We start from the raw sequence: 81,234 nt of genomic DNA, 5'->3' as shown, positions 1-81,234 counted from the left end.
TGAAGTACACCTGGCTGCCCTTGAGTGCCTATCTCTCGTTTGAACGTCTACGTGAAGAGGTACACCGCTTACTCGGTGGTTACGGAACTGATCACGCGATTAATTTTGAATAGGCACTTAGCGCCCGGTCAGTATTATCAATAGGGAAAGCGCCTGACACTCTCAGCCCAGCAATAGAGGGGTCACAGCGCAGTACGCCTGTACGGTAACGGCTCAACTCTGCTACCAAACGGTTCAACGGCCAGTCTACCGCCACCAGCAGACCGCGCGTCCAGCTATCCGCCTGATCGCTGGCAGTGGCAACTTCCACATTAACCGAGCTCATCTGCGCCTGCTCTCCGGCAACAAGGTGTTGCGTTTTGCCGCCACCCGACTGAGGAATCAACTCGACCTCATCTTCCAACACAGTAACCTGGGTAGAGGTGCCCAGCTTGCGCACGGTAAACACGGTGCCCAACGGCACCACAGTACCCTGCTCGGTATGCACCTGAAGCGTTTTGGCAGCGGCCACTTTTCCCGTTTCATTCCGCGTGCGGATAAAGATTTCGCCTGCATAGAGGCGAATCAACTGCGTGGTAGAGGTTTCCACCACATCCAATGCGGTGGCGGTATTGAGCACCAGCTGTGTTCCACCCGCCAGAGTATATTCGCGACGTTCGCCCCGTGCGGTGCGGTGGCTGGCCATCCAGCTGTCTACCGGTGCCCGCTGCCAGGCCAACGAGCCCAGCGCACTTCCTGCTGCCAATAAAGCAAAACCACGCAGTACTGCTCGTCGGCTATGGCCCTGACGCTGCTTAATTTGCAACGCATCAAGCGCAGGTGTGCCCGGAATCGCCTGAAACTGTCGACGTAATTTTTCAACCTCTTGCCAGGCATGAGTGTGGGCGGGATCCTCCGCTAACCAAGCAGCATGCGCGTGTTTTTGCTGTGCAGTAACCTCCTCCGAGCACAGCAGTGCGTACCAGCGGGCAGCAGCCCTGAGGGTATCTTTGCGGGCTGCCTGGATATCGCTCATAGCGGTTCTTCGCACATCAGCAGCAAGCAATGTTCAGTCGCCTTGGCCATGTATTTTTTCACCGAGCTGACGGATACCCCCAAGCGTTCGGCGATCTCGGCATAACGCAGACCCTCCAAATGGCAGAGCAAAAACGCCTGGCTTACCTTGTTGCCTAACCCTTCCAACATTTCATCAATCTGAAACAGGGTTTCCAGAATAAGGGCTTGTTCTTCCGGCGAAATGGCAGCCGGTTCAGGTTGATGCTTTAAGGCTTCCAACCAGGCTTTTTCCAATGCATCCCGACGCACAAAGTCCACCCACACCCGGCGGGCAATGGTGGTCAGAAAACTACGCGGTTCATGAAGTTTGCTAATTTGGGAGGAATTACTCGGGGAAGTAAGAATACGCAGGAAGGTATCCTGAGCCAGATCAGCCGCCTGCCAACTACAGCCCGTCTTACGCTGCAGCCAGCGCTGCAACCAACCATGATGTGCACTGTACATCTCGGCCAATGGCGTATTCTCAGCTGAAACCGGCATCCCCCCTCCCAAACGATCAGCAAACGGAGGGACATTCTAGTAATAGCAATCAGTTAATACAAATCATTATTATTTTCTTTAAGAATACTATCGCGCAGACTAGTGACGACTCACTTATTAAACTACAGTTCTTCGGCGATATTGGCCGTACACTGCCCAAGCTTGGCCATTCAGTTGAGCCGGTGAACATAGTTTTCGCTTATGCGAGATCTTCAGCGTTATTCCGTAATGCTTTCACTGAGAGCGGATATGTCGAACCCACCATTACGCTTGGCTCTATGAAGCACCGCCTATGACTCAATTAGTCATGCGCTAAACGAGCGGATTGAGTCGCTCGAAAAGTATAAGGACGTTGCCCTATCTGCCGACAGAGACGAGGCAAACTGATATGCGGTTAAACTTTGGTTACGCCTTTTATTGGGAATACCCGAGCTGACCGTCGAGTACTATTTAAAGAGGAAGGGCTTCACCGTTAGCGTTTATGCATCTGTCGATCAACGATAGGCGCATGCTGCGCCATCAATTTCACAATCCAATCAATGAATACGCGCAGCTTAGCGCTGACGTGCCGGTTCGGTGGAAATGCGACGTACATCGCTGGATTTTTGAAAGCGCAGCGCATCACGCTTTGGCGGCAGCTGGAAAAGGCGACCGTATTCGCGAGTGAACTGAGAAACACTTTCGTACCCCACCTCGAAGGCAGCATGGCTCGCGGAACACCCTTCATCGAGCATCAGGCGGCGGGCTTCTATCAAGCGCAGCCGCTGCTGGTATTGCCCCGGCGTAAGCGACGTCATGTGTTTGAAGTGTTTATGAAACGAGGTGAGGCTCATGCCTGCCTTTGTCGCCAATTGCTCCACCGGCACGCGCGATGTGTACTCGGCTCGCAAGAGTGCAATGGCGTCAGCAAGGCGGCTCGCGTAGCTATCCGGGTCAGCAATATCCCGTAAAGCGGCCCCATGAGGGCCTGACAGCAGCCAATAGTGCAACTCCTGCATGATACCCGGGCGTAGAAGCGGTGCTGAGTCGGGGCGATCCAGCAGCTTCATCAGCCGTGATACGCAGTCAATCACCTCGGCTTCGGTATCTTCAGCAAATAGTGTCTGCATCTCGGATGGCCGCTGGGGCCGCGGCGTTCCTAAGTGAGCGGCAAGCTCGCGTAAGATGACCATGTCCAGTTCGACCGCGACCGCCAGATAGGGCTCGCTCGGATTCGCCTGGACTATCCGCCCGACGACAGGCATATCCGCGCTCACAATCGCGGATTCCCCCGCAGATACCACTCTGTTCTGGCGCCCGACCATCATCCGTTTTGCCCCCTGTAACACTAAGCAAACCAGCGGCTTATATATCGATTGCAAGTCACCAGCGGGGGTTTCTACGCACATCATGCTAAGCCCCGGCACACGGGATAACACCAAGCCATCGCTATTAGCATGTTGCGTGGCATACGTCTGAACCGCTTGTATGAGTGAGTTCATCTGCTTTCCTCAAGCCAGCATCTCGACTCAAATTTAGCATGACCAATAAGGTGTTTCTCCACACCTGCAGGATCAGGCAAGCTTTGCGCAGGTGTTGGCAAGCCCCGCCGCCACCGAATTGTTAAAACGTTAGTGGCACTGAGTCCTACAAATAAATGGAGAGTGAAACCATGAAAACATCAGGAAATACTATGCTTATCACCGGTGGCGGCTCCGGGATTGGCCGTGAACTTGCCTTACGCTTCAACGCGCTTGGCAACACCGTTATCGTCGCCGGGCGACGCATCGAAACGCTGGAAGAGACCATTACTGGTCAGCAAAACATGTACGCGATGGTCGTCGATATTGAGGACCCAAAAGCCATTACTGCCTTTGCCGAGCGAGTCGTCGCCGAGCACCCCAACCTCAATGTGCTGATCAACAATGCTGGGATTATGCGGCGCGAGGATTTGTCCAGTACGCGAGACCTCAGCGATGCTGAGCAGACGGTTGTCGCCAATCTGCTCGGGCCGATCCGGCTGACAAACGCGCTGACCGATCACCTCGTCCACCAACCCGATGCGGTGGTCGTAAACGTCTCTTCCGGGCTGGCGTTTGTGCCGTTGAGCGGAACACCCACCTATAACGCCACCAAGGCGGCCATCCATTCCTACACGATTTCGCTTCGCGAACAGCTCAAAGGAAAAGTCGAGATCATCGAGCTTGCGCCCCCTGCCGTTCAAACAGAGCTGACCCCAGGCCAGTCCACCCGGGAAGGCTATATGCCGCTCAACAACTACATCGAAGAAGTCATGACGCTGTTTAGCCAGCAACCAACACCCAAGGAAATTCTGGTCGAAAAAGTGAAGTTCCTACGCTGGGCAGAGCGTGACGGGCACTTTGACCAAGCGGTGGAGATGCTCAATAAAATGTGAGCCTCCATGCACTCCATCGCAAAAGGTAACAATTGACGATGTAAAGTGATCGTTTTACACTTCGCGGATGGATACCAAGACAAAGCTTATTTCTGCAGCAGAACTTCTTTTCGACCGGCACGGCTTTACCGCCACCGGAATGGACAAACTAACCCAGGCTGCTGGCATGTCGAGCCGCACGCTCTACAAACATGCTGGCAGCAAAACGGCGCTGATAAGTGATGTGCTAGCAGAACGGCAGCGGCGCTTCCAGCGCTCCATCGAAGTAGATAGCGTTGACGAGCTGTTTGGCGCACTGGAAGAGTGGGTGCGGGTCGAGGGCTCTCGGGGGTGTCTTTTCCTGCGCGCTTACGGCGAAACCGGTGGCGATACCCCGGAAATCGCCAATGCTGTGCTGGCACACAAGACGAGTCTGTATGAGAAGATTCAGAAAATCGTATCGCTAGAGACCGACGGCAAACATAATCCTGAACTGGCCGAACAGATCCTTATTTTGTTTGAAGGAGCAACGGCGGCGGCCGTCTATCGCGGTGCTGGGTCGATAACGTCGGCGCGTATCGCCGCGTCAGCGCTCATCCAGCAGGCACGCGAATGAACCCCAGCCTTTACCTGGGCGCTACAGGCTTTGGCCTGATTGCCGTCTGCTACGGCTTTGCTCGCTTCGCCTTCGGGCTATTTCTACCCCAAATCGATGCCGACCTTTCCCTATCGTCTACCATCAGCGGCTTGATATCCGGCGGGGCTTTTCTGGGCTACTGTGTCGCCATCGTGCTATCGGCGTATCTAACCGAGCGCATCGGCGCCCGCGCGGTTGCCATTGGGGCGGCCCTGGTCGCCGCGGTAGGCATGGTGGGTATTGCAGTGGCGCCTTCTCCCTTGCTGCTCGCCACGGCAGTCATGCTCGCAGGCTCAAGCACCGGGCTAGCCTCCCCACCCATGGCCGCAGCGGTGGCCGCGATTGTCAGACCCGATCGACAAAGCGCTACTAATACGATCATCAATGCTGGCACCGGCGCAGGCGTGGCACTTTCAGGGCCAATCGCGTTACTGCTTGGCGGCCAATGGCGGTTAGCCTTCGCGGGCTTTGCAGCCGCTGCTTTTATCATGGCGATCGCTGCCGCATTCAGCGTTCCCAGCAAAACGAAAGCGACCTCGAAAACCGCCGCCGGTTTGCCGCCGTTTACCAGTGACATTGTTCGACTGATCGTGGCCGCCTTTTTGATGGGTGCGTCCAGCACTGCGCTTTGGTCGTTCGGCGGCCTGCTCGTTTCACATCAGTTGGGGTGGAATAACACTGGCGCCGGACTGCTTTGGATTACTATTGGTACTGCGGGCATCTTAGGGGCTGCCGCGGGCACATTAGTGGCGCGTTTTGGGCTCAATTTCACCCATTGGTGTTTTCTGGCGGCCTTAGCGGCAGGGATTATCTTAGTCGGCACCAGCGCTACCACGCCCCTCTTAGCGCTCCTCGGCGGTATGCTCTTCGGTGCGGCTTATATCATGCTCACCGGTGTGTATTTAATCTGGGGCGTCTCTACACTCCCCGACCGACCCGCCACAGGCCTGATGATTGGCTTCCTGACGATCGCTATCGGCCAGACCGTCGGCGCGCCGCTATTCGGGCTACTCATGGATCAGCTGAATATCGATTACGCCGTGACCATTTTTGCGTGCCTCAAGTTCACCGCTGGGCTGGCGAGCGTCAGCAACGCAAAACACCAGGCTGCATGAACGTGGTGACACCCGCTCTTCGACGCCGCTTAATTAAATAACCGTCACCATAACGGGCGTGGCGATACGTTGCGTGTAAGCCTCCGCTGCGCTTTGGGCAAGTACCAAATCGTCAACTATACTGCGCCACAACGAACATGATGTCGTTGCCTGGGGCTGGATGCGCGTATGCGTCATGCCAGCTTGGGTACATTAACTAGCTGAACAGCATAAGGAGTTTGCCGTGACAGCCACTGACGATCGTACTTATCGAAGCGGGCCGAATCCGTTTCATGCCGTAATGCTTGCCGGGACAGTGCCGCTCTTTCTTGGTGCCACCTTGTGTGATTACGCCTACTCCACGAGCTACCACATTCAATGGGCTACCTTCGCTTCCTGGCTGAACGTAGGCGGGCTGGTTTTTGCGGGTTTCGCCTTGCTATGCGCGTTGATTGGCTTCTTCCGTTCTTCGCACCGGGGTGTAGTGAATATGATTTACCCCGCGCTGCTCTTGCTTACCTGGGTGCTTGGCTTTGTCAATTCACTGGTACATGCGCGAGACGCCTGGGCCATGATGCCAGCTGGTTTTGCCCTCTCCATTGTGGTGGCGTTGCTGGCAGGCACGGCGGCATGGGTAGGTTTTTCTCGTTTAGGCGCCGGAGGCAAGCCATGAAGTTGCCGCCTTTTTACGTTGCGCCTCTTTCGCTGCTGTTGCTCGCCAGTGCCGCCAGCGCGCAACAATCTCAGCAGTACGGGCCTGACCCCACACTGCCCGAACCCCAGCGCGGGCTTTTGCCCGACATGACGATCCCCGAACCCGCTGAGTGGGGCGACCAAACGCCCACTGTGCCCGATGGCTATACGATAACCGCCATTGCCACCGATCTTCAGATCCCCCGGCAGACGCTGGTATTGCCCAACGGCGATATTTTGGTGGCCGAAGGGAGCGGCGGCAATGCACCCAAGTTGAAGCCAAAAGACTTCATTGCCGGGTACATCAAAAGCCAGGGCACGACCTCTGTTGAGAGCGGCAATCGCTTAACCCTGCTGCGCGATGAAAATAGCGATGGTAATTACGAGCAGTCGGTGTTTGCCGAAGACCTCAACGCGCCCTACGGGCTAGCTTTGATGGATAACAACCTCTATGTGGCCAACCAGGATGCAGTCGTCCGTTTTGACTACGAGGAAGGCCAAACCGAAGCCAGCGGGCCGCCGGAAGAACTGACCAAGCTACCCGCTGAAATCAATCACCACTGGACGAAAGCGATGACCGCAAGCGCCGATGGTGAGTTCTTATACGTGGGTATTGGCTCCAACAGTAATATCACCGAACGCGGTATGGCAGCCGAGGTCAATCGCGCCGAGGTGTGGGAAATCGATGCCGAAACCGGCCTGCACCGGCCTTATGCCACTGGCTTGCGCAACCCGACCGCACTGACCATTCAGCCCGACACGGACCAGCTATGGGCCGTGGTCAACGAGCGTGATGAGTTGGGCCCCGACTTGGTACCCGACTACCTCACCACCGTGCAGGAAGGGGGCTTTTATGGCTGGCCTTACAGCTATTGGGGTCAGCACGTTGACCCACGCGTTCGCCCGCAGAACCCTGACAAGGTGGAATCAGCGATATCGCCCGATTACGGCCTGGGTTCGCACGTAGCGCCGTTAGGGCTCGCCTTTTCCATTCCTGAAATGGGCGATGAATTCGCGGAAGGCGTGTTTATCGGCGAACACGGCAGTTGGAACCGCAACGAACCGGTCGGCTACAAGGTGGTGTTCGTGCCCTTCAGCAACGGCGAACCCGATGGCGAGCCGATCGATTTCGTTACCGGCTTTCTAACCGACGACAGCCGCACACGCGGTCGCCCCGTTGGTGTCAGCATCGACCCAGACGGCGCCCTCATCATCGCTGATGACCTAACGAATGCCGTGTGGCGCGTCACCTATGATGGCAATGACTAACCGCGCAATGCGTTATTCAATAGCCTGAAGAAGGCGGCGGTCACTTAGGCTGCCGCCTTTTCCGTTTGTTTTAGAAGGGATTTATATGATCAGATCACTGGAAGAGCTCGAAGCCGTTAAACAGTCGTGCCGCTCAATGGTAACGAAGAGCTCAAGTCTTTCTGCCGGCACCGCCATTATCCCCATTCCCGGCGTGAACATCGGTTCTGACGTCGCTATATTGCTGCGCTTGATCCCGAAGATTAACGAGCAATTTGGCTTATCGCCGGAACAGATCGAGAGTCTGGACACAGAAACCCGGCTGTTCATCATGACTTCCATCTCAACGACGGGAAGCAAAATGGCGGGTAAATATATCACCCGCAAATTGATCACGATGATGTTCAAAAAAATAGCTGGCAGGATCTCGGCAAAAAGTGCGTCGACATATGTGCCGTTCCTGGGCAGCGCCATTGCGGGCGGCATCAGCTTTGCCACCATGAAATACATGGGCAACAGCCATATCGACGATTGTTATGAGATCATCCTGGCAACACTGGAGAACGAGCAGCTTGAGCCCGTCGCATTGATAGGGCCAACGCCCGAACCGGTACCACCCCTGACTGCCGATATTGCCAGTAAAGCTGAATAACGGGTTTCTAATGTGGCTCCGCTGTTAGGCGGTGATATGCTCTAGCGGATTGATTAACGATGACATCAGGAGAAATGAATGCCCGCTTATGTCGTACTGACCCGAGAACACACCCATGACGCTCAGGAAATGGAGCGCTATGGCGAGAAAGCAAAAGCCGCTCGCGAAGGCCACGACCCGCAGCCGCTGGCTTTTTATGGGGATTTTGAAGTGCTGGAAGGCAGCGCGATGGAAGGCGCAGTAATCCTACGCTTCTCCGACATGGCCGCCGCCCGTGCCTGGTACCAAAGCCCCGCCTATCAGGAAGCCCGCAAACACCGCTTCCAGGGCGCCGACTACCGCGTCTTTATCGTTGACGGTGTTCAAGAAGCGTAAAGCGCAAAAACCCCCGCCTTTAAAAGTGGGGGTTTGCGTTGGCTGCCTAAATAGCCAAATCCATCGGTTAGAGTCCCCGCCCTGTAAAGCCTACGGATGGGTGATAGGGCATCACCAGCGATAGCTCACTTTTGCGGTGATTTCGCGACCGGGATTATAGTAGTCTGCCGTGGCCGAACCGACCACATGCTGCTCATCAAGCAAGTTGCTGACGTTGACGGCGAGGTCGGCGTCTTTGCTGAGCTGGTAGCTGAAGGCTGCATCAAAGAGCGTTGCCGCACTGCTTTTGGATGTATTGGCGGCATCAAAATAATAGGAGCCGACATAGCGGGCGCCGAGGCCAACACTCATATTTTGATTGGGAAGGGTGTAATAGGTCCATAGCGACGCCGTATGGTTGGGTACAGTGGTAAATTCATTGCCTTCTCTGGAGGCGTTGTCATCGCGAACCACTTCCGACTCCATATAGGAATAACCACCGATTAGGCTCAGGTTATCGGTCAGCTCAGTCTTGGCTTCCAGATCAAGACCCCGCACGCGGGTTTCGCCAACGGTTTCCTGCTCAATGACGCCATTGTCTTGCGTGACCGCAATAGTGACGTCATTCTTGGTCAGGTCATAGATGGCCGCCGAGAAAAGCGCATTCATACCGAAGGGTGCGTATTTCGCACCAATTTCATATTGTTCGCCCCGTTCGGGTTTGACACCGATCGTGGGCGGCGCGACCGATTCCACCATGCTGACATAGGTAGAAATTTCGTCGGTGACGCGATAGGTCAGCGCACCGCGGACGGAGGTCTCCGAGAAATCGTCGCTGTCATCGAATGCAACGCCCCAGGATTCGCCCTTACTTGAGATGTCCATTGAGTCGTTGCGCACGCCCGCGGTAACGATGAACCGATCATAAAAGGATAAATTCTGTGTCAAGAAGACCGACTTGGTTTTGTAGTCCTGATCGCTGCTGCTATAGACGTACAAGCTACTCGGAGCGCCGCTAAAGACGGGGTTCGCTAGGTCGATTGACTCCGCATCACCGTATATAGAGATGTCTTTGGTTGAGGCATCGCGATATTCGACACCCACGAGCGTGCTGCTATCGACCTGATCAAAGCGGGCGTCGTACTGCAGTATAGCGTTACCGATCAACTCCTGGGCTTCTTTGTCCGTACCAAAGTAGTCCCGATCCACAACGCTGCCTACCCGCGCCGCAGAGTCAGTGATATAAACGTAACCGAAGTCGTCAGTCAGGTCACTGTAGCGTAGATTCCCCCGCAGCGTCAGGCCGTTGTTGAAGTCATGGGTGAGCTGCCCGGTGAGGCTGGTACGCTCGACATCATGATAATTGAAGTCAGGCTCACCAAAGAAGTCGCTGCGGTCGTATTCCCGGTCGAGAGGATACCCACCGCTATTGGGGGTGTCGTCACGCTTCAGGTAATCAAAGATGACGCTTGCTGAGGTGTACTCTGTTGGCTCCCAGGCCAGGCCGCCCATCAAGAAGCCATTGTTGTCTTTGGAGTGATCGTATTCACGATCACTATCCCGGATGGTGCCGGTGAAACGGTAGGCCACAGTCTCGTCAGCGTTCAGTGTGTCACCCACATCAAGACCGGCCTCTTTGGCGTCGAGTGAACCGTAGGAGAGATAGCCTTCGCCAAACGACTCAAACTTTGGCCGTTTGCTCACGAAGTTGACCGAACCACCCGGGTCCGCTGGACCAAACAGGGTGGAGTTGGCACCCCGCAGCACCTCAACGCGTTCATAGGCGTAGGGTTCTTCACGAACACCGCGCATTGAACCTAGCGTCAGCCCGTCACGGTAGGTAGTCGCCTGGTAACCTCGAATATTGAAATAGTCGTTTCGGTCATCTGAGCCGTAATAATCGGTGAGGACGCCTGGTGTATATTGCAGCACTTCCTCGGTAGTAGAGGCGTTGCGCTGCTCAATCTCTTTCTCGGTGATGACCGACACGGAGGCGGGGGTATCGAGAAGACTGGTGGCCACTTTACCGCCGACCCATAGCTCTTGGGCCACTATCGAGTTGGCATCATCATCAGCGTAGGCCTGAGCATTGACGATAATGGGAGCGAGGCGATATCCCTCGTTATCGTCACTGCCTTCGCCGGTTTCCTGAGCGTTCCCGAGCATGGGAATACTCACCAGCGTTGTGCCGCACAGAATGGCGGTAGTGGTTTGCTGCCACCGTACCCGACTTGCGTTGCGCCGGACTGTGCTATTGCTATCAGTCATGTCGAAGATCCCTTGAAATGAATAAACCTACCCTCGCGCCTTGTGATTCTCTTTTGAAAGGCCGTAAGAGTATCCGAAGCTAGCGTCCGCTAGTCAAGAGTGATAATGTCAATCATAATCATTTAGTTGAACTTTTGATAATAATTATAGTACATCGTGACGACATGCATCACCCGGACTACCCGTTATATATCTAGACGCTGCGTCCTTACCACGCAGTGAGAATTATCCGTTATTTACGTCTTAAGCTTTTAGAGAAGGCTATGGCCCTGTTCCATAGAAGTCTGAGCGCTTACGTGGCGCTTATCGCTGCGTGCAGCCTCGGCGCTTTGCCCGTTGGCGCACAGCAATATCCGCTTGAAATCGAACACGCCCTGGGTACCACAGTGCTCACAGAAAAACCCGAACGTGTCGCCACTGTGGCCTGGGCCAATCACGAGGTGCCGCTGGCGCTTGGCGTGGTACCGGTCGGCTTTGCGGCAGCCAACTTTGGCGACGACAACGGCAACGGGCTATTGCCTTGGGTAGAAACCCGGCTTGAAGAACTGAATGCCACGCCCCCCGCCCTGTTCGACGAAGGCGACGGGATTGATTTTGAAGCCGTGGCGGCCAGCCAGCCCGATGTGATTCTGGCGGCCTATTCGGGGCTGAGCCAGGCGGACTACACCACCTTGAGCCAGATTGCCCCGGTAGTCGCCTACCCCGAGGGCCCCTGGGCGACCGACTGGCGGGATATGATCCAGTTGAACAGCCAAGGCATGGGCATGGCGGAGGAAGGCCATGCGCTCATCGAGCAGCTTGAGGCACAGATTGCAGACACCGCCGCCAACCACCCTGACCTTGCGGGCAAGACAGCCATGTTCGTGACCCACCTTGACCCCACCAACCTGGGGCGCATTTCGTTCTACACCGACAACGACGCGCGGGTGCGGTTTTTTCATGACCTGGGGCTAGTCTCGCCTGAGGTCGTCAAACAGAACTCTACCCCCGGTAGATTCGCTGGCGAAATCAGCTCTGAACTGATCGACAAGCTCAACGATGTGGATATTCTTGTCACCTACGGCGGTCAGCCGCTGATCGATCAGCTCAACGCGCACCCACTTACCTCCCGCCTGCCGGTGGTGGAAAACGGCGCCATTGTCATGCTGGGTAATACGCCGCTGGGCACAGCGGCCAACCCGACTCCCATGTCGATTTCATGGTTACTGGACGATTATGCAGACCTGCTCTCAGAAGCCGCACGCAAGTCACAGCAGTAGCGTCCCGGCGTCTGGCTCAAGCGTTAATCGCGCTATCGCTCTTCGCATCAAACGCAATGCTGCCCAACGGTTGTCCGGTGGCACAGCGCTGCTTATTCTGCTCGGCCTTGCCGCCATGCTCTCGGTCGCGTTTGGTGCCCGAGAAGTGGGCTGGTCAGAAATCGTCGCCGCGCTGAGCGGCCAGGTAGAAACCATGGGCGATGCTGCCGTGGCCAGCCGCCTGCCGCGCACGCTGCTTGCCATGCTGGCCGGCGCTGCCCTGGGGGTTTCCGGTGGCGTCATGCAGGGCCTGACCCGCAACCCGCTGGCCGACCCCGGCCTGCTGGGCGTTAATGCCGGGGCGGCGCTGGCAGTGGTGATTGGCATTGCCTGGTTCGGCATCGACGAGACGACCAGCTACATCTGGACAGCCATTGCTGGCGCCGCCATCTCTGCCTGTGCGGTTTACGCGATAGCCAGCCTCGGCCGGGGCGGCGCCACCCCACTTAGACTGGCACTGGCAGGGGCGGCCATCACTGCCGCGCTTAGTTCGCTAACCACTGCCGTGGTACTGCCAAGGGGGGATATTGGCGGATTGGTGCAATCTTGGCTGGTGGGCGGCGTGGGCGGCGCGACCTACGATCAGCTTCTGCCCGTATTGCCCTTTCTAATGACAGGGTTTGTGATCACCCTGCTCGCCGCACGCAAACTCAATATGCTGGCCCTGGGCGATGACACCGCCGCCGGTCTGGGTGAAAAGGTGGCCGTGGCCAGGGCCATGTCGGCAGTGGGCGCGGTACTGCTGTGCGGCCCGATTACGGCGGTGTGCGGCCCGATTGGCTTTGTGGGGCTGGTCGTACCCCACGCCTGCCGCCTGCTAGCGGGCGGCGATTATCGCTGGCTACTGCCCTTCTCTGCCCTGGGTGGCGCGGTACTGCTGACGTTTTCAGACGTGGCCGGGCGGCTAATCGCCCACCCTTCAGAGCTGGACGTGGGCATCGTGACCGCCTTTATCGGCGCGCCGGTATTTATCTGGATAGTGCGCAACCGCAAGGTAGGCTCGCTATGAACCAGCCGCCCCTCAACGCGATTAGCCACTTCCGACACATCCGCCGAGCAAACACTCAGCACCGCGTACGCATCATGGCGGTGCTTTTTGCCTGCCTTTTAGCAGGCGTGCTGTTGACCCTGATGCTGGGGCAGTCCTTCACGCCGCTCACCACGGTGCTGCGCATACTGGGCGGTGCGGAAGTGCCGGGCGCTGGTTTCACCGTACGTGAGCTGCGCTTGCCCAGGGCCGTCGTTTCAGTGCTGGTAGGCGCCTGCTTTGGCCTGGGCGGCATCGCCTTTCAAACCATGCTGCGCAACCCGCTGGCAAGCCCGGATATCATTGGCATCAGCACCGGCGCCAGCACCGGCGCCGTGTTCGCCATCGTGGTGCTCTCGCTGAGCGGCCCGGCGGTTTCGATGGTGGCGATTGCTGCCGGGCTGGGCGTGGCGTTGTTGATCTACACGCTCTCCTGGCGCCAGGGCGTGACCGGCGGGCGGCTGATTCTGATCGGCATTGGCCTGGCCGCAATGCTGCAAAGTATTACCGCCTATCTTTTAATGCGCGCACCCAGTTGGACGCTACAAGAAGCCCTGCGCTGGCTCACCGGCAGCGTTAACGGCGTTCAGCTGGATCAAGCGCTGCCGCTGTTGATCGCCCTGCTGCTGTTCGGCGGGCTGCTATTGAGCCGCCACCGCGACCTTGAAACCCTACGCATGGGTGACGACCTTGCCGCCGGGCTGGGGGTTCGCCTGGCGGTGACGCGGGTAATCGTGGTCATTACCGCCGTGGCGCTGGTGGCGTTTGCCACTGCCGTTTCCGGCCCGGTGGCCTTTGTGGCGTTTCTGTCCGGCCCGATTGCGGCGCGCCTGATGGGCCGCAACGGCTCGCTGCTGATGCCCGCCGCGCTGGTGGGAGCCCTGCTGGTGCTGCTCGGGGATTACGCCGGACAGTTCCTGCTGCCCGCCCGCTATCCAGTCGGCATCGTGACCGGCGTTTTAGGCGCGCCTTATCTTCTCTACTTGATACTTCGCGACAACAAAACCCGAGGCTCCCTATGAGCGCTTGTTCACTACTCGCCCAGGGCCTGGTGGCAGGCTACGGGGAACGCACCATTCTGTATGACGTTAACCTGTCTGTGCCTGCCGGCCAGACCACCGCCATTGTGGGCGCCAACGCCTGTGGAAAATCGACGCTTTTGCGCGTGCTTTCACGGTTACTGACACCCAGCCAGGGCAGCGTGCTGCTGGAGGGTAACGCCATTCACCAGCTACCCACCCGCCACCTGGCACAACAACTTGGGTTTCTGCCGCAATCGCCCATCGCCCCGGAAGGCATTAGCGTGCTCGAGCTGGTCAGCCGGGGCCGCCACCCGCACCAGGGGCTGTTCAAGCGTTGGAGCTCGGCAGATGAAGTGGCCGTCGCCGACGCCCTGGCCGCCACCCACCTGAGCGAGCTGGCCGAACGCCACATGGACGAGCTTTCCGGCGGGCAGCGCCAGCGGGTGTGGATCGCCATGGCGCTGGCCCAACAAACCAAGGTGCTGCTGCTGGATGAGCCCACCACCTTTCTGGATATCAACCACCAGATCGACGTGCTCGACCTGCTCACCGACCTAAACCGGCAGCGCGGCACCACCATCGTGATGGTGCTCCACGAACTCAACCTGGCAGCCCGCTACGCCGACCAACTGGTCGCCATGGCTAACGGCAAGGTTTACGCGGCAGGCCCGCCGGGGGAGATTCTGACCGAGCAAATGGTGCGTGAGGTATTTGGCCTGGAAAGCCGGGTCATCGAAGACCCCGTCACCGGCAAACCGATGATGATACCGATCGGGCGGCATGGCGGAATCCACACCGCCAACGCCCCATGTTCACAACATAAAAAAGCCCCGTGTTTTGGATAACACGAGGCTTTTGGCAAAGGGCTTTTAGCAACAAGTGAGTAGAGCCTGACCTAGCGCGCCTCAACAGCGGCACGCCCTTTGATGATAGAGCGGGCAAGCATCAGATACGCCACCGAGCCACAGGCAGCCATGGCCAGAATGACCGCTTCCAGCGTATGCGGCAACATGGCGGACAAGGCGCTCAGCAGCCCCGCAACACCGAACTGGGCTGCGCCCAAAAGCGCTGCAGCCGTCCCGCCACTGGTGGGAAAAAACTCCAAAAAACAGGCCTGAATATTCGGCGAGATCGCCCCTATCGAGCCGATGGTCAGCATCATGGCGGGCAGGAAGGCGTACAGCGGCCACTCCATGAAAGCCGCCATCACCAGCAATAGTATGCCGACTGCCTGACAGCCCGTTGCCAACTGTAGGATACGCAGTGACGGTAGCCTGGAAAGCAACGCTCGATTGAGAATGTTGAAGATAAGCATCGCGACGATATTCGCCGCAAACAGCATCGAAAAGCTGGCAGGCGACTGGCCGAAATGCCCCTGATAGATAAATGACGCATAGGTGATAAACATCATCAGGGTAGAAAAAGAGGCAGCCTGCCAAACGATGAACGGCAGGGCCGGTTTTGTCGACAGTACCAATTTGTAACGCGCCAGCAGGCTCATCTTAGGGCTTTTCGCGCGAGATACCTTGCCCGTGCCGGTAAAAATCACCCGCACCAGCAACGGCACCAGTAGCACCGCGTATACCGCCAAGGCGAAAAAGATAGTGTGCCAGGAACCCAGCACCAGAATCGCGCTGCCTACGCTCGGAGCTATGCCCGGCGCCAGCACCATGATAAAGCCCATCATTGAGAACAGCTTCGCGGCGTCGCGGCCCGCCACTCGGTCGCGCACCAGCGCCGGCACAGATACCAGGGTAAAACCGGCGCCAAGGGCCTGAACGGCGCGTCCGCCGAGCATCGTGTTTAAAGAGTCCGACATACCAATGACGATGCTTGAGAGCGCAAAAATCGCCAGCCCGCTCATCAACACCCGCTGGCGCCCGAAGCGGTCTGAAAGCGCACCGCCGATCAACTGGCCCAACGCCAACGCAAAGACATACACCGAAACGCTCAACGATACCGCCTGCTGAGAAACCCCCAGCGATTCACCGATGACCGGAAAGGCCGGCAGGTACGTGTCCATGGAAAACGGGCCCAGCATCATGGTCATTGCCAGGCTCAGCACCACAATGAAGGGCGTTTTAGATTGGGTCATAGAAGCTCGCGGTAAAAGGGCGTAATGATGGACAACACCCACGATATGATACCGACTGATGTCATCATGGCAATCGAATAGAAAATGAGGGGGTGGGCTGCAAGGCGGTAATCGACTAAACACTTAGCCAGTTTGTTATCGGTTTGCTCGGCTATGCATTAAAAACTATTCTTAAAACCAAGCTTAAAACTAAGTTTAAAACCATGCTGAAAGCATACCCCCAACGAGAAATGAGGAGGCAAGGATGTCTATCCCCCAGCCAGAGCGACTTCATCTCGACAGCGATGCAACGACCGGCTACCCCAACTCCCCTCTCCCGGTGCTGGTTTATCGCCAGGTTCTCGACCTCAGTAATGCCGAGGAACGGGCCGAGTCGTTCGAAGCCATGTTCAAACGCCACGGCTGGCCACCAGCGTGGCGCTACCACCTGTATGACTTTGACCACTTTCACTCCACCGCCCATGAAGCACTAGGCATCTTCCGCGGGCAGGCCCGGGCACGGCTGGGCGGCCCTAACGGCCAGGAGCTGATGCTTTACGCAGGCGATGTGCTAGTGCTGCCAGCGGGCGTTGGGCATGCCAGCCTGGAGGCGGACGATGATTTCTGCATGGTAGGCGCCTACCCACCAGGGCAAGAGCCGGAAATAGAGCGCGGCGACCCCGCACAGCTTGCTGCAGCGCAAACGCGAGTGGCTGCCGTTGGCTTACCCGAGGATTCTCCGGTAGGTGGGCCACTGGCAGAGCTATGGGGGTAAGCTCTTAGAAGATGAAAGGCAGGCAGCAATATAATGGGAGGCAATGCCTATAGTGATGAGCATTGCTATGGCGTATCTTACCCAAGCGATCAATAGCGGTGAAAAGCTATCACCCAAAAGTTTTGCGATACCATCCACAACTGGAACAATAGGGGACGCTATTGCCATAAGCCCTATACCAAATGAGGCCGTTCGTCCCCTCACTGTTTTCGGCTATAGCATGATCTAACTTGCATTACCTGAGTGAATAGAAAGATTTTCATTACAAGAATCCAAGTTTCTGCCCATTGGCCTGGAACCACTAGATAACGTTGTAAGAATAATGCTAAAGGACTGATACTGTAAAAGTCCACGGAAATTCCAGGGATTGTAGGGCGGTACTCCTCTAACTCAACGTAAATGAATTAGGTACAATATTGAAGGGACAATACCTATCTCGTTAGTTCCCTGGGTTACAGGAGGCGACGCAGGTTGACCCGCTTTCTATCTATAGGAGCTGGATAAAGTGACCTCAGCGGCTGTGATTTTTGATATGGACGGTCTTTTGATCGATTCCGAGCCCTTCTGGACAAAAGCGGAGAGAATGGTGTTTTCATCCGTGGGTGTTGAACTGTCGGACTCATTATGTCGAGAAACCGCAGCGATGACGACACGAGAGGTTACTGAATTCTGGTATCGGCGTTTTCCATGGAAGCACAGATCCATCAAAGATGTCGAAAACGATGTCATTGACTGCGTAGACGAATTGATAAGAAAGCATGGCGAGCCTATGCCAGGCGCCCAACAGATAGTGAGCTATTTTTACAGTAGAAACTTCAGGGTCGGTTTATCGACAAACTCCCCCTACCTATTGATCAATACCGTTCTGAAGAAGCTCGATATTGCTCAGTATTTCCACGGAATTTCGTCATCGGAGCATGTGGAAAGCGGAAAGCCTGACCCCGCTGTCTATATCTCTACGTTGCAAAAGCTAGAGGTTCATCCGGAGCATTGCATTGCTTTTGAAGACTCTGCATCAGGAGTTAAGGCAGCAAAGGCGGCAGGAATCAAGACTATTGCCGTGCCACCGGCACACGACTTTGATAAGCCAGACTACTCCTTGGCAGACAGTAAATGGCGATCCTTATGGGAATTCTCAGAGAAAGCCTTCTATTTGACGTAGCCTCATTCAGCCGGGAGTGACTAGCCTGATCGTTTCATGTTCCAGAAGGTCGCATAGATCCTGAGCAGCGGGTGAAGCATTCGAAGAGCGAAGCAGCTTCAGCGAAATCGCTGGAAGTTTGGGAAGACCAAATTTCTCGCCAGAACACTGAACTCCTTCGGGCATACCATGTTCAGTTCGCACGGCAAGCCCAAGGTTTGAGCGAAGTGCGGCCCAAATGCCCGGCAGACTAGGTGTGGTAACCGCCACACGCCAACGTTTGCCAGCTTTTTCAAGTGCACTGAGAGCCGACTGCCGAAAGAGGCAGGGATGGTCGAACAGCACCAATGGTATCCGGTCAACCCGAGAATCGAATACCAAGCTTTTGTGCGCCATCCAATGCATAGGCAGTTTGCCGATCAGCTCGCCATCACTTCCAGATGAGCTTTCTGGGCAGAATGCAATCGCAGCATCCAGCCTTCCAGCTCTAACTTCCTCGGCTAGAACGTGATTAGGACCAGCCTGCACCTCGACATGAATCCCTGGATGCAGGCGGGAGTATTCAGACAAGGTTGCCGGCATCACATCTTCAAAGAAATCCTGAGGCAGGCCCAGCCGAACCGTTGCCGTGGTGGCTGTCGCGCCAAGCGCGAGCGCGGCTTCATCATTGAGAGCGATGATGCGTCGAGCATAGGCAACCAGTGCCTCGCCTGCATCAGTGGCAATCAGTGTTCTACCTTTGCGGACAAACAGCTGAGTGCCTGCCTGCTGCTCCAGCTTCTTCAGTTGCATACTGACTGCTGACTGTGAGCGACCAAGTTGTGCGGCCGCACGTGCGAAGCTGCGCAGATCGGCTCCGGCAACGATGGCGCGTAACGCATCAATATCAAAGGTTATATTCACTTCAAAAATCCAAAACTATAACTTCAAATATATTCGTTATTCAAAAGTTTATGCCAGTGCTAGCATTGGCGTCAATTCAGGTGTGCTGTACACCTTATTGCTAATCAGCCCTCCTTGAAGGTTCAAGGAAAGAGAGTGAGATAGCTATGAGGCTTCAAACAACCGGTTTCCCAGTATCGAATCAGGGGATAATGCCAATCGTGCTTGCAGGTGGCGTTGTGCTGGCACTGTCATTTGGAGTTCGAGCTATCTTTGGTGGTGTGGTTGAGCCACTCTCGGATGAATTGTTCGGTGGCAGTATCGGGGTATTCTCGCTTTCCATCGCCATTCAGAATTTGGTGTGGGGGCTCGCACAACCGGGCTTCGGAATGGTCGCCGACAAGTTTGGTGATCGGCGCGCACTATGGCTGGGGTTCATGTGCTATGTGCTTGGGATGATGGTTTGCGCCCTGGGTACGACACCCTTGGTTCAACACTTTGGCGCTGGAGTGCTTGTCGGTATGGGGGTCTCCGGTACTGCATTCGGCATCATTTTAGCCGTGGTTGGCAGAGCCGCGCCAGAGGACAAACGCAGCTATTATCTTGGTATAACATCGGCCATGGGCTCCGCCGGTCAAGTCGTTATGCCATTAATGGCGTCGTGGTTGACGGAATGGCTCGACTGGCGGTTGATGATTATTGTCATTACCGGCGCACTTCTACCCATTGCTATGTGTATTCCTTTTCTTCGTGTGAATGAATCACTGTTGTCCAGTAGCGCTGAGTATGCTCCAGTCACTCAAACGGTTCGATCTGCATTTGGCCACCCGAGCTATTTGTTGCTCAACATGGGATTTTTCGTATGTGGCTTTCATCTCGCGTTTATCACAGCGCACCTGCCTAACTATGTACAGCACTTCTGTGTTTCCTCTGCTTCTCCGGATGAATTGCGTGCCTTGGGTCTTCAGGCCCTGGCTCTGGCTGGGTTGGCAAACATCTTTGGCACGTTGCTCGCTTCGCAGCTTGGCATGCTGTTTCCCAAACCCTATGTGCTATCGGCGATCTACGTCCTTAGGGCTTTGGTCATCCTCATATTTATCTCGCAGCCTGTCACACCAGCATCGGTGATGATTTTTGCATTGGTCATGGGAGGACTATGGCTTTCCACGGTTCCATTGACCAGTGCGCTAGTGCTTACCATGTTTGGTTCTCGTGCGATGGGGACTTTATTTGGTTTGGTATTCCTAAGTCACCAACTTGGAGGCTTTTTTGGAGTCTGGCTGGGCGGTGCCCTGTTTGATCGCTATGCCAGTTATGATCAGGTTTGGTACCTCTCAATTATTCTGGGTGTGCTTTCGGCCATTGCCCATCTTCTCGTACAGGAACGACCAGCACCTCCAAAAGGTTTGGCCTATGATGGATAACATCCTATTACTTTTGATGGCTGCATTCCCCCTGATGGGTAGCCCAGGCCCTGCAACCCTGAGTCTTGCAGGCATTGGCTCTGCGTATGGTTTTAGGAGGGGGCTGCGCTACATGTCTGGAATTGTTCTGGGGACGGTAGTGGTCTTGCTCATGATTGCTGCCGGTATCACGGCTGTGGTTCTCACCAAGCCATTGTTGCTCGTGGCTCTGTCGAGTTTGGCTGGGATCTATATTCTGTACCTAGCTTTTCGAATAGCCACGGCGCCCGTCGTTAAGGATGCGAAGTGCTTTGGCAGTGCGCCGGCGTTTTTGCCTGGTTTTACACTTGCAGTGATCAATCCAAAGGCTTTCGCCGCCATTGGCGCCGTCTATTCGAGTCATACGATTGTAATTGATAATCTGGCGGCTGATACAGGCTGGAAACTGTTGTTGCTGTCCTTGGTGATACTTATATTCAGTATTATCTGGCTTACCTTTGGTGCAGCATTTGCCAAGTTTCTAAGAGATCCGGTTATCGGACGAGCAACAAATATCATCTTTGCCACCATGTTGGTTTTGTCGGTGGGGGCTCTGTGGTTAGGAAGGTGAGATGATTACAACATCACGCGCTAAACATTCGATGTCCCACCTGCCCAATCAGTCGGTCTACTTGGCCTTTTTGTCATCTGCGCTTGACTTAGCCAGACAGTCTCTTGCTCCAGCGTCACCTCAAAGTGTGCTTGTCAATCTTAGCTGGTGAATATCTGTATTTGCTGATCATCATGAATGTTGCCTAGGTTTGCATCAAGCACCACACATCTCCCAAGCAAGCACCAACACCGGGTGATTTGCCGACAGTAACACATACGTCGCGGTGCCACTCACTGCCATGGGCAACGACAATCAATGTACCCGTCATCGCCGTTACTCCATAGGACGCACACCACTCTCCGTTCAACGACACGGCAGCCGCCTCGCCAAGCACAGCGCCCACGGCGATGAAGCCGACCCCATCGGTGGCTCACTGAAAACCTCGTGGAAGCAAGCATCATAAAGAGGGCAGAACCCTGCTTATAGAAGGTATGATTTCGAAACACCCACTTTATACCAACGAGGAGATCCAATACCCGCTTATGTCGTACTGACCCGCGAATGCACCCACGATGCCGAGGAGCTTTCGCGCTATGGCGAAAAGGCAAAAGCTGCCCGCGAAGGCCACGACCCACAGCCGCTCGCCTTCTACGGCGATTTTGAAGTACTGGAAGGCAGCGACATGGAAGGCGCGTTGATTCTGCGCTTCCCCGATATGGCCGCTGCCCGCGCCTGGTATGAAAGCCCCGCCTACCAGGAGGCTCGCAAGCACCGCTTCCAGGGCTCCGACTACCGCGTATTTATCGTTGACGGTGTTCAAGAAGCGTAAAGCGCAAAAACCCCGACTAAAAAATGAACTGCACCCCAAAAGTTGGACACTCATCCAACGATTGGGGTGTTTTTCATGGCGAAATATAATGAAGCGTTCAAGCTATTAGTAGTACAACGCTACACAGAAGGACAAGAGGGTTATAGAAGGCTGGTCAAACAGTACGGTCTTGATCACGCCACCGTCAGGCGTTGGGTTAAAAGCTATGAACATCATGGCCTGAGCGGCTTGCAGAAGAATTTCAGCCGCTACAGCGCTGAGTTCAAATTGTCGGTGTTGCAAAGGATGAGACAAGAGTATCTCTCAGCCCGACAAGCGATTGCCCTGTTCAACATCCGAGGTAGAGTGGGTGTCGTACGGGAATGGGAAAGACAGTATCATGAAGGAGCCTTCCAGGCGTTGGAGCCTAAACCCCGAGGTTGCCCGACGAAGATGCCCACAGCAGAGCCACCCAAGCCGCCACTTCCAGTGACTGAAAAGAGCTCTCTGAAGCAACTGCTCCAAGAGAACGAATACTTGCGTGCTGAGGTGGCCTACCTAAAAAAGTTGAGAGCCCTGCGTCAGGCCAAAGAGCAAGCCGCGCAGCAAAAGCGCGGGTAGTCCTTGAACTGAAGCAAGGCCACCCTTTGCCGATGCTGCTAAAAGTAGCAGAACTGTCGTGTAGCACATTCTATTAGCAGGTAAGTGTTCATCAGCATCTGGATGATCGGCATGCTGGTCTGAAGCGCGGGCCGAGTCGTTCGAAGCCATGTTCAAACGCCACGGCTGGCCACCAGCGTGGCGCTACCACCTGTATGACTTTGACCACTTTCACTCCACTGCCCATGAAGCACTGGGCATCTTCCGCGGGCACGGCTGGGCGGCCCACGGCCAGGAACTGATGCTTTACTCAGGCGATGTGCTGGTGCTACCCGCCGGGGTTGGGCATGCCAGCCTGGAGGCGAACGATGATTTCTGCATGGTAGGCGCCTACCCACCAGGGCAAGAGCCGGAAATAGAGCGCGGCGACCCCGCACAGCTGGAAGTAGCACAAGAACGAGTGGCTGCCGTTGCCTTACCCGAGGATTCCCCGGTAGGTGGTTCATTAGCTGAGCTGTGGCGGGAAGACTCTTAGCAGGTGGAGGGCCACTGGCAAGCTCGTCGATTGATTGGCTTTTCGACTAAATGGGACAGTTAGTCCTGTTGCCTTTCATAACTTCAGAATTTCTGAAATAAAAATTTCTAAAATCATGTTGCTAGCTCCTGAGTTAACTAACTCATGAAGCTACCAGTGCCCTCATGTGAGGGTAAAATACTATATAAATGTCATTCGGTATCTTATAAATATCATTAATGAACAACCAAGCCGCTCAATTTGGGCGGCTTGACTGTTTATTGCCAATGTATGGCAATGCTAACAGAGCGTATTCCTACGCCTGATTAGAACGGTCCGTAATTAATCAATACGGCAATAACCACGAAGGCAATACCCACTAGCGTCCAGAGGCATACCAACGGAAACGCGAAACGTACCCAGTTACTCCAAGGCACTCCGCCCACGGCGAGTACAGACATCAACACCCCCGATGTCGGCGTAATAATATTGGTAATTCCATCCCCAAGCTTGAATGCGATCACCGCCGTTTGCCGAGTGATATCGAGCATATCCGCAAGCGGTGTCAAAATCGGCATCACTACAGCTGCTTGGCCGCTACCAGAAGGCACCAGAAAGTTGAAAAAGAGATTGAATACAAAGACAGCGAGCGCACCCAACATGGGGGGGAGCGTACTTAAGGGCACAAAAATTGAATTCACTACCGTATCGAGAATCATGCCCTCGGCCATTAGCACCGTAATGCCTTTGGCAATACCAATAATGAAGGCACCATAAAGCATACCTTTGGCACCCTTCATGAACATCTGCACAAATTCATTAGGCGAGAAACGAGCGAGTGCAGCGCTTCCTATTCCATTGATCATAAAGATGGCTGAAAGCTCATTAACGCCCCACCCCCACCCTAAAGAGCCATAAATAAACACCGCTAGGCAGGCAACAAAGAAGCTTAAAATGACCAGATGCCGACGTGTAAACGTTAAGTTCTCATCATCGGTTCCAATGGCTTCAGTGCTAAAGGACTGACTCCCCATTAGACTACGGCCGGGATCGTCGCTAATGCGTTTGATATACCGACACACATAAGCAATTGTCACTGCCAGTAGCACGAAAAATAGCGCCACCCTAAGCGGCGCGCCAGAAAATAGCGGCAGCCCTGCTATAGATTGCGCGATACCCAGCGTAATAGGATCGAAAACAGCAGCCGCTGAGCCCGAAAAATAGCCCAGATAGACAATGGCGATCCCCGCGATCGCATCTAACTTAAGCGCTCGTGCCAACACAATACCCAGTGGAATAAAGGCAATAACGGCATTCGACCCAACGCCAATGGCAGATATCACACCAAATACAAAAGACACCACAATCGCGAGCAGATATTTACGCCCCCGGGCTTTATCAACCAGGCTTTTGATACCCGCATTGATCGCACCGGTAGACTCCACCACGGCAATCGCACCGCCCATTACCAGAACTAAAGCAATTAGGTTTGCTGAGCTGATAAAACCGCTCTGAATAGAAAGAAAAATATCGAAAAAATTAAGGCCGCTAGATTCCACCAGATGAAAACTGCCAGGAATAACCGTAGGCCGCCCCTCTGTGGTTCGCTCAAACTGGCCCGAGGGGATAAAGAAACTCAATAACCAAGCCACCATTAGTAACCCAAACAGAATTACAAAGGCATCAGGCATGGCCATTCTTTGTATTGATCTAGTTTTCACGTTGAAATTTCCTGAATATTTATTCATATAATTATTTATTTAATGTACTGGCAAAAGGCTTAATGGCCTATCAGACCTGCCTTATCAACGCCGCCAGCATCGCCGCACGCGGTACAATTGAGGCTATTTCGATATGCTCATATTCCGCATGGGGAGCAGCGCCGGTTGCGCCCAGCCCATCAAGTGTGGGAATACCTTTGGCTGCAGCGAAATTGCCGTCGCTTCCTCCGCCTACCGAGGCTTCCGTAAGCTCAATGCCGACTGCACTGGCAGCGTGCTGGGCAAGCGCAAATAGACGAGCCGTAGCATTTGTGCGCTCCATCGGCGGGCGCGTCATGTCACCGCTAACGGTTAGCGTTACACTGGGATGAAATGGGGTACTTTGATAAATGGCATTGTAGAGTCGCTCGGCTTCTTCCAGCGTCGTTACCCGAACATCAATACCTAACTCGGCTTTCTCTGGCACGACATTAAGCGGGCCTCCGCCACTTACCATCCCAACATTCACTGTGGTTCCTAGACTAGGGTCGGCCAGGCTATGTAAGTACTGAATCTGGTGGGACAGTTCCTCAATCGCACTCACCCCATCTTCAGGGTTATTGCCTGCATGAGCTGCTTTACCCGTTATATGCATGTAAAAGCGTCCAGAACCTTTACGTGCCGTTTTCAAAGCGCTGCCATTCGCCGTAGCAGGTTCAACAACCAGCACCACATCGCTAGCCACCGACTCCTCTTCAATTCGTTGTCGCGAAGAAGGGCTACCTAACTCCTCGTCACTGGTACATAGAAAACGAATGCGGGCATCGGGAAGCGCATCGAGTTCAACGAGTGCTTTGACAGCCCAAATGGCTTGAACAATACCTGCTTTCATATCCAGAATGCCGGGGCCGTAAAACTTGTCCACCTCACGGCGGATAGCGAGTCGGCCGATATCCCAAACCGTGTCGAAATGCCCCAAAATAAGAATCTGACGATCCCCCTCTCCTAGCGTGAAGCCAATATGGTCGCCCTTTTCAGTTTGTGGAAACGTTTCCGCCTGACATTGGAGTCGGTCTTGAAATAACCGACGCAACAATTGACCACAGGCGTCCACTGCGGCTTTATCATTGGATGGCGATTCAGCACGTACTAACGCTTCAATATCATCGAGAATAAAACGTTGATGCTCTTGCAGATAAGTGTGAAGGGTATTCATATAGCCTCTCGAATAAGAATGACGGCCTCTAAACGGCAGCAACCCAAAACAGCGTTGTGCTATTAAATAAGCGCACGGTCAGTATGTGAGGGGCGTAACAAGGAAAGAATAAGAAGTGCGCAGCTGAATCGTTGCGTTCAAAGCAACGGTTAAGAAGCCGGAGAAGGATAAAGAGAATGGTGCAACAACGCATGGATCAGGGAATTACCGAACATCGGCTGGCTTACCTTTACGAGGTTGCCCTGCACGGGGGCGTTAGAGCGGCAGCCGAATCGGTCGGCGTCAACCCTTCGGCCATCAGCCGCCAAATAGCACTGCTTGAGCGCCATCTGCAAATTCCCTTGCTCGAAAAACAGGGAAGAAACGTCGCGGTGACCCAGGCGGGAAAGCTACTGATAGAGCACCACCGGGAAATGCTGTATCGGCGGCGTCAGTTAGCCGAGACACTGCAGGATATGCGCCACTTGCGTCGAGGCAGTGTCAGCCTACGGGTCGGGCAGGGTATGATCAGTGAATTTGTGGAAGGGCCTCTCCAACAGTTCAGCGCAGATTACCCTGATGTGTTTGTGGATATTCACTCTGGCAATATGAGTGAAACAATCAACATGATGCTGCGAGGCAAAGTGGACATGGCGATCAGCTTTGGTCCATTAGGCGATCCTCCGGTCATGGTTCGCAGTTTTAACCGCGGCCCCATTTGTGCCATTGTGCCGCCACACCATGCCCTGGCAGGCCTTGAAGCCATTACGCTTGAAACCCTGGCTCCCCAGCGATTGATCTTTATGGCAGAACAATTCGGCATCCAACAGTACATCAATGAAATGTTCAGCAGCCAACGCTTAGCCCCGCTGCCCGCTTACCAGTGCAATCACTTTTCAACGGCTATTGCGCTCGCAATATCAGGACTAGGTATTGCCTTCATGACGCGGCAATCTGCCCGCCCGCTGGTTGATCGTGGAGATATCGTTGCGATACCAGTCGAACATCCTTTATCGCATACCGCTACCTGCCACCTCATCCGTAGCCAAGGGAGAAGGTTCACTCCTGCCGCTGAACATCTATGGAAAGTACTCGCGAGTTCAATGCAATCACAGTCTGCCGGAAAGCACAGAGCTTAAAACAGGTAACGCTATTCGCGTCCAGTAATACACGCACATGAGGCTGACAAGGCAACCCGCCATGCTCACTTTGATAGCTAGCACCGTGGCGAGAACCATATGGATCTGCCAGAGCCCAACCAACATCACTCATGCGCTCCCACTTTGTCTGAGTGGCTCCCCAGCATCAAAAACACTACCACCGTCAGCAATGCGATGAGAATCGCAGCAGCGGTGAGCAGGATTGAGTGCGTGGTGGAGAACGCCGCCTTCGCGGCCATAATCAGGACATCCGCTTTATCTGCATCAAGCCCTTGTGCCACAACAACGCTGTCGCTCATTGAGCGCGCGGCCTGTGCACCGAGGGCTGGCTCCAAGTCTGGCGGCAGTACAATGGTGCTGCTATATATGCTCGCCATGAAAACCCCAAACAGAGTGATGCCTAGCCCACTGCCCAGCTCGTAACCGGTGGCTTCCAAAGAGCCAGCAGCCCCTCCTTTACTGGCGTCCACGGCCCCCATAATGGCAATCGAGGAAGCGGTCAGTCCAATGCTCAGGGTTAGCCCCAGCACGGCCAACGCTGTTGGCACTGTCCAGTTAGGCGCGTGTAAGTCCGCCTGCGCCAGATAACCCAACGCGGCTGCAGCGAACGCCATCGATAAACTGGCCACCAGCCTTAAGCCAAACCGGTTGGAAAGGTAACCTGCAACGGGCCCACCGACGGCAGCCGCCGCCATGATCGGCACCATGAAAAGACCGGCCTGCAACGGCGTCTTGCCCAGCACATATTGCAGCTCTTGCGCCAGCGTCAGCTCAACACCGGCCAGGGCGCCAGCGGCCACGAGCGCCATTACCATACCGGCGACAATGGCCGGATGGCGAAAGAGTGATAGATCCAGCATCGGCATCACCGAACGCAACTGAATACGTGCAAACCACGCCAGCAGGACTAGCCCCCCGAAGAGCACCAATCCAGTACGCCATAGTGGCTGCCCCTCTCCCATCCCGGACTTGATGCCGTAGACCACCGAAATGATACCGACCAGCAAAATCAGCGCCTGACCAAAAGACCACTTGCCTGGTGTCGTCGCCTCGCGGCGCGGCAGCAGGCCATAAACGACCGGCGCCACCACCAGCATGATGGGCACATTAATGAGGAATACCGAGCCCCACCAGTAATGCTCCAGCAAGGCACCACCAATCAAGGGGCCCACTGCGGCACCGGCGGCCCCCACCGTTCCCCACAGGCCAAGCGCCATCGCACGCTCGCGCTCGTCCTCGAAGGTTTTGCGGATGACACCCAACACACAGGGCATGATCATCGATCCACCCATGGCGAGCAGCACCCGAGCACCGATCAACATAGCGGGTGTCGTCGAGAATGCCGCCAGGAGGGACGCCACCCCGAACACCGAGAGACCGGTCAGCAGCACACGGCGCGTACCAACTCGGTCAGCCAGCGTACCCATCGGCACCAGCAGGCCTGCCATCAGCAATGGGTAAATGTCGATGATCCACAGCACCTCAGTACCCGTGGCCCCCAGCGCTGGCGTCAGCACAGGCACCGCGACGTGCAGAATGGTCATATCGATGACAACAGGTAGGAACGCCAGCATGACGGCAAACAGCACTAGCCAACGTTGCGGGATAGCAGAAAGCATTAGCCACTTAACTCCTAAATAATCGATGTAACTGCTAACGCTGTCACTGACATGTCGTCTGGCACAGGGAACGCCGACAGCGTTAGCACGATAGGCAGCATCAGTCATCGCATGGCATTAATGCGCTATGTCGTTATGGGGCTCTAATGATGAGGGGCGACGAGCCGTACGCCAGCCATTAACACGCTCCTGAAGACCTATCACGAAAACGAAGAACACCGGAACAAAGAGAATCACCAGCAGCGTTCCGCTGACCATGCCGCCGAAAACACCCGTACCTATCGCATGCTGGGTGTTGGCGCTGGCGCCAAACGCGACCATCAATGGCACCACCCCCAAACCGAAAGCGAGTGAGGTCATCAGAATCGGGCGCAGGCGCAGGCTGGCGGCTTCCACCGCGGCCTCTCTCAGTCCCTTACCTTGCTCACGCAGTTGTTTGGCAAACTCTACAATAAGGATCGCGTTTTTCGCCGATAAACCGATCACGGTGACCATACCGACTTTGAAGAACACATCGTTAGGTAGGTCTCGCAGCAACATGGCGGCCACCGCCCCCAGCAGCCCCAGCGGCACAACCAGGATGACCGAGAGCGGAATGGTCCAGCTCTCGTAGAGCGCGGCTAACACCAGAAACACCGCCAGGATGGATAGCGCCACCAGCATGGGTGCCTGAGCTACCGATTGGCGTTCCTGAAGGGACTGCCCCGTCCAGGCCACTGCGAAGCCGGGCGGAAGTTGCTGCGCCAGACGCTCCATTTCAGCCATGGCGTCTCCGGTGGAGGCACCTGTCGCCGCACCGCCAGAAATACTGGTGGCGGGATAGCCCAGGTAACGCACCATTTGTAGCGGTGTTTCGTCCCATACCGGGGTAACCACCTCTGACAAGGACACCATGCCACCCCTGCTATTACGCACGTGCAGCTTGAGCACGTCATCAACCTGCATGCGTGCCGACGCATCCGCTTGCATAATCACCTGCTGCATCCGGCCCTCATTCGGGAAATCGTTGATGTAGGACGACCCCATTGCGGTAGACAGGATGTCGCTAATATTGGCGAACGACACCCCGAGCGCTTCGGCCTTTTGACGATCAATATCAAGACGAATGCTCGCACCTGCTGGCAGGCCGTCGGAATAGACGTCGCTGACCACCTTGCTCTGCGCCGCCAGTTCTAGCAGCGTCGTCTCGGCAGCCTTAAGGGCGGCCGGCCCCTGATTGCGTTGATCCTGCAAGAACATCGTAAAGCCGGACTTGGTGCCCAATTCATCAATGGCCGGCGGTAACATACTCATTACCGTCCCTTCGTTCAGTTGACTCATGGCTTCCTGAACCCCTTCCACTTCACTCGCCGCCGTAACGCCGTCGCGCTGCCCCCAATCCTTTAGTGTGGTGAACGTCAGTGCCGTATTCGCGCCGGAGCCCGAGAATCCGAAGCCCAAAATAGACATATTGCCGTCTACAGCAGGGCGCGCAATGACGTACTCCTCATACGCCTTGACCACATCCAAGGTGCGCTCAGTGGTCGCATTAGCGGGCAACTGGATACTGGTCATGAAATAGCCTTGATCCTCTTCCGGCAGAAAAGCCGAAGGCAACTGGCGGAAGGCGAGCAGCAGCACACCCGCGATGACCACAAACACCACCATGACCCGACCGCTGCGAGCGACCAGCTTTCCAACACGCGATTCGTAACGGGTGGTCATACGGGTAAGCGCCTGGTTGAACCAGCCGAAGAAGCCGCCTTTGTCGTGGTGCCCCGGCTTAATGGGCTTGAGAAGGGTGGCGCATAGCGCTGGCGTCAGCGACAGCGCCAGAAACGCCGAGAACAGAATCGAAACCACCATTGCCAGCGCGAATTGCTTGTAGATCACGCCGACCGAGCCACTCGAAAAGGCCATCGGGATAAACACCACCGTCAATACCAGGGTGATCCCCACCACCGCGCCCGTGATTTCCTTCATCGCTTTGATGGTGGCGTCCTTTGGCGACAATCCCTCTTTGGCCATGATGCGCTCAACATTCTCGACCACCACGATAGCGTCATCGACGATGATGCCAATCGCCAACACCATGCCGAACATCGTCAGCACGTTGATTGAGAAACCTGCCAGCAGCATCACCGTGAAGGTCCCCAACAGTGCAATCGGCGCGACCAGGGCGGGAATCAGCGTGTAACGGATGTTCTGTAGAAACAGCAACATCACCAGGAAGACAAGTACCATCGCCTCGATGAGGGCATGGATGACCTTCTTGATAGACACCTTAACGAACGGGGCCGTATTAAAGGGGATCGATGAGCTCATGCCCGCAGGCAGAGCCTGGTTTAACTCAGCCAAACGCGCCTGCACGCCTTCCGCCGTGCGCACCGCATTGGCACCGGGTGCCAGTTGTATGGCAGCCGCCGTCGCTGGCTGGCCATTCTCACGATTGGAGAAGCCGTAGGATTGGGCGCCCAACTCGACGCGCGCCACATCGCCCAACACCACTTTTGAGCCGTCGACATTAGCGCGAAGTACGATAGCGGCGAACGCTTCAGGCGTGCTCAATTGCCCCTGTGCGGTCAACAGCGAGGACACCTTTTGACCGGGTAAGGCCGGAGACGCGCCGATGCTGCCCGGCACAATCTGTGCGTTCTGCTCCGTGATCGCGGTCGAGAGATCATTCACCGACAAGCCGAAAGCAATCAGCTTCTCCGGCTCTATCCAGATGCGCATTGCCTGCTCAGCACCGAACAGCTGCACACGACCGACACCGTCAATGCGGCGTAGCTCCTCCACGATATTGCGCGCCATATAGTCGTTCAGCGCGATCTCATCAAAGCGCCCATCATCGGAATTCAGGCCCACAATCATCAGAAAACTGGATGACGCTGACTCTACGCTCAGCCCATCCTGACGAACCGCCTGGGGTAACCGGGGTTCGACGGCCTTGAGCCGGTTCTGCACATCCACTTGGGCCAGTTCTGGGTTTGTCCCTGGTTTGAAGGTGGCGGTGACAGAGGCTGACCCCGAAGCATCGGCGGACGACTCGAAGTACAGCAAGTTCTTGACGCTGGAGAGCTCACGTTCAATGAGACTGAGCACGGCGTCGTTCATGGTCTGCGGTGTGGCGCCGGGATACGTCGCGGTGATGGTCACCGAAGGGGGCGCTACCGAAGGGTAGTGAGCGACCGGCAACTTAGGGATGGCGATCACACCCGACAGGATGATAAACAGCGCGACCACCCACGCGAAGACTGGGCGCTGGATGAAGAACTGGGGCATTGCGGATACTCCTGAAACTTAGTGAGAGGATGCCGCTGAGTCGTTGAGTGGCATAGGCATCTTCCAATCAGTCGCGCTGACGTCGACACCATCAGTCAGTCGTTCTATACCCTCGACGACGACTTTCTGCCCCTCTGTCACTCCTGTTTGCACCCGATAATTGCCGTTCGCCAATTCACCAAGCTCCACTGAAACCATCACCGCCTTGTCGTCAGCACCAATCAACCAAATGTAGGGCTTACCGCCAATGCGTACCACAGACTGTTGCGGTACCGTCAACGCATCGTCATAGCGTGCATACGGCACGCGGGCACGCACAAACATGCCGGGCAGCAGGCGTCGATTGGGATTGTCCACGAGTACTCGCAGCAAAAGGTCACCCGTGCTGGTATCCACATTGATTCCCGAAAAAAGAATGCGTCCGGTGACATCGTAGGGTGTACCGTTGCTGCCCAGGATGATGACCGGTAAGCCATTGTCGAGGGAGGGCTGCGACGCCATCGCGTCTTGAAGCGATTCGAGCGCGGAAGCCGGGCGTCGAACATCGACATAGACCTTATCGATCTGCTGAACACGGGCCATGGGCGTGCTATCGCTGCTGGCCACCAGCGCTCCCTCCGTTACCAACGCCTGATCAATTCGGCCTGCAATGGGGGACACCACCGTGGAGAATTCCAGGTCAAGGCGGCGGCGCGACAGCGTGGCACGCGCTTGGGCCACATCAGCGGCGGCCTGCTGACTTTTGGATACGGTGTCATCGTAGGCCTGACGGCTCACCGACTGTGCCCGGACAAGCGGCTCCAACCGGGCTGACTGCGCACGGGCATGAGCGAGTTCGGATTCGGCTTTCTGCAAAGCGGCTTCTGCTGTTTCCACTTCCGCTCGAAACGGCGCTGGGTTGATGTCGAATAATGGCTGCCCCGCACTCACGTCGGTTCCCTGTTCGAACAGGCGACGTTGAACAATCCCGCTCACCTGCGGATGAATTTCCGCCATTTGAAAAGGGACGACCCGGGCCGACAAGTCTTCAGTCAGCTCCAATTTAACGGGTTCCAAGGTAACAACCGTCACTCGAGCAGGAGGCGGCGCTACTTCTTGCTCAACTGAACCGCAAGCAGTTAGCACGATCAGCAGCAAGGCACAGAACCCACCATTTCGATAGATATGTCGGATCGTCATGTATCGTCCCTTCAGACATAGGCAAACATTTGCCTAGCAATAAAATTGAAGGGGACTATATCGCTGTAGCGTGGTATTAACGTCGACGGTATGTGTAGATATGATGGAGAACACAATTAATGTTTCATTAGGCGCTTTCATGTCCACGACTCATCAGTCGCCAAGTTCTTATTCTGGCCAGCAAGCACTGGTTCTCATCGCCGAAGACGAGCCTGAGATCGCTGATATTCTGCAGGCTTATCTGAAACGGGCGGGCCTGCGAACCATCTACGCAGAAGATGGGCGCAAAGCATTGGACATGCATATGTCGATGAAACCCGATCTCGTCTTACTTGATGTAAAGATGCCTAAAATGGATGGCTGGCAGGTGCTGTCAGAGGTTCGCCACCGTGGTAAGACACCCGTCATCATGTTGACCGCGATGGATCAGGATATCGATAAACTCATGGGTTTACGTTTTGGTGCCGACGACTACGTCGTCAAGCCGTTTAACCCTGCCGAGGTCGTCGCACGCATTCAGGCAGTGTTAAGACGCACCATGGCTGATGCAAGCCACCAACCCCGTGTCCTCCGGGTGCCGCCCTTTGAGATCGACCTTGAACAACACGAAGCCTTTGTTCAGATAGGAGGAGACTCGCACAGCCTTGCGTTAACGCTCACCGAGTTCAGATTGTTGACGCACCTTGCCCGCGCGCCCAAAAAGGTGTGCACCCGCGCAGAGTTATTGGCCGCCTGCCTGCCCGAAGGTGAGGCGCTTGAGCGCACTGTCGACAGCCATATCAGCAAGCTGCGTAAAAAACTGGAAGACGTCGATGTGAGAGGCATACCCGTTGGCATACGCGGCGTTGGGTACCGGCTATGGGGAAAAGAATGAAACTCATTGGATTGAGCCGGACCATCGCGTTAACAATGGCAGCGATGGCGTTTGGGATAACACTGCTAGTCGTAGTGACCTCTTATGTTTTCTATTTCATTACCTTCCATTTTTGGCAGGGGTCGATTAACGAACCAAACATGTTCCCGTCGGGGCTCGAGTGGGCTTGGCTCGTTAGCACTACGCTGGTTGGGCTGGCGTTCGCCGTGATAGTGGGCATTCACTTGGCACGTCGCATTTTGGTACCGCTAAACTCTGTAACAGAAAGCATGCGTCGCGTCGCGCAAGGCGACCTGGACGCACGCGCCACCACCGGTGATCGCTCGTTAGGCGAGGCCGCCGTGTTAGCCAACGACTTCAATGCGCTAGCAGACCAATTACAGCGTATGTCCAAGGAAATGACGTTCTGGAATGCCGCTATTGCCCATGAGCTACGTACGCCGGTCACTATTTTACGCGGACGTCTGCAAGGCTTGGCAGAAGGCGTCTTCCCTCCTGAACAACCCCAGTTTCAAAGTCTCCTTACCCAAATCGACGGCATGGCACAACTGATTGAAGACCTTCGCGCCGTGAGCTTGGCCGAAAGCGGTCATCTGAATCTTGAGATCAAGGAATGTGATCTTTCTGCTGAAATTGAATCCGTCGTTGAGTTTTGTAAGCATGCCCTAAATGCATCAAACCATTATCCAACCCTTGACCTGCAGTCTGGCACTGCGTATTGCGACCCCTTCCGTATACGTCAGGCATTGCTTGCGTTGCTGGAAAACGCTCGCCAGCATGCATCCCCGGGGACACTCATCATCCAAACGCGCCAGAACGACGGGTGGTGTGTTTTGCGTGTTAGCGATGCTGGCCCAGGCATACCGCAGGAAGATGCCGCTCATATTTTCACGGCATTCCGCCATGCGCGGGACGCCGAAAATGGTATGCCAGGAGACAAGCGAGGAAGTGGGCTCGGATTGGCGGTAGTCGCGGCGATTGCGAGAGCCCACCGTGGCGAGGCCAGATGTTACCCCTCTGATGAGGGTGGCTCTTGTTTTGAGTTGCGCTGGCCTACTCCATCACAAAGTACGTGATCACATAGAGCGTGATGACATGGCGCGTGTTTGCTGAATGACCGGCGGTCGGTGCCTCTATCCACCAAACCAAGCGCCAGCGATAGAGCGCGGCGACCCTGCACAACTGGCGGCAGCACAATCGCGAGCCGCGGCCGTGGTATGAGATCTCAGCGCTGCCCCAGTATCGATAGCTTCATTCTTCTTTCAGCAGTATGAAATGTTCGATCAGCCGAATCATCAACGTTTTCTGATCGGGTAGGCTTTCAGCCACTAACAGCGCTAATCACACGGGCTACCGCTTCGCCTTCTGTTGAAACCAAGCCTTGATTGGTCAGGGTTCGACTGAGCAGATTCACCGCCTGCTCAAACTCGATGCCACGCTCGGTTAGGCGGCGTTGGTTTAAGGTATAACCTTGAATCAAATATTGTTTGAGCACATCTGTAGCCCACTTGCGAAACTGAACGCCTCGCGGAGATTTAACGCGGTAGCCAACTGAAATAATGACATCAAGATTGAAGTGATCAACCTGATAAGATTTGCCATCTTCAGCAGTATGTGCAAATTTTGCACATACTGAATTTCGCTCTAATTCCCCTTCTTTAAAAACATTGCGAATGTGCTTCGTAATGACAGAACGCTCGCGCCCAAATAATTCACACATCTGCGCTTGGCTTAACCAAACGGTCTCTTGCTCCAGCGTTACTTCTAGATGTGATTGCCCATCTTCGCTGGTGAATATCTGTATTTGCTGATCATTCATGAGTGTTGCCTCCAGGTTTACATAAAGCGCTTTGCGACTTCAAAACAAGCACCTCCCAAGCAAGCAGCACTCAATCCAGCAGTGGTCAATCCAGCAGTACTCATCTTTGCATACTAAAAGAGAGACTCAAGCGCGCCCGCCATTAGAGGTTAAGTAAACCTTAGCATAAAAACTGTTTATTCATACAGCTAAATATTACCCTGATTCTGCCAAATAAATCTGCCTAGCAAAAGTGGGCGCTTCAACCTACAAAAGCCATCACCACCAACACCATGGTCAGCAATAGCAAGTACACCCTTGCATGCAGGCGGTCAGGAATGCGCCCGATCCAGGTCGACGCCAGGCGAATACCGAGCCATGAGCCCACTGCGAGTACCAGCAAGGCGCGCAGATCCACATAACCGGCATACCAGTCCCCCAACGCTGGGTGATTTGCCGACAGCAACACATACGTCGCGGTGCCACTCACCGCCATGGGCAACGACAACGGATTGGCCATCGCAGTGGCTGCCGTCATGCTCGCGCCTCTCCGACGCATGAGCGGTACGGTCATCACGCTGCCACCAACGCCCAGCAGGGCGGCCACCGCACCCATCAAGGTACCCGTTATCGCCGTTACTCCACGCCCCATAGGAGGCACATCACTCCCCGCCTGATGCAGAAAACCGGGCCGCAGAATAGCATCCGCAATCGTGAGGGCTAGATAACCGATGAATGCCCAGCGCACCCACTCCCCGCTCAAAGACACAGCCGCCGCTGCGCCAAGCACAGCGCCGATAGCAATATAGCCCACCAGCGGACGCACCAGGCGCCATTGCACGGTCTGCCGTTGGTGGTGGCGCCATGTGGACAGGGAAGCCGCAAATACCATCAATGCTGTCGAGGTAGCCACCGCGATATGCATGGCCGCCTGGCCGATACCACTATCCGGCCCATGGACGGCAATCAGCAGGGTATACAGCAAGGGAACTACCACGAACCCGCCACCGAAACCGAACAATACGGTGGTCACTCCCGCCACCCCGCCACAAAGAAGCAATACGCTATACACCGGCACTCTCCTGATGAAACGAAACAGCAGGCACTATATGCTGGCGAGGCTTGGCCGACACTCGTCATTCGGACAACCATCACCGCGTTTCAGCCAGGTTAACGCTAATGCTCAATACGCCTCTTTCAGATGTGGATCATGTAGCACGGCCCATGGTGGCCATCGGCACTGATTACCGCCCCGGCACCCTCCTGGGCTTCCATACTCATCGCCGTGCCCAGTTTCTCTATGGCATGACCGGCGTGATGGAGGTGAACACGGATGACGGCACCTGGATGGTGCCGCCCTATAGCGGCGTCTGGCTACCTGCGGGCAAGCGGCACCAAGTGCGTATGAACGGGGTGAGCACCCGAAGCCTGTATGTCGAGCCCCATGTCGCGCCACGCGCTTCGAGCAGCTGTGAGGTGCTGGTCGTGACGCCTCTCCTGCACCACCTGCTGCTGGCTTCCGCCCACATCCCCGCACTCTATGATGAAAACGGCCGCGACGGAGCCCTGGCTCAACTACTCCTATACGAACTGGAACGTGCTCAGGCCTTGCCACTATTTGCGCCCCTGCCCCATGACCTTCCACTCGCCAGCCTGTGCAGAGAGTTTCTCGGCCAGCCGCACATCCATAGCCTTCCCGAGGAGTGGGCCAAGCAGTTGCATCGCAGTCAGCGCACCTTCAATCGCTTGTTCCGCCAACAAACCGGTATGTCCTTCGCCGTATGGCGCCAGCAGGCCTGCCTAATGGCGGCGATTCCCAGGCTGCTCTCCGGCAATTCCGTTACACGAACCGCGCTGGAACTCGGCTACGACAGCCCAACCGCTTTCTCCAGCATGTTTCGCAAGGTGCTAGGCCAATCTCCCAGCGCTTTCGTTCGGGCGGCTAATCGTCAGCAGGAAGCGTAAAAAGTAGTTGGAACAGACGTTAGATAGTCACGGCCTCGCCCAGCCTGACCCACAGTGAACATTTAAAGGCCCACAAAAACCCTCATGGGCCTTAAATTACTCAAATGAACGGGACGGCGATGAAGCAGGTGCACAGTTACTCGGTTAAAAAGACGGCCAGTGGAGCTATTCCCAAATATAAATGAGCTGATTGCACCATCTATTCGGATCATTTTATGAGCCGATTAAGGTTTATATTCGGCTCATGGGCATTCAGAGGGCTTGTTAGGACGCTTGTCTTTCTTGTCATCCCTTCCCATATTCATCCTCACAGGCTGGTAGCTGAGCCAGTCGAATACTGGCTCAGCCAAGAAAGCGATCTTAATTCCCGTCTTCCGGTAGCGCGTAGGCGATTACATAATCGCCTATCGGTGTTTCCATGAAGTGATGCCCGCCGGCCCCGATGACTACGTATTGGCGACCATTCGCCTCATAGGTTATGGGGTTGGCCTGGCCGCCGGCCGGCAGCACATCGTTCCAAAGCACCTCACCGGTCTCCGTGTCGATGGCGCGAATCAGATCGTCGGTGGCGGCAGCGATGAATATCAGTCCGCTGGCCGTGAGTAATGGACCGCCATTGTTGGGTGTGCCGATTTTGAACGGCATGTGCGACGGTATGCCGAAGGGACCATTCTTGCGCGCCGTGCCCAATGGCTCATCCCAGAGCGTTTCACCGCTCGCCAGATCAATGGCGCGAATGCCGCCATAAGGAGGCGCGGTACAGGGCATGCCGGTAACCGGCGCTCGCCAGCCGGCATTGACGTCGATCGCATAAGGCGCACCTACTTGTGGATCGCCGGCCCCTTCGGCGGGCCCATCCGTGTCGCTATCGGTGTTGTCATCTCCTGCATAGATGGGTCGAAGATTACGTTCCTCGGCTTCTTCACGGGGGATGAGACGGTTGAAGTTGGGAATGTCATTGTAATTGGCAATGATGATGCCGCGCTCGGCGTCCACCGCTGTACTGCCCCAGTCGTTGCCGCCATTGTAGCCGGGATACTGAATGAAGCGCTGATCCACGGTCGGCGGCGTGTACATGCCTTTATAGGAGGCTCGGCGGAATTGAATACGACACCACAACTGGTCGATGGGCGTCATCCCCCACATGTCCTTCTCTTCTAGGTTCGGAAAAGCGAGGGAGTGATAGCCTGAACGAGGCTGCGTGGGCGAGAGGTTATCTGGCTCAACACCGCCAGTGGGCGCCTCCACCTCTTCCACGGGGAATAGCGATTCGCCGGTTTCACGGTTGAGAACGTAAATGTCGCCCTGTTTGGAGGGCAGAATGATCGCCGGCACCGTGCTGCCGTCATCTCGAGGGAAATCGACCAGGGTCGGTTGCGAACCGAGATCATAGTCCCAGACATCGTAATGGACGGTCTGGAAGTGCCAGACCGGTTCGCCGGTGTTGACGTCGATAGCAACGAGCGAAGTCGAGAACTCGTTTTCTTCCTCGCTGCGGTTTCCGCCCCAATAATCGACCGATGAGTTGCCCATCGGCAGGTAGACGTAACCCAACTCCTCATCGGAGGAAGCAGTGGTCCACATGTTGGGCGTGCCCCGAGTATAGGTCTCGCCCTCGGGTGGTAGTCCATCCAAGTTGGGGTTGCCCATATCCCACGCCCACTCCAGTTCGCCGGTAACGACATCGTAGCCGCGAATCACGCCAGAGGGGGCGTCCTCCGCTTGCCCGTCCTTGACCTGAGCACCGGTCACCAGGACGCCCTGGACGACGACCGGTGGAGAGGTGACGGAGTACCAACCGGGAACCTTCTCGCCGATGCCGGCCCATAGATCTACCGTACCGCCGTCACCAAACCCCTGGCACAGCTCGCCCGTTTGCGCATCGACGGCAATCAATCGGGCGTCCAACGTCCCCTCAATGATGCGGGTTGCGCAGAGCTGGTCATCGGCGGCATCCGGAACTTCGTAATAGGTCACGCCGCGGCAGCTGGCGCTATAGGGAATGGCACCTGGATCGACCTCGGGATCATGGCGCCACTGCTCCTCCCCAGTCCGTGCATCGAGGGAGACCATGACGTTCATGGCCGAGCAGAGATACAGATTGTCGCCAACCTTAAGCGGTGTAGTTTCAGGTGCGTATTTGCCCTGCCCCTCTTCTTCCGGCATATCGCCAGTGCGATAGATCCAGGCAACCTCCAACTGGCTGACATTGTCGGGCGTGATTTCATCCAGCGGCGAATGACGTGAGGCGCCGCTCTCTCGTCCCCAGGCGGCCCAATCGCCGGGCGCTGGGTCATCGCTAGGCTGCGGCGTCGCCGAGAAGGTCGGTGTCTGGGCCTCGCTTGAGGTGGGCTCCTCCGGGACTTCGGTTTCACCCTCGGCATTCTGGGCAACGGCATGCGTCGCCAGTGATAGGCTGACGACATAGGCCAGCACTCGCAGTGACGTGAACATGGCAGCGCTCCTCATATAGTGGCTTGGCGGCGTTTGAGAGTGGGCAGGAGCGCCAAGACGATGACACCCAGGACGATGTAACCGAATACCCGGGGCAGCAGCTCCCATGGCGACAAGCCAACCTCCCATAAGGCCCAAATCAGCGTACCTAACAGAACCAAGAAATAGACCCAGACTCCCGTGAGCAAATCCCTGGCCATTAAGCCACCCGAAATGATCAGCCCCAGACCGGCAATGAGGTAATACCAGGAGCCTCCCAGCGTCACCAGCCAGATCCCGCCGGCTGCAAGAATCAGGCCGAGGATGACCAGAATGATGGCGAACACGAGCAGAAACCAACCGCCCACACCCCGAGATGCTTTATTGGTAGCCAAACCAGGTACCTCCGTTGTTCGTGGTTGATTGCTATCAAGAGCGCTTGGCAAACCCACTAACAATGCCTTTACAAAATGCCTTTATAAAATGAAGCGCCGTCCTCCTTAATCCAAGTAGAGATTCTCGACCCTGTAAAGGATCACTTGATTAACTTATGTGTTAAAGCCTGTCATTCTCGATTTATGTCATTTTACGGCCATTAAATACCAACGAGATGGCAGCAAGACAAAACCGAAAGTGCCACCTACTTTGAATTCAGAAGGTATGAATTTTCTGGAGATTGGCAATGGCTCAACTAACAGGTGGCTGTCTCTGCGGCAAGATCAGAATCGTGGCCAATGGCGAGCCGCTTCGGGTAGGTATTTGTCACTGTATGGATTGTCGTAAGCATCATGGGGCGCTTTTCTATGCGGCTGCTGATTATCCCAAGCGAGCTGTCATTATCGAAGGCGAACCGCAGAGTTATCAGGGGCGTTACTTCTGTTCGACATGTGGTTCGTCGGTTTTTTCGGTAAGCGAGGAAGAAATCGAAATACACCTTGGGGCCCTTGATGCTCCGAATCAACTGAAACCGACGTATGAGCTTTGGAACATTCGCCGCGAACATTGGCTGCCGCCTTTCCCTGCCATGGAGCGATATGACCGGGATCGGCAAGATTGAGCAGGTTCAAGGGCTGCCGCTTAGGTCAGAAGGCAATCGATCAGCGCTTACCTTCAATACGCAACTTAACCACATCCTCTAACGCCAAGCCGGTCACTTCAGCAATTTGCTCGTCACTAAGCCCCCCCAGCTTGAGCAGATGACGAGCTGTTTTCTCAATACCCAGCTTTTCGCCTTCCTGACGTTCTTGCTGAGCTCAGTTTTCCAAATTTTCTGCCAACATGTCTTTATCCTCCACCAAACTGTTGAGCTGATTGAGGTCGACCTCAGCCCCGAGCCGCTGCAAGTGGCGTTTTAGCCAGCGGGTAATAATCTTGTCGATATGCTCTTTGTGAGTTTCGTACAAACCCTAGCGTCACTCATCACTCAACACCTCACGTAGCCAGCCCAATAACGCTTCGCAGCCCACACCTACCCGGCATGCGCCTTCTTAATAGGAATGAGGTGCAGCGCCCCCACCACCACCGAGCCCACCAAAAAGCCTATCACCGCAGAGCACAGCGTATTGAAGCTCCAGCCCAGCGTGCCGCCCAAGGCACCGGTTGCTTCGCTAATGCCTAGCTCAATATGGTGTACCCACTCATAGGGTGCGTTGAACCAACCCGTGCCATCGGCACCTAGATTGACCATCAGGATATGCCCACCTACCCAGAGCATGGCGACGGTGCCCACGACCGAGATGGTCGCTAACACCTTGGGCATGGCCGTCACCAGACCACGGCCCAGGGTCTGCATTCCCGAACTATCCCGCTGGGCGAGCTTCAGGCCGATATCATCCATCCTGATCAACAGCGCAACCACGCCATACACCAGAAGTGTGATGAAAAACGCCACCACCACCAGGCTCGCCAGTTGAGACCAGAACCCCTGATGGGAGACCGTGGCCAGCGCGATCACCATGATTTCAGCAGACAAAATCAAGTCGGTCCGAATGGCACCACTCACGATCTTTTTCTCGGCTTCCGGCCCCTGCTCTACCGCTGGCTTGTCCTCGTCATGCTTGCCGGAAAGCTTGTGCCAGACCTTCTCCGCGCCCTCAAAGGCCAAGTAAGTACCGCCCACCATCAGGATGATTGGCAATAGCGCGGGCAAAAAGTGATTCAGCAGCAGCGCCACTGGCAGGATAAAAATCAGCTTGTTGCGGATCGACCCCAGCGCGATCTGCTTCACAAGCGACAGTTCACGCTCCGCTGCCACCCCCTGCAAATATTGCGGCGTCACCGCCGTATCATCGACCACTACCCCGGCCGCCTTCGCTGTCGCACGCCCAGCGGCGGCACTCACATCGTCCAATGATGCTGCGGTCAACTTCGCCAATGCGGCAATGTCATCCAGTAATCCTATCAAGCCGCCTATGGCCATGGATGCTTCCTCCGTGAATAACAGTTGCAGATAGTAAAACACACAGTGGCTGAGTTACCTTCAAAGTGTTTTGAGGCAAAGGCATTCACTTGCTATAGGTCGATTTTCAATGCAATTATCGTGGCAAACAGAGATTCAAAAACAACATGAGGTATGGGTACGCAGGTATCTTGTTAGGTCAGGCTAGCCATGCCAAATTCGTTACACCGAGAAGGAGCGATATGGCCTCACTAACAAAGTCCACTAGCTACTGCGTGCCTTCATGAGCTTGCCCAAGTAACACCGTATAGCGCGTGCTACGCCCACCGCCGGGTAGCTTGGAAAGGCAGCCTTATCAGCGGTCAAGGACAAAGGAGAGCCCTCCCTCAGAACGCGGCGCGTCCGAGGGACGCGCCGCCATCGACATGCAAGGTCTGTCCAGTCATGAATCCAGCTTCTTCCGAAAGCAGGAACGCGATGGTCGCGGCAATCTCTTCTGGCTTCCCGAAGCGCCTCATCGGCACCCCCGCAAGATAGCGTTGCTCACCTTCACTGCCGGGCGAATTGTTCGCGCGGAACAATTCGGTTTCGGTTGGGCCGGGAGCCACGGCATTGACGGTGATACCGGCATCAGCCAGCTCTATCGCCCAACTGCGGGTGAAGCTGACCAACGCTGCCTTGGCGGCCGCATAGGCCGTGCGGTGCGGCATTCCAAGGATGGTCAGGCTGGAAATGTTAACGATGCGGCCCCAGCGTCGTTCCCTCATGCCAGGCAAAGCCGCCTGCGCGGCCAACAGCGCGGGATGCAGGTTGACGCTGAAGACTTCGTCCAGTGCGGGCAGCGTGACGTCAGCCAGCGAAGCAGGACGAACGAGGCCGACGTTGTTCACCACGCCATCCAGCTCGAAGCGTTGCGCGATGTCATCCAATGCGACTCTCGTCGCATCGTCATCGCCAAGATCGACGGAAATGAACGTGCCGGGGAAGTCGCGTGGCGAAGTGCGCGCCAAGCCGACGACATGGTTACCGCTTGCGGCAAGGCGCGCCGAAAGCGCAAGACCGATGCCCTTGCTGGCACCGGTGACGAGAAAAGTACGAGACATGTGTGCTCCTTTACCGCTCGCCACACGGCGGCGGATTCCAAGTGATTCAGGCGACGCCGGCAGCGGCCTTGCGAATGGCCGGCAGTATTTCCGACGGATCGGGGCGGCGGGTGTAATCAGGATTGACCTCTGCATAAACGATGGTGCCATCCGGTGCGATCACGTAGCGTCCAGGCATCGGCAGCGTCCAGCTCGGATCGCCATTAAATGCAGGCAGGTCGTTTTTCAATGACTTGTAGAGTTCGACCAAGTAGTCCGGCAATTCGAAGCGCAGGCCGAACGCGGCTGCCGTATCATTGTGCGGATCCGACAGAATTGGATACGTCAGCGCGCTCTGACGCAACGCCTTGCGGCTGTTGGCGGCAATCTGCGGTGAGATCGCCACCACGCCAGCCCCCGCTGCATGGATGTCCGGCAATGCGGCTTGCAGCGCCTGCAATTCCAGATTGCAGTACGGGCACCAGACACCACGGTAGAAGGTCACCACCAGCGTTCCACGGCGCAGCAGGTCGATGGACGAAACCGGCTTGCCATCCGGGTCGTTGAGGGTGAAGGCCGGCGCGTGGTCGCCTGCCTTCAGTGCTTTCTGGGCAGCACCGGAAGCAGTCAGTTCGGCGGTGGCACGGTTCATGGTTTCGATGACAGTAGGCGGCACGTTATAGGGTGGTTTGCCAGCTTGGAAGTCGGCCTTGAAGGCGTCGAGCTTGTCTTGCAGTGACATGGTGAAGTCCTTGGTAAGCATGGAAATGAGAAAGCATGCCGTCCGCGAAGCGGACAACCTGCCGCGCAGATCAGGCGGGCGGGGTCATCGAGCGCGCCACTTCGGCAGCGCTGATGCCCTCCAAGGCCAGACCGTAGCCGGCGCCTTCGTCGATGATGCGGCGCAGCTTCTGGGTCAGGGCGATACGGGTGTAGCGACCAGTCAGCGGCGGCAGCTTCGCCAGTTCGCCGGCGATCTCGTGGGCACGCGGCAGCAGGCGATCGGCCGGCACCACTTCGTTGACTGCGCCCCATGCCTGGGCGGTCTGTGCATCAAGTTGCTGGCGGGTCAGGATGAAATATCGGCCGCGTACGCTGCCGATGACTTCTGGCCACAGCAGGTTCACGCCATCACCGGGCACGATGCCGAAATCGAAATGCGGCTTGTCCTGGAACACCGTTTCCGGCGTGGCCAGCACGATGTCGGCCAGCAGCGCGTATTCGGAGTGCAGTAGCACCGGGCCGTTGAGCGCAGCAATCAACGGCACTTCGATGTCAAGGAGATTCATCAGCACTTTCTTGCCTTCGCGATAGATCTTGTCGTAGCCGCGCGGGGTGAAGAAATCGAAGCCTTCGGCGCTGATCGCGTCCATGAAGGCGTCGCCCGTGCCGGTGAGGATCACCACGCGGTTGTCAGGGTCGCTGCCGACGTCATGGAACAGATCGACAAATTGCTCGTGTGTGTGTCCGTTGAACACGAGCTTGCCGCCGTCGGTGTGCAGGGCAATTTCGAGCACGCCGTCAGGCGTACGGCTCAGACGGGCGTTGGGATAGGCGTTGCGGTAGTCATCGAAACGGGACATGGTTTTTCCCTTGTTGCAAGTGATAGGTTTTTTTGGGATATCCAGCGCGCCAGGCTGTTGATCGAATTATGGTTGCCCCCTTGACGGAATGGCAGATATGATTCGGTGATAACATTTATTCCTACCAGGAATTACATGGATCGATTGCAGGCAATGATCGTCTTCGTGCGTGTGCTAGAAGCCGGTTCTTTTTCAGGCGCTGCCCGCGTGCTTGGCGTTGGGCAGCCGGCGGTGTCCAAAACCGTGGCTCAGCTGGAGCAGCGGCTGAACGTGAAGCTCTTGCTGCGCTCTACGCACGGGCTGACGCCGACCGAAGCGGGTTTACGCTTCTACGAACGGGCGCGCCTGGCGATACAAGAGGCGGACGAGGCCGAACTGGCCGCGCGGGGCGCTGGTGGGGGACTATCCGGTCGGCTGCGAATCTCGGCCGCCCCCACCTTCGCGCGCCTGCATGTCATTCCTCACTTGCCACAATTCCTTGAGGCACATCCCGGACTCGACGTGGACGTGGTGCTGGACGACCGGATGATTGACCTGATCGCTGAAGGGATCGACATCTCGTTGAGACTGGGAAAGCTGGCCGATACCGGCGCCGTGGCGCGTAAACTGGCCTCTTCGCGCTGCTCGGTGCTGGCGACTGCCGAATACTTGACGCAAAAGGGGAGACCGCAGGTTCCCGCCGATCTGGCCGACCACGAAACGATCGTCTACACCCAATTGGACAACGTGTGGAAGTTCCGTCGCGAGGGGACCGAGGTATCCGTTATGATCCATGGACGAGCACGCTTCAGCGCCGCTGAAGGTATCCGCGCCGCCGTGCTCGCTGATATGGGTCTAACCATTGCCTCGGACTGGATGTTCGCTCCTGAGCTGGCCAATAATCGTGTGCTCCGCCTGCTGGAGAGTTGGTCGCTGCCTGACACTGACCTATGGGCAGTGTTTCCCACGGGACGCCTTGCCACAGCCAAAGCACGTTTGTTCGCCAAGTTTGTGGAGAGCGTTATGAAAGAAAGCCATTGAGTTGACATTGATGCCTCCACAATGGCCTTTAATCTTAAATGCAGCTCCTGCTCTACAGGGAAGCTTGTAGCTAATGTCATGCCCTGCCCGGGATTCCAATCTGGCTTAAGATGCTTTTTTTCCGAATTCTGAGACGACATAGCCTCGGATCCAGTGCTCTATCCTAGGCAGCAAGCGGAGACCTTTGCCCGTATTGACTTCATTATCATGAACGAACCTACTAACGTCATAAATCATCTGCTCCCCTCCCCCCAACTCATTGATAATCCGGTTGAAAACTTTCTCCAGCAGCTCATAGGGCAGGTGCGCCCAGCGGGCGGTCATGAAGTCGATGGTCTCTACCGCGCGTAGTCGCCAGCCTTCCTCAGCGGCGTGACCGAGTACCTTCCCCAGGCCGAGGTCACGGTCGACTGGTTCCATATTGTGCAGACCTTCACCAAGCGGCTGGACGATGTACGCAAGAAAGAGCGCCGTGAGCAAGGACACCCCAAGTCGCTGCGCTGGGCACTACTGTGGACAACGAGAACCTGACACCCAAACAGCTAGCGGCGCTCCAGGCGTTAGCGGCTGATCAGAGCGCCACTGCCGATGCCTGGGTGATCAAGGAAAAGCTACGCTGGATCCAGAAGGCTCCGACACCTAGGGCGGCTCAATGGCGCATCACGCCGAGGGGCGGTTCAATTACCGTTACGCGCCGCCAATATAGAATAACTCCTTTGTCTTAACCTATCATCCGGCCTCCGACACCTGCTAACACTTATGTTCTAATTATTAGATATTTTTTTCCTAAAAACGATAATTAAGGAGATCAAGTCACTATGGTAAGGTCCTAAAAACACCTAATAGAGTCATAATAATGAACACATCTTTAACTAGAACCGTAACCCGCTTCCTCCTTGGTACAGCCTTTATTTCAACAGCCCTGACAGTTTCAGGCTACTCAACCTCTGTCGAGGCACAACAGACTGAACCATTACAGGAAGTGACGATAGCGCTGGGCAGTCAAGTGCTCAATGTCACTTACCCTTGGCTGATGATGCCAGTGGCACTCGGTTATTGGCGTGATGAAGGTTATGACGTCAATGTCGTGGGAATGCAGGGCTCGTTACAGGGCTTACAAATGATGGCTTCTGGCGTTGTTGATCTGGTTCAGTTCAACTCCTCAGTGTTGATTCAAGCCAATGCCGAAAACGGTATTCCAGCCCGAGGGATCATGGGCAATGGCGTGATCGACTGGGGGCTCGGTGTAAAGGAAGATGGCCCTATTCAAAGCATTATTGACTTGAAGGGAGGGCGCATCGGTATTGTCAGCTTAGCGACTGGCGGTGTCCCTATGCTAAAAGCGTTGTTGCGTCAGAATGGCATCGACCCTGATCGTGATGTGAACATTGTAGCTGTTGGAGCAGGAACTCAGGCCTTACAAGCCCTTCGTTCTGGGCAGGTACAAGGCCTAATGTTCTGGCAATCTGCGTTAACCTCTTTTGAAAATTCTGGCACTGATCTGCGGGTTTTTCGTGACCCCGCGTGGCATGAAATGCCGGATTTTACGCTCGGCACCTTGCAATCCACCATAGACCAGAACCCGGATATGGTAGAAGCCATTGTGCGAGGGGCCAACAAAGCCACCTTATTCGCCATGACTAACCCTGAATGTGTCCGTCAAATTCATTGGGAGCATTTCCCTAGCACTAAGCCCACCGGTGCCGACTCTGAAACTCTTGAGCAATGGGACTTGAACTTGCTCAATGCGCAGCTGGACTCGATGCGTAAGGCCCACGAACTGCATGGAGGCGAGCTATTAGGATATGTAGACCCAGCTGCATTCACTGGTATCCAAGAGTTTCTTTACGAACATGGAATGATTAGTAACACGGTAAGTACCAGTGAACTGGTCATTGATCAAGATGGCTTCTTTGAGGCGACTAATGACTTCGATCATGAAGCGATTATCGAGGCGGCCAGAAACTGTAACGTAAAGGGCTCTGCTCATTATGCTGATTGAAGAATTTTGCCGTCAGATGCCGAAAGCTGAATTGCACGTGCACCTAGAAGGCACTATAGAGCCAGACATGTTGCTAAGACTGGCAAACCGCAATGATATTGCTCTTCCATGGGAGAATGAACAGCAAGTACGGGAAGCTTACCATTTTACATGCCTACAGGACTTTCTTACTCTATTTTATAATGGGTGCCGCGTGCTCACAAGGGCAGATGATTTTTATGACATTACGCTCGCTTATTTAAAGCGGGCTAAAGATGACAATGTCATTCATGCAGAAATGTTTCTAAGCCCGCAATCCCATTTGGCCAATAGGGTAGGCTGGAATGAGATGCTTGACGGAACGTTGGCTGCGATGGCAGCAGCACAGCATGATTGGGGTATTACCAGTGGAGTGCTACTAGGTTTACAACGCCACCGTTCCGAACAGGAAGCCATTGATATACTTAGAGAAGCCATGCCCTGGCGCGACAAACTTTTAGGTATTGGTTTGGGAGGCGCTGAACAAGGGAATCCTCCCCGCAAGTTCGAGCGAGTGTTTCGCAAAGCAAAATCCTACGGCTTTTATCTTACAGCTCATGCAGGTGAAGAGGGGCCAGCTGAGTATGTACGTGAAAGTATTGAGCGCCTGGGTGTTGACCGTATTGATCATGGTAATGCTTGTTTAGATGATCCGGCTCTAGTTGCGCATCTCGTAGAAAGCGGTATAGCGCTTACTGTTTGCCCACTATCAAATCTGCGACTTAACGTGGAGAGCTCACTAAAAGAACATTCCTTAAATAAGATGCTGAAAAAAGACTTAAAAGTAACAATTAACTCAGACGATCCAGCCTACTTCAACGGCTATATCAATGACAATCTAGTAGCATGCCAGCAAGCGCTTTCATTAACCGAGCAGCAGTGCTTGATGTTAGGAAGGAATAGTATCGAAGCGGCTTTTTTAGATACTAACCAAAAAAACCAATATTTTGGCGTTATCGATAAGTTCGCAGCTCATACGGCAGTTACTCCATGATACCAGGCAACGCCATGCGCTACTTTTCAGTGTCGGCTCAGTGTGGCTCATTCCGGGCCGCATCTGAACAGCTGCATGTAGCGACGTCTGCTATTAGCCGGCAAATAAAACTCTTGGAGGACGAACTTGGGGAACCATTATTCGAGCGTAGTGCTGGCCGCAAGCAGCTTCGACTAACTGCAGCGGGAGAGCTCCTTATGAACTACATTCGTAACGATGAAAGTGAAATGAGGCGCATGCGCTCAGATATTGATGCACTTAAAGGCATGCGTAGAGGTAAAATAAATTTTGGTGTGCCTGAGTCTTTTGTAAGGGATTTTCTGCCAGAGACATTGGCAGCTTTTCAGCAGCAATATCCTAACATCACCTATAACATTCAGGTGTCAGGCACCCCAAAACTACTAGAAATGCTTGCGCGCGATGAACTTGATTTTGCTTTGAGCTTCAATCCTCAGCCAATAAGCGACATCAAGCATATCTATGAAATGCTTTTACCCACCTGTGTATTAGCCCATGTAACCCACCCTCTTGCTAGTAAGAAAAGCGTTAGATTATCTGATTGTGCAGAGTACGATATTGCTTTGCCCGATAGCAGTGTTAGTGCAAAAGTTGTCTATGACCAGATGTTTTCAGACTCAAGAATCGAGCCACGTACCAATCTCACTAGTAATTCTTATGAGCTATTGCGCAGTATGGCAATACAGGGTTTATCTATTGCAATCGTCAACAGCCATATCTCTCATTCATCAAGTTCTAAAACCCAATATCGTTATATCCCATTCGATGACCCACGAGTAAAACCTCAGCGCTTGACTTGCTGTATTCGGCGAGGGAGAAACTTGTCTGTAACAGCATTGACATTGATTGAATTTTTCAAAAAATCTCTTTTTCAGCTGGAGAATAACAAGTGAGTGCATTTACAACTAACGGCATCGACACTAAAGTAAAAAACGCATCAGCATTTTGCTTTCAAGATATTAATAAAAATTACCAAAGCCGAGATGGTTTGAACGTATCAGCCTTAAGCAATATAAACTTTGAAGTTTTTAAGAAAGAGTTTGTTACTGTTGTTGGGCCCAGTGGCTGTGGTAAAAGTACTCTCCTCAAAATTTTAGCGGGCATAGTTAATGCTTCGAGTGGCCGAATCGAAATCAATGGCATGCCTCAAAAGGGCCCTAGCTCTGAGATAGGGGTCGTGTTCCAAAACCCTGTACTACTTCCTTGGCGCACTATACTGAATAACGTCCTAATTCCTGCTGAGATTCAAAAGCGTGACATAAAAGAGTCACGAAAAAAAGCTTACGAATTACTCGACATGGTGGGTTTGAAAGGATTTGAAACCAAATATCCAAAAGAGTTATCAGGAGGGATGCAACAGCGAGTTGGCATTGCACGTGCGTTAATCAACGACCCCTCCATTCTACTAATGGATGAACCGTTTGGTGCCTTAGATGCCATGACACGTGAGCTCATGAATATGGAGCTTTTACGCCTTAAAAAGCGTATTGGCGCCACAATAATGTTAGTAACACATAGTATTCCAGAAGCAATTTTTCTTGGTGATAGAGTCATTATTATGTCACCAAGACCAGGTTGTGTGGAAGAGATAATGGACATAGATTTACCCTATGAGAAAGAGCTTTCTATTATTAATTCTGAACATTTTGGAGTCTATGACCGCCACATAAGAAATGCTTTTAACTCTAAGGCTGGATTGGATTAACATGAAAAAAATGACTTTTAACAAACGCGACTTTATGCTAAGAGCGAGCTTTTTCATCTTTGTTATTGCTATTTGGCATTTCACTGTGAAAATGTTCGATATTTCTTCTTTAGTCTTTCCAGCTCCAGCAGGTGTTATAGCCGCACTGTACAAAGGAATAGTCAGTGGTGAATACCTACTACATACCGGCGTAACACTCTATGAAACATTAATGGGATTTGCTATAGGTGCAATAATTGCATTAATACTTGGGGGATTGATTGGGCAAATAAGAATACTGGAAAAGATACTTTATCCTTATATCGTAGCCTTCCAAGCTATGCCAAAAGTGGCGATTGCACCTCTGTTTGTTGCTTGGTTTGGATTTGGTGTCACTTCTAAAATTATTATTACAGCCACAATTGTCTTCTTCCCTATTCTAGCGAACACCATTGTTGGACTGCGTTCAGCGCCTCGTGAACAAATTGAAATGATGACGGCATTCACTGCCTCGCCTTGGCAGATGTTTCAAATGGTACGCTTCCCACATGCCCTTCCTTATATTTTTGCCGGCTTGGATATAGGGATCGTACTGGCCATTATCGGAGCGATAGTGGGTGAGTTCGTAGGCGCCCAAGCTGGCTTGGGGTACCTGATCCTTCAGCGTAACTTTTCGATGGATATAACCGGTGTATTCGCCATTCTCATTGTCCTTTCTGCAATAGGAATTGGGCTCCATACCATAATGAAAATTATCGCTAAACGAACTATTTACTGGTCCGAAACCAGTGAAGACCTTCGTCAGCAATAAAAAAGTCATTTCGACAACTCTGAGAGGTGAAAAATGTTAGAAGCTCCGCGTAAGGCAAGTAGTAATGAAGTCCCCATACTTAATCTATCGGCATGGCTAGATGGGGGCAGTCCAACCCAACTAATAACAGAGCTGAAAAATGCGTGCATGAAAACAGGCTTCTTCTATGTATCAGGCCACGGTGTGCCACAGCACGTAATTGACGATATATTCGACGCCACACGCCGGTACTTCGACTTACCGCATGATGTGCGTATGAACGATCTGATAGATGAGCGCTTCCGGCGTGGGTTTATGCCTTATGGCATCAATCAGCATGCAGGCTTTAAACCTGATCTCAAAGAAAGCTATGAGTTCGGTGTTGATCTACCGTTAGATGATCCTGATGTGCAGGCAGGGCGTCCTCTACACGGACCTAATCGGTGGCCTGAGCACGCCCCTTGGTTACAAGCAGCGGCAGAAACGTACCTGAAGCACACAATACGCCTTGGAAAAGACCTGTTACGCCTCTTCGCCCTAGCCCTTGACCAAGATGAGGATTTCTTCCTCCAATGGAGCCAAAAACCCATGGCTCAGTCGAGGCTGTTTCACTATCCAAAACAGGATGTCGTTGATGAAAAAGAGCTAGGGGTCGCACCTCACACTGATTACGGCATGGTGACGATTCTGACCCAGGATCCTATCGGAGGATTGGAAGTATGTAAGCGCGATGGGGAATGGATTTCAGCACCCTTCGTGCCCAATACCTTTGTAATCAATCTAGGTGACATGTTCAGGGTCTGGACAAATGATCTCTTTGTTTCTACCCCCCATCGCGTGGTGAATCGCACTGGAAAAGAACGCTATTCGATTCCGACATTCTTTAATTTAGACTACGACACGCCTGTAACTTGCCTTCCTAATTGCCAATCAGACGATAACCCTCCCCGTCATAAGCCGATTAAGTCTGGTGACTACTTGTTGAAGCGCTTTCGTGAAGTACAGAAATACAAAGGATGAAGTAGCCATCATCAAAACTTAGCGTCCAAGGATCTCTATGATCTACGACGTTTTGTAAGCGGCTCTCTACTCTTTCACATACTTACCGGCTGGTAAGGGTGAAAGGGCCATCCTGCGACGAGACATTAATCGTGTGAGGCCTCGCCAGAGAATGACTATGTCTGGCGGGGTATCGTGTTAGCGTAAGCGCGCCATAAACCTTTCAATTACCCACCGGCAGGATAAAAATCAGCTTGTTGCGAATAGACCCCAGCGCGATCTGCTTCACAATCGACAGCTCACGCTCCGCTGTCACCCCCTGCAAATATTGTAGTGTCACTGCCGTGTCATCCACCACCACACCGGCCGCCTTCGACGTCGCACGCCCAGCAGCGGCACTCACATCGTCCAGTGATGCTGCGGTCAACTTCCGCCAATGCGGCAATGTCATCCAGTAACCCTATCAAGCCGCCTATGGCCATGGATGCTTCCTCCGTGAATAACGTCTGTTGCCCCTTTGAGCCACTATACCTAGCGGTTAATCAAAATAGGGCTCCAATACACACTCAATCCAAGCCATGAAAGCCCGGACGCGTTGGGAAAGGTTACGCCGATGCGCGACGACGAGCGATGCCGCCAGCGGTTCGGGGCGTAGATCGGGCAGAATCTCCACTAGATCGCCGCTTTTAATGTGGTGCGCCAGGGCCAAATAACCTGCCTGGATCAGTCCAATCCCCGCCAGGCCCGCAGCATGATAGGTCTGCACGTTATTCACTTGCATCGCCCCTGGCAGTGCAAGTGATGCATAGCCATCACCCTCCGGATATTCCCAGCCAGCAAGTCGGGCGCCGAGTGTTGGCGTGTAGTGCACCATCTGGTGCCCCTGGATGAGTAGGTCGTCGAGTGTTTGCGGTATCCCGTGCTTTACCAGATAGCCTGGGCTCGCCGCGTTCATCATTCGCAACTTGCCCAGCGAGCGGGCGATCAGCCTGTCGTCAATGATTGGCCCGATACGGATGACGCAATCAAACCCTTCTTGGACGAGATCGACCCGGCGATCTGTGCTGGACAGTTCAAGCTCCAACTCAGGGTTCACATTGAGCAGTTGGGGCAGAGCTGGGATCACGACTTTCTCTGCCAACTCAGTCGGCATATCTACGCGCAATCGCCCCCTTAGAGGTGCGCCGCTGTTCGCGAACATGGACTGCACGTCCTGAGCTTCGGCCAGCAGATCACGTGCGCGTTCATAGAAAGCACGTCCGTCTTCGGTCAATTGCACGCTGCGTGTCGTTCTGTGTAGGAGGGCCGCGCCCATCTCTCGCTCAAGCCCACGAATCACCGTCGACACCCGTCCCTTCTGGATTCCCAGGCTTTCAGCCGCACGCGTGAAACTCAACATTTCCGCAACGCGGGCAAAAATCAAAAGTGCCTGAAGATTGGGCATTGTTCACCAGATAGATAACAGAGTGTTCAGATTGGGATAGTTTATAGCGTGTTTGTACTCAGTAGAGTATCCCATGTAGTCCATCACTCCACCACATGTAGGGAACTCTCATGAACTCAGAAACCACCCCTGTCCGAACGGTCATCGTTTATCACTCAGGCTTCGGCCACACCACGCGCATGGCGGCGGCAGTCGCCGAAGGCGCAGACACCGGTGCTGTATTAATAGCAATCGACTCCGAGGGCAATATTTCCGACGCTGCCTGGCAATCCCTCGCTGACGCAGATGCGATCGTCTTTGGCTCGCCTACTTACATGGGCGGCCCTAGCTGGCAGTTTAAGAAATTCGCGGACGCCTCCTCCAAGCCATGGTTCGAAGGCACATGGCAAAACAAGATCTTCGGCGGCTTCACCAACAGCGCGAGCATGAACGGTGACAAACTCAACACGCTCGAGTATTTCTTCCTGCTTTCTGGGCAGCACGCCGGGATATGGGTTGGCTTGGATATCAAACCGGCGAACGTCAAGGCGTCAAAACGCGACGACCTGAATCGTATGGGCTCCTACATCGCACCCATGGCGCAAACGCCTGCCGATGCGTCTCCGGAAGAGATGTCTCTAGGGGATCTGGAGACGGCACGTCTGTATGGCGTACGCGTCGCATTGATTGCCGGGCAGTTCCGATCCGGAAAGTCTCAGCCCATCTGACCTCCATTCGTGCCGACGATGTCGGCCCGGCGCCATGCTGATGTTTGAACCAGCGAATCTGAAGGAGGAGCCATGAAATACAACCGACTTGGCCGTACGGGCCTGTATGTATCCGAGCTGTGCCTCGGCACGATGACACTGGGAGGGAATGCTGACGCGGGCATGTGGGCTGCCATCGGGGCGGCAGATCAGGCTGAAACCAACCGTTTGATCGCCCCGCCGATTCAGATCATATTATGAGTCGATGATGGTTTATATTCGGCTCATGAGCTAATCAGAGGGGCTTGTTAGGACGCTTGCCTTTCTTAACACACCTATAATTCATATTTGTTACTTTTGAATATAGGAAGCACATCATGGCAACGACCAGCCTTAGCCTGGCTTTATTCTCCACCAAACTATTGAACTGTTGGCTACGCGGTCAGCAACTCCATTTCCTCGCGGCTACGAACCGGATGGCGGATCGCCTCTTTGGCTATATTCACTTCTAATGCTACTTTCGCAATATCCAGCACGCCAACATCAATTTGGTAGCCCCCTCGGGTCATCAACCAGTCAAGCACCTCCGCCAGGTGCCAGATTGAGGCACTGCCTTCGTGAACCGGCACAGGAAACGTCGCTCGGTGGGTGAGCATCAACTTTCGCATTGCCTGTCGGGATACGCCCACAACATCTGCTACATCCGTCAGGCCAACAAGATCCGGCGAGGCCTCGATCAGCCGCGCGGAAGGGATCGCTTTTTTTACGTCAACCAGGGCAGTGCGAACCGCTTCCGCGGCGCTGCCCGCTTCACGAGAGAATTCCAGCGCCAAGCGGCCCGGCTGCCCCACGCCCACCAGAGCATCGTCGCAACCGGCAGCGCCCAAACGCTCCACTAGCGCATCCAGGTCGGAGTCACTATCAGCCAGTTGGTATTTCAGCGTAAAAACATATTCCATTCTTCAATCCTCCGGCTCCGCTTCGTCTCGACGCTTGTGGGTCGAGCACTTGTCCACCACTCTCCGAATTGCCCGGGCGTGGCTGCCGGGATTTTTCGGTGTACTCCACACGCTCGCGATACAAAACTCACCGCAGCGGCATTCATCATCATTATAGGGACAGTAAATCTTGCCCCAGGCGTGACTACCGCCGACTTCAACTCTCCAGCCCTCCGCTTCCGCATGTTTGAGGGCAGTTTCGATCTCTTTTTTCGGATGTGATGGACGAGTCATTATTTGCCTCTGAGTATGAAGCCCCCCTCAATGGTTGTCAATTGACAACCATTGAGGCAGCAGTTCATATGCTTGCCGCGTTCATCTAAATAGATAGACCCAAGTGTCTCTTTTAATTCCCTAATAAAAATTTAAGAAAGAGTATCAGTAGGTGCAACACTTAACCTGACGCTGGGGGCTTTCATGGTATGGGGATGCCTGCCATCCTCAGCAACCAAATACAGAAAGGGCAGTCATTTGGACTGCCCTTTCGTTTTATGTGTGAAGCGGGAATACGTAAATGAAAGCAGGTCAGCGCTTACCTTCAGTGCGCAGTTTAACCACTTCATCTAGCGCCAAGCCGATCGCTTCAGCAATTTGCTCATCACTCAGCACCTCACGCAGCCAGCCCAATAACGCTTCGCTGCCTGCGCGTTGAGGCGCGCCTTGGCATGTGTATAGGGCGATGGCATCGTGCTGGGGCGATGGGTATCCGGAATCAGTGAACCACTACATAAAGCAATTTAGTGTCGTAAGGTTGGCGCGGATCCTTGTGTCAACCAACTACTCGCCAACCAATGAAATTGGCTGGGCAAAAAGTTATTATCCAGCTAAATAATTTTTCTACCGAGTTCATGCACTTTTATATCCTCTCACTGGACACGCTATGCATAATCTATGGATTCCCGTCGTCGCCATTTTAGCCGTTGCTGGCCTGGTATTCGGCAGCCAGGCCTATTCCGAGGCCCAGCGTGATGCCCACATCGCCGCGACTATATCGGAACGCCTCAACAGTCAAACACCCGCTGAAATCTCGCACCTGAAGCAAGTCAACAAGGGCTATGGAGTGTGCGGCGACTATGCACTTTCACGCGCCGAGTCCGGCCACTTCTACTACAACAGCGCCACCAAGCACCTAGCGTTGGGCACCGATGCCCCGCTGTATCACGACAATTGCGAGGGCGTCTCTGACTGACCCCTTGGAACCTATAGTTCTCAACAGGCAGCCCTAGCCCACCACCACGGAGTAACGAGTGCTGCGCCCACCGCCGGGTAGCTTGGAAAGGCAGCCTTTTTCCAGCAGCTCAGCCAAATCCCGCGTGGCTGTGGCTTTACTCACTTTGGCCAACGATTGGTACTTACGCGCGTTGATGCCCTGCTCAAACTCCTCCCCTGCTGCATCCAATAAGCGGTTCAGCACCTTGATTTGCCGTTCATTCAGTACGGTGGTGACATGTCGCTGCCAGAAGGTGGCTTTCATTAACACACGGTCGATTCTTAACAGCGCCTGCTCAAGCGCCTCTTTCAGCGTGTCCAGAAACCACAACAACCACGGCGTAATATCGAGGCTGCCCTTCTGAGCACTTTCGAGGTGATCGTAGTAAGCATTGCGGCGCGACATAATGGCCGCGCTCAAGGAATAGAAGCGCACGGATTGCCGCTCTGCTTGCGCCAGCGCACGGTCTGTCACCGCGCGGGTAACGCGCCCATTACCATCATCAAAGGGGTGCAAGGTAATCAACCATAGATGGGTTATGCCAGCGCGAACCAGCCCATCAAGCCCCTGAGGCGGCTGGTTGAACCAAGTAATAAAGGCATCCAGCTCAGCCTCCAACTGCCCACGGGGCGGAGCTTCAAAATGAACGGTAGGCCGATCAAGCCGCCCCGACACCACTTGCATGGAGTGATCGCCACGCAGCTCGCCTACACGTACATTGCCAAGCACGCCGGGGCCTTGCACAAAAAGCATGGATTGCCAGAGGCACAACTGTTCCTGAGAAAGCGGCTCATCCAATTGATGCGTGGATTGCAGCAATAGCTCGACCAGCGCTTCAGATTCAGGTGTTGTTCTGGCGGAGACACCGGCCTGCTCCAAACCCAACTGGCGAGCAACGGAAGACCTCACTGAGCCAACGTCCAGGCGCTCACCTTCGATTTCGCTGGTACGAATAGCGTTCTGGATCAGTGCATCCATCTCCACTTCCAGATCGGCCTGACCGTGGACAGCCTCAGTTTTACCCAACACCCTGCCCTGCAGTAACCGCACGGCATCCAGCGTAGGCCGAAGAACGGCTTCATCCCACTCAAAATGCGGCCAGTTGCGCTGTTCCCAGATATACATGAGCCGATCAATCCGCCTATTCAGATCATATTATGAGCCGATTATGGTTTATATTCGGCTCATAGGCTAGTCAGAGGACTTTTAAGGGTAATAAGAGTGGGATAAGCAGTAGAAATACTCAGCAGACCGAACAAGTTAAGACTCTTGTCTTTTTTGTCAGCCCCGCCTATATTCATATTTGTTACTTTTGAATATAGGAAGAAAATCATGGCTACGACCAGCCTTAGCCTAGGGGAGCACTGGGAAGTCTTTATCAGAAACGAAGTCTCTAGCGGTCGCTACGGCTCCGCTAGTGAGGTTGTGCGGGATGCGTTGCGCGCCATGGAGGAACGCAAAAGCAAATTAGAGGCGCTACGTACTCATCTAGCCCAAGGCGCCGAGCAAGCTAGAGCCGGTGAATTCGTGGACGATTTCTCAATGGATTCATTAATCAACGATTTAGATAGAGAGACGTAATGCCTACGTTTCATATCACACCAAGGGCAAGAGACGATTTAAAAGATATTGGCCGTTATACAGAGTGGCAATGGGGCAAGAGCCAACGGAATACTTATCTAAAGAATTTTGAAAAACGGTTTCACTGGCTGGCAGAAAATCCCCGACTGGGGAAGTATCGCTCTGACATCAGCGAAGGTTATTACAGCTACCCCCAGGGCCAGCACGTTATCTTTTACCTGATTGGCCAAGGGTGCATTGAGATAATCGGCATTCCTCATAAAGAGATGGATATCGTCTCTTATTTTTTGCCTGATTAACTACCTTTAGGGATCGGGCAAGACACCCCAGCGATGTTACTTCTATAATGGAAGCTATCGATCTGCTCTAGGAGCGTTGTAATGAATCGTAATATCCCAACGGATAAAGTCATCGTTTCCCGCGAGCGCATTTTGCGCGCAGTGGCCAGCTCAAGCGCGATTGAAACAGGCGAGCGCGGCAGTGATAGAGGAACGTCTCAAATCTTGTCCGCGCCGTTTTGCTAAATTAACCTTGGAAATTTGAGGCTACCCGCTGCTTATGTACTTCTACTCATTGCGTCTCCAAACCATCTCGAACCAAGCGTTCAAGGATGCCATGAGAGAAAAGTAAATAAGATAGAGCTAGATCGCAATAAAGATGTGCTTAGAGTTAATGGTACATTTAAAGTATTATAGCTTCTTAGCTAAACATTAACTGAAAGCAATTATTTATCACAGCCTCATTTTTATTAAGAACAATAAACCCCTAACAGAAAATAGTGAACAAGCATAAAAAGGTAAAATAACATATGGTTATCACAATAGCGTTTGATGTAAAAAACTATATTGAAGTCTCCGAAAGCTGGCCGATAAAAATTGGCAACACATCTTTTCACTTGGATCGAAAAGATAATATTGTTAATAAGGTCTGCATTTCGTACCAAAAAGTTGAAATTGAAAAAGCGCCAAAACTTTTAAAGCCAGTTGAACCTAGAAAACCCCCTACACTAACAATCAATGACGGCGGCTATGCCATTTTAGCTATCAAGCAAATAACTAATTGGCAAACTGTCATAAGTGGACTTCAAATATTTGATTTAGATTTTGACAACTACGAAATACAATTTCACGCGGAAAACCCAGATGAGCAAGAACATATTCATATCAATTCTTTTCGCCGCACACAAAAGGATGCGCTCAACTCAGCATGTGATTTTGAACAAATAGGTCGAGCATTTTGTGTTAGTTCAATAGAAAAATCACGTATCGAGTCCTCGTCACATTTCCGCGAAGGTCGTATAGCTTATGAAGCAGGACGCTATGTAGATTCGTACAACAATATGTTCCTATTTCTGGAAACTCGTTATTGCGACGGAAAAACAAAAACTGCACAGCAGGTTGAACTTCTAACTAAAAACAACACATTCATTGAAGCCTTAAAGCAATCGATATCAAATATCCAACCTAACAATGTTTCGCAATCGAAACATTTAGAAGGCTTATTTAACAAGAACATTTCCATTGAAGAGAAGATAAAAATTCTAGTTCTTTTGCGAGGAAAGCTACGTCATCACTCCCTAAAAAATCCCCAACGCTGGGATCCTAACAAACAAAATGAATATGAAGAGGCAGCAGAATTTCTTGGCTCAATTGTGGGGCATATAGTTATTTTGGAGTCTTTAGATGATATTTATGCTCCTGAAACTCTTAACAAATTTCGAGATTTATCTATCAGTTCGGGTTATCAGACCAATATCAAAGTAATGACTAACCGCTTGGAAAAAGAGCCATCTTTAGCTCTCAACATAAGCTATCCAACAACGGTTATTTCTAGCCAACTCTGCCTTACTACTCTCCGAAGAACGCTCACTGAATGTGAAAGGCACGGTCAGTTAACTGACACTGTCAATATCGAAGCCATTCAAAGTAATACAGAGCTAGAAGTATTCGCTATTGAATTTGGAATCTGGGCCTATACATCATTGCGGAGCATTGAAACAGACATTATAGAAAACGCTATTTTCTGTCGCTTTGAGCACTTACAATCTGGGATTATAGTTAAGCATGAGTTTTCTCTACCTGTCAAAGATAAAAAAATTAGCATCATTAATGCTTGGAATTTACTGACACTATGTCTAGACTGGATAGAGAAGAAAGATCCTACAACGCGAATTCTAAGTTTAAAGCTATATTTTAATGAAAGAAAAACCCCCGTTTTAAGCTATAGAACGGGGCCGCAAGTAACTAAATAGTCACAATAAATATCAATTAATTAGAAATTATAGTATTCAAGACCACTCCTAAAAAAACTAGTCGGCACCTTGATGGGGTCTAGCCCATCTCATCTATTTCCCGACGAAATAGCCAGCCTGGATAGCTCAATTATGCGGTCACGCTGGAGCGCTAACTTACCTAAACCCTGTAGCGAAATAGTAAACAATAAGAGACACACAGGGCACCGTAGTGTCAGATACAATATATAGAAAATAATTTAGAGGGTGATCACTTTGAAAGTAAGAGAATTGATGGGGCAGACCGCTAAGCTCTACTACCTTAACAACATTAATATAATCATGGGTCGAAACGGCTCAGGAAAGAGCCGCTTCCTACGTGACATTGAGGATAGAGTTAACCAAGATAAAAACCATTTTTACGTTCGCTATGTCAGTCCGGAACGGGCTGGGTCATTTAAGCGTAATGGGAGCGTTTTCACAAATATGAATGACGACCCCGAATGGTTACGGAGTACAAGGGCTGTTAACCAAGCCGACAACTTCAAAGCCGCTTCGGCAATGCTGTTCCGCGAAGCTGAGACAATTTACTTGCGTCGACTCGCCAACACGCCGGAAATTCGGAATGATCCAAAACGCAATTTTCACACAGACCGGCTGAGCAAAGTAAACCAACTCCTCACTAATATCTCACTTGAAATAGGTCAAGCCGATTTTGAGTTTCGCTCACTTACCAATGGCCAAATAATCTCCCCTGATAAAATTAGCAGCGGCGAATCAGAAGCTGTAGCGCTGGCCGCTGAGATTCTATACTTTTTCGATACAATAGACCCTGCGAAGTTCAACGTACTCCTACTTGACGAGCCGGACGTGCATCTCCACCCTGACCTTCAAGCACGTCTTGGCAAGCTAATTATTGCTATGCTTGACGAGTTCAAGGACTACGAAGATAGTATCGCTGTATGTCTCTCCACACACAGCTCTCCGCTAGTCTGCTCTCTAGCTGCCTCACCATATGTGTCTATCGGTACCAAAAGCTTCTCGGTAGATACGGTCAAACTTAAGCTGGCAAGTACCGAGCTTCGTAAGATTGCTCCGTTCTTTGGGCACCCTCTCTCGCTTTCGCTTAGCGATGACGCAGCATTGATACTCGAAGGAGAGGATGATGAACGCGTCTGGCAGCAAGCAGCTCGAACATCGCAGGGCCAGATCAACGTCTTTCCGGTACTAGCCGGTAGCGTCGACCAGCAGGGCGAACTAGAAACTTTCTGCATCAACTTGCTCCGCACACTCTACGACAACCCGATCGCATTTTCCCTTCGCGACGGCGACGGTATTGTTAACCAGCCTCTCGAACATCGCTTTCCTCTCGAACGCTACCGCCTGCAATGCTACGCAATCGAAAATGCTCTTCTGACTGATTCATGTCTTGCTGTGATGGATACGACTTGGGAGGGCTTAGTCACTGCAGCAACAAAATGGGCAAAAGACAACCCGTCACACAGCGACATTACTTTGATTGAAGAACTATTCAGATCGGTCGACCGCCTACGACACAAGAAGATCAAAAAGATCCGTCAGCTAATCTGTGCAATCGTCGGATGCAAAAAACCCTGGGAGGTCGTGGTTGGGCAGGCAATCGGAGCACTTACAGAAAAAGATCTTGAAAATTCAAACATGCTGATCGACTTCCTTGGCTCAGATATGGTAAGCAACATCATATTAAGGGACGCTACTAATAAATAAGTCTCTGTGGGATACCATGAAGGCACCTAGTTGATAATCATCATGGTATCAGTACATGTATCATGGCACGTTATTTTAACGTGCCATGAAAAAGGCCATTAACGATATAAAATAAGCAACCTATTCAATTTTAAAATCAATCAGTTAAATACTCACTCCCACTCAATAGTAGCAGGCGGCTTGCTGGAGACATCATAAGTAACCCGCGAAACCCCTTCCAACTCATTGATAATCCGATTAGAAACCTTCTCCAGCAGCTCATAGGGCAGGTGCGCCCAGCGGGCGGTCATGAAGTCGATGGTTTCTACCGCGCGTAGCGCGATGACCCATTCGTAGCGGCGGCCGTCGCCGACGACACCTACCGATTTCACCGGCAGGAACACGGCGAAAGCTTGGCTGGTTTTTTCGTACCAGCCGGAGGCGCGTAGTTCTTCGATGAAGATAGCGTCGGCATCGCGCAGGATGTCGGCGTAGTCTTTTTTCACTTCACCCAGAATACGCACGCCCAGGCCGGGGCCGGGGAACGGGTGGCGGTACACCATATCGTAGGGCAGGCCGAGTTCCAGGCCGAGTTTGCGCACTTCGTCTTTAAACAGTTCGCGCAGCGGCTCGACCAGCTTGAGCTTCATGGTTTCCGGCAGGCCACCGACGTTGTGGTGGGATTTGATCACGTGCGCTTTGCCGGTTTTAGAGGCAGCGGATTCAATCACGTCCGGGTAGATGGTGCCCTGGGCCAGGAACTCGACGCCATCGATCTTGCTGGCTTCTTCATCGAATACGTCGATGAAGGTGTTGCCGATGATTTTGCGCTTGGCTTCCGGGTCTTTCTCGCCCTTCAGCTTGCCGAGGAACAGGTCTTCGGCGTCTACGCGGATCACCTTCACGCCCATGTGCTTGGCGAAGGTTTCCATTACCTGGTCGCCTTCCGCTTTACGCAGCAGGCCGTTATCCACGAACACGCAGGTCAGCTGGGTGCCAATCGCTTTGTGCAGCAGTGCGGCAACTACGGAAGAATCTACACCGCCGGAGAGGCCGAGCAGTACGTGGCGGTCGCCGACTTGCTCGCGTACGCGCTGTACCTGGTCTTCGATGATTTGTGCAGGCGTCCACAGCTTTTCGGCTTTGCAGATATCCAGCACGAAGTGCTCAAGAATGCGCTGGCCCTGCAGGGTGTGGGTCACTTCCGGGTGGAACTGTACGCCGTAGAACTGCCTCTCTTCCCAGGCCATGGCGGCAATCGGGCAGCTCGGCGTGGAGGCGGTCACGGTGAATTCAGCGGGCGCTTCGGCGACCTTGTCGCCGTGGCTCATCCATACGTCCAGCAGGGCTTTGCCGCTTTTCGCGTCTACGTGGTCTTTGATGTCTTTGAACAGCGCGTTATCTTCGTCGATCTGAATCTGCGCGTAGCCGAATTCACGCTGGTTGGAGCCTTCTACCTTACCGCCCAGCTGCTCGGCCATGGTTTGCATGCCGTAGCAGATACCAAACACCGGCAGGCCCATTTCAAACACGCACTGAGGCGCACGCGGGGAGTCCAGTTCCGTCACGGATTCCGGGCCACCGGCCATGATAATGCCGTTGGGGTTGTACTCGCGGATCTCTTCTTCGGTGATATCAAACGCGCGGACTTCGGAGTAAACACCGATCTCGCGAACGCGGCGGGCGATCAGTTGGGTGTACTGCGAGCCGAAGTCGAGAATCAAAATCTTATGGGCGTGAATGTCACTCATGGCGGGGTCTCGGTTAAGCGGTGTGGGTGCCGCTGGTAAGGCCAAAAAGCAAGCGGCGAGCTGTTGTGCCCGCCGCCGTTTTAACTAACTACGCTGGTTAGCTCACCCGATAGTTGGGAGCTTCTTTGGTGATCTGCACGTTGTGAACGTGGGATTCGTTAAAGCCAGCGCCGGTAATCTGTACAAACTCCGGCTTGGTGCGCATCTCCTGAATATCGCGGCAGCCGGTGTAGCCCATGGAAGCGCGCAGCCCACCCATCAGCTGGTGGACAATAGCGCCCATCATGCCTTTATAGGGAACGCGGCCTTCAATGCCTTCCGGTACCAGCTTCTCGGCGCCTTCGCTCTTATCCTGGAAGTAGCGGTCGGCGCTGCCCTGGTTTTGCGACATGGCGCCCATGGAGCCCATACCGCGGTAGGCTTTGTAGGTACGGCCCTGGTAAAGCTCGACTTCGCCGGGTGCTTCTTCAGTACCGGCCAGCAGGCCACCGACCATCACGGCGCTGGCGCCAGCGGCAATCGCCTTGGCCAGGTCACCGGAGAAGCGGATGCCGCCATCGGCAATCAGCGGAATGTCGTACTCTTTGAGCGCTTCGGCCACGTTGGAAACCGCGGTGATTTGCGGTACGCCTACGCCTGCCACGATACGCGTGGTGCAGATTGAGCCAGGGCCGATACCGACTTTGACGGCATCCGCGCCCGCTTCAGCCAGCGCACGGGCCGCGGCGGCGGTGGCGATGTTACCGCCAATCACTTGAATGGCCGGGAAGTTCTCTTTGATCCAGCGAACGCGGTCGATCACGCCTTTAGAGTGACCGTGGGCGGTATCGACGATAATCACGTCTACTCCGGCTTCGACCAGTGCCGCGACGCGATCAGGGGTTTCCGGGCCAGTGCCTACGGCGGCACCTACCAACAAACGGCCATCGCTGTCTTTGGCGGCCATTGGGTAGGTGCGGGCTTTTTCGATATCCTGGAAGGTCACCAGGCCACGCAGGTGGAACTCGTCATCCACAATCAGCATTTTCTCGATGCGGTGTTCGCGCATCTTGGCTTTGCTGGTTTCGAGATCGGTGCCTTCCTTGACGGTAATCAGCCGCTCGCGGGGAGTCATGATGTCCGCTACGCTGTCGCCGTGGTTAGGCTGGAAGCGCATATCACGCTCGGTCACAATACCCACTAGCGTCTCACCTTCCACTACAGGGAAGCCGGAGAAGCCATTTTCACGGGCCATGGCGAGCAGGTCTTCGAGCTTGGCTTTAGGGCTAACGGTGACCGGGTCTTTAACAATCACGCTTTCGTGCTTTTTGACCTTGCGCACCTCAGCGGCTTGCTGGGTCATGGCCATGCTCTTATGGATGATGCCGATGCCGCCTTCCTGGGCCATCGCAATCGCTAGACGCGCTTCGGTAACGGTGTCCATCGCGGCAGAGAGCAAGGGAATATTGAGCGAGAGAGTGCGGGTCAGGCGGGTTTTGAGGCTGACATCCTTGGGGAGGACATCGGAGAAGCCGGGAACGAGGAGTACGTCATCGAACGTTAGTGCTTCTTGGGCCATACGTAGCATAGCGGCAACACCCTGATTGAGAGGAAGTGGGGCGTGAAAGGTTAATCCCCTATTATAGCGTTTTGAGGGGTGTCCCAGCAATGCCACTGCCCCCACTCTACGTCACTGCTTCTGCTTGGCTCGCTGCTAGCGCATATGCCGTGACAGTCAGCATCCTGCGGTTAATGTTAGCCTATACGTCATTTAGCTCTACAGAAGTGTCAGGTGGCAGCAATGGATGAGACGTTAATTTCAGACTCACAGCTGACTATGCTGGCGGGTGATGCGGCTTTTGCCCGTGGGGTTCAGTATTACCAACAGGGCATGGTGATCAACTGGGATAAAAGCGGTGCCATCATTAGTGCTGAAGTCGAGGGCAGCGAGCTTTATCACGTGGCATTGAAGTTAACCAAGCGTGGCTTAACCGGGGGGTGTAGTTGCCCCGCCTCCGAAGGCATTGATTTCTGCAAGCACTGCGTTGCCGTTGCCCTTGCGTACCGCGCCGAGCAAGCCAAACAAGTACAGCTGGTAGAGGGCGACACTTCAGATCGCATTCACGCTTACTTAGAGTCGTTAGACAAACCCTTGCTGGTCGAGGCGCTGCTATCGCTTATTGAAAATGACCCAGTACTGCATCAACAGTGGTCGCTGAAAGCGGATGCTGCACTTGGCGTGCTGGATCACAAGGCGCTGAAAAAACGCATCACTGCTGCGCTTCCCATCAATCGCGGGTTGTTCCGCTATTCTCAAGTGAGCCACTATTTCAGCAAGGCAGAAGCCGTTATTGAACAGCTGGCCGAACAAGTGCCGCAGTTGACTGCAGAGCAAAGTTTGGCGTTGGTGGACTACGCACTCGCGCGTATGGATAAGGCGCTGGAAACCATTGATGACTCCGGCGGCTTCCGTTTCCACTGCGAACACCTCTTACACACTTTGCATATTCAGACCGTGCAACGGCTCGATTGGCCTGCCGACAAGCTAGCAGGCTATCTGTATGAAAAATCTTTTGGTGGGGAAGAGGATCGATACCCGCCCATCCCCGATGCCTATTTGGATGTGCTGAGCCAAGCGAGCCAAGACGCTTACCATGAGCGCCTGCAGCAAGCCCTGGATGCGCTGCCGAACCAAGCGGCCACCATGGAATGGGAGGATCGCTACCGCTTGATTCGCCTGCGTGATCCTTTGCTCAAACGCGCTAAAGCCGCCGGAGACCTACCCACTATATTGGCGCTGTATCAGAAAACCATCAGCGATGAGAAGGATTGTTTAGAGGCCGCTGAGCAGTGTATTGAGTATGAAGCCTGGGATCAGGTAGAAGCGTGGCTAACCTATGCCGCTAAGTGCGAGAAACAAAACGGCTATCACTGGCGCCTTGAACGCAACCGGCTTGAGATACGCCTTAAGCTGCATCGCGGTGAAACAGACGCAGCGGCGGAGCAACAGTGGGGGATCTACCAGCACACCCAGCAGTTGGAGGATTACCGGCAGCTCGTGGCGCTAATGGAAGCGCATGACCTAGTCGTCGATTATCGCCAACGCGCCTGTGACTGGCTATTAAAATGCATCACCCAGCCGTCGAAGAAGATGCCCTTCTACCAATCACAACAGGCAAAAGACAGCTTATTGGAAATTTACTTGCACGAGGGACGTTTGGACGATGCCCAAGCATTGTGCACTGAGCACCCAGTATCAGCGCACTTGCTGTACCAATTGGCCAAAGCCTTACCATCTCCTGACGCACGCCTACCGCTGTATCTGCGGTTGGTACGGCTGTATGTGGAACAAACCAACAAGCAGGGATATCGCCAAGGCATCGCATTGCTGAAAGAGCTGAAAAAGAGCCTGGAAACGCCAGCTCAATACACCGCTTTTGCGCACATGCTGACGCAGTTACGTAATGAATTTAAGGCCAAGCGTAACTTCATCAAATGGTTGAATGAAGCCTTTCCAGACACGCACAAATAAGAGACAGCCGTCAGCCAACTCAACCAGCGCGCCTAGCAGCCCCTTGAGCGCGATGTGGGCGAGGTGTGAGTGGAGGGTGATCTCTCTAATGTTTCCCGCCCGGCACCGGGGCATGTCTATTTCACGTTGAAGAATGACCGGGCGCAGATTCGCTGGGCGCTGTTTCGTCAGCGAGCCTATAAAGCTTCTTGCCAACGTTCGGGGTAGGTCATGAGCGTTTGGATTTCTTCGGGTGCAGGTAGATCACAAATCACTTGATCAAACTCATCAAGATGAGCAACACGTTGGATACCGCGCTGGCATAATTTCGCTGACCCCATAAGCAGCACTTTACGGCCAGCGTGGCGCATCATGGTTTGTTTTACTTCTATTTTTTCACTATCGAAGTCGAGCAGGTAACCCTCTGCATCTATGCCTGAAACGGCAATCATCGCCACATCCAGCCGATAGCTGGCCAGCTCTTTAATGGTGCGCGACCCAGTCAGCGCCCCATCCCGCCCCGCCACCTTTCCGCCCACCACATGAATATCGAACAACTGATGCTGGACAGCGAGCGCCAGCGCAGCCGTTAGGTTATGAGTGACCACGTGCAGCCTTTTACGGTAGTTCAGTAGCTCGCGTGCAACGTGATCGCAGGTTGTGCCCGTATCCAGAAACAGCGCCTCGCCTTCCTGCAACTGCGATACCGCTAGGGTCGCCATACGCCCCTTCTCTACCTGCTGCGAATCCTGTTTGGTGGCGTAGCCAAGCCTAACCTGGGGTTTTTCGATCCGAGCCCCGCCCCGAAAACGCTGGAGTACGTTAGCGTCACACAATTTACGAATGTCGCGCCGCACCGTTTGTGCGGAACAGTTGAGCCGCTGGGCAAGAAATTCGATCGAGGCATGCCCATGTAATTCAACCAAGGCAATTAACTCGCGATGGCGTGGGTTCAAATGCGCTAGGTCTGTCATCGGTAACCAACAATCCTTTAATAAAAAGTTCGGCATTAACGTGTATGTCATCAAATTGACACAGCGCGGCGCGACCATAACGATCAAATTCTTACATTTTGATCAAAACATGACTCAGACATTACAAATTTATCTTGATGAATGCCAGCGTATCATGACCCGCGCAGGTGAGCCTCTGTCGCCAAAAATGCGCCCGCTTGGCGAGGCCGACTGGCCAGCCGTACTGCAATCTCCCTGCCTGCCTCACGAAGCGCTGATTGCGCTGAAGCACAGCAATACGCCGATGCAGCGGCCTCCGGTGGGCGTTATTGGTCCCCGCGAGGCCACTCAGCAACAGCTTGAAATAGCCTATGCCTTAGGCTCGGGGCTGGCCGAGCTGGGCATTCCGCTGTTATGCGGTGGCCGGAGCGGTGTTATGGAAGCGGCCAGCAAGGGTGCCGCACTCCAGGGAGGCGAGGTCATCGGCCTGCTACCCGATACCCACGCAGAGGCTGCCAACCCCTGGGTCACCCTGCCTATTGCCAGCGGCTTGGGCGAGGCACGCAATGTGCTTATCGCCCGAGCCAGCGTGCTGCTGATCGCCGTTGGCGGAAGCTTGGGCACCCATACCGAGGTAGCCTTTGGTCGTCATTTTAATAAGCCTGTACTCACCTTCCCGGACGCCCCCACTGCTGAAGGCATTACACCTGTCAGCAGCGTAGAGGAAGCCCTGCACCTCACGGCTGCCCACCTATGGGGAGTCACACAACCATCATGAACATATCAACAAACGATCAAAATATTACATTATGGTCATTTATATTTAACCATGGTTAGGGGCCCGACATGCGACTGATCACTTATGGTTACTTGGTTTACTTGTTGGCCCCTATCGTCCTACTGCTCGTAGGCGCTTTCGGCGACCAGTGGAGCAACACGCTGCTACCTGAGGGGTTAACTTGGCGTTGGTTTATCAGCGTATGGGAAGAAACCACCTATCGAAACGCCATGTTGACGACGCTCAAACTGGCCTTAACCACCTGTCTGATCAATATATTATTAGTCGTACCGCTGGTATATGGCGTAACGCTTAAATTCCCTGCTGTGGCTCAGAGCATCACGCGTCTTTTGGTCATGCTGCCCGTAGCCGTTCCCCAATTGGTCATCGGCTTTGCTTTCATTTTGGCTTTTAGTACCGCCATGCTGCCCTGGCTGGGTAGCCCCTGGCTGCTGGTAGCAGGCCATGTGGTGGTTACCTTCCCCTACCTTTTCTACACCGTCTATGCCGATATAGAGGCCTCTCCACTCAAGGCCTATGAACGCATGGCCCAGTCCCTGGGGGCAGCCGAGTGGCAACGTTTTGTGCACCTCTATTTGCCACTGGTATATCGCTCGGTATTCACCGGCAGCTTAACGGTTGCCGCGCTGTCGATTGGCGAGTTTGAGCTGAGCAACCTGATTTCAGGTTTTATGACCCAGCCCTACCCGGTGGTGTTGATCCAAGCGTTTTACCGCACCACGGGCTTCGCCTGTGCCGCAACGCTTTTCCTGCTCTCTCTCGCACTGCTGTTCTCGCTGTTTTCCACCCTGGTGCAGTGGCGGCTGGGCCGATCCTCTTCCCGGGAGTTACCGCAATGATTGCGCTAGAAAACATCCAGTTCCACTACCCCCATAGCAGCGTGGGTGTTCACGACATCAACCTGCAGGTAGAAACGGGCGAATTTCTTGTGGTGGTGGGTGCCAGCGGATCGGGAAAAAGTACGCTTTTACAGCTTATCGCGGGCTTTCTCACCCCGCTTCAAGGGCGCGTTCTGCTTGATCATCAAGATGTTACCCAACTCTCTTGCGGCGAGCGCGGACTGGGAATCGTGCTGCAGGATTATGTGCTCTTCAATCATATGACGGTGCTTGGCAACGTCGCCTACCCGCTTAAGGTGAAAGGTGTTCGGCAAGTAGAGCGCCACCGACGCGCCCGCAAGATCCTCCATGATGTAGGTCTTGAGGCGTTGGAACATTACTACCCTTCCCAGCTTTCCGGCGGCCAGCAGCAGCGCGTGGCCATTGCCCGGGCGCTGGTATTCGAGCCCCGCGCCCTTCTGCTCGATGAACCGTTTTCGGCGCTCGACGCCTCCCGCCGCGAGTCGATGCGCCAGGAGCTCAAGCATATACAGCGTCAATTCGGCGTCACCACGCTGATGATCACCCATGATCAGGAAGAGGCGCTGATGCTGGGCGATCACGTCGCCGTACTTGAGCAGGGCGAACTCCTTCAACACAGCGCGCCCCACCAGCTTTACACGCAGCCTGTGAGTGAAGCCGTAGCACGTTTCATTGGTCGTACTAACTTTATCGACGCTCAGGTAATCAATTCGCAGCGCATTCAAACCGCCGACCTGGGCATCCTGGAAGTGACACCACACGCCTTTACAGTGGGGCAAACCGTGCGCGCCATGATTCGTCCCGAAGCCATTATTGCCAACCCGGTTAGCGATATCGTTAACCGGGTGCCCACCACGCTGGTCGAGCGGCAGTTTCTGGGCGCCCAGCAACGTCACTACCTTCTCTGCGGCACTACCACGTTGTCGCTTGAGTCGGCGTCAACGCCGGATCACATCACTCACGTGGCGCTCCCCCCCACTCACATTCATCTCTTCAACCGCTGAGGTACCATCATGCAACGCGCTTTCGCTTATTGCCTACTCTCCGCCCTTAGCCTGCTGCCTTTATCGGCGTATGCGGCCAACACGCTTGACGCTGAGCTCTACGATGGCGAACAGGAACTCTACGAAGCTGCCCAGGAAGAAGGGCTGATTGTATCGTTTGATACCGGCCCGACCTGGGCTAACTGGCAAAGCCAGTTCAATCGTTTCACGGAACGCTACCCGGGTGTTCAAATTGTTTTTAACGACCTGGGCTCGGGTGCCACCGTGGTTGCTTTGGAGCAGGCCCGCAACCGCCCCCAGGCCGATACCGCCTACTACTACGCTTCTTCCGCCATTAATGCGCATGAGAAAGAGCTGTTAAGCCCCTTTACCCCCATCAATTTCGATAGCATTCCAGATGTCTTCAAAGCAGACGCGGGTGAGTGGTTCACGATTCACTCTTTGAACGTGGCCTTTATCGTTAATACCCAGTTAGTTGATGAAGTGCCGCAAAGCTGGGAAGACCTGCTCGATGAGCAGTACCGTAACAGCATTGTGTACCTTGACCCGCGCTCGACCGGGCAAGGCCAAGTCCTCACCCTGGCGGCCAATTATGCGATGGGGGGCGATCTCGATAACTTAACGCCGGGCATCGATTATCTTGCGGAATTGAGCCGCAACGGCAATGTTGCCCGTGTGGTTGGTACCACGCCCTATGCGCAGTTCGTGCGCGGTGAAATTCCTATCTGGATCGGCTATGAAAACGACGGTCTAAAAGCCAGCATTACCGATGGCATGGGCGACAACGCTGCGGTGGTGATCCCCGAAGAGGCTTCAGTGGCAGCGCCGTATGCTATTTCGCTGGTTAAGAACGGCCCGAACCCTAATGCCGGACGGTTGTGGCTGAACTATGTGATGTCGGACGAAGGCCAGCGTACCTTTGCGGAAGGATTTGTTCGCCCTGTCAACGGGGATATCGAGCTGCCCGACACACTGGTTGACGCGCCGCAGATTCGCCCGCTGGATGTACAAAAAGCGTCGAGCATTAGCGCTGATCTAAGCCACCAGTGGACTCAGCACGTCCTTAATCAATAAGGCCACGCCATGCCTCGTCTGCGCTTTTTTACTGTTTTGCCGCTGGTTCTACCCAGCGGCATTATCTATACGCTGTTTTTTATTGTGCCGCTGGCGCTCCTGGTCATCGCAGCACTTGACTCGCCTATCACCACCGGTGCCCGTCTGCTCAGTGAGGGGCTGGTGCTTAAAAGCCTGATGACGAGCGTCGCCTTATCCGCCAGCACCGCGCTGTTCTCGGTCGTCGTCGGCGTTGTGATTGCCGAGTTTCTTTACCACCAGCCAGCGCGCAGGCGCTTTTTCCTGCTTTGGCTGGTCTCGCTCCCGCTGGTGTTCAGCGGCCTGATTGTGGCGTATGGCTTTATCCTGCTATTGGGGCGAGCGGGCTTTATCACTCTGTCCCTGGCATTGATTGGGGTTGACCCCGCGTGGTTTGGCCGCTTTGTGTATACCCCTCAAGGACTGGTATTCGTGTATGCCTACTTCTTGGTACCCCGCGTGGTTCTGGTGATGCTGCCAGTGGTACAAGGGCTCAACCGCCGCCAGTTAGTGATGGCCGAAAGCTTTGGCGCCACTCGTTGGCAGCAGATTCGTGACGTTTACCTACCGCCGTTAATGCCCGCGTTAGTCTCCTCATGGAGCCTATGCGCAGCCGTTGCCTTCGGCGCCTATGGTACCGCTCTGGCGCTTACCGGTTCACAGATCAACCTGCTGCCACTACTGCTTTATAGCAATATTTCCGACGCGGGGTCTGATATGGCGTCCGTAGCTCTTCTCGCGCTGCTGATGATGTGTTGCTGCCTGTTGCTAACCTTTCCAGGTGAGTGGATACGCCGACGTGCTCAGCATCGCTAGCACAGAACTAGGGCGAGGCAGCACACTTGTCCCGCTCTATTCGATGGCAGCTGTTATTTGATGCTAGGCTACCTCTACATACAGTACCTCCCACTCAGACAGCTGCCATGACCCAAACAACCTCCCAAACCCTCACCGTCAGCCAACTCAACCAGCGCGCCAAGCAAACCCTTGAACGCGATGTGGGCGAGGTGTGGGTGGAGGGCGAGCTCTCTAACGTTTCCCGCCCGGCGTCGGGGCATGTCTATTTCACGTTGAAGGATGACCGGGCGCAGATCCGTTGCGCGCTGTTTCGTCAGCGGGCGCGGTTTGTCTCGGCGCCGATGCGCGATGGCGATCAGGTCAAGCTGCGCGGGCGGGTGTCGCTGTTCGAGCCGCGGGGCGATTACCAGCTAATTGCCGATGCTGTGCAGGCGGCGGGCCTGGGAGAACTGCTGGCGGCCTTTGAGCGCTTGAAAGCGCAGTTGGAAGGCGAAGGCGTGTTTGCCAACGCCCGGCCACTGCCCTTCCCGCCCCGCAAGCTGCTGATATTGAGCTCCGCCACCGGGGCGGCCATTCGCGATGTGCTGGCGGTGCTGGAAGCCCGCTGGCCATTGGCGGATGTGACGCTGATTCCGGTGCCGGTACAGGGCGCAGAAGCGGCCCCTGCGATGATATCGGCGCTGGCATTGCTTAACCGTCAGGCGCGATTAGACCCAGAGCGCGATGTGATCTTGATCACTCGCGGCGGCGGTAGCCTGGAAGACCTCTGGGCGTTTAATAACGAGCACTTGGCGCGGGCGATTTTTCACTCCCGGCTACCGGTGATGTCGGCGGTGGGTCACGAGGTGGATGTTACCCTGGCGGATTTCGCCGCGGATATGCGCGCGCCCACCCCATCGGCCGCCGCCGAACGATTAGTGCCGGATCAGAACACCCTCAAGCGCCAGCTGGAGCATCAACACAGCCGCCTGCAGCGGGCCATGCAGGCACGGTTAGAGCGCGACAGCCAGCGGTTAGATACATTACGCGCCAAGCTGCGTCACCCCGGCGAGCAGCTCAACCGCCAGCGCCAGCACTTAACTGCCCTTGATCAGCGCTTAAATCGTGCCATGCAGCAAACGCTGACTCAGCAGAAAGCCCAGGTAGCGCAGTTGAATAGACGCTTAGCCAGCCAGGATATGACGCGGTTGCATCGTGCGGAAAGCGAGCGGGTAAGCCAACTACATCGGCGCTTGGGTGCGGCTATGCAGCGCCAGCTCGAAAGTCGACAGGCGCGATTAACCAGTGCTGCACGGGAGCTCAATGCAGTCAGCCCGCTGGCCGTATTGGGGCGGGGCTATGCGATTGCTCAGGATGAGCAGGGACAAGTCATACGGCGCGCGGAAGATACCCAGCCCGGCCAGAAGCTCAAGCTGCGCCTGGGCGAAGGCAGGCTGAATGTCGAGGTAAAGCGGCGCTTTAAGTAGCGCTGCGCTGGTGAATACCAACGCAAGCGGCTGCTCAAGACCGTTACTACGCTAACGTACTACGCAAAGGTACTACGCTAAGTACTACGCTAAGGTGCCGTGATCGAAAACAGCGCTGGGTTTTCCTGCGCCTCCTTTTGAATAGCGTCGTCAATCGGGGTGTCATAGGTCTTGAGTAAATAGCCCAGTACGGAATAAAAGCCGACCATCGCGATGAGATCAATGACGGCTTTCCGGCCTATCGCTTCCGCCAGCGCTGCTTCCTGCGTCTTGCTCAGGCGGTGCTGGTCCAGCAATGCATCTACCGCGTCGATGATCAAACCGTCTACGCCCGTACTCCGTTGTGGCACGCCGCGAATAGCGTTAATACGCGCTTCGGAAAACCCCAACGCCAGCGCTCGGCTAACGTGGTGCGCCCACTCGTAAGCGGACGCTAGACGAAACCCAGCGCGGAGAATCACCACTTCGGTCAGCTCTGGGCCTAGCGCATTCTCCTTCACCACATGCTGACGAAAAGGCGCCCACGCGGTCAGCAGCGCCGGATGATGCGCCATGGTGCGGTAGACGTTAAGAGCGCCAGCAAATCCTTCGCGCAGCTCCGCGATGTCATCGGGCCAGTCAGCGTCAGCAATCGGTAAGCAGGGAGATGGTTTCATCGGAGAATTCCTTATCGGGTCATTCAGCTATCGCGGCGTCAATGGCCTGGGCAATGCGTTCGATCAGTAGATCAATCTCGGCAGGTTCAATGGTATACGGCGGGGCTAATAACACGTGGTCCCCATAGACACCGCCAATCGTGCCTCCCATTGGGTAGCTGATCAGCCCTCGTGCCATTGCTTGGCGTTTGATCTTGGCGTGGATTTTTCGGGCAGGATCAAAGGGGGTCTTTTGCGCTCGATCGGCAACCAGTTCGATGCCGCGGAACAGCCCCCTTCCCCGAATGTCGCCCACATAGGGGGACTCGCCCAGCGCCGCTTCGAGGCCGCTTTGTAATCGCGCCCCCATGGCGTTCACGTTGGCCAGCGTTGCTGGCCGGGCAATAATCTCCACTACTTTATTGGCGGCGGCGGCAGCGACCGGATGCCCCAAGTACGTATGCCCATGTTGAAAAAGGCCGGAGCCGTTGGCGAAGCTATCAAAAATAGCCGACGACAGCATCACCGCCCCAATCGGCTGATAGCCGCCGCCCAGGCCTTTAGCGATGGTGATAATGTCGGGCGTTATGCCTTCCTGCTCGCAGGCGAACATCGTTCCTGTCCGCCCCATGCCGCACATCACTTCGTCGAGAATCAGCAACACGCCATACTGGTCACAAATCTTGCGGATACGTTTGAAGTAATCCGCCTCCGCGGCCACTGCGCCCAAGGTGGCGCCGACCACCGGTTCGGCCACAAACGCCATCACGCTTTCAGGACCCAGTTCACGTATTTTGGCGTCAAGTTCGTCTGCCAACCGAGCGGCATACGCCTCTGGCGTCTCGTCGTTGCCCTTATCACGGTAGGCGTAGCAGGGCGAGACGTGGTGGGTCTCGGGTAGCAGGGGCTGAAACTGCTGGCGCCGCATGGCATTGCCCCCCGTGGCTAATGCACCAATCGTGTTGCCGTGATAGCTCTGGCGCCTGGCAATAATGTGGCACCGCTGAGGCTCCCCCACTTCCACGTAATACTGGCGCGCCATTTTTAAAGCCGCTTCAACGGCCTCCGACCCACCCGATACCAGGTAGACATGGTTTAACGGCTCAGGCGCCAAATCCACTAGCTTCTCCGCTAGCGCTTCTGCGGCGTCCGTGGTGAAAAAACCGGTATGCGCGTAGCAGAGGTTATCGATTTGATCGCGCATGGCCGCCAGCACTTCCGGGTGAGCGTGCCCCACGCTGGTCACAGCCGCCCCTCCCGACCCGTCTAGGTACTGGCGCCCCTCAGTATCGGTGATATAAACGCCCCGCGCAGAGGCAGCGCGCGGCAGCGCCTGCCCAATACTGCGATGAAGAAGTCGCGTCATGGAAGCTTCCCTTTAAAATACCTAGAACCCGATCATCTCGACATACGACGATCTTTATATACGGCTATATCGGCATAAGAGTGGCACGACCTGACGAGATAATGCAACAATCAAATCATATTATTTTATATTAAAACAAATGAATCATTGTTACGATTCAACTTACCCCATGCCCACGCCGTGCTAAGAGGCAAAGCAATATGTCAAAAAGCGACCCGCTAAGAGATCAGATCATTGCGCAGTTCGATACGCTGTCTGCCCAGCTTCAACAGGCAGCGCGCTACTTACTTGAGCACCCGGAAGAGGTGGCGCTGGTGTCGATGCGTGAATTAGCGCGCCATGCGGCGGTACAGCCGGCCACCATGACACGGCTGGCCAAGGTATTGGGGTTTCAAGGCTACAATGATATCCGTACCTACTACGCAGAAACATTGCGCCGAAAAAGCGACGGTTTCGCTGCCAAGGTGCGCCAACACCCCACAGCAGCCGCTGGTACGACGGAAAGCGATATTGCCCATCAGATGCTGCACGGGTTAAGCGTACAACTAACAACACTTTGTGCGCCGGAGACCCTGAAACGCATAACCGCCATGGCCGATAGGTTAGCGGCGGCGAACAAAGTGTATGTCCTCGGCTTACGCTCCAGCCATGTGGTGGCCTGGCATTTTCATTATGTTATGTCGCTGCTCGGCGAGCGCTCTGTCCACCTTGATGGCCCAGCGGGCACCGGGGGCGACGCGCTAATGCGCGCCAAATCTGATGAGGTGGTGCTTATCGTATCCATCAAACCGTATACCGTGGATTCGCTAGCGCTGGCGCAATTGGCAAAAGATAAGGGCTTGGCGATTCTGTCGATCACCGACAGCGAAGTATCACCGCTGGCAGGCATTTCCGAGCAGACGATTTACTGCCCTACGGAGAGCTATAGCTTCTTTCATACCCTGACCCCCGCCTTAGCCATTTCGGAAGTTCTCTGCACGCTACTTGCCGAACGCGACCGCCCTACCGCACTAGACGCCTTGCAGCACGCGGATGACCACCACTTACAGCTTAAAACCTACTCGAATACGCTACCCCGGCGCTCACCTCAAGGGGAGTGATCAATAGGCGAATGCCGACGTTATCTGGCTAGGAAGGTAGGCTAAGGGGAAAAGTAAAAAGGCGCTACAAGCAGTAGCGCCTCTGGCCCAGCCAAGTGTTATTCGCCGTGCCTGGTGCAGCCGTTAGTGACCTTTTTTCTGGTCATCCTTTGATTTCTGGCTGTCGGAATCGGTATTAACGTGATGGGTATCCGGCATTGGATTGGCATCATCGTGGTGATCGTCGCGGTCTTTAGGCGCTTTTTTATCGTGCTCGGAGGCTTGAGTCATCGCTTTTTCCTTATGGTGAGGGTCTGGGTTTCCTTATTGCCCTGGCTATCTCAGCCAACCGGGCTCCTTGAATAGCATGATAAACGCAAAAATGAAGGCTAATAATTTCGCCTCCTATCCAAGCTGCTTTTACTGTAGCGGTTATTGACTAACTTGCAATGCAGCAGCGCGGCGTCCAATCAATCATCTTTTTAAAAATATCCATTTAAAAACAGATAGTTGAATATTTAAAAACGCTTTCAGAGGACCATATTGGTAATCCCAATAACGCTTATGGTTTGCCGCTATCGATTAGCGTTGTTAGCGGCTTTTTGTGCTGGCTTTTTATGCCAAATGTGCTTGCCAAACTGTCTTTGCTAAACCGTTCTTACTAAACCGTTCTTACTAAACCGTCCTTACTAAAGAACAGTGGCCGCATTAAGCGGCCACTGGTTTCACTCATTTTTTATCAGCCACATCAGCAATGTTAGGGCGTGTGGTTAGTCCCCGACCCTTGGGTGTTGCCGGAGGGTGTGCTCGACCCCGCCAAGCCCTGGCTATGTTTCTGGTGGTCATGCTTTTGGTGCTCATGTTTCTGGCCATAGCTCTCAGGTGCAGAGCGCTCAGTTGTGGGCGTTGGGGTGGGTGAGCCTGCAACTCCCGCCTCCTGATGCTGCGGGGCATTTACATTCGCATCGTTAGCGCGATGGGAATCACCTTTAGCAGAAGCAGATTCGGCTTTTTCATGGGCGGATTCCGCTTTTTCATGAACAGTATGCTGAGCCTTATCCGCTTGCGCTTGCCCGGTTTCGGCGGCCTTATGCATAACGCGGTCGCGATACTCACCCATGTACTCATCCTCTTTCTTGGTGGCGGGGAAAATACCGCCTAAGGCGGCACCCAGCGCAAATCCGAGTGCGCCGACCACTAGCGGATGGTCCTGGATAAAATCGGAGGCTTGGCTCACGGACTGGTGAGCACGATGCTCCATATCGTGCATGCGATCGTGAGCACTGTGCTGAAGATGGGATGAAGAATTGCGCATATTATCCCCCATTTGGTGAGCCTTACTGCCCCATTGCTGTGCGGTGTGCTTGGCTTTTTCGCCTAAGTGTTGGGCTTTGCCTTTGGCACCGTCTTTCATGCTGTTGGCACCTTCTTTCGCCCGGCTCATACGGCCTTGACCATCGCTATGGCTTTCTGAACCACCGCTGTAGGTGGGGGTTCCAGCGTTGGGATGCGTGCCTTCATGCACGGGTATACCTGGCGCGCCATGGGAGCCGCTAGTGCCCGATGAAGACTGCCCGCCGGTGTAAAAGCGCTGGTCGATATCAGACGCGTACTGCTGCTTGTGGTGTGGCTCATTTGGGTGACGCTGGGCCAGCATTAACCAGCCAAGACCGGCAGTGGTGACCAGAAACGGCAGCGGGTTCTGCTTAATGGTGGTGCCTAAATTAGACACGAATTCGTTAGCGCCTCCATGGCGAATATACTCATAGGAGGTATTCAACAGCTGCTGAGGAGAGAAGCGCTCTTCGATTTCATGCAGGGTAGAATCAAGGCGCTCGCGCGATTGATTGATATCCTTTTCAATCTCTTCGGGACTGCGCTGATGATCATGATCCGTCATTTCAACTCCTCCTTGACGTTGTGCTGATGCTGTTTCGCCGTTGTTTTGTCGCTTTGCAAACTATGCATCGTACGGCTGGGCATCAAATTACGCGCCTGCAGTTTCTTCTGGCCCGCTTTAAGCATCATCACACCGATAACCGACACAACGACGCCGACAATCAACGCAGAGAGCCACGGTGTGGTCTCGGGCGGAAGCACCTCATTAAGCAGAAAGACTAACGCTGCCAACAGGGTTAAAAAGCCGCCCATCAGTACCGCACCGGCCATCGCAATCGAAGCAATGGCGCCCATTGCTTGATGGGTTTTCTCGGCCATCTCGGTCTTGGCGAGCGCGGCTTCGTTGCGCACCAGCGAGCTAATTTCCTGCATCACCGTCGACAGTAGCGTACCGACCGATGAACTTTGCGACGTGGGTTTGTTATCCGAATCCATTCTGTGCCTCCCTGGCCCTTACGTTAGGGCATTCCATTTTCTCGACCCGATGAACCTAGTGCTCCATTACCGGCAACGGAGCTGCCTGAAAGACTTGATGATTGGCTAACTGGTGACGCCTGCCCGGCAGGTACGTTTTCCTGCATCGGAAGACCCGTTGCGCGCTCGTCGGTGGTATTTGAATAACGTGAGTGCGAATCGTCACTATGCGAGTGCTGGCCAGAACTACGCAGAAAGCGGGAAGCCAAGAAACCAGCGGCAATAACACCACCTATAAACAGCGCGGGTTCGCGGCGGCTAAAACTCTTCGCTTCATTGCAGACGGTGTGTAAATCTTTATCCCGCAAACTATGCGAAAAGCGCTCAGTGGTGTCAGCAAACTTTCGTGCTTGTTTAGAAAAATAAGGCTGCTGCTGATTATCAAACTCGTCGGCCATCTTTTGTAGAACGCCGGTTAGCTTGTGGGACTGATCTGCAGCAGTATCGCGCTGTTGATTAAAATAGCTTTCAGCTTGATGATGGGCCGCATCACTCACCTCATGTGCGGTATCGCGTCCTTGCTGTTTGAGCGACTCCGTTGAGTGGCTTGTCTGGTTGGGTGCGCCTGGATTGGGCTGCTTTCCTTGATCGGTCATCTGTCACTTCCTCCTTGTCGTCTCACTTGTCAGCATCCGTGGTGAAACACAATCAGCGTCACTGCGAATCTATCGAGTGCACCTCATTAACGCTACGACGGTTAATACCTAATACGTTAATAAAATTATGCACTTAGAGAAAATAAGCACCTATCCTAGTGAACTTATCCTCATCCTCCTTAATAGATTGATTACCCTCAAAACATAGTGCTTCCTGAATCCGTGAGACCGGCCCCCAGGAATGCTTCTAACCTACTGAACTGCATGGCAATATAGCGAATATCGCCATTCACCCAGACAGTGCCATGCCCAACGTCAAGTTCCGCGCCAG

Annotated in this window: 82 protein-coding genes and 4 pseudogenes; 52 read left to right on the top strand and 34 right to left on the bottom strand. The window is 54.3% G+C overall.

Features of this window, described 5'->3' with window-relative positions; translation table 11 throughout:
• A pseudogene (locus tag HZS80_RS16830) lies at positions 1 to 113 on the top strand (IS630-like element ISHsp2 family transposase); the annotation flags it as partial.
• On the opposite strand, the gene HZS80_RS16825 reads toward HZS80_RS16830, so the two are convergent.
• The 3 genes from HZS80_RS16825 to HZS80_RS16815 all read right to left on the bottom strand — a co-directional run bounded on the left by HZS80_RS16825 (position 92) and on the right by HZS80_RS16815 (position 3,017).
• Positions 92 to 1,015: a FecR domain-containing protein gene (locus HZS80_RS16825; protein ID WP_045812164.1), complete on the bottom strand. Its 924-nt coding sequence runs from the start codon at positions 1,013 to 1,015 to the stop codon at positions 92 to 94. The pseudogene HZS80_RS16830 and the gene HZS80_RS16825 sit on opposite strands and share 22 nt — an antisense overlap.
• A complete protein-coding gene (locus tag HZS80_RS16820; RefSeq protein WP_035563824.1) occupies positions 1,012 to 1,536 on the bottom strand; it encodes a sigma-70 family RNA polymerase sigma factor in 525 nt (174 codons plus the stop codon). Before HZS80_RS16820 ends, HZS80_RS16825 begins: the two co-directional genes overlap by 4 nt.
• Before the next feature lie 554 nt (positions 1,537 to 2,090).
• Positions 2,091 to 3,017 carry an AraC family transcriptional regulator gene (locus tag HZS80_RS16815; RefSeq protein ID WP_035563821.1) on the bottom strand — a complete coding sequence of 309 codons (927 nt, stop codon included), beginning with the start codon at positions 3,015 to 3,017 and terminating at the stop codon, positions 2,091 to 2,093.
• Between the two features lie 170 nt (positions 3,018 to 3,187).
• Here HZS80_RS16815 and HZS80_RS16810 point away from each other — a divergent pair, with 170 nt between their 5' ends.
• From HZS80_RS16810 to HZS80_RS16780, 7 genes are all read left to right on the top strand, one after another.
• Entirely contained in the window at positions 3,188 to 3,931 is a 744-nt protein-coding gene (locus HZS80_RS16810; protein WP_035563819.1) for an SDR family oxidoreductase, read from the top strand.
• A 67-nt stretch (positions 3,932 to 3,998) separates the two neighbouring features.
• Positions 3,999 to 4,526 carry a TetR/AcrR family transcriptional regulator gene (locus tag HZS80_RS16805; protein WP_035563816.1) on the top strand — a complete coding sequence of 176 codons (528 nt, stop codon included), beginning with the start codon at positions 3,999 to 4,001 and terminating at the stop codon, positions 4,524 to 4,526.
• Complete coding sequence (locus tag HZS80_RS16800) at positions 4,523 to 5,662, top strand: MFS transporter (protein WP_035563813.1); 1,140 nt, start codon at positions 4,523 to 4,525, stop codon at positions 5,660 to 5,662. Before HZS80_RS16805 ends, HZS80_RS16800 begins: the two co-directional genes overlap by 4 nt.
• Positions 5,663 to 5,885: 223 nt before the next feature.
• Complete coding sequence (locus HZS80_RS16795) at positions 5,886 to 6,314, top strand: DUF2231 domain-containing protein (RefSeq protein WP_035563808.1); 429 nt, start codon at positions 5,886 to 5,888, stop codon at positions 6,312 to 6,314.
• Positions 6,311 to 7,603 (top strand): PQQ-dependent sugar dehydrogenase, encoded by a 1,293-nt coding sequence (locus tag HZS80_RS16790; protein ID WP_035563805.1) that lies wholly within the window; start codon positions 6,311 to 6,313, stop codon positions 7,601 to 7,603. The genes HZS80_RS16795 and HZS80_RS16790 overlap by 4 nt, the downstream gene beginning before the upstream one ends.
• Positions 7,604 to 7,688: 85 nt before the next feature.
• Positions 7,689 to 8,234, top strand: coding sequence for a hypothetical protein (locus tag HZS80_RS16785; protein ID WP_035563802.1), 546 nt, complete (start codon positions 7,689 to 7,691; stop codon positions 8,232 to 8,234).
• A 78-nt stretch (positions 8,235 to 8,312) separates the two neighbouring features.
• A complete protein-coding gene (locus tag HZS80_RS16780; protein ID WP_035563799.1) occupies positions 8,313 to 8,609 on the top strand; it encodes a DUF1330 domain-containing protein in 297 nt (98 codons plus the stop codon).
• 111 nt (positions 8,610 to 8,720) lie between these two features.
• Here HZS80_RS16780 and HZS80_RS16775 read toward each other — a convergent pair whose 3' ends face one another.
• Complete coding sequence (locus HZS80_RS16775; RefSeq protein WP_035563796.1) at positions 8,721 to 10,856, bottom strand: TonB-dependent siderophore receptor; 2,136 nt, start codon at positions 10,854 to 10,856, stop codon at positions 8,721 to 8,723.
• Positions 10,857 to 11,119: 263 nt separating this feature from the next.
• Between HZS80_RS16775 and HZS80_RS16770 the strand changes: the two genes are divergently transcribed.
• From HZS80_RS16770 to HZS80_RS16755, 4 genes are read left to right on the top strand one after another with little or no spacing between them, the layout of a single operon-like run.
• Positions 11,120 to 12,115 carry an iron-siderophore ABC transporter substrate-binding protein gene (locus HZS80_RS16770; RefSeq protein WP_179916728.1) on the top strand — a complete coding sequence of 332 codons (996 nt, stop codon included), beginning with the start codon at positions 11,120 to 11,122 and terminating at the stop codon, positions 12,113 to 12,115.
• Positions 12,072 to 13,163, top strand: coding sequence for a FecCD family ABC transporter permease (locus HZS80_RS16765; protein ID WP_179916727.1), 1,092 nt, complete (start codon positions 12,072 to 12,074; stop codon positions 13,161 to 13,163). Before HZS80_RS16770 ends, HZS80_RS16765 begins: the two co-directional genes overlap by 44 nt.
• Positions 13,160 to 14,203: a FecCD family ABC transporter permease gene (locus HZS80_RS16760; protein WP_045812165.1), complete on the top strand. Its 1,044-nt coding sequence runs from the start codon at positions 13,160 to 13,162 to the stop codon at positions 14,201 to 14,203. Before HZS80_RS16765 ends, HZS80_RS16760 begins: the two co-directional genes overlap by 4 nt.
• Positions 14,200 to 15,048, top strand: a complete 849-nt coding sequence (locus HZS80_RS16755) for an ABC transporter ATP-binding protein (protein WP_035563790.1) — start codon at positions 14,200 to 14,202, stop codon at positions 15,046 to 15,048. Before HZS80_RS16760 ends, HZS80_RS16755 begins: the two co-directional genes overlap by 4 nt.
• A 50-nt stretch (positions 15,049 to 15,098) precedes the next feature.
• On the opposite strand, the gene HZS80_RS16750 is transcribed toward HZS80_RS16755, so the two are convergent.
• The gene (locus HZS80_RS16750) at positions 15,099 to 16,298 is read right to left on the bottom strand and encodes a multidrug effflux MFS transporter (protein WP_179916726.1); all 1,200 of its coding nucleotides are present in this window, start codon (positions 16,296 to 16,298) and stop codon (positions 15,099 to 15,101) included.
• A gap of 244 nt (positions 16,299 to 16,542) precedes the next feature.
• Here HZS80_RS16750 and HZS80_RS16745 point away from each other — a divergent pair, with 244 nt between their 5' ends.
• Both HZS80_RS16745 and hxpB read left to right on the top strand, forming a co-directional pair.
• The gene (locus tag HZS80_RS16745; RefSeq protein ID WP_179916725.1) at positions 16,543 to 17,052 is read left to right on the top strand and encodes a cupin; all 510 of its coding nucleotides are present in this window, start codon (positions 16,543 to 16,545) and stop codon (positions 17,050 to 17,052) included.
• Positions 17,053 to 17,557: 505 nt separating this feature from the next.
• Positions 17,558 to 18,214: a hexitol phosphatase HxpB gene (gene hxpB, locus HZS80_RS16740; RefSeq protein ID WP_281662292.1), complete on the top strand. Its 657-nt coding sequence runs from the start codon at positions 17,558 to 17,560 to the stop codon at positions 18,212 to 18,214.
• Positions 18,215 to 18,220: 6 nt separating this feature from the next.
• On the opposite strand, the gene HZS80_RS16735 is transcribed toward hxpB, so the two are convergent.
• Positions 18,221 to 19,096: a LysR substrate-binding domain-containing protein gene (locus HZS80_RS16735; RefSeq protein WP_218927752.1), complete on the bottom strand. Its 876-nt coding sequence runs from the start codon at positions 19,094 to 19,096 to the stop codon at positions 18,221 to 18,223.
• A 146-nt stretch (positions 19,097 to 19,242) separates the two neighbouring features.
• Between HZS80_RS16735 and HZS80_RS16730 the strand changes: the two genes are divergently transcribed.
• The 6 genes from HZS80_RS16730 (at position 19,243) to HZS80_RS16705 (ending at position 23,013) form a co-directional block, all read left to right on the top strand.
• On the top strand, positions 19,243 to 20,499 hold the full coding sequence (locus tag HZS80_RS16730; RefSeq protein ID WP_179916724.1) for an MFS transporter: 1,257 nt from the start codon (positions 19,243 to 19,245) through the stop codon (positions 20,497 to 20,499).
• Positions 20,489 to 21,088: a LysE family translocator gene (locus HZS80_RS16725; protein ID WP_179916723.1), complete on the top strand. Its 600-nt coding sequence runs from the start codon at positions 20,489 to 20,491 to the stop codon at positions 21,086 to 21,088. Before HZS80_RS16730 ends, HZS80_RS16725 begins: the two co-directional genes overlap by 11 nt.
• A gap of 280 nt (positions 21,089 to 21,368) precedes the next feature.
• Positions 21,369 to 21,533: a hypothetical protein gene (locus HZS80_RS16720; RefSeq protein ID WP_179916722.1), complete on the top strand. Its 165-nt coding sequence runs from the start codon at positions 21,369 to 21,371 to the stop codon at positions 21,531 to 21,533.
• Positions 21,534 to 21,602: 69 nt separating this feature from the next.
• On the top strand, positions 21,603 to 21,899 hold the full coding sequence (locus HZS80_RS16715; RefSeq protein ID WP_179916731.1) for a DUF1330 domain-containing protein: 297 nt from the start codon (positions 21,603 to 21,605) through the stop codon (positions 21,897 to 21,899).
• Between the two features lie 75 nt (positions 21,900 to 21,974).
• The gene (locus HZS80_RS16710) at positions 21,975 to 22,499 is read left to right on the top strand and encodes a helix-turn-helix domain-containing protein (protein ID WP_179916721.1); all 525 of its coding nucleotides are present in this window, start codon (positions 21,975 to 21,977) and stop codon (positions 22,497 to 22,499) included.
• A gap of 148 nt (positions 22,500 to 22,647) precedes the next feature.
• Positions 22,648 to 23,013 carry a cupin gene (locus HZS80_RS16705; protein WP_179916720.1) on the top strand — a complete coding sequence of 122 codons (366 nt, stop codon included), beginning with the start codon at positions 22,648 to 22,650 and terminating at the stop codon, positions 23,011 to 23,013.
• A gap of 305 nt (positions 23,014 to 23,318) precedes the next feature.
• On the opposite strand, the gene HZS80_RS16700 is transcribed toward HZS80_RS16705, so the two are convergent.
• Both HZS80_RS16700 and HZS80_RS16695 read right to left on the bottom strand, forming a co-directional pair.
• Positions 23,319 to 24,683, bottom strand: a complete 1,365-nt coding sequence (locus HZS80_RS16700) for a YfcC family protein (RefSeq protein WP_179916719.1) — start codon at positions 24,681 to 24,683, stop codon at positions 23,319 to 23,321.
• A gap of 100 nt (positions 24,684 to 24,783) precedes the next feature.
• Positions 24,784 to 25,908: a M20 family metallopeptidase gene (locus HZS80_RS16695; protein ID WP_179916718.1), complete on the bottom strand. Its 1,125-nt coding sequence runs from the start codon at positions 25,906 to 25,908 to the stop codon at positions 24,784 to 24,786.
• 176 nt (positions 25,909 to 26,084) lie between these two features.
• Here HZS80_RS16695 and HZS80_RS16690 point away from each other — a divergent pair, with 176 nt between their 5' ends.
• Positions 26,085 to 27,026 (top strand): LysR family transcriptional regulator, encoded by a 942-nt coding sequence (locus tag HZS80_RS16690; RefSeq protein WP_218927751.1) that lies wholly within the window; start codon positions 26,085 to 26,087, stop codon positions 27,024 to 27,026.
• A gap of 125 nt (positions 27,027 to 27,151) precedes the next feature.
• Here HZS80_RS16690 and HZS80_RS16685 read toward each other — a convergent pair whose 3' ends face one another.
• The 3 genes from HZS80_RS16685 to HZS80_RS16675 all read right to left on the bottom strand — a co-directional run bounded on the left by HZS80_RS16685 (position 27,152) and on the right by HZS80_RS16675 (position 33,109).
• Positions 27,152 to 28,666, bottom strand: a complete 1,515-nt coding sequence (locus tag HZS80_RS16685; protein ID WP_179916717.1) for an MFS transporter — start codon at positions 28,664 to 28,666, stop codon at positions 27,152 to 27,154.
• 117 nt (positions 28,667 to 28,783) lie between these two features.
• On the bottom strand, positions 28,784 to 31,930 hold the full coding sequence (locus tag HZS80_RS16680) for a multidrug efflux RND transporter permease subunit (protein WP_179916716.1): 3,147 nt from the start codon (positions 31,928 to 31,930) through the stop codon (positions 28,784 to 28,786).
• Between the two features lie 18 nt (positions 31,931 to 31,948).
• Entirely contained in the window at positions 31,949 to 33,109 is a 1,161-nt protein-coding gene (locus HZS80_RS16675) for an efflux RND transporter periplasmic adaptor subunit (RefSeq protein ID WP_179916715.1), read from the bottom strand.
• 139 nt (positions 33,110 to 33,248) lie between these two features.
• Between HZS80_RS16675 and HZS80_RS16670 the strand changes: the two genes are divergently transcribed.
• Complete coding sequence (locus HZS80_RS16670; protein WP_179916714.1) at positions 33,249 to 33,983, top strand: response regulator; 735 nt, start codon at positions 33,249 to 33,251, stop codon at positions 33,981 to 33,983.
• On the top strand, positions 33,980 to 35,059 hold the full coding sequence (locus HZS80_RS16665) for an ATP-binding protein (RefSeq protein ID WP_179916713.1): 1,080 nt from the start codon (positions 33,980 to 33,982) through the stop codon (positions 35,057 to 35,059). Before HZS80_RS16670 ends, HZS80_RS16665 begins: the two co-directional genes overlap by 4 nt.
• Before the next feature lie 245 nt (positions 35,060 to 35,304).
• Here HZS80_RS16665 and HZS80_RS16660 read toward each other — a convergent pair whose 3' ends face one another.
• Positions 35,305 to 35,802, bottom strand: coding sequence for a virulence RhuM family protein (locus HZS80_RS16660; RefSeq protein WP_179916712.1), 498 nt, complete (start codon positions 35,800 to 35,802; stop codon positions 35,305 to 35,307).
• 241 nt (positions 35,803 to 36,043) lie between these two features.
• Complete coding sequence (locus tag HZS80_RS16655; RefSeq protein ID WP_179916711.1) at positions 36,044 to 36,853, bottom strand: TSUP family transporter; 810 nt, start codon at positions 36,851 to 36,853, stop codon at positions 36,044 to 36,046.
• Between the two features lie 107 nt (positions 36,854 to 36,960).
• On the opposite strand from HZS80_RS16655, the gene HZS80_RS16650 reads away from it, so the two are divergent.
• On the top strand, positions 36,961 to 37,746 hold the full coding sequence (locus HZS80_RS16650) for an AraC family transcriptional regulator (protein ID WP_179916710.1): 786 nt from the start codon (positions 36,961 to 36,963) through the stop codon (positions 37,744 to 37,746).
• A 360-nt stretch (positions 37,747 to 38,106) separates the two neighbouring features.
• On the opposite strand, the gene HZS80_RS16645 is transcribed toward HZS80_RS16650, so the two are convergent.
• The gene (locus tag HZS80_RS16645) at positions 38,107 to 40,200 is read right to left on the bottom strand and encodes a pyrroloquinoline quinone-dependent dehydrogenase (protein WP_179916709.1); all 2,094 of its coding nucleotides are present in this window, start codon (positions 40,198 to 40,200) and stop codon (positions 38,107 to 38,109) included.
• 11 nt (positions 40,201 to 40,211) lie between these two features.
• The gene (locus HZS80_RS16640) at positions 40,212 to 40,574 is read right to left on the bottom strand and encodes a hypothetical protein (RefSeq protein WP_045812166.1); all 363 of its coding nucleotides are present in this window, start codon (positions 40,572 to 40,574) and stop codon (positions 40,212 to 40,214) included.
• A gap of 287 nt (positions 40,575 to 40,861) precedes the next feature.
• Between HZS80_RS16640 and HZS80_RS16635 the strand changes: the two genes are divergently transcribed.
• Positions 40,862 to 41,236: a GFA family protein gene (locus tag HZS80_RS16635; protein ID WP_082072631.1), complete on the top strand. Its 375-nt coding sequence runs from the start codon at positions 40,862 to 40,864 to the stop codon at positions 41,234 to 41,236.
• A 196-nt stretch (positions 41,237 to 41,432) separates the two neighbouring features.
• Here HZS80_RS16635 and HZS80_RS23285 read toward each other — a convergent pair whose 3' ends face one another.
• The 5 genes from HZS80_RS23285 to HZS80_RS16610 all read right to left on the bottom strand — a co-directional run bounded on the left by HZS80_RS23285 (position 41,433) and on the right by HZS80_RS16610 (position 45,242).
• On the bottom strand, positions 41,433 to 41,582 hold the full coding sequence (locus HZS80_RS23285) for a hypothetical protein (protein WP_218927750.1): 150 nt from the start codon (positions 41,580 to 41,582) through the stop codon (positions 41,433 to 41,435).
• Between the two features lie 65 nt (positions 41,583 to 41,647).
• A complete protein-coding gene (locus HZS80_RS16625; protein WP_179916708.1) occupies positions 41,648 to 42,598 on the bottom strand; it encodes a DUF808 domain-containing protein in 951 nt (316 codons plus the stop codon).
• 365 nt (positions 42,599 to 42,963) lie between these two features.
• Entirely contained in the window at positions 42,964 to 43,680 is a 717-nt protein-coding gene (locus HZS80_RS16620; RefSeq protein ID WP_035563754.1) for an SDR family oxidoreductase, read from the bottom strand.
• A 46-nt stretch (positions 43,681 to 43,726) separates the two neighbouring features.
• Positions 43,727 to 44,401, bottom strand: coding sequence for a peroxiredoxin-like family protein (locus tag HZS80_RS16615; RefSeq protein WP_035563750.1), 675 nt, complete (start codon positions 44,399 to 44,401; stop codon positions 43,727 to 43,729).
• 70 nt (positions 44,402 to 44,471) lie between these two features.
• The gene (locus HZS80_RS16610; protein WP_141439888.1) at positions 44,472 to 45,242 is read right to left on the bottom strand and encodes an enoyl-CoA hydratase/isomerase family protein; all 771 of its coding nucleotides are present in this window, start codon (positions 45,240 to 45,242) and stop codon (positions 44,472 to 44,474) included.
• 135 nt (positions 45,243 to 45,377) lie between these two features.
• On the opposite strand from HZS80_RS16610, the gene HZS80_RS16605 reads away from it, so the two are divergent.
• Positions 45,378 to 46,262, top strand: a complete 885-nt coding sequence (locus HZS80_RS16605) for a LysR family transcriptional regulator (protein WP_141439889.1) — start codon at positions 45,378 to 45,380, stop codon at positions 46,260 to 46,262.
• A gap of 219 nt (positions 46,263 to 46,481) precedes the next feature.
• On the opposite strand, the pseudogene HZS80_RS23595 reads toward HZS80_RS16605, so the two are convergent.
• A pseudogene (locus HZS80_RS23595) lies at positions 46,482 to 46,646 on the bottom strand (GMP synthase (glutamine-hydrolyzing)); the annotation flags it as partial.
• On the opposite strand from HZS80_RS23595, the gene HZS80_RS23870 reads away from it, so the two are divergent.
• The 9 genes and pseudogenes from HZS80_RS23870 to HZS80_RS16560 all read left to right on the top strand — a co-directional run bounded on the left by HZS80_RS23870 (position 46,635) and on the right by HZS80_RS16560 (position 52,788).
• A complete protein-coding gene (locus HZS80_RS23870; RefSeq protein ID WP_082072633.1) occupies positions 46,635 to 46,793 on the top strand; it encodes a transposase in 159 nt (52 codons plus the stop codon). The pseudogene HZS80_RS23595 and the gene HZS80_RS23870 overlap by 12 nt on opposite strands.
• On the top strand, positions 46,775 to 46,987 hold the full coding sequence (locus HZS80_RS24170) for a transposase (protein ID WP_179916707.1): 213 nt from the start codon (positions 46,775 to 46,777) through the stop codon (positions 46,985 to 46,987). The genes HZS80_RS23870 and HZS80_RS24170 overlap by 19 nt, the downstream gene beginning before the upstream one ends.
• A gap of 131 nt (positions 46,988 to 47,118) precedes the next feature.
• Positions 47,119 to 48,264 carry an ABC transporter substrate-binding protein gene (locus tag HZS80_RS16585; RefSeq protein WP_179916706.1) on the top strand — a complete coding sequence of 382 codons (1,146 nt, stop codon included), beginning with the start codon at positions 47,119 to 47,121 and terminating at the stop codon, positions 48,262 to 48,264.
• Positions 48,254 to 49,276: an adenosine deaminase gene (locus HZS80_RS16580; protein WP_179916705.1), complete on the top strand. Its 1,023-nt coding sequence runs from the start codon at positions 48,254 to 48,256 to the stop codon at positions 49,274 to 49,276. Before HZS80_RS16585 ends, HZS80_RS16580 begins: the two co-directional genes overlap by 11 nt.
• Positions 49,273 to 49,455 (top strand): annotated as a pseudogene (locus HZS80_RS24165) (LysR family transcriptional regulator); the annotation flags it as partial. The gene HZS80_RS16580 and the pseudogene HZS80_RS24165, both read left to right, overlap by 4 nt.
• 18 nt (positions 49,456 to 49,473) lie before the next feature.
• Positions 49,474 to 50,187 (top strand): substrate-binding domain-containing protein, encoded by a 714-nt coding sequence (locus HZS80_RS16575; protein WP_246362162.1) that lies wholly within the window; start codon positions 49,474 to 49,476, stop codon positions 50,185 to 50,187.
• The gene (locus tag HZS80_RS16570; RefSeq protein WP_218927749.1) at positions 50,184 to 50,999 is read left to right on the top strand and encodes an ABC transporter ATP-binding protein; all 816 of its coding nucleotides are present in this window, start codon (positions 50,184 to 50,186) and stop codon (positions 50,997 to 50,999) included. Before HZS80_RS16575 ends, HZS80_RS16570 begins: the two co-directional genes overlap by 4 nt.
• A 1-nt stretch (position 51,000) precedes the next feature.
• Entirely contained in the window at positions 51,001 to 51,789 is a 789-nt protein-coding gene (locus HZS80_RS16565) for an ABC transporter permease (protein WP_179916703.1), read from the top strand.
• 33 nt (positions 51,790 to 51,822) lie between these two features.
• Positions 51,823 to 52,788, top strand: coding sequence for an isopenicillin N synthase family dioxygenase (locus HZS80_RS16560; RefSeq protein WP_179916702.1), 966 nt, complete (start codon positions 51,823 to 51,825; stop codon positions 52,786 to 52,788).
• Between the two features lie 202 nt (positions 52,789 to 52,990).
• On the opposite strand, the gene HZS80_RS16555 is transcribed toward HZS80_RS16560, so the two are convergent.
• Complete coding sequence (locus tag HZS80_RS16555) at positions 52,991 to 53,218, bottom strand: DUF808 family protein (protein ID WP_246362160.1); 228 nt, start codon at positions 53,216 to 53,218, stop codon at positions 52,991 to 52,993.
• A gap of 87 nt (positions 53,219 to 53,305) precedes the next feature.
• Positions 53,306 to 54,211, bottom strand: coding sequence for a LysR family transcriptional regulator (locus HZS80_RS16550; RefSeq protein ID WP_179916701.1), 906 nt, complete (start codon positions 54,209 to 54,211; stop codon positions 53,306 to 53,308).
• Positions 54,212 to 54,321: 110 nt separating this feature from the next.
• Between HZS80_RS16550 and HZS80_RS16545 the strand changes: the two genes are divergently transcribed.
• Entirely contained in the window at positions 54,322 to 54,918 is a 597-nt protein-coding gene (locus HZS80_RS16545; RefSeq protein ID WP_179916700.1) for a flavodoxin family protein, read from the top strand.
• Between the two features lie 72 nt (positions 54,919 to 54,990).
• Complete coding sequence (locus HZS80_RS16540) at positions 54,991 to 55,158, top strand: hypothetical protein (RefSeq protein WP_218927748.1); 168 nt, start codon at positions 54,991 to 54,993, stop codon at positions 55,156 to 55,158.
• A 173-nt stretch (positions 55,159 to 55,331) separates the two neighbouring features.
• Here the strand turns inward: HZS80_RS16540 and HZS80_RS16535 are convergent, their stop codons facing one another.
• Positions 55,332 to 55,856, bottom strand: a complete 525-nt coding sequence (locus HZS80_RS16535) for a helix-turn-helix transcriptional regulator (protein ID WP_179916699.1) — start codon at positions 55,854 to 55,856, stop codon at positions 55,332 to 55,334.
• A gap of 919 nt (positions 55,857 to 56,775) precedes the next feature.
• On the opposite strand from HZS80_RS16535, the gene HZS80_RS16530 reads away from it, so the two are divergent.
• A complete protein-coding gene (locus HZS80_RS16530; RefSeq protein ID WP_179916698.1) occupies positions 56,776 to 57,084 on the top strand; it encodes a hypothetical protein in 309 nt (102 codons plus the stop codon).
• Between the two features lie 33 nt (positions 57,085 to 57,117).
• On the opposite strand, the gene HZS80_RS16525 is transcribed toward HZS80_RS16530, so the two are convergent.
• Positions 57,118 to 58,230, bottom strand: coding sequence for a Fic family protein (locus tag HZS80_RS16525; RefSeq protein ID WP_179916697.1), 1,113 nt, complete (start codon positions 58,228 to 58,230; stop codon positions 57,118 to 57,120).
• 207 nt (positions 58,231 to 58,437) lie between these two features.
• Between HZS80_RS16525 and HZS80_RS16520 the strand changes: the two genes are divergently transcribed.
• The 5 genes from HZS80_RS16520 to HZS80_RS16500 all read left to right on the top strand — a co-directional run bounded on the left by HZS80_RS16520 (position 58,438) and on the right by HZS80_RS16500 (position 62,662).
• Entirely contained in the window at positions 58,438 to 58,686 is a 249-nt protein-coding gene (locus HZS80_RS16520; protein WP_179916696.1) for a type II toxin-antitoxin system ParD family antitoxin, read from the top strand.
• The gene (locus HZS80_RS16515) at positions 58,686 to 58,985 is read left to right on the top strand and encodes a type II toxin-antitoxin system RelE/ParE family toxin (protein ID WP_179916695.1); all 300 of its coding nucleotides are present in this window, start codon (positions 58,686 to 58,688) and stop codon (positions 58,983 to 58,985) included. Before HZS80_RS16520 ends, HZS80_RS16515 begins: the two co-directional genes overlap by 1 nt.
• An 81-nt stretch (positions 58,986 to 59,066) precedes the next feature.
• The gene (locus HZS80_RS16510; protein WP_179916694.1) at positions 59,067 to 59,210 is read left to right on the top strand and encodes a hypothetical protein; all 144 of its coding nucleotides are present in this window, start codon (positions 59,067 to 59,069) and stop codon (positions 59,208 to 59,210) included.
• Between the two features lie 284 nt (positions 59,211 to 59,494).
• The gene (locus tag HZS80_RS16505) at positions 59,495 to 60,937 is read left to right on the top strand and encodes a hypothetical protein (RefSeq protein WP_179916693.1); all 1,443 of its coding nucleotides are present in this window, start codon (positions 59,495 to 59,497) and stop codon (positions 60,935 to 60,937) included.
• A 255-nt stretch (positions 60,938 to 61,192) separates the two neighbouring features.
• Positions 61,193 to 62,662 carry an AAA family ATPase gene (locus tag HZS80_RS16500; RefSeq protein WP_179916692.1) on the top strand — a complete coding sequence of 490 codons (1,470 nt, stop codon included), beginning with the start codon at positions 61,193 to 61,195 and terminating at the stop codon, positions 62,660 to 62,662.
• 152 nt (positions 62,663 to 62,814) lie between these two features.
• Here HZS80_RS16500 and guaA read toward each other — a convergent pair whose 3' ends face one another.
• Positions 62,815 to 64,392, bottom strand: a complete 1,578-nt coding sequence (guaA, locus tag HZS80_RS16495) for a glutamine-hydrolyzing GMP synthase (RefSeq protein WP_179916691.1) — start codon at positions 64,390 to 64,392, stop codon at positions 62,815 to 62,817.
• Between the two features lie 97 nt (positions 64,393 to 64,489).
• Positions 64,490 to 65,959 (bottom strand): IMP dehydrogenase, encoded by a 1,470-nt coding sequence (gene guaB, locus HZS80_RS16490; RefSeq protein WP_035564359.1) that lies wholly within the window; start codon positions 65,957 to 65,959, stop codon positions 64,490 to 64,492.
• Between the two features lie 213 nt (positions 65,960 to 66,172).
• On the opposite strand from guaB, the gene HZS80_RS16485 reads away from it, so the two are divergent.
• Together HZS80_RS16485 and HZS80_RS16480 are read left to right on the top strand one after the other, a co-directional pair.
• Entirely contained in the window at positions 66,173 to 67,903 is a 1,731-nt protein-coding gene (locus HZS80_RS16485; RefSeq protein WP_179916690.1) for an SWIM zinc finger family protein, read from the top strand.
• A 6-nt stretch (positions 67,904 to 67,909) separates the two neighbouring features.
• Positions 67,910 to 68,080 (top strand): annotated as a pseudogene (locus tag HZS80_RS16480) (exodeoxyribonuclease VII large subunit); the annotation flags it as partial.
• On the opposite strand, the gene HZS80_RS16475 reads toward HZS80_RS16480, so the two are convergent.
• Positions 68,080 to 68,856 (bottom strand): DeoR/GlpR family DNA-binding transcription regulator, encoded by a 777-nt coding sequence (locus tag HZS80_RS16475; RefSeq protein ID WP_179916689.1) that lies wholly within the window; start codon positions 68,854 to 68,856, stop codon positions 68,080 to 68,082. The pseudogene HZS80_RS16480 and the gene HZS80_RS16475 sit on opposite strands and share 1 nt — an antisense overlap.
• Positions 68,857 to 68,965: 109 nt before the next feature.
• Between HZS80_RS16475 and HZS80_RS16470 the strand changes: the two genes are divergently transcribed.
• The 6 genes from HZS80_RS16470 to xseA all read left to right on the top strand — a co-directional run bounded on the left by HZS80_RS16470 (position 68,966) and on the right by xseA (position 74,854).
• Complete coding sequence (locus HZS80_RS16470) at positions 68,966 to 69,613, top strand: SLOG cluster 4 domain-containing protein (RefSeq protein WP_179916688.1); 648 nt, start codon at positions 68,966 to 68,968, stop codon at positions 69,611 to 69,613.
• A 68-nt stretch (positions 69,614 to 69,681) separates the two neighbouring features.
• Complete coding sequence (locus HZS80_RS16465; RefSeq protein WP_179916687.1) at positions 69,682 to 70,473, top strand: ABC transporter permease; 792 nt, start codon at positions 69,682 to 69,684, stop codon at positions 70,471 to 70,473.
• Positions 70,470 to 71,498, top strand: coding sequence for an ABC transporter ATP-binding protein (locus tag HZS80_RS16460; protein ID WP_179916686.1), 1,029 nt, complete (start codon positions 70,470 to 70,472; stop codon positions 71,496 to 71,498). Before HZS80_RS16465 ends, HZS80_RS16460 begins: the two co-directional genes overlap by 4 nt.
• Positions 71,499 to 71,507: 9 nt before the next feature.
• Entirely contained in the window at positions 71,508 to 72,572 is a 1,065-nt protein-coding gene (locus HZS80_RS16455) for an extracellular solute-binding protein (protein WP_179916685.1), read from the top strand.
• A gap of 9 nt (positions 72,573 to 72,581) precedes the next feature.
• Entirely contained in the window at positions 72,582 to 73,406 is an 825-nt protein-coding gene (locus HZS80_RS16450; protein WP_179916684.1) for an ABC transporter permease, read from the top strand.
• A 107-nt stretch (positions 73,407 to 73,513) separates the two neighbouring features.
• On the top strand, positions 73,514 to 74,854 hold the full coding sequence (gene xseA, locus HZS80_RS16445) for an exodeoxyribonuclease VII large subunit (protein WP_179916683.1): 1,341 nt from the start codon (positions 73,514 to 73,516) through the stop codon (positions 74,852 to 74,854).
• A gap of 89 nt (positions 74,855 to 74,943) precedes the next feature.
• On the opposite strand, the gene HZS80_RS16440 is transcribed toward xseA, so the two are convergent.
• The gene (locus HZS80_RS16440; protein WP_179916682.1) at positions 74,944 to 75,510 is read right to left on the bottom strand and encodes a carboxymuconolactone decarboxylase family protein; all 567 of its coding nucleotides are present in this window, start codon (positions 75,508 to 75,510) and stop codon (positions 74,944 to 74,946) included.
• 19 nt (positions 75,511 to 75,529) lie between these two features.
• A complete protein-coding gene (locus tag HZS80_RS16435) occupies positions 75,530 to 76,855 on the bottom strand; it encodes an aspartate aminotransferase family protein (RefSeq protein WP_179916681.1) in 1,326 nt (441 codons plus the stop codon).
• Between the two features lie 200 nt (positions 76,856 to 77,055).
• Here HZS80_RS16435 and HZS80_RS16430 point away from each other — a divergent pair, with 200 nt between their 5' ends.
• Complete coding sequence (locus HZS80_RS16430; protein WP_035564378.1) at positions 77,056 to 77,955, top strand: MurR/RpiR family transcriptional regulator; 900 nt, start codon at positions 77,056 to 77,058, stop codon at positions 77,953 to 77,955.
• Between the two features lie 123 nt (positions 77,956 to 78,078).
• On the opposite strand, the gene HZS80_RS16425 is transcribed toward HZS80_RS16430, so the two are convergent.
• The 4 genes from HZS80_RS16425 to HZS80_RS16410 all read right to left on the bottom strand — a co-directional run bounded on the left by HZS80_RS16425 (position 78,079) and on the right by HZS80_RS16410 (position 80,903).
• On the bottom strand, positions 78,079 to 78,225 hold the full coding sequence (locus HZS80_RS16425) for a hypothetical protein (protein WP_179916680.1): 147 nt from the start codon (positions 78,223 to 78,225) through the stop codon (positions 78,079 to 78,081).
• A 466-nt stretch (positions 78,226 to 78,691) separates the two neighbouring features.
• The gene (locus tag HZS80_RS16420) at positions 78,692 to 79,834 is read right to left on the bottom strand and encodes a DUF3618 domain-containing protein (RefSeq protein WP_179916679.1); all 1,143 of its coding nucleotides are present in this window, start codon (positions 79,832 to 79,834) and stop codon (positions 78,692 to 78,694) included.
• Positions 79,831 to 80,268, bottom strand: a complete 438-nt coding sequence (locus HZS80_RS16415; protein ID WP_179916678.1) for a phage holin family protein — start codon at positions 80,266 to 80,268, stop codon at positions 79,831 to 79,833. The genes HZS80_RS16420 and HZS80_RS16415 overlap by 4 nt, the downstream gene beginning before the upstream one ends.
• Before the next feature lie 23 nt (positions 80,269 to 80,291).
• Positions 80,292 to 80,903, bottom strand: coding sequence for a hypothetical protein (locus HZS80_RS16410; RefSeq protein WP_035564381.1), 612 nt, complete (start codon positions 80,901 to 80,903; stop codon positions 80,292 to 80,294).
• Between the last annotated feature and the right edge of the window lie 331 nt (positions 80,904 to 81,234).

The sequence above is a fragment of the Vreelandella glaciei genome (assembly GCF_013415125.1).
GTDB classification, from domain to species: domain Bacteria; phylum Pseudomonadota; class Gammaproteobacteria; order Pseudomonadales; family Halomonadaceae; genus Vreelandella; species Vreelandella glaciei.
Note: the sequence above shows the minus strand (reverse complement) of the source record. Positions and strands in the feature narration are given on the sequence as shown.

Coding starts and splice junctions, on each gene's coding strand:
- guaB (WP_035564359.1), bottom strand. CDS start 65,959: ATGCTACGTATGGCCCAAGAAGCACTAACGTTCGATGACGTACTCCTC.
- HZS80_RS16425 (WP_179916680.1), bottom strand. CDS start 78,225: ATGACTCAAGCCTCCGAGCACGATAAAAAAGCGCCTAAAGACCGCGAC.
- HZS80_RS16610 (WP_141439888.1), bottom strand. CDS start 45,242: ATGTCCCGTTTCGATGACTACCGCAACGCCTATCCCAACGCCCGTCTG.
- HZS80_RS16825 (WP_045812164.1), bottom strand. CDS start 1,015: ATGAGCGATATCCAGGCAGCCCGCAAAGATACCCTCAGGGCTGCTGCC.
- HZS80_RS16530 (WP_179916698.1), top strand. CDS start 56,776: ATGCATAATCTATGGATTCCCGTCGTCGCCATTTTAGCCGTTGCTGGC.
- HZS80_RS16585 (WP_179916706.1), top strand. CDS start 47,119: ATGAACACATCTTTAACTAGAACCGTAACCCGCTTCCTCCTTGGTACA.
- HZS80_RS16665 (WP_179916713.1), top strand. CDS start 33,980: ATGAAACTCATTGGATTGAGCCGGACCATCGCGTTAACAATGGCAGCG.
- HZS80_RS16710 (WP_179916721.1), top strand. CDS start 21,975: ATGGCGAAATATAATGAAGCGTTCAAGCTATTAGTAGTACAACGCTAC.
- HZS80_RS16510 (WP_179916694.1), top strand. CDS start 59,067: ATGAATCGTAATATCCCAACGGATAAAGTCATCGTTTCCCGCGAGCGC.
- HZS80_RS16560 (WP_179916702.1), top strand. CDS start 51,823: ATGTTAGAAGCTCCGCGTAAGGCAAGTAGTAATGAAGTCCCCATACTT.
- HZS80_RS16475 (WP_179916689.1), bottom strand. CDS start 68,856: ATGACAGACCTAGCGCATTTGAACCCACGCCATCGCGAGTTAATTGCC.
- HZS80_RS16750 (WP_179916726.1), bottom strand. CDS start 16,298: ATGACCCAATCTAAAACGCCCTTCATTGTGGTGCTGAGCCTGGCAATG.
- HZS80_RS16760 (WP_045812165.1), top strand. CDS start 13,160: ATGAACCAGCCGCCCCTCAACGCGATTAGCCACTTCCGACACATCCGC.
- HZS80_RS16775 (WP_035563796.1), bottom strand. CDS start 10,856: ATGACTGATAGCAATAGCACAGTCCGGCGCAACGCAAGTCGGGTACGG.
- HZS80_RS16505 (WP_179916693.1), top strand. CDS start 59,495: ATGGTTATCACAATAGCGTTTGATGTAAAAAACTATATTGAAGTCTCC.
- HZS80_RS16785 (WP_035563802.1), top strand. CDS start 7,689: ATGATCAGATCACTGGAAGAGCTCGAAGCCGTTAAACAGTCGTGCCGC.
- HZS80_RS16545 (WP_179916700.1), top strand. CDS start 54,322: ATGAACTCAGAAACCACCCCTGTCCGAACGGTCATCGTTTATCACTCA.
- HZS80_RS16660 (WP_179916712.1), bottom strand. CDS start 35,802: ATGAATGATCAGCAAATACAGATATTCACCAGCGAAGATGGGCAATCA.
- HZS80_RS16615 (WP_035563750.1), bottom strand. CDS start 44,401: ATGTCACTGCAAGACAAGCTCGACGCCTTCAAGGCCGACTTCCAAGCT.
- HZS80_RS16680 (WP_179916716.1), bottom strand. CDS start 31,930: ATGCCCCAGTTCTTCATCCAGCGCCCAGTCTTCGCGTGGGTGGTCGCG.
- HZS80_RS16620 (WP_035563754.1), bottom strand. CDS start 43,680: ATGTCTCGTACTTTTCTCGTCACCGGTGCCAGCAAGGGCATCGGTCTT.
- HZS80_RS16810 (WP_035563819.1), top strand. CDS start 3,188: ATGAAAACATCAGGAAATACTATGCTTATCACCGGTGGCGGCTCCGGG.
- HZS80_RS16705 (WP_179916720.1), top strand. CDS start 22,648: ATGTTCAAACGCCACGGCTGGCCACCAGCGTGGCGCTACCACCTGTAT.
- HZS80_RS16725 (WP_179916723.1), top strand. CDS start 20,489: ATGATGGATAACATCCTATTACTTTTGATGGCTGCATTCCCCCTGATG.
- HZS80_RS16455 (WP_179916685.1), top strand. CDS start 71,508: ATGCAACGCGCTTTCGCTTATTGCCTACTCTCCGCCCTTAGCCTGCTG.
- HZS80_RS16790 (WP_035563805.1), top strand. CDS start 6,311: ATGAAGTTGCCGCCTTTTTACGTTGCGCCTCTTTCGCTGCTGTTGCTC.
- HZS80_RS16470 (WP_179916688.1), top strand. CDS start 68,966: ATGACTCAGACATTACAAATTTATCTTGATGAATGCCAGCGTATCATG.
- HZS80_RS16745 (WP_179916725.1), top strand. CDS start 16,543: ATGTCTATCCCCCAGCCAGAGCGACTTCATCTCGACAGCGATGCAACG.
- HZS80_RS16635 (WP_082072631.1), top strand. CDS start 40,862: ATGGCTCAACTAACAGGTGGCTGTCTCTGCGGCAAGATCAGAATCGTG.
- HZS80_RS16650 (WP_179916710.1), top strand. CDS start 36,961: ATGCTCAATACGCCTCTTTCAGATGTGGATCATGTAGCACGGCCCATG.
- HZS80_RS16485 (WP_179916690.1), top strand. CDS start 66,173: ATGGATGAGACGTTAATTTCAGACTCACAGCTGACTATGCTGGCGGGT.
- HZS80_RS16565 (WP_179916703.1), top strand. CDS start 51,001: ATGAAAAAAATGACTTTTAACAAACGCGACTTTATGCTAAGAGCGAGC.
- HZS80_RS16800 (WP_035563813.1), top strand. CDS start 4,523: ATGAACCCCAGCCTTTACCTGGGCGCTACAGGCTTTGGCCTGATTGCC.
- HZS80_RS16625 (WP_179916708.1), bottom strand. CDS start 42,598: ATGGCCATAGGCGGCTTGATAGGATTACTGGATGACATTGCCGCATTG.
- HZS80_RS16435 (WP_179916681.1), bottom strand. CDS start 76,855: ATGACGCGACTTCTTCATCGCAGTATTGGGCAGGCGCTGCCGCGCGCT.
- HZS80_RS16685 (WP_179916717.1), bottom strand. CDS start 28,666: ATGCTTTCTGCTATCCCGCAACGTTGGCTAGTGCTGTTTGCCGTCATG.
- guaA (WP_179916691.1), bottom strand. CDS start 64,392: ATGAGTGACATTCACGCCCATAAGATTTTGATTCTCGACTTCGGCTCG.
- HZS80_RS16525 (WP_179916697.1), bottom strand. CDS start 58,230: ATGTATATCTGGGAACAGCGCAACTGGCCGCATTTTGAGTGGGATGAA.
- HZS80_RS16675 (WP_179916715.1), bottom strand. CDS start 33,109: ATGACGATCCGACATATCTATCGAAATGGTGGGTTCTGTGCCTTGCTG.
- HZS80_RS16420 (WP_179916679.1), bottom strand. CDS start 79,834: ATGACGGATCATGATCATCAGCGCAGTCCCGAAGAGATTGAAAAGGAT.
- HZS80_RS16465 (WP_179916687.1), top strand. CDS start 69,682: ATGCGACTGATCACTTATGGTTACTTGGTTTACTTGTTGGCCCCTATC.
- HZS80_RS16605 (WP_141439889.1), top strand. CDS start 45,378: ATGGATCGATTGCAGGCAATGATCGTCTTCGTGCGTGTGCTAGAAGCC.
- HZS80_RS16695 (WP_179916718.1), bottom strand. CDS start 25,908: ATGAATACCCTTCACACTTATCTGCAAGAGCATCAACGTTTTATTCTC.
- HZS80_RS16460 (WP_179916686.1), top strand. CDS start 70,470: ATGATTGCGCTAGAAAACATCCAGTTCCACTACCCCCATAGCAGCGTG.
- HZS80_RS16535 (WP_179916699.1), bottom strand. CDS start 55,856: ATGGAATATGTTTTTACGCTGAAATACCAACTGGCTGATAGTGACTCC.
- HZS80_RS16805 (WP_035563816.1), top strand. CDS start 3,999: ATGGATACCAAGACAAAGCTTATTTCTGCAGCAGAACTTCTTTTCGAC.
- HZS80_RS16770 (WP_179916728.1), top strand. CDS start 11,120: ATGGCCCTGTTCCATAGAAGTCTGAGCGCTTACGTGGCGCTTATCGCT.
- HZS80_RS16430 (WP_035564378.1), top strand. CDS start 77,056: ATGTCAAAAAGCGACCCGCTAAGAGATCAGATCATTGCGCAGTTCGAT.
- HZS80_RS16815 (WP_035563821.1), bottom strand. CDS start 3,017: ATGAACTCACTCATACAAGCGGTTCAGACGTATGCCACGCAACATGCT.
- HZS80_RS16440 (WP_179916682.1), bottom strand. CDS start 75,510: ATGAAACCATCTCCCTGCTTACCGATTGCTGACGCTGACTGGCCCGAT.
- HZS80_RS16575 (WP_246362162.1), top strand. CDS start 49,474: ATGAACTACATTCGTAACGATGAAAGTGAAATGAGGCGCATGCGCTCA.
- HZS80_RS16755 (WP_035563790.1), top strand. CDS start 14,200: ATGAGCGCTTGTTCACTACTCGCCCAGGGCCTGGTGGCAGGCTACGGG.
- HZS80_RS16410 (WP_035564381.1), bottom strand. CDS start 80,903: ATGACCGATCAAGGAAAGCAGCCCAATCCAGGCGCACCCAACCAGACA.
- HZS80_RS16720 (WP_179916722.1), top strand. CDS start 21,369: ATGGGCAACGACAATCAATGTACCCGTCATCGCCGTTACTCCATAGGA.
- HZS80_RS16415 (WP_179916678.1), bottom strand. CDS start 80,268: ATGGATTCGGATAACAAACCCACGTCGCAAAGTTCATCGGTCGGTACG.
- HZS80_RS16550 (WP_179916701.1), bottom strand. CDS start 54,211: ATGCCCAATCTTCAGGCACTTTTGATTTTTGCCCGCGTTGCGGAAATG.
- HZS80_RS16730 (WP_179916724.1), top strand. CDS start 19,243: ATGAGGCTTCAAACAACCGGTTTCCCAGTATCGAATCAGGGGATAATG.
- HZS80_RS16765 (WP_179916727.1), top strand. CDS start 12,072: ATGCAGACCTGCTCTCAGAAGCCGCACGCAAGTCACAGCAGTAGCGTC.
- HZS80_RS16515 (WP_179916695.1), top strand. CDS start 58,686: ATGCCTACGTTTCATATCACACCAAGGGCAAGAGACGATTTAAAAGAT.
- HZS80_RS16670 (WP_179916714.1), top strand. CDS start 33,249: ATGTCCACGACTCATCAGTCGCCAAGTTCTTATTCTGGCCAGCAAGCA.
- HZS80_RS16555 (WP_246362160.1), bottom strand. CDS start 53,218: ATGACATTGCCGCATTGGCGGAAGTTGACCGCAGCATCACTGGACGAT.
- HZS80_RS16820 (WP_035563824.1), bottom strand. CDS start 1,536: ATGCCGGTTTCAGCTGAGAATACGCCATTGGCCGAGATGTACAGTGCA.
- HZS80_RS16700 (WP_179916719.1), bottom strand. CDS start 24,683: ATGCCTGATGCCTTTGTAATTCTGTTTGGGTTACTAATGGTGGCTTGG.
- HZS80_RS16540 (WP_218927748.1), top strand. CDS start 54,991: ATGAAATACAACCGACTTGGCCGTACGGGCCTGTATGTATCCGAGCTG.
- HZS80_RS16780 (WP_035563799.1), top strand. CDS start 8,313: ATGCCCGCTTATGTCGTACTGACCCGAGAACACACCCATGACGCTCAG.
- HZS80_RS16645 (WP_179916709.1), bottom strand. CDS start 40,200: ATGTTCACGTCACTGCGAGTGCTGGCCTATGTCGTCAGCCTATCACTG.
- HZS80_RS16580 (WP_179916705.1), top strand. CDS start 48,254: ATGCTGATTGAAGAATTTTGCCGTCAGATGCCGAAAGCTGAATTGCAC.
- HZS80_RS16520 (WP_179916696.1), top strand. CDS start 58,438: ATGGCTACGACCAGCCTTAGCCTAGGGGAGCACTGGGAAGTCTTTATC.
- HZS80_RS16450 (WP_179916684.1), top strand. CDS start 72,582: ATGCCTCGTCTGCGCTTTTTTACTGTTTTGCCGCTGGTTCTACCCAGC.
- HZS80_RS16690 (WP_218927751.1), top strand. CDS start 26,085: ATGGTGCAACAACGCATGGATCAGGGAATTACCGAACATCGGCTGGCT.
- xseA (WP_179916683.1), top strand. CDS start 73,514: ATGACCCAAACAACCTCCCAAACCCTCACCGTCAGCCAACTCAACCAG.